The organism is Rahnella sp. 2050 (assembly GCF_040544515.1).
Classification (GTDB): domain Bacteria; phylum Pseudomonadota; class Gammaproteobacteria; order Enterobacterales; family Enterobacteriaceae; genus Rahnella; species Rahnella aceris.
Map to the genome: position 1 here is coordinate 57,177 of NZ_JBEPKE010000008.1, position 115,343 is coordinate 172,519.

A 115,343-nucleotide genomic window follows, 5' to 3' on the forward strand; every position below is an offset into this window, starting at 1 on the left:
AATTCCCGATGCTGGCGGGCAGTTCGCTGACTGACGCAAAGGGTGTCACGACCGATACTATCTCTAAAACTCCGCTGCCCATTCTGCAGGCCACGCCCGATCACATTAAGGCGCTGATGTTTAAAGCACTGGACGCAGCAGGCGAGCGCAGTGTGGTGCCGTTCCCGGCATTTGCGCGCACGATGCATCAGTTTGAGCAATACGAAATGACGTTCCCGTTGCGGGATTTATACGATGAAGTGATCGACGGTGTCGGGCTGGTGGGGCCGGAAAAGTGGATTAAATCGCTGACGGGAAACCTGAAGTTATTGCGCTAATGTGTTGAAGATACAGATATAAAAAAGACCGAATACAGGAATGGTATTCGGTCTGAGGTTTGCGCTAATCCGTATTCAGCTCGTCGCTTTCAGTTGCGGGTAGCGTTTGAAAATCGTCAGACACCAGACGAACGCAATGCAGCCGATCAGGCCACCGGCGTAGCCGATGTTGCTCATTTCCAGATGCAGACTTACCTGATTACCGATCAGCGCGCCGGCACCGATACCGATGTTATAAATACCGGAAAGCAGCGCCATTGACACGTCGGTGGCGTCGGTCGCCAGCGCCAGCACGCGCACCTGCATTGCCAGGCCGATAATCATCATCGCCAGTCCCCAGATAATACACAGCACTGAAATCGCGACCGGATTCATCACCGCCGCAAACAACAGGAGCATGCTAAGCGTGACCAGCAGGATCGGGCCGCTGAGCATGGCTGCCGGGAAACGGTTGCCAAGCAAACTGAACGCAATGCTGCCGAGAATACCCGCGCCGCCGAAAATCAGCAGCAGGAAAGTGGTGAAGTTTTCACCCATGTTGGCAACGCTCTGGATAAACGGTTCGATATAACTGTATGCCGTATAGTGAGCGGTCACTATCAGCGCAGTCAGGAGATACATACCGACCAGCGCCGGACGGCGGAACAACATCGGCACGCTTTTCAGTGAACCGGTATGTTCACTTGGCAGCGGCGGCAGCAGTTTAATCAGACAAATCAGTGTCATCAACGCAACGATGCCGATGCTCATAAAGGTGGTTCGCCAGCCAAGATACTGACCGATAAGACGACCCAGCGGCAAGCCGAGCACCATTGCCAGTGCGGTGCCGGTCGCTAACATACTGAGTGCCTGTGTTTTTTTACCGGCCGGTGCCACACGGATCGCCAGTGAGGCGGTGATCGACCAGAAAATGGCGTGGGCGAGGGCGATACCGACGCGCGAGGCCACCAGACTCCAGAAATCCCAGGCGACGACAGATAACGCATGGCTGGCGATAAACAGGCAAAAGATGATGATCAGCAGGCGCTTTCGTTCAACGTTGCGGGTCAGCAGCATCAGCGGCAGCGACATCAGCGCGACCACCCACGCGTAAATGGTCAGCATCAGGCCGACCTGTGCTGTCTGCATATTGAAACTGGCGGCGATGTCGGAGAGTAATCCGACGGGCACAAATTCAGTGGTATTGAAGATGAATGCGGCAATAGCCATCATCACAACGCGAAGCCATGCTGTCCTGCGCGAAACGGTATCTGATTGCATTGAAATTTATGACTTATAAGAAGATGTTGAAATCAGGCATCTGTCTGCCAGATGCCTGTTGAACGCATAGTGTGTTTTATTTGTTCGAAAAATGAAACAGAAAATTGGCCTATCAGATAAATCTTCAGGCGACAATTTTAGTGATGGTAACTGTGATGTTCCTCACGCATTGTCGTGAGGATTGATCAGGGAAGTCAGTACGTGATCCTGCCAGCAACCGGCAATTTTCAGATATGATTTCGCATACCCTTCGCGTTCAAAGCCCAGACGCAGTAGTACGCGCTCACTTTTATGATTGTCCGGAATATAGCTGGCCATAATGCGGTGCAGACCCTGCTCGCGAAACAGGTAATCAATGGCGGTTGTCAGCGACCGATGCATCAGTCCTTTTCCCTGCTGGTTTTCCGCGACCGAATATCCCAGATGGCAGGCCTGAAAAGGACCGCGGGCGATGCCGGTAAAATTGCAGGCACCGAGCATGTCACCGGTTTCACGGCTGATGATGCCAAACTGGAATGCCGTACCGCAGGCCGCTTCATCAAAAGCATTGCTCAGACGGACCCGCAGGGTTTCAGGCGCGTAAAAGTCCGCTGGCCGTAAAGGCTCCCACGGCGCGAGATGCGCGGCGTTATCGCGAAAATAAGCATGAACGACAGCCGTGTCTTCCGGCCCCAAAATTTTAAGGTAAAAATCAGCGTTCGTGACGGCGAGTTCCATGGTGGTCCCTTAAAGCCTGTAGCGGAGAGGGCGGTAAATGTAGAGGATTCATCAGGAATTGGAATGCCAGCACCAGTGCCACGGTTCATAAATGAATCCCCAGGGATTGTTCAGCGGGAATGACATCACAAAACCGAATCCGGCGGCGTGGCTTTGCAGCCACTGAAAAGCTTCTGTTTCACCAAAAACGCCGGTCACTTCGTCGCAGCCCGGCGTATTGATATCCACGGCGCAGCCGGTGTGATGCTCGCTGCATCCGGGCGGCGCCAGCGACGTAAAGAAATCTTCCGGGGCGATGCCTGCCAGTTGTTTGGCGCGGATTAAATCAGCCTGATAATTCAGGCTGCGGTAGGCGGAAACCAGATAAATCCCCACGCCGTCAGTAGCCGCCTGCTGTCTCATGGTATGCCAGGCGGCAGAGGCGGGGGCGGTCAGACGGTATATTTTACCGCTTTCGGCATCCGTTTCCGCCTCCACCAGTAAGTGCTCACTTACTTCCTCAAAATACGGCAGCGTACGATGTGCGATAACCGCCGGGTCGATATGCAGTTCCCGCAGTATCTGCTCCGTTTGCGATTTCAGTGCCGCCGGGTTCATGCCGGTTCGTCTCCCGCACGGCCGATCACATCATTCATGGCTTCGGTCATCGCCTTACCTGCTGAGCGCATCGACTGCTGATAGCGCGAAGCGGCAACAACAAATGCATTAAGAAGCTGAGTATCCTGCGCATGTTGCTGATATTCAGGGTGCCATTGCACGCCAAGACAGAAATCATAGCCTTCACATTCAATGCCTTCGATCACGCCGTCGGGTGCGTAAGCATTGACGATACAGCCGGGGCCGACGGATTTCACTGCCTGATGGTGTGAGCTGTTCACGACGTAATGGTCACGATCTACGCAGCGGCTGAGCAGCGTGCCTTCGACAATCTCCACCGCATGACGCGCGCGCTTTTTGCCGCCCGCGTTTTCAGTATCAACAGTCGTGCTGTGCTCCAGGGCATCGGGCAGCGCATCGGGAATATGCTGATGCAGCGTGCCGCCGGTTAATACGGCAAGCAGTTGCTGGCCGCCGCAAATCCCGAGCAGCGGCATATTGCGCTGCATGGCACCTTTAACAATGGCTTTTTCAAATTCGGTGCGGGCGGGTTTCAGGCGAACCTGATCACTGGTTTGTTGCTCATTAAACAGTTCAGGCGGTACATCAAACGCCCCGCCGGTCACGACAATGCCGTCGCACAGCGCCAGATATTCATCGGCCAGCGCCGCGTGATGTGGCAACGCCAGCGGAACGGCACCCAGTTCCGCCAGGCTGTTCATATAGTTCTGACGTAAGGCGTACCAGGGATAATCGGCATAGCCACCGGCTTCCTCGCTGTCGAGCGTTACCCCAATGACCGGTCTGGATTGAAATTTTGTCTGCATTCGCCTGAGTCCCTGCATGGAAATGAAAAACAATCAGAAATTTCACCATATCAAGCCGTGGTCGGCGCAAACAATATAAATTATCTATAGGTCATATTTTCAGGATTTAGCTCTGGTTTTCTCACCTGTTCGGGTGGGATCTCAGTGCATTTTCCGCACTAACTCCGCGTTTTCCTGACAAAATTCCGGTCTTCGTTGACACTTCCTGATGCTTTTTTGTTGCGGTCTTCAATATTCATTCTCATTTAGTGATTAACATTAGATGCCTCGAAAGGATAAATTAGCGGGTATAATTCATCCTGCTGATAGAAATAGAAATTCTTAATTGCTAACGAAATCTTTACGTTGTCCTAAAAACAGACACCCGCACTTTTCGGGGATAATGGTTTTTTGACTGATATTGAAAATCTCTGGTTGAAGGTCATTTTTCAGCTGTTTTCTCCTCATTAATACTGCGAAACCAAGAAATTTATGCTGCCGACTGCCTCGTCTCGTTCCAAAAAACGCACATTCGTGTGGGTTATTGTCGCCATTATCGTTGCCGCGATCCTGGTCTGGTTTTTTGCTTTCCACCAAAGTGCCTCTGATCCCTCTGCCCATAAAAAACCGGGCCGTGGCGGCATGCGCGCAATGCGCGGCCAGATGATGGCAGGAATGGCAACGCCGGTGCAGGCAGGAAAGGCCACACAGGCCGATGTGCCGGTGTATCTGCGTGCGCTGGGCACGGTGGTGGCGAACGCGACGGTGACGGTGACCAGCCGTGTCGATGGTCAGCTGATGAAGGTGTATTTCACCGAAGGGCAGAAAGTGGAGCAGGGTCAGTTGCTGGCGCAGATTGATCCGCGCAGTTATCAGGCCACGCTGGAACAGTATCAGGGCGATTTAGCGCAGAATCAGGCGCTGTCGAAAAGTGCTGAACTGACGCTGGCACGTTACCGCAAACTGTATGCACAGGATTCCCTGGCACGTCAGGATCTGGAAAGCCAGATTGCGACCGCCGGTCAGTACGCGGGAGCAGTGAAAGCCGATCTGGCGCAAATCGCCGCCGCTAAGCTGAACCTTGAGTACGCTAAAATCACCGCGCCGGTCAGCGGCCACGTCGGCCTGCGTCTGGTGGATCCGGGCAACATGGTCACCAGCAGTTCGACCACCGGCATCGTCACCATTACCCAGACTCAGCCGATTGCCGTGACCTTCAGCGTGCCGCAAAGCAATTTGCAAACCCTGCTCAAAGCCCTGCGCGGCGGCAATCAGTTGCCAACCACGGCTTTTGACCAGAGCGGCAGCGAAGTGCTTGGACAGGGCAAACTGCAATTTATCAGCAACGAAATTGATACCAGTACCGGCAGTATCAAGCTGAAAGCGTTGTTTGATAATGACGATGAAAAACTCTATCCGAATCAGTTTGTGAATGCCCGCTTACAGGTCGCGACGCTGAAAGATGCCACGGTGATCCCGGCGGCGGCGTTGCAGCTGAGCAGCGACGGCGACTTTGTGTATGTGGTGAAAGCCGACAGCACCATTGAGCGTCGCAGCGTGAAGTCCGGCCCGGATTTTGGTGATGACCAGGTGGCGATTTTGTCCGGCGTGAAGCCGGGCGAGCAGGTGGTCACCACCGGTATTGACCGTCTGAACAACGGCACCAAAGTCGAGATTGTCACACCGAATTCCGGTGAGGCTGCAGCAGCAGGTGGCTCTTCCAAAGAGCGTCAGCAGAGCGGCGGTGTGGATAAAGCCACCACCGGCGCGGATAGAACGGCCGTCGCGCCTGATGCACCCCCAACTACAGCCGGTAAAGACAGCGGGTCTAAATGAATCCTTCACGCCTCTTTATACTCCGGCCGGTCGCGACCATTCTGCTGATGGTCGCCGTGCTGTTGTCGGGGATTTTCGCCTACAACATGCTCTCGACCTCGGCGCTGCCGCAGGTCGATTACCCGACCATTCAGGTGACCACGCTGTATCCGGGCGCCAGTCCGGACGTGATGGCGTCGGGTATTACCGCGCCGCTTGAGCGTCAGCTCGGGCAGATGGCGGGGCTGAGCCAGATGTATTCCACCAGCGCCAGCGGCTCCTCCATTATTACGCTGAAATTCTCGCTGGATTTGTCCCTTGATGTGGCTGAGCAGGAAGTGCAGGCGGCGATCAATGCCGCTGACAGCCTGCTGCCCAGCGATTTACCCAATCCGCCGACTTACAAGAAGGTGAACCCGGCGGATGCCGCAGTGCTGACATTAGCCGCGACCTCTGAATCCCTGCCGCTGACCAAAGTGCAGGATCTGGTGAATACCCGCGTGGCGTTGAAACTGTCGCAGATTTCCGGCGTCGGTATGGTCACCCTGGCGGGCGGGCATCAGCCTGCGATCCGCGTGCAGGTGGATCCGCGCAAACTGGCGGCGCATAACCTCAGCATGGAAACCATCAACACGCTGATCGGCAACAGTAACGTCAACGGTTCCAAGGGGGGCTTTGACGGGCCGCATCACTCGATCACCATCGATGCCAATGACCAGCTACGCACCGCCGCTGAATACGGCAACCTGATTGTTAATTATGAAAACGGGGCGGCGCTGCGTTTGCGCGACGTCGCGACGCTCTCCGAAGCAGCGGAAAATCAGTACCTTTCTGCGTGGGCGAACAAACAACCAGCGATCATTATCAGCGTTCAGCGTCAGCCGGGCGCCAACGTGATCCAGGTGGTGGATGCCATCAAAGCACAACTGCCGAAATTGCAGGAAGCGCTGCCGGAGTCGGTCAAAATCAGCGTGATTTCTGACCGTACCCAGACTATCCGTGCCTCGATCAGCGACGTTCAGTTTGAGCTGTTGCTGTCGATTGCGCTGGTGGTGATGGTCACCTTCCTGTTCCTGCGTAATGTCGCGGCGACGCTGATCCCAAGCGTGGCCGTACCGCTCTCGCTGGTTGGCACCTTTGGTGTGATGTACCTGTGCGGTTTCAGTCTTAACAACCTCTCGCTGATGGCGCTGACCATCGCCACCGGTTTTGTTATCGATGACGCCATCGTGGTGGTCGAAAACATTTCACGACGCCTCGAAGAGGGCGAAACACCGATGCAGGCGGCGCTGAAAGGTTCGCAGCAGATCGGATTCACCATTATTTCCCTGACCTTCTCGCTGATTGCGGTACTGATCCCGCTGCTGTTTATGGGCGATGTGGTCGGGCGTCTGTTCCGCGAATTCGCCATTACCCTGGCCGTGTCGATTCTGGTATCGATGGTGGTGTCGCTGACCCTGACACCGATGTTGTGCGCCTATTTGCTGCGTCACACACCGGAAGAAAAACAGAGCAAGTTTTACCGTAAAGGCGGTGAGTTTTTTGACAAAATGATCGCTGGTTACGATCGTATGCTGATCGTGGTACTGAACCATCAGAAGCTCACGCTGCTGGTCGCTGCCGCGACGTTAGTGTTCACCGCGTTGCTGTACGTGATTGTGCCAAAAGGCTTCTTCCCGTCGCAGGATACCGGCATGATCCAGGGGATCACCCAGGCCTCGCAGGATGTCTCCTTCAGCGAGATGGGGCGTCGTCAGCAATTACTGACTGCCGCTATCCTCAATGATCCGGATGTGGAAAGCGTTTCCTCTACCATCGGCGTGGACGGTAATAACACCAGTCTGAACAGCGGACGTTTGCAGATCAGCCTGAAATCCTTTGATGAACGCAGCGAACGTGCACCGGCGATCATTGAACGCCTGAAGCAGGAGACCGCAGGCGTGCCGGGCATTGAGCTTTATATGCAGGCTTCGCAGGATCTGACGGTGGACGATCAGGTCACGCCAAGCCAGTACCAGTTCACACTGGATGATGCCGACAGCGAAAATCTGGTGCAATGGACACCGAAGCTGATTGAGAAACTCAGTGCATTGCCGGAGTTCAGCGAAGTGGTCAGCAACCTGCAAAATCAGGGGCAGATCGCCTATGTGGAGCTCGATCGCGACGCTGCCGCACGCTACGGTATTACGGCGTCTGACGTCGATACCGCGCTGTACAATGCTTTCGGCCAGCGGCTGGTTTCCACCATCTTTACTCAGGCGAACCAGTACCGCGTCGTGCTGGAAGTGGCTCCGCAATTCCAGCAGTCACCGGCTTCTTTTGACGATGTCTATCTGGCGACCAACAACAGCACCTCAACATCCGGCACGGTGGCGACCACCACCAGCACCACGTCTTCTTCGACATCGGACAGCGGCACCTCGACCACCACCACCAATGCCGGGGCGACCAATGGCATGGTCAAACTGACGTCGATTGCCAAAATCCACATGCGCACCGGCGCATTGTTGCAGGCGCGCCTCAATCAGTTCCCGGCGGTCACCGTCTCCTTTAACCTCAAAGACGGTTATTCGCTGGAGCAGGCGCAACAGGCGATCAAAACCACGGTGGCTGATATCGCCATGCCGGACAGCATCACTTTGCGCTATCAGGGTGCGGCGGCGTCATTTGAAAGTGCCACCGGCAACACGCTGTGGCTGATCCTCGCCGCACTGCTGACCATGTATGTCGTGCTCGGTATTCTGTACGAAAGCTTTATCCATCCGGTGACCATTCTTTCCACGCTGCCGTCGGCGGCGGTCGGTGCGTTGCTGTCGCTGATCTTTGCCGGTACGGAATTCAGTCTGATCGCACTGATCGGGGTGATCCTGTTGATCGGCATCGTGAAAAAGAACGCCATTATGATGATCGACTTTGCACTGGATGCGGAAAACAAACAGGGATTATCGCCGCGTGAGGCGATTCACCAGGCGTGTTTACTGCGTTTTCGTCCGATCATGATGACCACCATGGCCGCGCTGCTCGGGGCGTTGCCGCTGATGCTGGCGAGCGGATCCGGCGCGGAACTGCGTCAGCCGCTGGGGCTGGTGATCGTCGGCGGTCTGATCTTCAGTCAGGTTCTGACGCTGTTCTCCACGCCGGTGATCTACCTGATGTTTGACCGGCTTTCTCACCGCCTTAATCCACGTCACCGGCGTGCAGCAAAGCAGGCGGAATAAATGAACATTTCGCGTTTCTTCATCTTCCGCCCGGTCGCGACATTGCTGCTGACCATGGCGATACTCCTGCTGGGTTTGCTCGGGTATCGCCTGCTGCCGGTGGCACCGCTGCCGCAGGTCGATTTTCCGACCATTCTGGTCAGTGCCAGTCTGCCGGGTGCCAGCCCTGAAACCATGGCGGCGACGGTGGCGACGCCGCTGGAAAGGGCGCTCGGGCAAATCGCCGGTGTGACGGAAATGACCTCGCGCAGTTCGCAGAGTTCGACCAGCGTCATTTTGCAATTCGATCTCGATCGCGACATCAACGGCGCGGCGCGTGACGTTCAGGCGGCGATTAACGCCTCCCGCGCCTTGCTCCCCAGCAGCATGCCGTCGCTGCCGACTTACCGCAAAGCCAACCCGTCGGATGCGCCGATCATCATGCTGGCGCTGACCTCGGCCACGCGCAGTAAAGGTGAGCTGTACGATATTGCCTCGAGCCAGTTGCAACAGAAAATCGCACAGGTTAACGGCGTCGGGCAGGTTTCTCTGGTGGGGTCCGCGCTGCCGGGTGTACGTATTGATTTACGCCCTGAAGCCGTCACCTCTTACGGGATTTCCCTCGACACCATTCGTGCTGCGATTGCCGACAGCACCAGCAACCTGCCGAAAGGCTTACTGCAAGGGTCGGATCAGTCGTGGATGATTGAAGGCAACGGCCAGCAAAGTACCGCCGCGCAGTACAAAACGCTGATTGTCACCTACATCAACGGTTCGGCCATACGCCTCAGCGATATCGCCAATGTGTATGATTCCGTCGAAGACAAATACAACGTCGGGTATTACAACAGCACGCCGTCGGTGATGATTGGTGTAACGCGCCAGGCTGGCGCGAACATGCTGGAAACCATTCAGGCGATCAAAGCCGCGCTGCCGCTGATGAAAGAAAGTCTGCCGGGCGATGTGCAACTGAACCTGGCTCTGGATCGTTCGCCTAACGTTTCCGCTTCCCTGCGTGATACGGAAATGACCCTGATGGAAGCCACGCTGCTGGTGATCGCCGTGGTCTTTGTGTTCCTGCGTAACTGGAATGCTGTGCTGATCCCCGCCGTGGCGCTACCGGTGTCACTGATCGGGACCTGCGCGGTGATGTATCTGCTTGGCTACAGTCTGGATAACCTCTCGATGATGGCGCTGATCATCTCCACCGGTTTCGTGGTCGATGATGCCATTGTGGTGCTGGAGAACATTACGCGGCATATCGAAGAGGGAATGGGACCGGTGCGGGCGGCGCTGAAAGGCGCACAGGAAGTCAGCTTCACCGTGCTGTCGATGACGCTGTCGCTGATCGCCGTTTTCATTCCGATCCTGCTGATGGGCAGTATTGTCGGGCGCCTGTTCCGCGAATTTGCGGTGACGCTCAGTGTCTCGCTGATCATCTCGATGCTGGTGTCACTGAGCCTCACGCCGATGCTGTGCGCACGTTTCCTCAAACGTAAACCGCCGGTGGAAAAACGTCAGCCGCGCATCTACCGCATGATCGAGCATGGCCTTAACAAACTGCTGGCGGCCTATTCTGCCGCGCTCGGCTGGGTTATGCGCCATCAGCTGATCACGCTGATCGGGTTGTTCCTCACCGTGATCCTCAATTTCTATCTTTATACCGTGGTGGAAAAAGGTTTCTTCCCGGATCAGGACACCGGCATGCTGATGGGCATGTTGCGTGCGGATCAGAACACGTCGTTTCAGTCGATCCAGCCGCAGGTGCTGAAATACAGCAAGATCATTCAGGATGATCCGGCGGTAGAAGCGGTGATGAGTTCGGCGGGCAGCGGCGGCTTTGGTTCACGTAATACCGCCACGTTCTTCGTGCGTCTGAAAGATTTCGACAAACGTACCGCGACCGCCAATCAGGTGGCGAACCGTCTGATGATGGCGACCGGCAAGGAGCCGGGCGCGCAGTTGTTCCTGATGGCGGCGCAGGATCTGCATATCGGCGGGCGCAGCGCCAACGCGCAGTATCAGTACAGTCTGCAATCTGACGATCTTTCGGTGCTGCGGGAATGGGCACCGAAGGTGCAGAAAGCGCTGGCGAAACTGCCGCAACTGACCGGTGTGGATTCCGATGCACAAACCGGCGGTCAGGAGGTCATGCTCAATATCGACCGGGATCGTGCCACGCAACTGGGTGTGAACGTGAAGATGATTGACACGTTGCTCAACAATTCTTTCAGCCAGCGGCAGGTTGCCACGATCTATAAAACGCTGAACCAGTATCACGTGGTCATGAACCTGACGTCTGACTACACCAGCAATCCGGATGTCCTGCATCAGCTGTATGTCGTGACCGATTCTGGTAATCAGGTGCCGTTGTCGGCGTTTGCCACCTTCAGCGGCGCCAACGCACCGCTGTCGGTATCCCATCAGGGGCAGACAGCGACCACGACTATCGCGTTCAATCTCGCCGACGGCTATGCGCTGGAAGATGCGCAGGCTGCGCTGAAAACCGCCATGGCACAAATTGGCTTGCCGGATACCGTTCATGGCAGTTATGCGGGGACGGCGCAGGCGTTTGAAGCGCTGGCCAGTTCCATGCCGTGGCTGATCCTGGCCGCGCTGGCGGCGGTATATATCGTGCTCGGCGTATTGTACGAAAGTTATATTCACCCGCTGACCATTCTTTCCACGCTGCCTTCCGCCGGTCTGGGTGCGCTGTTGCTGATGCTGATGACCAATACGCAACTGACGGTGATCGCGCTGATCGGGATCCTGCTGCTGATCGGCATCGTCAAAAAGAATGCGATCATGATGATCGACTTCGCGCTCGACGCCGAACGGCGGCTGGGTCTGACGCCGCAACAGGCGATCACCCAGGCCTGTCTGATGCGATTCCGTCCGATCCTGATGACCACGCTGGCGGCGTTCTTTGGTGCCCTGCCTCTGGCGATGGGCAGCGGGGGGGACGCGGATCTGCGCAGTCCGCTGGGTCTGGCAATTGCCGGCGGGCTGGCGCTGAGCCAGATCCTGACGTTATTCACCACGCCGGTGGTTTACCTGTATATGGATCGCACCAGCCGCGCGACGCATCGTCTGTGGCAACGTCTGCGTCCTCACGCGACGCCGCCGGAGGCCAGTTCTCATGACTGATCACACTGAAACTCATTACCCTGAAGCGAATCTGATGACTCTGCAAAAAACACGTTCAATGGTGTTCCGTCTTGCTCCGCTGGCGCTGGCCTTACTGGTCAGCGCCTGTGCCGTCGGCCCTGATTACAAACGGCCGGATGTGGCTATGCCAACGGCATTTAAAGAAGCCAAAGGCTGGACGGCCGCGATCCCGAAAGATAATCAGGCCAAAGGCGACTGGTGGGCGGTGTATCAGGATCCTGAGCTGTCGTCCCTGCTGACACAGGTGCAGATTTCCAACCAGAACGTTGCCCAGTACGCCGCGCAATACCGCGAAGCCCAGGCACTGGTGACGCAGGCGCGTTCTGATTTGTATCCTTCCGTGGATGCCACCGTCGGCAGCACGCGCAGTGGCACCTCAACCTCCACCAGCAACAGCCAGTCCGCACAATTGAGTGCAAGCTGGGAACTGGACTTGTGGGGCAAACTGCGCCGCACGGCAGAAGAACAGGATGCCAGCGCGCAGGCCAGCAAGGCCGATCTGGCCGATGCGACGCTCAGCGCGCAATCCGAACTGGCGCAGGATTATTTCCAGTTGCGGGTGATGGATCAGCAAATCGCGTTGTATAAGCAAAGTATTGACGCCTATCAGCGTTATCTGACCGTGATTGAGAACCAGTATGCCGGTGGCAGTACCTCGCGTGGCACACTGGCGCAGGCACAGACTCAGCTGGAAAGTACCAAAGCGTCGGCGCTGGATTTGCAATGGCAGCGCGCCCAGCTTGAGCACGCTATCGCCGTACTGATCGGCAAACCACCGGCCCAGTTCAGCCTCGCCGCCCGCGACGTAAAACTGAACCTGCCTGCGATGCCGGATGCGATTCCGTCGCAACTGCTGCAGCGTCGTCCTGATATCGCCGCTGCTGAGCGCACCATGGCCTCTGCCAATGCGGCAGTCGGTGTCGCCACTGCCGCGTATTATCCCGATCTGACCTTAAGTGCCAGCGGCGGTTTTGCCAGCTCGGCCTTCCATAACCTGTTCTCGTTGCCAAACCGCGTCTGGTCTTTAGGCCCGGAACTCAGCCAGACGGTACTGGATTTCGGTTCCACCCGTGGCAAAGTGGCACAAGCCGAAGCCGCGTATGACGCCGACGTCGCCAGTTATCGCCAGAGCGTGTTAACCGCGATGCAGGAAGTGGAAGATTATCTGGTTGAACTGCACACGCTGGACAGCGAACTGGTCGCCCGTCAGAACGCCGCCGATTCCGCCAAAGAATCCGCCCGCGTGACCTACAACCAGTATCAGGCGGGGATGATCGACTATCTCGACGTCGCAACTACCGAGAACACCAGCCTGACGCAACAGCAAAGCGTCCTGTCACTGCTCAGCACCCAGATGGTCACCAGCGTTAAGCTGATCGCCGCGCTGGGCGGGGGATGGAACGGGGATGTGGGTAAGTAAGAGAGTTTGAATGAAAGGGCTGGAAACAGCCCTTTCAGCGGGGTGCCAGAAGGACAGTTACACCATATATTCCGCGCTGGATTGACCGGGAGATGTCTCAATAGTTATTTGCCAGCGGTCGATGTTGATCTGGTCATAATCGGGAAGCTGACGCAGCTCTTCGGGGGCTTTTACGCTGATGGCGAAATCAAAATCGACCTTCTCACTCATTATTCTTCCTTAAGATCCATCAGATGAGTATTCCTGCCAACACGGCGCAAATCCCTGATTACCGTGGAGGGTATCGCTTGTTTCAGTGGTGATGGCGTTTCGACGGTTGCATCGAGAATATCCAAAATGCTGCGGTGAGTATGCGTCAGTTCGATAGTGCCCCAGGGCGTCGGGTCGTCATGAAGGCCAGTCGGTCGACCAGTATCTGCGAAATGATGCCATATGCCGATAATGCAGATTCCAGACTGACGTAGTTGTATTCCCCGATGTCAATGCATGCGCGGGATCCTCAGGGAATATTTTCTACAGATCACGCAACAAAAACGCCGACTTCTGCCAGCGTTTCCTTTTACTCAAAAAATCTTCACAGCCAATAATGAATAATTAGCAGGTGTGACGGCGGGCGAAAATGCGTGAATATTAAAATATTGGAATGATGGCCGCAGGAATGGTGTGGGAAAAATATTATCGCCGCATTAGCAGATACGCTCAGTACGGCTCCTCCCCCTGCGAAGGGGGAGGTTGGGTGGGGGTATTAAAGACAACCCGGTGGTGGCATGTTCAACGATTCAAAACAGAAAGAATTACGCAAGGATCTGCGGGGAAATCTTACTTATCCAGAGTTTGTTTTATGGCAGGCGGTCCGGTGTAAAGCGCTGGGTGTTAAATTTCGCCGTCAGCATGGGATTGGGCGCTATATCGTGGATTTTTACGCCGGTGAGGTGAGGCTGGTGGTTGAGCTGGATGGTGAAAGTCATTTCAGTGAGGAAGGAATGGCGGCGGATAAAATCAGAACTGACTTTCTGTGTGATTCAGGAATGAAAGTTATCCGGTTTACGAATCTTCAGGTTATGCAGGAATTACCTGAAGTTATTGAGCATTTGATAAGTGAAATTGCACGTCGGAAGACAAATTTAACCTTCTGATTTTATTTGTAATACCCCCTCCCAGCCTCCCCCTTCGCAGGGGGAGGAGTTAAATCCCGATCGGCTTCCTCCTTTGTTGCAGGGGTTGGAGTAGAAACTCGGTCGGCTCCCTCCCCTGCGAAGGGGAGGGCTGGGGTGGGGTATTAATGGTTACTCGGTGAAAAAATTCCCACCAAAATAATTTTTATCAGTATTTAGCTCAGTTAACTCATCAATATTACATTTCATCTTATCTATCAATGACCTGATCACTATTCATCTGGTTTTATCCCGTTTTGGGATAATTTTTCTCCCGGTTTACTCTTCCTGTGTAGACGTTTTGTTTACTCATAACTCAGGAAAGGATCCTCCATGAACAAAGCACAGAATCATACCGACTGGCATCAGGCAGACATCATTGCGGCATTGCGTAAACGGGGTACGACATTGGCGGCGGTATCGCGCAGTGCCGGGTTGAGCTCATCCACCTTATCGAATGCGCTGTCACGATCATGGCCGAAAGGGGAGAAGGTGATTGCACAGGCGCTGGATGTGCATCCGAGCGTGATCTGGCCGAGCCGTTATTTTGATGCGCGGGGAGAGCTGGTAGTGAAAGTCATTCGGAATTCAGCTAAATCCTGAGTGATGATGAGCTTTTTTGGAAGCTTTGCCGCAGCGATGAAAGTACAGAGTTGCTGATAAAACAGTAATCTATATTCTGCACACTGCTCTGTAAGTGAATACATTTTGTTCAGTGGCTACATGAGGGCTACAATGTAGCTACACGACAAAATTGATCCGGAGGTTTTATGACTGACACTGTTGTCAGAGCTCGAGTAACTTCAGCGTCAAAGGCTGCTGCAATGGCAAACGCAAAGGCAATGGGGTTGGATCTTTCGACAATCATTCGAATGGTTGTAAATAGGTTGGCTGTGAATGCTGAGCTACCCGTCGATTTGTTGCAGCCTAATGCAAAAACACTTCAGGCCATTCGTGATATGGAAAATGGAATTGGTGTTGAAAGTGTCGCAACGATTGAGGAGTTGAAGCACGATCTGGGATGGTGATATGTGCTAAGGATTGTTTATCAGACAAGATTTAAAAAGGATGCGAAAAAATACAACAACGACAAACGAGCGCAGGGAGCTATTCTGGAGACATTATCCTTGTTGCAGACGGGTGAACCTTTACCTATTCGATATTGTGAACACCGGCTTTCAGGTGGTTATGCGGGATATATGGAATGCCATGGTGCGCCAGATCTTTTACTCATTTATCAGAGAAATGACGAAGAATTAAAATTGTACCGGGTAGGGAGTCATTCTGAATTATTCTGATATCAGATGAACCCTGCGAAAAACGCCGACTTCCGCCGGCGTTTCCATTCACTCAAAAATCACTCCTTCCAGCCACCGCCCAGCGCTTTATACAAACTGATGTCCTGATTCAGTTGGGCAAGTTGTGTGGTGATCAGCGTTTGCTGAGCAGAATACAGCGAGCGCTGCGCGACCAGTACGCTCAGGTAGTTATCGACACCGCCTTTGAAGCGCATCTGCGAGAGATCGTAGTTGCGCTGATTGGCGTCGGCGTCCTGCTGGCGGGCCAGCAATTCATCTTTGTAGGTCGCCTGACCGGCTAAGCCGTCGGAGACTTCCTTGAACGCCGTCTGAATCGCTTTCTCATAGTTGGCGATATCAATTTTCTTGGTGTCTTTAGCGATGTCGAGATTGGCCTGATTCACGCCACCGTCGAAGATCGGGATATTAACCGATGGCATAAATGACCAGGCACCGGTGCCGCCGTCGAACAGTTTACTCAGGCTGCCGCTTTCTGTGCCTGCCGTGCCGGTCAGCGTAATGCTTGGGAAGAACGCTGCACGCGCCGCGCCGATATTGGCATTAGCCGCTTTCAGCGTATGTTCAGCGGAAATAATATCCGGACGACGGGTCAGCAGATCAGAGGGCAAACCGGCCGGTGTCTGCGGGAATTTCCAGTCCTGTTGCAGGGTGGCGTTCGCCAGCAAACTCTGTGGAATGGTGGTGCCGACCAGCAGTGTCAGTGCATTGACGTCCTGACGTACCTGACGTGTGTACTGGGCGATGTCGGCCTGCGCCGCGCGCACCGTGGTTTCGGCCTGCACCAGATCCTGTGAAGTGTCGATGCCGGAATCGTAGCTGCGTTTGGTGAGTTCGTAAGATTTTTTCTGACTGTCGGCGGTACTGATCGCCAGTTTTAGCAGATCGTTATCCGCCGCCAGACTCAGATAGCCGGAAGCGACTTCAGCCACCAGCGAAATTTGCGTGGCGCGCTGTGTAGCTTCTGTCGCCAGATAAGTTTCCAGCCCCTGATCGCGCAGGCTGCGTAAGCGGCCAAACAGGTCAACCTCATAAGACGTTACGCCCAGATTCGCGCTGTATTGCTGATACGTCACCGGTCCGCTGGTTTGTGTTGAATACAATCCGCCCGGCAGATGCTGGTTGGTTTCACCGGCGCTGGCGTCGAGTGTCGGCAGCAGCGCGGCACGGTCAATCTGGAAGGTAGCGCGGGCGGTATCGACGTTTAATGCCGCGACCCGAAGGTCGCGGTTGTTAGCCAGGGACATGCCAATCAGCTGCTTCATCGCCGGTTGATTGAAGAAGGCTTTCCAGCCGATATCCTGCGCAGCACCGGTTTTGGCGCCGTCCCAGTTGCTGGCAACCGGCAGCGCAGGGCGCTGATAATCCGGCTCCATCGTACAGCCGGCCAGCAGGGTGAGTGAAAACGCGCCGATAAGCGACAGCGCGAAATGCGGTTTATTCATGGTGTGTTGCCTCTGGTGCAGGAAGCGCCTTATCGTGTTTTTTCGATTTGCGGGTGAACAGATTCACAACCGTGACGTAGAACATCGGCACGAAGAAGATCGCCAGGAAGGTGGCCGTGAGCATGCCGCCGACCACCGCCGTCCCGATGGAATGCTGACTGCCCGCGCCCGCGCCGCTGGAAATGGTCAGCGGGAATACGCCGAGGACGAAGGCCATTGAGGTCATGATGATCGGCCGGATACGCAGCTTGGCCGCTTCGATGGCCGCTTGTGCCACCGACATCCCTTCGTTCTCATGCAGCTCCTTGGCGAACTCAACAATCAATATGGCGTTCTTCGCCGCCAGCCCGACGGTCGTCAGCAGGCCAACCTGGAAGAAGACATCATTCGACAACCCGCGCAGCAACACAGCACCGATGGTGCCTAAAATCCCCAGCGGTACCACCAGCATGACGGAGAACGGAATTGACCAGCTCTCGTACAGCGCCGCCAGACACAGGAACACCACGATCATCGACAGACTGTAAAGCGCCGGTGTTTGTGAGCCGGAAAGTTTCTCTTCGTAGCTCAGGCCGTGCCATGCCACTTTGTAACCCGGTGGCAGTTTGGCCGCGATTTCCATCACCGCCTCGTTGGCATCGCCTGAGCTGTAGCCCGGTGCCGGTGAACCCATCAGTTCGACGGAAGACACGCCGTTGAAACGTTCATAACGCGGTGAGCCGTACACCCATTTGCCGCTGCCGAAGGCGCTCCACGGCACCATATCGCCGCTGGAATTACGGAAATACCAGTTGTTCAGATCTTCAGGCGTGACGCGGGAAGCCGCCTTGCCCTGGATGTAAACACGCTTCACGCGGTCGTTGTACATGAACTGGTTCACATACGCTGAACCCCAGGCCGCTGACAAGGTGTTGTTAATGTCGTCGAGGCTCAGACCCAGCGCCTGCGCCCGTTCATCGTCAATTTCCAGCTGATATTGCGGTTCATCTTCCATCCCGTTCGGGCGCACAGCCATCAGGCGTTTGTCCTGTGACGCCATTTGCAGGAACTGATTACGCGCGGCCATCAGGGCTTCATGCCCCTTGCCATTGGTGTCTTGCAGGAAGAAGTCGAAGCCGGTGGCATTACCCAGTTCCATAACGGCTGGCGGAACGAAAGCAAATACGCGGGCATCTTTGATGGTGGCGAAATGCGCCATCGCACGACCGGCCAGCGCCTGAACTTTTTGCGCGGCGGCCGGGCGGTCGGCCCAGGTTTTCAACTGCACGAAGGCAATCCCGACATTCTGGCCTCGTCCGGCGAAGCTGAAGCCATTGGCGGTAAACACCGAGGAAACGATGCCGCTTTCCTGCGTCATCAGATATTCCCGGACGTTATCCAGCACCTGCTGGGTTCGTTCCGCCGAGGCGTTGGCAGGCAACGTCGCCTGAACAAACATCACGGCCTGATCTTCATCCGGCAGGAAGGTGGTCGGCACACGGGTGAACATAAAGCCGGTGGCGATCACGATCAGCAGGTAGATGCCCATAAACAGACGGCGGCGTGAGATGACCGTGCCGACGGCGCGGGTGTAGCGCATCGCGCCTTTGTCGAAGTTACGGTTAAACCAGCCCGCGAAGCCTTTCTGCGATTTTTCCTCGTCGTTGTGTTTGATGATGGTGGCGCACAGCGCCGGGGTGAAAATCAGCGCCATCAGCACCGAAAGCGCCATCGCGGATACGATGGTGATCGAGAACTGACGGTAGATGATCCCGGTTGAGCCACCGAAGAACGCCATCGGCACCAGTACGGCAGACAGCACCAGCGCGATACCAAACAGCGCGCCCTGGATCTGTTTCATCGATTTGATGGTGGCGTCTTTCGGCGAGAGCTTTTCCTCCGTCATCACACGTTCGACGTTTTCCACCACTACGATGGCATCATCCACCAGCAGGCCTATCGCCAGCACCATCCCGAACATGGTCAGGGTGTTAATGGAATACCCCGCTGCCGCCAGAATACCGAAGGTACCGAGCAGCACTACCGGCACCACCAGCGTGGTGACCAGCGTTGCGCGCAGGTTTTGCAGGAACAGCAACATCACGCAGAACACCAGCACGATGGCTTCGATCAGCGTTTTTACCACTTCCTCAATCGATGCGCTGACTACCGGCGCGGTCTGGTACGGGAACTCGACTTTCACGCCAGCAGGCAGAGAATCTTCCAGCCCGGCGATGGTTTCTCTTACTGCTCTGTCGGTGTCCAGCACGTTCGCGCCGCTTGCCAGACGCAGGGCGATAGCGGTAGAGGGCCTGCCGTTAAACGTGGAGGAGATGGAATAACTTTCCGGCCCCAGATCCACGTTGCCGACATCACTGAGACGCACCTGAGAACCGTCGGCGTTCACTTTCAGCAGCACATTTTTGAACTGATGAATACTGTCGAAACGGGTTTTACCAATGATCGTGGCGCTGAGTTTGCTGTCTTTGACCGTCGGCAGGCCGCCGAGGGAACCGGACGACACCTGTACGTTTTGCGCTTCAATCGCCGCGCTGACATCACTTGGGACCAGCTGATATTTATACAGTTTTGCCGGGTCGAGCCAGATACGCATCGCGTATTCTGAACCGAGCAGCAGGAAGTCGCCGACGCCTTTGGTACGTACGATCGGGTCTTCCAGTTTGGTCACCAGCAGGTTACTCAGATCCGAGTTACTCATTTTACCGTCGGTCGAAATCAGGCTGACCAGCAGCATGAAGTTGGCCTGATATTTGGCAATACGGATCCCCTGATTGACCACTTCGGTCGGCAGTTGCGATTCGGCCAGCGACACTTTGTTCTGTACCTGAACCTGCGCGATATCCGGGTTAGTACCCTGATCAAAGGTGGCAATGATTGTGGCACTGCCGTCGCTGTTACTTTGCGATTCGATATAGCGCAGGTTATCCAGCCCGTTCAGTTGCTGTTCAATGACCTGAACTACGGTGTTCTGGGCGGTTTCCGCAGACGCACCTGGATAGGTGACGCTGACGGAAATCGCCGGAGGCGCGATATTCGGGTACTGGCTGATCGGCAGTTTCATGATCGACAGCGCACCGGCGAGCATGATGACGATGGCGACAACCCAGGCGAATATGGGGCGGTTAATAAAGAAAGTAGACATTCAGCTCACCTATTGCGCGGAAGGATCGGTCATCGCGAGATTAGCCTGTTCGGCAGGGGCACTGGCTTTACGCTCGGTGGCGTTGACTTTGGCACCCGGCCTGACGTTCTGTAATCCGTCGGTGATCACTTTGTCGCCGTCATTCAGACCCTGACTGACTAACCAGTTACCGTTCATCATCTGACCGGTGGTGATGGAACGCTGCTCAACGGTGCTGTCGGCTTTCACCACATACACATAAGGCGCACCTTTGACGTCATGCATGATGGCTTCCTGCGGTACCAGAATACCTTTGTCATCAATGCCTTGTTGTAACTGGGCGTGAACAAACATACCCGGCAGCAGTTCGTCGTGCGGGTTCGGGAAAGAGGCCCGCAGGGTAACGGAACCGGTACTTTGCGACACGGTGACTTCGGAGAATTCCAGCTTGCCCGGCAGGGCGTATTTGCTGCCATCTTCCAGCGTCAGGGTGGCCTGCGCGGCGTTGTCACCGGCGGACTGCAACTTACCGGAAGCCAGCGCGCGACGCAGTTTCAGCAAATCTTGTGAGGATTCATTGACGTCAACATAGATAGGATTGAGCTGATCGATAGTGGTCAGATATGCCGTCTGGCCGCTGGTCACCAGCGCACCTTCGGTATACAGCGAGCGGCCAATATGGCCGGAAATCGGCGCGTACACTTTGGTGTATTGCAGATTGACACGGGCGGTCTCGACATCCGCTGCGGCTTCGCGCTCGGCGGCTACGGCATCATCATATTGCTGACGGCTGACCGCCTGCGCTTCAACCAGCGGTTTATAGCGGCGGGCGGTGGCGTCGGCGCTTTTCCAGGTCGCCATCGCGCGATCGAAAGCGGCCTGATAGGTTGACGGATCAATCTGATAAAGCTGCTGACCGGCTTTGACTTCGCTGCCTTCCACGAACAGACGTTTTTGGATCACGCCGTTCACCTGCGGACGGACTTCCGCGCTGCGAACCGCCGTGGTGCGGCCGGGCAGACTGGTGGTGAGGGCGACGGGCTGGCTGTGCAAAGTAACGATATTCACCGCAGGAGCCTGTGCTGCCGGGGAAGCAGAACTGGCAGAACCATCACATGCGGAAAGCAGTACCACTGTACTGACAGAAAGTAACTTCAGGCGCATAGAATTCACTCTTTTTGGGGAATTGAGAATAACCATTCTCAACAAGTCCTTCACTATACGAGAGCGCCTGATTTCCCGGTGTAAGGATATTGTCATCACCCATGTTTCTATATTTCAAAATATGAGGATAATGTTGCTACATAATCCCTTGTTATTGTAAGGTTTTAATCTTTTCGTGCAGTGGAAAATGGCAGGAAAGTCATTACTTAGTAAACTAATTAATAGGCCATAAGAATAATTATCAGAGGGATGTTCTAAAAGTGAATGAATTGTTAGGTGTTAAAAAAGTGTGATGCATATCAAACAAATTTATACATTTTAACCTGCTCCTTACCTGAAAAGACTAAGGGATTAAGCCCGCAGCCGTTACCTTAAGGGCCGAGAACGAGCAGTTCTCACATTTGCTTGTTGCCAGCCGTTTTGAACAGCGGCCAGTTGCAACCCCCATGCCCACAGTCCGATGTGGGCTTTTTTTTGCCTTTGCACCGCCAGCCAGCTTTCCTCTCGCAAAACTGTGATCCCTTTCATACTCCTGACTGCTATGTCTATACAACTATACATTCTGTGACTTAACTCAATTAACGGTTTATTTTTAGCCAGCGAATTGAGGGAAGACAGATGATAAAACTTGGCAGCAAGGTTCACGATCTGGGGAAAGCCCTGATGACGCCTATCTCGGTGATTGCCGCCGCCGGGATTTTCTTAGGCCTGGCCGCCGCATTGCAGAATCCGGCGGTCACCGGTGAAACCTTTACCCAGATGAAAACATTGCAACTGGTCATCGGCTTTATCCGTCAGGTCTCCGGTGCGCTGTTCGCTAATTTGCCGTTGTTTTTTGCGGTCGCCACGGCAATGGGGCTGGCTAATGCAGAGAAGGCCACGGCGGCGTTTTCCGCCGTGATCGGTTTTGTCGGGCTGCACGTCGGGGTTAATTACAGCCTGCTGGCGCAGGGGATTACGCCGGAAACCATTACGGTCGCCAAACTCACGGCAAAAGGCATGACCGAAAGTGACGCGATGATTTACGCCGCCGAGTTCACCAACACGCTGGGGATTTTCACCTACAACATGAGCGTGCTGGGCGGGGTGCTGGTCGGCCTGATCACCATGTGGCTGCACAACCGTTTCTATACCATCGTGCTGCCGACGGCGATCGCGTTTTTTGGCGGGCGGCGTTTTGTACCAATTGTCACCGTGCTGGTGCTGCCGATCGTCGGTGTGCTGATGTCGCTGATCTGGCCGACGATCGCCCAGGGGATCCAGTGGATCGGCGAGCTGATCGGGCGCACGGGCGAGATCGGCACCTTTATTTATGCCACCTCAGAACGTTTGCTGATCCCGACCGGTTTGCATCACATCATTAATGAAACCGTGCGCTTTACCCCCATCGGCGGTGTCACCACGGTGGATAACCAGAGTATTGTCGGCGCGCTGAATATCTTTAATGCCGCGCTGGCCAATCCGGGCACGATCTCTGATGCGGTCACGCAGCAGGCGACGCGCTTCCTGGCGCAGGGGAAAATCCCGGTGATGATGTTCGGGTTACCGGCGGCGGCGCTGGCGATGTATCACTGCGCGCGGCCGGAACATAAAGGCCGTGTGAAAGCGCTGATGCTGGCGGGCGCACTGGCGTCATTTACCACCGGGATCACTGAACCGCTGGAGTTCTGCTTTATTTTCGTTTCGCCGGTGCTGTATTTCCTGCATGCGGTGCTGACGGGGTTGTCGTTCGTGCTGATGCAAATGCTGCATGTGATGATCGGTAACGTGCAGGGCGGGGCGATCGACTTCCTGATCTTCGGTGTGCTCGGCGGCAGCCGCACGCACTGGTGGTATCCGCTGATCCTCGGCATCATCTACGCGCCACTGTATTACTTCACGTTCCGCTGGGTCATTCTGCGGATGCAGGTAAAAACGCCGGGGCGTGAGGATGAAAATGATGCCGAAGAACGCGCAAAACCGGCGCAGGGCACGGGCGAAAAAACCAAAAATATCATCATCGGACTGGGCGGCGAGGGGAATATTACGGCGGTCGATTGCTGTTTCACCCGCCTGCGCGTGAAGGTCAAAGATATGACTCAGATACAGGATGGCACATTAATGAAAACCGGCGCGATGGGGGTGAAACGCATCACCGAAACGGATGTGCATGTGATCTATGGCCCGCAGGTTGAACAGGTGGCGAATCTGGTGAAGGCGGAGTTGTCGGGCATTGCCTGACGGCGCTTAAGCTTTCACTTTGGCATGGACGCTGAAGCCATAGTTTTTCTGGTTGTAGTAGACATCAGACACTTCAAACAGCGTGCCGTCAGTGAACGACACAATCGCGTGGGAATGCAGCACCGGCTGGTCGCGTGACAGGTTGAGCGCGACGCGTATCTCGTTGGACGGCAGTTCTGCCGAAATCAGTTTGGTGCTGCCCGCAGGCTGGAAACCTTTCGAGCGAATATAAGCATATTTTGACGATGTCATGGCGGCGCGCGTGATATCCGGGAACCGGTCGCACAGCATCCAGCATTGTTCATACACAAACGGCTCATCACCGAGCAGACGCAGGCGGATCATAAAATAAACTTCAGTACCGGCGGGAATATTCAGTTCGCGGGCAATGTCTTCACTGGCAGGCATACGGCGAAATTCCAGCACCTGATTTTCAATGCGCTGATTATTTTCCTGGGCGACTTCGCTGGCGGTGAGATGCCGGTCGAGCGGCAGAATGATTTTCTGCTGCTTTGGCGGCTCAACGACAAAGGTGCCGCGACCGCGAAAACGGGCCACACGCCCCTGACGCACCAGATAATCCACAGCTTTTCGCGCGGTCATGCGCGAGACACCATAGATTTCGCACATGGCGGCTTCGGTCGGGATCGGATCTCCGGGGCGGATTTCGCCGGTGCTGATTTTTTCGGTAAGTTGCTGCTCAATTTGCAGATAAAGCGGCGTGAACGAATTTTTATCTATCTTCATTAACCCTTACCTCCGACCCTTTTAAATTTCACTTAAGAATAATTGTATAGTCAGCTATACAAAGCAGCCAGCCACCCTGTTGGTTTTCTGCTCAAAATGGGTTTCAGCACACACAAAAAATAAAGGTTGCTGACATCAGCAACCTTTCTGCATTTTGAAACCACTTTCCGGTGGCGTCAGGCGTTATTCAGGCAACAGCGCCGTGGAGGTGAATCCGCACGGGCCATTTTCCTGATTTTTGAACCGCCAGCAGTGCTGATGGTATTTCGCGACCGAATTACGGTGTGCCACACTGATAACTGACGTTTCCGGCAATTCGCTCAGCAGCAGAGCGTATACCTGTTGTTCGGTTTCGTCATCCAGTGCGCTGGTGGCTTCGTCGAGGAACAGCGTATCGGGTTTGATCAACAGCGCACGGGCAAAGGAGAGCCGCTGCTGTTCACCCGGCGAGAGGCGCTGGCTCCAGTTGGCGTAATCATCCAGAATTTCTACCGCCGCCAGATGTGACAGACGACATTGCGTCAGCACCTGTTGCAGTTGTTCATCCGTATATTCACGGCTGGCGTCAGGATAACTGAGCGCATCGCGCAATGTGCCAATCGGAATGTAACTGCGCTGTGGCAGGAACAGATAACGCTTACCTTCTGCCAGCGCAATATTGCCTGAGCCGTAAGGCCAGATACCGGCAATCGCACGCAGCAACGTTGATTTACCACAACCGGAAGGCCCGGCAATCAGCACGCGTTCGCCCGGTTGCATGGCAGCAGAAATATTGCAAAACAGCGGATTCCCGTTCGGCAGGTTCAGCGTCAGTTTATCAAGCTGTAAGGCGTGTTCGGTGCTTTTGCCTACGCTGATGCCGCGCGGCTGAGCGTTAACCTGATCGATTGCCGCATTGAAACCGGCAAGACGGTTAACCGTGGCTTTCCAGTTTGCCAGATCGGTAAAGGCATCGATGAACCAGGACAACGCGCCCTGCACCTGACCGAACGCGGAAGCAATCTGCATCAGCGCACCCATCTGGATCGCGCCGGCGAAATAGCGCGGTGACGCCACCAGGATCGGGAAAATATTGGCAAACTGCGCGTAAAAGTTGGATGCCACATTCAGGCGACGGGTGACGCGCATGATAGACCACCAGTTGGTTTTGATGGATTCAAACTTGCCGGTCAGCTGATCGTGCTCGTTTTTTTCACCGTGATACAGCGCGATCGCGTCGCTGTTTTCACGAATACGGATCAGGCCAAAACGGAAGTTCGCCTCGAACCATTCCTGATTAAACCCGAGTCTTACCAGTGGCTTACCGATATACCAGATAATGAAGGAACCAATGGCGGCATAGAGCAGCGCGAACCACAGCATGTAGCCGGGGATTTCAACGTGATGGCCCGCGAGCATAAAGTTCAGCGGCCCGCTGATCGACCACAAAATAAATACGAAGGAGAACAGCGTCACCACGCTCGACAGCAGACCGAGCACCAGAGAAAGTGTCCCGCTGGTCAGGGCATTCAGGTCATCGGAAATACGCTGATCGGGGTTATCCACCTGATGCTGATACTCCGTGTAATAATAGGCGTGATTGGTCAGCCACTTCTCCATATACTCTTCAGTCATCCAGCGCCGCCAGCTCATTTGCAGACCCTGCGTCAGATACACTCTGTAGATGGCGATAACGATGAACAACAGCGCCAGCCAGGTAAATTTAAATAGCTGGGCTTTGAAAACCGGATAGTTTCTGTTTTGCAGCGCGTCATAAAAGACACGGTTCCATTCGTTAAACTGTACGCTGAGGTACACACCGGCCAGCGAAAGGATGATGATTGTGGTCAACATGCTCCAGGCACGCCACTTTTCTTCTGAGCGCCAGTAAGGCTTAATTAACTGCCAGACGGCGCCCCATTGCGCCGATTTCCCAGGTTTTTTAGTCATAATAGCCATGTGTAATCGATATGTTGTAAAGCCAATCATCCCAGAATGAGTGGCTCAGTGCGATAGGGCAATGAGCCACTTGTAAGGATGTTTTTCCAGCACGAAGCTCTGTAGACCACAAAAGTAGAAGGATGTTTGATGAAAGTCGCAGTGAATTTACTGCTGGTGGCAGGATGTTTTGCCAGTGTTCAGGCGTTTGCCCAGATTGATGAACCGGATATCGACGCCGATTGTGTTAAAGCCGGGATTTATGCCGCTGCCGGAAAAGTGGCTTATCAGCAGGGTGATATGGGCAAAGCCCGGGAAATTTTTCGTAATCAGGTCGCCTGGAGCGAGTTTTGCCATAAGCCGCAGGACCAGATTGCCACGGCCTACAACAACATTGCGTTGACCTACATAAAGCAGGGCGATTATCTGAAAGCCAAGGCCTGGCTGATGCTGGCACCTGCTGACAAAAAATCACAATACAACCTGAGTCAGATGCAGCCAAAACTGGATGCCTTGCCGCCAGCCGAAAGTCCGGCAGGGATTTACTGGCAATATGCCGGGTTTGGTAGCTGGAATATCGTCGAAGTGAAAGCCGAAGAAGCGCAGTTTAAAATCGATTTCAGCGGTTTATACATGGGGCAGATGTCACTGTATTACGGCCCGAATACTGGCGATTTTTCGGTGGTGACGGCAATCAAGGATAATCACGCGGTTTACCACGAAGCCGATGATGCCTCCGCCGGTGGCGGCGAGTGTAGCGTGGACATGAATTTCGCACCCCGGAGCGTTAAACTTCACACCACCAATGACTGCGGTTTCGGTCACAACGTGCAGGCCGAAGGCGAATTTGTGCGGGTGACGCCGTAAGTTTAAAACCCGCCTCAGGCGGGTTTTAAGGGCTAATACCTCGTCAATGCACATTTCAACTTTTTGATTTTGCTGCAATACACCAGCCCAACCTCCTCTCGCAGGGGAGGGAGCCGATCGACGTATGCCTTTAGCCGAAGAGGGCGCCGAGTCAGGTTATATTCACTGCGGCCACTTCATTTCGCCCTTCAATACTTTCGCACTCAGTTGTAATGAAGAATCGTCTTTCAGTTGCGGATAATGTTTTTTCATCGCGGCGATAAGCGCGGCAGAATCTTTCGCTTTCGGTAATTCTTTTTCCAGCGTCAGCAGATACTGGCGGGTGAATTCCACCGATTCCAGCGTTTTTGGCGCGCCCGGCAGGAAATGTCCCGGTACAACGACGTGCGGATTAAGACCGGTAATTTCATTGAGCGCTTCTACCCACTGTTTACGGGATTTCGGCGTCTGCGTATCTGCTGTCCAGACATGCATGTTATTGCCATTCACCAGCACGCCGCCCACTACCGCTTTCAGCGACGGGATCCAGACAAACGTCCGTTCTTTATCTACGCCCTGAACCTCAAACTTATGGCCTTCGAGTTCAAAGGTCGTACCTTTCAGCGGTTCAGGAACCACAACAGATTTTGGCGCATTGTCTTTCAACTGCGGTCCCCAGAAAGCGACTTTGCCGTCTTTGCTGGCGTTGATCTGGTCGATGGTGGCCTGCGTTGCCACGATTTTGGCGTCCGGGAACGCGGCATGGATGACATCCAGCCCGAAGTAGTAATCCGGGTCGGACTGGCTGATGTACACCGTCGTCAGTTTCTTGCCGGTTGCCTTGATCATTTCCACCAGTTTTTCTGCGTCATTGCGCTGGAACTGCGCGTCGATCAGAACCGCTTCTTTATCGCCGGTAATGATTTCAGAAGAAACCGGGAAAACGCTTTTTTCACCGGGGTTATACACGTCCATTTTCAGTGCACTGGCGGCGTGAGCGGACAGGCTGCTGCCCAGCAGGGCGGCGATCAGAGTCAGATGTTTCAGTTGCATGGGTTTTCCTCAGAGACGTAAATAATCACATTCAGTAAGACTCTACTGTACGTTGCATAATCCGCGGGAAAAACCGGATAATGCGCAACTGTTTGTTGCATAAACCGGACGAATCATGGACAGAATTACCGCTGCACAAGTGTTTGTTGCCATTGTTGAACGGGGAAGCATGGTCAGTGCTGCCGAATCGCTGAATATGTCGCGGGCGATGGTGACACGTTATCTGTCGGAGATGGAAAAGTGGTCGGGCGCGCGCCTGCTGCACCGCTCCACCCGCAAACTCAGCCTGACGGATGCGGGCGAAAACACGCTGGCGCGTTGCCGGAAAATGCTGTCGGTGGCGGCTGAAATGAGCAGCGTGGCGGATACGGGCGATGAAGCGTTGCGCGGTTTGCTGCGTCTGAGTTGCTCACAATCTTTCGGGCAGGGTGCGGTGGTGATTGCGGTCAGTGAATTTTTGCGCCGACATCCGCAGGTCAGTATCGATCTTCAGCTGGAAAGCCGGGCGATCAATCTGGTGGAAGACCGGATCGATCTGGCGCTGCGCATCACAAACGATCTGGATCCGAACCTGATCGCCCGGCCGCTGGCGCTGTGTCCGTCGGTCGTCTGCGCGTCGCCGGCTTATCTGGCCGCGCAGGGTACGCCGCAGCATCCGCAGGATCTGGCAGTCCACAACTGCCTGACGTACACCTGGTTCGGCAAAAGCCTGTGGCAGTTTGCACGGCAGGGTGAACAGGTCGCGATTCCGGTGAGCGGAAATCTGAGCGCCAATGAATCGCTGGTGCTGCTGACCGGGGCAGTGGAAGGCGCGGGAATCGTCATGCAGCCTTATTATTCGGCGGCACCGCTGATTGCCAGCGGCCAGCTCGTCGCCTTACTCAGCGGGTGGCAGCCACAGGAAATGGGGATTTATGCGATTTACATGTCCCGGCGGCAAATGCCGGCGGCGTTGCGAGCGCTGCTCGATTTTCTGGTGGAATGGTTCAAAGGCCATCCGCGCTGGCTGTCGCTGACAGAAGAAAAACGCTGAGTCACCGGCAGGGAATAAGCCAGTGGAATCGGTCCCTTTTTCGTCTTCCGCGCATTCCCTGCAATGTATTGTTATGTAAAGATTAATCCTGATATCGGGTGTTTTTCAGGCAGCAAGGGCACAGACTGCGTCTGGTCAAAAGTGTGATCAACGTGGTATTTAAACCCATCCGGCGCAATGCCGGTGCCTTTACTCATCACTAAAAATATCCGGAGTTTTTATGCCTGTCGCACTCCTGGCACTGGCGCTCAGCGCGTTTGCCATCGGTACCACTGAATTCGTCATCATGGGGCTGCTCCCCAACGTGGCGGGGGATCTGAATGTCAGTATTCCTTCTGCAGGCTGGTTAATCAGCGGATACGCGCTGGGTGTGGCAATCGGGGCACCGATCATGGCCGTGCTGACGGCAAAACTGCCGCGCAAGAACACCCTGCTGCTGCTGATGAGCATCTTTATTATTGGCAACGTGATGTGCGCGCTGTCGTACAGCTACGATTTCCTGATGCTGGCGCGCGTGATCACCGCGCTGTGTCATGGTGCCTTCTTCGGGATTGGCGCGGTGGTAGCGGCAAGTCTGGTGGCGCCTAACCGTCGTGCTTCAGCGGTTGCGCTGATGTTCACCGGCCTGACACTGGCTAACGTGCTGGGCGTTCCGCTCGGTACTGCGCTCGGACAGGCTTTCGGCTGGCGTTCAACCTTCTGGGTGGTGGCGGTGATTGGCGTGGCCTCACTGTTCGCACTCTATAAAAAGCTGCCGGATAAGAAAGAAGAAGAGCCGACTGATCTGCGTAAGGAAATCCGTGCGCTGGGTAGCCTGGGATTATGGCTGTCGCTGTCGATCACTATTTTCTTTGCTGCCGCGATGTTCGCGCTGTTCACGTATATCGCGCCTATCCTGACGCAAATTACCGGCGTGTCTGAGCACGGTGTCAGCTGGACGCTGCTGCTGATCGGCCTCGGTCTGACCATCGGTAACGTGCTGGGCGGGCGTCTGGCGGACTGGCGTCTGGGTATCTCGCTGACCCTGACTTTCCTGATGATCGCCATATTCTCCGTGCTGTTCAGCTACACCAGCGTTCATCTGGTGGCGGCGGAAATCACGCTGTTTATCTGGGCGATGGTGAACTTTGCCGCGGTGCCTGCCTTGCAGGTTAACGTGGTGACCTATGGCAAAAACGCGCCAAACCTGGTGTCGACCCTGAACATTGCGGCGTTTAACGTGGGCAATGCGCTGGGTGCCTGGGTGGGCGGCGCGGTGATTGAACGCGGAATGGGACTGAGCACTGTGCCGCTGGCGGCGGGCGCACTCGGCGCTATCGGCTTCGTACTGTGTGTGATCACTTTCCGCCGTGCGGCGAAGAAAGCGGAAAAAGCGGCCGCGTAATTCAGCCGCTAAAAAAATTAAAGGCCATGCAGGATTTCTCCGGCGTGGCCTTATTTTTTTCTGTTCAGCGCATCAGCGCGGCCTCGAGATGCCCGGCAAAGCGTTGCGCCTGCTGATGGCAGTGTTCGATAAATGTGGTGACCAGCGCCGAAGCGGGGCGGTGCAATGGCCGGATCAGGCTGACGGTAAAGGGTACGGCGACGCTGAATTCCCGCAGGACGAGTCCGTTGTCACAATAATCCAATGCGGTCAGCGGGTTGACGATCGACACGCCCGCGCCTTCGCGCACCATACTGCACACTGACGCGGCGCTGTGGGTTTCCATCACCAGCCGCCGCGTAACCTGTTGTTCCATAAATAACGTATCCAGCAGTTGCCGGTAACTGTCGGTCGCTGACAGGCTGATATAATTCAGCCCGCTGAAATCTTGTGGTGTGAGTCGCGATTTCTCAGCCAAAGGATGTCCGGCAGGCAGCACGCACACTTCGTTCAGTGTCAGCAGCGTCTGTCGCTCGGTTCCGGCTGGGGTCTGGGTGTTTTCCGTCAACCCCAAATCATGGCGCTGCGCCGACAGCCATTCTTCCAGCAGCGGCGATTCCTGCGGCACAATATTGAAACTGACGTCAGGGTAGCGGTCGAGAAACGGCTTACACACCGCAGGCAGCAACGACTGGCTGAATACCGGCAGGCAGGCGATGGACAGTTGCGCCTGCTCGAACTGGCGGATGCCTTCCGCTGCGCTGATAATTCTGTCCAGCCCGTAGTACGAGCGCTGCACTTCCTCAAACAGCCGTAACCCCTGCACCGTCGGATACAACCGTCCGCGCAGACGCTCGAATAACTGCAGATTCAGCAACTTTTCGCAGCGCGCCAGTTCACGGCTGACTGTCGGCTGCGAGGTATTGAGCAACGCAGCGGCTTCAGTCAGATTGCCGGTGGTCATGACCGCATGAAAAATTTCGATATGGCGCAGGGAAATAGCTGGCATGGTTTCATCCGCTAAGCGATGACAATAGCCCATATCATAAATGAATAGACTTGCCTGAAATAGATATTTTATCGCTGGTCTGCCACGCGGCATACTGAGGGAAATATGACGGACTTCAACTGACGGAAAATCTTATGCCACGCGCTCTGAACGATATGTCTACCGCGCTTAATGCCGCGAATTTACTGGCTCTGCCGCAACAATTTGGCTGCCCTGTGTGGGCGTATGACGCTGAAATTATCAAAGCGCGCATCGCGCAGTTGCGCCAGTTTGACGTGATCCGTTTTGCGCAGAAAGCCTGTTCTAATATTCATATCCTGCGTCTGATGCGCGAGCAGGGCGTGAAGGTCGATTCCGTTTCTCTGGGTGAAATTGAGCGTGCGCTGGTGGCCGGTTTTATTCCGGGCGGCACAGACAGTGAGATTGTGTTTACTGCTGACGTACTGGATCAACCGACGCTGGAGCGCGTGACAGCGCTGGATATTCCGGTGAACGCCGGTTCCATCGACATGCTCAGTCAGATTGGCCAGCACAAAGCCGGACATCCGGTGTGGCTGCGCGTGAACCCGGGCTTTGGTCACGGGCACAGCCAGAAAACCAATACTGGCGGGGAAAACAGTAAACACGGGATCTGGTATGCCGATTTACCGCAGGCGCTGACAGAGATTGCCCGTTACGACCTGAAACTGGTGGGCATTCATATGCATATCGGTTCCGGCGTGGATTATGGTCACCTTGAGCAGGTTTGCGATGCGATGGTGCGCCAGGTGATTGAAACCGGACACGATATTGAAGCGATCTCCGCCGGTGGTGGCCTGTCGATCCCCTATCATTTTGAAGAAGAATCCATTGATACCGGCCACTATTTTGGTCTGTGGAATCGTGCGCGCGAGCAGATTGCCGCGCATCTCGGGCATGAGATTAAACTGGAGATCGAACCGGGGCGTTTCCTGGTGGCGGAATCCGGCGTGCTGGTGGCGCAAATCCGTGCGGTGAAAAACATGGGCAGCCGTCATTTCGTGCTGTGCGACGCAGGCTTTAATGACCTGATGCGCCCGGCGATGTACGGCAGCTATCATCATATTTCACTGTTACCGGCCGATGGCCGCGATGTGAGCGGACAACCGCTGACGGATTCCGTGATCGCCGGTCCGCTGTGTGAATCCGGCGACGTGTTTACCCAGCAGGCAGGCGGCGGAGTGGAAACCTTCCCGCTGCCGCCGGTACACATCGGCGATTATTTGGTGTTCCACGATACCGGCGCGTACGGCGCATCGATGTCATCAAACTACAACACCCGACCTCTGCTGCCGGAAGTATTGTTTGAGAATGGCGTGCCAAGACTGATTCGTCGCAGGCAGACGGTGGAAGAGTTAATTGCTCTGGAGCTCTAGTCTCTGCGTCTGAGCCGGTGAGGTGGCTTGCTTTGCTCCTCCCCCTGCGAAGGGGGAGGCGGGGAGGGGGTTTTAAATACAAAGCAATGAGTTAAAGCACACTTTGAATTTTGTTTTTGACCTTAATACCCCACCCCAACCCTCCCCTTCGCAGGGGAGAAAGTTTACTTATCAAACATCTCTTTTCTCAGTAACACGATTTCTTCTGCCAGATCACGGCACAGCATGGCGGTCATCAGATGATCCTGCGAGTGCACCATGATCAGATTCACCGGAATTTTCCCCACGCCTTCATCCAGGCCAATCAGTTGCGTCTGTACTTTGTGCGCAACACGCGCCGCGTCGTCCGAGGCTTTCAGCATCGCATCAGCCTGTTCCCATTCTTTTTTACGTGCATGCTGAATCGCCATCATGGCGTTAGATCGTGCTTCTCCGGCGTTGATCAATAACTCCATCACCGTTTGTTCCAGATCGAATTCCATTGAAAACTCCAAATTGGTATACCAGAAAAGGGTGAATTCATCATATTGGAATTCCAATATTCACATGTGAGAACGCTGTCACAGAAATTAATTCGTATTCCGCTATTTTTTGGCATGCCACATTACGAAATTATTCCCGAAATATGGCCGACAGGATGATTTACAGAACCGGAATCTGACCCTGCTTCGTACGACACCTTTATTCCTCATTCAATATAAAAGGTGAAGACGAAATCAACACCTGTGAAGTATAGAAAAAAGAAAATGAGGTGCTGTCATGTCACTGAAAGACCGCTTTATCGATTCTCTGGGGGGATTCGCCAACACCTTTAATAGCTTCCGATACATCATGGCTATTAAGGCGTCTTTTATCACGTTAATGCCCGTTATTATTGTGGGGGCATTCTCAGTTTTAATTTCAAATATGGTGATGGATCCGAAAAACGGACTAGCGCATTTTGAAATGTTCTCCTGGCTGGCCACCCTCAAACCGATCATGAGCAGTATTAACTACGCCACGCTCAGTTTTCTGACCATCGGTGCGGTGTTTTTAATTGGTATCGAACTCGGGAAAATTAACGGCTCACGTTCGTTATTTCCCGGCCTGCTGGCAGTGATTTGTTTTATTGCCGTGACGCCAACCACCGTCGATATGATGGTTAACGGCCAGATGCAGGAAGTGAAAGATGTGCTGGCAAAACAATTCTCCGATACTAAAAGTCTGTTCCTCGGCATGTTTATTGCCATTCTGTCGGTGGAGATTTATTCCCGTCTGGAACGGGTTAACGGCCTGCGTATAAAGATGCCTGAGAGCGTACCGCCCAATGTGTCGGCGTCATTCTCGGCGTTAATTCCCGCCATTATTACCGTGGTGCTCGTCGCTACCTTCGGCTTTGTATTCCACCGCGTCACCGGCATGTATCTGTACGATGCGGTGTATCAGGTGATTCAGCGTCCGCTGGAATCGGTGATGCAAAGTCTGCCGGGCATTCTGCTGCTGATGTTTGTCGCGCAGCTGTTCTGGGTGATTGGTATTCATGGCAACCAGATGATTAAACCGATTCGCGAACCGCTGTTGCTCGGCGCCATCATGGTTAACATGACCGCGTTTGAGCAGGGTCATGAGGTGCCAAACATCATCACCATGCCGTTCTGGGATGTATATATGAGCATCGGAGGCTCGGGTTGTACCATCGGTTTGTTGCTGGCGGTGATGATCGCTACCCGCCGCAAAGAGATGCGCGAAATCGCCAAACTGTCCCTCGGGCCAAGTTTCTTCAACATCAATGAACCGGTGATTTTCGGTATGCCGATTATGCTCAACCCGATCCTGGCTATCCCGTTCATCATCACGCCGCTGATCACCGGCACCATCGGCTATTTTGCCACCAGCCTCGGATTCGCCGGACGCGCGGTGGTGATGGTGCCGTGGACCACACCGCCGATTATCAACGCCTGGCTGTCAACGGCCGGATCGATGGGCGCGGTGTTTACCCAGATTGGCTGCATTGTGGTGGCGGTACTGATTTATCTGCCGTTTGTGAAAGTCGCGGCGCGTCGTGCCGATCAGGCTCAGCTTGAAGCCATGCAGCAGAGCCAGAAACAGGCTGCCACGGCGTAAATTATTCGGAAAATGAGGGATGTTATGAGTAAGGTTTCAATCGCCATTCCTGACGGATTTATTCTCGGTGCCGCCGCCTCTGCGTGGCAGACCGAAGGCTGGAGCGGCAAAAAAGACGGGCAGGATTCGTATCTGGATCTCTGGTACAAAAATAACCGCCATGTCTGGCACAACGGTTACGGCCCGGCGAAAGCCACCGATTTCATCAACCGCTACAAAGAAGATGTGGCGCTGATGAAAGCCAGCGGGCTGAGTCATTACCGCACGTCAGTTAACTGGTCGCGCTTTTTCACCGACTATGAGTTGGGTACGGTCGATGAAGAATACGCGGCGTATATCGACGATCTGCTCGATGAGATGAAACGCAACGGCATCGAACCGATGCTGTGCCTGGAACACTACGAATTACCGGCGTTTCTGATCGAAAAATACGATGGCTGGAGCTCGAAAAAAGTCGTCGATCTGTTTGTGTTGTATGCAGAGAAAGTCTTCGAACGGTATGCCGGAAAAGTCAGCCGCTGGTTTACCTTCAACGAACCGGTGGTGGTGCAAACCCGCGTGTATCTGGATGCGATCCGCTGGCCGTTCGAGCAAAACACCGCGAAATGGATGCAGTGGAATCACCACAAAGTGCTGGCAACCGCCAGAGTGGTCGAACTGTTCCATCGCAAAAAATATCACGCCGCAGGTACCGTCGGGGTGATTTTAAATCCGGAAGTGACGTACGCCCGTTCATCGGCGGCGCATGACCAAAAGGCGGCGCATTTATACGATTTATTCTATAACCGCGTATTTTTGGACCCGATGATCAACGGGGAATATCCGCAGGAATTGCTGGAGCTACTGGAAAAGCACGGCGTACATTTCGATTATACAGAAGCGGAACTGGCGGTTATCCGTAATAACACCGTGGATGAAGTGGGTATTAATCTTTATTACCCGCACCGGGTGAAAGCACCGTCCCGCGAATGGAATAAAGACACGCCATTCCATCCGGCGTATTACTACGAACATTTCGAATTGCCCGGACGCCGGATGAATAAATCGCGTGGCTGGGAAATCTATCCGAAAATTATTTATGACATGGCGATGCGCATTAAAACGGAATACGGAAATATTTCGTGGTTTGTGGCTGAAAACGGCATGGGTATCGAAAATGAAGGCCAGTTTCGCGATGCCGTCAGCGGGGAAATTCAGGACAACTATCGTATTGAATTTATTGCCGGGCATCTTTACTGGACATTAAAAGCGCGTGAAGACGGCGCCAATTGTCAGGGATATATGCTCTGGGCCTTTACCGATAATGTCTCGCCAATGAACGCCTTTAAAAATCGTTACGGGCTGATCGAAATTGATCTTGATAACAATCGTGATCGCCGTCAGAAGAAATCCTCTCACTGGTTTAAATCACTCAGTGAAAGCGGTGTGTTGTCTTTAACGCTCGATGACCAGGAAAAATAACCTAAGGAAACACTATGAAACGAATCGTTTTAGCTTGTTCGGCAGGGATGTCCACGTCACTGGTGGTCACCAAAATGGAAAAAGAAGTCACTGCGCGGGGGCTGGAATATCAGATCTACGCGATCCCTGAAAACAATCTGCGTGACGAGCTTGAAGCCTATGGCCGCGATATTGTCGCCGTGCTGCTCGGGCCGCAGGTGCGTTTTAAACTGGCGGAGAATAAAAAGCTGACTGATGAACACGGCATTCCGATTGCGGTGATCGACATGGTGGCTTACGGCACGTTAAACGGTGCAAAAGTGCTGGATCAGGCATTATCTCTGATACAGTAACATCCGGTCTTTTTTGTTTTTTGCATCAGGGTGATTGTGTGGAAAAAGGTGTGGTTTCGCAGGACAGAAAGCAGTATCAGGAAATCGGGCATGACCTGCGTGAGCAAATCAAGCAAGGGCATTTCGCCGTGGGATCCCGCCTGCCGCCCGAACGCAATATGGCGGAAAACTACGGCGTCAGCCGGACGATTGTGCGCGAAGCCTTACTGATGCTGGAACTGGAGGGCACGGTGGATATCCGTCAGGGTTCCGGCGTGTACGTGATCCGCATTCCTTCTCAGGAAGAAGGCGAAGACGAACTGTTGTATCAGGGGCAGATTGGCCCCTTTGAAATCTTACAGGCGCGGCAGTTGCTCGAAAGTAATATTGCCGCGTTTGCCGCCAAAATGGCCACCAAAGCGGATATCGAAAATCTGCGCCGCACGCTGGAGCAGGAACAAATCGCCATCGTGGCTAACGACGAAAGCGGTGATAACGACCGGCTGTTCCACCTGCTGATTGCCGGTGCGACACAAAACCAGATGCTGCTCGATTCGGTGAAAAATATCTGGATGCACCGGGATTCCAGCCCGCTGTGGAAACAGTTACACAGCCATATAGCTACCCGCGGTTACCGCCTGAAATGGCTGGCTGATCATCAGAATATTTTGGCCGCACTGCGCCGCCGCGACGTCATGGGCTCGTATCAGGCGATGTGGCAGCACATGGAAAATGTGAAAAATACGCTGATGGAATTGTCGGATGTGGATGCGCCGGAGTTTGACGGCTATCTGTTTGAATCTGTGCCGATTTTTCAGGGAAAGATGGTCTGAAAGCGATGAAGATTATTAATCTGAGTGAACGGCCTGAATTTCAGGACGCGGTCACAGACTGGCTTTGGCAGGCATTTGGCAGCGAAAACAGCCGGGAGTTTTTTGCCAGCGTGGTGCGAAGCAGCCTGTCCGGCGCGGACTTACCGCAAACATTTATCGCACTCGAAGGCGACAGGCTGGCAGGAACCGTGGGCCTGTGGCGCTGTGATTTAATCAGCCGTCAGGATCTTACCCCGTGGCTGGCGGCGTTATACGTGGATGAAAATTTCCGTTCGTGCGGGCTGGGGCAGCAGTTACAGGCATTTGTACTGGAACAGAGCCGCCGCAGCGGCTTTTGTGAGTTGTATTTGTATGCCGAATTCACCGGCTATTACGAACGTTTTGGCTGGAAATACATCGGCGATGCGCTGGATTATCCGGATAAGCCGGTGCATCTTTTCCATCAACATCTTTAGCTGTTTGCCGGGCCGCTCACCGAGTGACGACGTACCAGCGTCGGGCTGAACATATGGGTTGTTTCCGGTAACGGCTGACCGTTTGCCAGCGCTAACGCCAGTTGCGCTGCCTGATTTGCCATCGCTACCACCGGATAACGTACGGTGGTCAGACGCGGGCGCAGATAGCGTGAAATCAGCACATCATCAAAGCCAATCAGCGAAATTTCGCCCGGCACATCAATACTGTTATCGCTTAATACCGATAATGCACCGGCGGCCATCGGGTCGTTGTAACAGGTCACCGCCGTAAATCCTTTGCCCAATCCCAGTAAATCCGCCATGGCTTTTTCACCACCGATTTCATCCGGTTCCGCGTAGGCAATCAGCTTGTCATCTACCGGAATGTTGTGTTCGGTGAGGGCGTCGATATAGCCCTGAAGCCGGTCGCTGGCATCGGAAATGCCGTGGTTGGAACATAAAATCGCGATGCGCTGATGGCCGGCCTGAATGAGGTGGCGCGTCGCCAGCCAGGACCCGTAGCGGTCATCGAGGGCGATACAGCGCTGTTCAAAACCCGGCAACGTGCGGTTAATCAGCACCATTCCGGGGATTTGCTGCATCAGGCTGGTCAGCTCATCTTCTGGCAGCATTTTGGCGTGAACCACTAACGCCGCACAGCGGTGGCGGATCAACTGCTCAATGGCCTGACGCTCTTTTTCAACGTTGTGATAACCGTTACCAATCAGCAGAAAATTGCCGGTGGCGTAGGCCACCTGTTCGACCGCTTTGACCATCGCGCCAAAAAACGGATCAGAAACGTCGGCCACGATCAGCCCCAGCGTTTCGGTTGCCTGTTGGGCGAGGGCGCGGGCGTTGGCATTCGGATGATATTGCAGATGCTGCATGGCGTTCTGTACGGCTTCCCGCGAGCTGTCGCTGGCTTTCGGGGAATGGTTTATCACGCGTGAAACGGTCGCAACCGATACGCCTGCCAGTTTTGCTACATCCTTAATCGTTGCCATAACACTTCCGTTTTCCGTGAGGGTAATCGTTTACACTGACCAGTTTTGCGGAAAAGACCGGTGGCTGCAAGGATGCTGATCGCAACTTTTTGATGTAAGCGCGATGTAACGGGAAAAGATCGTGGTGATTAACCGAAATCCCAGTGCGATAGGGTGGAAATGCGTTTTATTAAGATTATTTGTTCTTTGAAGTGTCAGCGCAGTGAATGGTATTTTTAAAGTCATTTATCTGCGCTGAGAAAAATAGAAATTATGTCGATAAAACGCTATCCGCAACTGGCCCACTGGGGCGCATATACCGCTGTGGTGGAAGATGGCCGCTTAATCCGTTGTGAACCTTATAAGGCGGATGCCGATCCTTCACCTCTGCTCGATTCCATTGCGCCGCTGGTCTATTCCGACAAACGTATCCGCAAACCGGCCGTGCGCCGCTCGTGGTTGAAACATCGCGAAAACAGCGATCGTTCGCTGCGGGGCCGCGAAGATTTTGTCGAAGTGGACTGGGATCTGGCGCTGGATCTGGTGGCCGAAGAGAATAAACGCGTGCGTGATCGCTACGGCGCTTCCGGCATTTTCAACGGCTCTTACGGCTGGTCATCGGCCGGACGTCTGCATCACGCCCGTTCTCTGGTGCGTCGTTTTTATTTCACCGGTGGCGGCGGGGTGGATCAGCAGGGCAACTATAGCTGGGGCTCGGCGCAATTTTTCCTGCCGTACGTTATCGGCACGTTTACCCCGCTGACCGGACGCGTGACCTCGTGGCCAAGTGTGGTCGAACACGCTGACATTCTGGTCGCATTTGGCGGTCTGGCGCTGAAAAATGCGCAAGTGGCGTCCGGCGGCGCGGTGGAACATACCCTGAAACCGGCGCTGGAACAGTTGGCGAAAAAAGGCACCCGCGTCATTAACATCAGCCCGATGCGCGACGACTGTCCGGAATTCGTGAATGCAGAGTGGATCCCGATCCGCCCGAACACCGATGCGGCGCTGATGATGGCCGTCGCGTTTGAGATTCAGCGCAAAGAAGCGCAGGACGAGGCGTTTCTGGCGAGCCATTGTGTCGGTTATCCGCAACTTGCCGCCTATCTGCGCGGCGACACTGACGGCATCCCGAAAACCCCTGACTGGGCAAGCCACATTACCGGCGTACCGGCTGAGCGTATTGCGCGTCTGGCGGATGATCTGATCGGTGTACGCAGCTTTATCACCTGTTCTTATTCTGTACAGCGTGCTCACCGTGGCGAGCAGCCTTACTGGATGATGATCGCCATTTCCGCCATGCTCGGGCAGGTCGGTTTGCCGGGCGGCGGATTCTCCTTCGGTCACGGCTCGATGAACAGCGTGGGTAATCCGCGTTATGACACGCCGGGGCCTGCCGTCAGTGCCGGGCCGAATCCTTCTGGTTTGTCGATCCCCGTGGCGCGTATCAGTGACATGCTGCTCAATCCCGGCCAGCCGTATGAATTCCAGGGCGAAACGCTGAATTATCCGGATATTCACCTGGTGCACTGGGCGGGCGGTAATCCGTTCCATCATCATCAGCAACTGAACCGTCTGGTCGAAGGCTGGCAGAAGCCGGACACCGTGATTGTGCAGGATAACGTCTGGACGCCAGCGGCGCAGATGGCGGATATCGTGCTGCCTGCGACAACATCGCTGGAACGTAATGATATCGGCGGATCGTCACGCGACCGCTTCGTGCTGGCGATGCATCAGGCTGTTGCGCCACAACATCAGGCGCGTAACGATTTTGATATTTTCGCTGACATTGCTGACCGTCTCGGTTACCGCGAGCAGTTCACGCAGGGGCGTAATGAAGATCAATGGTTGCGCCATATTTACCGTCAGTGTGGCGAAGCGCAGAAAGGCACCGGCGTGGAATGGCCTGACTTTGAAACCTTCTGGGAGCGCGGTTTTGTTGAACTGCCGGTACCGGAAAAAGATTACGTGTTCTTTGAGGAATTCCGTAAAAGCCCGCGTGCTAATCCGCTGGGGACCCACAGCGGCAAAATCGAACTGTTCTCCGAAACCATCGCGGGTTACGGTTATGACGATTTCGCGCCGCACCCGGAGTGGCAGCCGCCGGTCGAATGGCTGGGCGCGGAAAGTGCCAAACAGTGGCCGCTGCACCTGATTTCCATTCAGCCAAAAGATCGTCTGCACAGCCAGCTTGATCAGTCGCCGCTGGCGCAGTCGAACAAAACCGCCGGTAAGGAAACGTTGTTTATGCATCCGGAAGATGCTCTCAGCCGTCAGCTGAAGGAGGGAGACCGGGTGAAAGTGCACAATGCGCGTGGCAGTTGTCTGGCGGGGGTGTCACTCAGTGACGGAATTACGCGTGGCGTGGTGCTGATGTCGACCGGCGCCTGGTTTGATCCTGGCTTTGGTGGCCAATGGCAGGAAACCGAGCAGGCGGGGAACCCGAATGTACTGACGCTGGATATCGGCACGTCGCGTCTGACGCAGGGGCCAAATGCCATGAGTTGCCTGGTCGAAGTGGGACCTGTTTAAGGTAGTTTTTAAATAGTTAGCCCGATTTAGGATAAATCGGGCCTATTTTCACCACTCGTTACACTTTGCGGAATTATGTTTCGATTGCCTGCTGGCTGTGGTTCGTACAAAACAGCTAAATTGAACGTCCCAGAGGTATTGATTGGTGAATCATCAACGTGCTCTGCATGTTGATACCGATTAAATTTGCACCAACCTACGCGGATGCGTAGGTTTTTTTTTGCCTCAACTCCGGCACACCGATCAGTTCCCTCCTAAACTCTCTCTGACTGTCGTCATTTTTCAGCGGCTTATAGTATGCTGTTTCCCCAACCTTTTTCTTCAAGATCAGGGATGACACATAAGGAGATGGCAAACATGTATAACTTTCTTTTCGCCGCGTTCAGATGGCTCTTCCGCCTGATGTTCCGGGTTACCGTGACCCCGGCGAGAAACGATTTTAATTACCCGCGTTTAATCCTCACGCCGAACCATGTCTCGTTTATTGACGGCATGTTGCTGGTGCTTTTCCTGCCGGTCAAACCGGTATTTGCAGTGTATTCCAACATCACGGACAGCTGGTTTATGCGCTGGCTGAAACCCTATGTGGACTTCATGCCGCTGGATCCCACCAAACCGATGGCGATCAAGCATTTGATCCGCGAGGTGGAGAAAGGGCGTCCGGTAGTTGTGTTTCCGGAAGGGCGCATTACGGTTACCGGTTCATTAATGAAGATTTACGACGGCGCGGCCTTTGTGGCGGCGAAGTCACAGGCGACCGTCATTCCGGTGCGCATAGACGGGCCGGAATATACGCCGTTTGGCCGGTTGTTCGGCAGCTTTAAAATCCGCTGGTTCCCGAAAGTCACTATCAATCTTTTGCCGCCGACTACCATTCCGATGCCGGATGCGCCGCGTTCCCGTGACCGCCGCATTCTCGCCGGTGAGCAACTGCATAAAATTATGATGCAGGCGCGTATGGATACCCGCGAACCGGAAACGCTGTATCAGGCGTTTTTGTCCGCACAAACCCGTTATGGCCGTCGCAAACCCTGTATCGCTGATATCGCGTTCAAAGAAGATACCTATCAGGGACTGCTGAAAAAATGCCTGGGCGTGAGCCGCATTTTGCAACGTTTTACCCGCGAAGGTGAGCATGTCGGGATGCTGTTGCCAAATGCCACGATCATGGCGGCGGCGCTGTTTGGCGCGTCAATGCGCAACCGTATTCCGGCGTTGCTTAACTACACTGCGGGTGCCAAAGGGCTGCAAAGCGCGATGAAAGCGGCGCAGATCAAAACCATTATTACCTCCCGCCAGTTCCTTGAAAAAGGCAAACTGACGCACCTGCCGGAGAACGTGCCAGAGGCGAACTGGGTCTATCTGGAAGATTTGAAAGACACGGTGACCACGCAGGACAAGCTGTGGATCCTGTTCCATCTGATCTTCCCGCGTCGTGCGATGCTGCCGCAAAAAGCCGATGATGCAGCACTGGTGCTGTTTACTTCGGGTTCTGAAGGCAATCCGAAAGGCGTGGTGCATTCACACGCCAGCCTGCTGGCTAACGTCGAGCAAATCCGTACCGTGGCGGACTTCACGCCGCGTGACCGCTTTATGTCGTCGCTGCCGCTGTTCCACGCCTTTGGCCTGACCGTCGGATTGTTAACGCCGCTGATCACCGGCGCTCGCGTGTTCCTGTATCCGAGTCCGCTGCATTACCGCATCGTGCCCGAACTGGTCTACGACCAGAACTGTACCGTGCTTTTCGGTACTTCAACCTTCCTGGGCAATTACGCCCGCTTTGCCCATCCGTATGATTTTGCCCGCTTGCGGTATGTGGTGGCCGGTGCGGAAAAACTGGCTGAAAGCACCAAAGAAATCTGGCAGAACAAATTCGGTATCCGCATTCTCGAAGGCTACGGTGTGACCGAATGTGCGCCGGTGGTGGCGATCAACGTACCGATGGCGACCAAAGTGAATACCGTCGGCAAAATTCTGCCGGGGATGGAGTCTCGTCTGATTACCGTGCCGGGCATTGAGGAGGGCGGTCGTCTGCAACTGCGCGGGCCGAACATCATGAAAGGCTATCTGCGCGTCGAAAATCCGGGTGTGCTGGAAACTCCGCAGGCTGAGAATGCCGCAGGTGAAATGCAGGCGGGCTGGTATGACACCGGTGATATCGTCACGCTGGATGAAAAAGGTTTCTGTGCCATCCGTGGTCGCGTGAAGCGTTTTGCCAAACTGGCGGGAGAAATGGTCTCGCTGGAAAGTGTCGAGCAACTGGCGATCAAGGCTTCACCGGATAAACAGCACGCGGCGACATCGCGCAGTGATGCCAGCAAAGGCGAGGCACTGGTGCTGTTCACCACCGATCCTGAATTACGTCGTGATGCGTTAAGTAAAGCTGCCCGTGAACTGGGGTTGCCGGAACTGGCCGTGCCGCGTGAAATTCGCGTCGTTAAAGCGTTACCGTTGCTCGGCAGCGGTAAACCCGATTTTGTCACCCTGCGCGAGATGGCAGAGAACCCGGAGAGTGAAGCATGAGTCAGCCTTTAAAGGCAGCTGCAGGGCCGTTGATGTCAAAGAGTATGACGGCGGTGATCGTGGCGCAGTTCCTGTCGGCTTTCGGTGATAACGCGCTGTTGTTTGCCGCGCTGGCGCTGATCAAACAACAGCTTTATCCCGACTGGAGCCAGCCCGTTTTACAAATGGCGTTCGTGGCGACGTACATCATTCTCGCGCCGTTTGTCGGGCAGTTTGCCGACAGTTTTTCCAAAGGCCGCGTGATGATGGTCGCTAACCTACTGAAACTGGCGGGCGCGGCGGTGATTTGCGCGGGCATGAATCCGTTCCTCGGTTATACGCTGGTCGGCATTGGCGCTGCGGCTTATTCACCGGCGAAATACGGCATTCTGGGCGAGATCGCCAGTGGTGAACAACTGGTGAAAGCCAATGGCCTGATGGAAGCCTCTACTATTGCCGCGATCCTGCTGGGTTCTGTGGCCGGTGGCGCACTGGCTGACTGGAGCATTCTGGCGGCGCTCGGTATCTGTGTGCTGGCGTATGGCGCGGCAGTGGCGGCAAACTGGTTTATTCCGAAGCTGAACCCGGCGCGTCCGGGGCAGTCATGGAATCCGGCAAAAATGAGCCGGACATTTTTCTCTGCCTGCAAAACCTTGTGGCAGGATGGCGAAACCCGCTTCTCGCTGGTCGGTACCAGCTTGTTCTGGGGCGCGGGCGTGACGCTGCGTTTCCTGCTGGTGCTGTGGGTTCCCGTGGCGCTGGGCATCACCGATAACAAAACCCCGACCTTGCTGAATGCGATGGTGGCGATCGGGATTGTGTTTGGTGCGGGAGCGGCGGCGAAGTTAATCCGTCTGGAAACCGTGAAACGCTGCCTGCCAGCAGGTGTCGCCATCGGTATCGCCGTGGTGGTCTTTGCGCTGCAAACCAGCATGCTGAGTTCTTACATTGTGCTGGTGGTGGTGGGGATTTTAGGCGGCTTCTTTGTGGTCCCGCTGAATGCCCTGTTGCAGCATCGCGGTAAGATTTCTGTCGGTGCCGGTAACGCGATTGCCGTACAGAATCTGGGTGAAAACACCGCCATGCTGCTGATGCTCGGCTTGTATTCGCTGGTGGTGATGGCCGGTGCGCCGGTGGTGGCGATTGGCATCGGGTTCGGTGTGGTGTTCGCGCTGGCGATTGCCGGGTTGTGGATCTGGAAAAACATGCAGAAACGCCGTATGGCGTAATGTTGTTTTCGCACAAAAGAAAAGGGCGCTCAGCGTAATGCCGGTCACTTAAGGAAATGAGGCCCGTGAATTTGGGCCTTCGATGAAGAAAAATAGCGCTATAAGCCTGATTCCTTCATTATCCTTTGAAGCACAAAAATGAATTTGTATTCATAAAAATGCTTAAGTGACCGGCATTAGGCGCTCAGCGCCCTTTTTTGTTGCCTGCAATCAGGATTTACGGCGCAGGAATGGTGAAGCGTTTGTGGATGTTTTCCAGATCAGCGAGGATTTCCTCATCGAGTGTCAGATCCTGACTGTCGATGTTGATCTTCAGTTGTTCCATTGTGGTGGCGCCCAGCAGCGTGCTGGCCACAAACGGTTGCTGACGCACAAAGGCCAGCGCCATCTGAGAAGGATCCAGATTACGTTTCTTCGCCAGCGCGACATATTCAGCAATCGCCGCTTCAGCCTGCGGTGATGAGTAACGGGTGAAACGGCTGAACAGCGTATTACGCGCCCCGGCCGGTTTCGCACCGTTAAGGTATTTACCGCTCAGCGTGCCGAATGCCAGGCTGGAATAGGCCAGCAGTTCAACCCCTTCGTGCTGACTGATCTCCGACAAACCGATTTCAAAGCTGCGGTTCAGCAGGCTGTATGGGTTTTGAATCGAAACGATACGCGGCAAATCATGTTTCTCCGCCAGTTGCAGGTAACGCATCACGCCCCACGGGGTTTCGTTAGAAACGCCGATATAGCGGATTTTACCGGCACGAACCTGTTCATTCAGCGCTTCCAGCGTTTCCAGCAAGGTAACCGGAGACTGCTCTTCGGTGTACTGATAACTTAGTTTGCCAAAGAAGTTGGTCTGACGCTGCGGCCAGTGCAACTGATAAAGATCCAGATAATCCGTATTCAGACGTTGCAAACTGGCATCCAGCGCCGCGCGGATATTTTTGCGATCCAGCATCTGAGCCGGACGAATAGCGTTGTCATTACCGCGGGAAGGCCCGGAGACTTTGCTCGCCAGAACAATTTTCTCACGGTTGCCACGGGCTTTCAGCCAGCTGCCGATATAGCTTTCCGTCAGCCCCTGGGTTTCAGGACGCGGCGGAACGGGATACATCTCTGCGGTATCAATCAGGTTGATGCCTGCCGCAACGGCGTAATCGAGTTGCTGGTGGGCGTCGGCTTCGCTGTTTTGTTCACCAAAAGTCATGGTGCCAAGTCCCAGTAAGCTCACTTCTAAAGAACTGTGGGGTATACGGTGATATTGCATTGCCGGTCTTCCTTTATATCTGAGAATGTCAGCCTGTTAGAAAAAGCGCCTTAACTGACTATATACAAGGCTGGCAGATGGGGGAAGTGGCAGTGTGTGCGGGAGGAACGACGCGGTCGGTGGATAAAATAACAAAGAGCCAGTCCTGATAACTGGCTCTGCGACGGGTTAAGAAGCGTAATGCTTAACGCTTCATCACCTGGCTGACGTTGTCATTATTGATCTGGCGGTCGTTGCCTTGTTCGTCTGTGTAACTCAGCAGTCCGGTAGATTTATCCAGCTTAGGTTTACCATCAGTCAGGATCATATTGCCGTCTTTGGTTGAGATCACATAATCGCTGGCACAGCCCGCGAGGCTCAACACCACAAGCGCAGCACCGGCCGCCATTAAAGTTTTCTTCATCATCGTTAACGTTCCTTTTTGTTGTACCGAAGATATTCACATTTAGCGTAGCAAACTATCCCGCAGGCAGCGGGAAATGATATCGGTTAAAGCTGAAAATGGCGGGCCAGAAGCGCCGCCGTAAAACGCTTTTTCAAATAGAAGCCGCGCGGCAGCGTCAAAATGGGTTGCCCTGACTCTCCGATCGCTTCCGTCAGCGCTTTGCTGTTGGCAGCTTTGGGGCGAATTTGCAGGTATTCCCCATGTCGGGCTGTGATGCTTTCGACTTTACCCAGAACAATCAAATCCATCAGTTCTTCCCAGTCCTGACGCAGTTGCTCATCTTCTTCCTCAGAGGGTTGCCATAATAAAGGCGCCCCGATGTGGCGCTCAGCCAGGGGGATCTGGCGCTCACCTTCGACCGGTATCCACAAAACTCGCGCCAGTTTATGGCGCACATGGCTGTTTTCCCACGTCACACCGCTGTTACCGGTTAACGGGGCAACGCAGACAAATGTGGTTTCCAGCGGCCTGCCACGGGAATCAATTGGGATCGTTTTCAGCTCAATGCCAATATCAGCGAAATCCTGCTCCGGTTTACTTCCTGCAATGGCGCCGAGATACACCTCAAGCAACATACCGACCCAGCCTTTCTCCCGTTTAAGGTTCTCAGGAATAGGCAGGCCAGCGTGAGCGGCCAGTTCACCCAGCGTATGACCCGCCAGCGATTGTGCGCGGTGCAACAGTTGCTGTTCGTTGTGCGGAGGCTGGGTGGCAGGTAAAGGAATAGACATAAAAAAACAATGCTCACTCAATAGATTAAATTTCGTACTGCTTTTGTCATGCACAGTGAATAAAAACTTATTCCTGTGGAGCAATGAAATAATAGCATGATTTGTCTTAGTTTTTTTTCAGGTTTCTGACTTCTTTTGCGCCTTAACGATTAGGTTGATCACCTGTTGAAGGCGACAATGAACAGGATCTTCCACCTACTTATCCACAGATTTCTTGGATAACCCTGCCTGAATTCGATCACTGGTTCGATTTACAGGCTTGACGGGAGGGGTTTTATCCAATTTTTGGGGCAATGACGTCAACTTTTAGACGATCGCTGTGGATAAAAACAACATTGGTGGATCTTTCGCCAGATCACTTGAAGGTGTGAGATAACTCTCATTTTTAACCGTGGGATAACTCTGTTTAATGTTAATAAGCATTTGTTTTTAAAAGTTTTTATCGGAGCATGTTTTCCCGGTAAAAATAAGTTAAGAAGAGTTTTACCCTGCTTACTCTGAAGTTCTTCACATACCTATCCACAGAAAAAGTGAATAAAATCGCAGGTGATTTCTAAAATCTGTTTATAACTTGGCGTATAACTGTGAGTTATCCCATTTTTATTCATGCTGATCGGTATTAACCAGTGGTTTACCGCCTGTTGGTAGTATGAAACAATCAGTACATCTATGAGTTTAGCTATTGGGGTAGTCCGGTGATCGATGATGATGGCTACCGCCCGAATGTTGGTATTGTAATCTGTGACAAGCAGGGTCAGGTGTTGTGGGCCAGACGATACGGCCAGCACTCCTGGCAGTTTCCACAAGGGGGCATAAACCCTGGTGAAACCGCTGAGCAGGCCATGTACCGCGAGCTGTTTGAGGAAGTGGGGCTTGGCCGTAAAGATGTCCGTATTCTGGCTTCAACCCGTAACTGGTTACGTTATAAATTGCCAAAACGTTTGGTGCGTTGGGACACAAAGCCGGTTTGTATCGGCCAAAAGCAAAAATGGTTCTTGCTGCAACTGATGTGTAACGATGCTGATATCAATATGCAGCGCAGCAGTACGCCTGAATTTGATGGCTGGCGTTGGGTGAGTTTCTGGTATCCGGTTCGTCAGGTGGTGTCATTTAAGCGCGATGTTTACCGGCGTGTAATGAAAGAGTTTTCCACCACGATTATGCCGATGCAGGAAGTCTCTCTTCCCAGGACATCGCCCGCCTATCGTCGTAAAAGAGGCTAAGTCACGAAGAGATGCTCACGCGTTTGCGAGAAATTGTTGAAAAGGTAGCAATGGCGTCCAGCCTCAATGATGCGCTGGACGTACTGGTCAACGAAACCTGCCTGGCGATGGACACGGAAGTCTGTTCCGTCTATCTCGCTGACAATGACCGCCGTTGTTATTACCTGATGGCGACGCGAGGTTTGAAAAAACCTCGCGGGCGGACTATTACGCTGGCGTTTGATCAGGGGATTGTGGGTCTGGTAGGGCGTCTGGCTGAGCCCATTAACCTTGCCGATGCGCAGAGCCATCCCAGTTTTAAATATATCCCCGCCGTAAAAGAAGATCTTTTCCGATCCTTCCTGGGTGTGCCGATCATTCACCGCCGTCAGTTGCTGGGTGTGCTGGTTATTCAGCAACGCGAACACCGGCAGTTCGACGAAAGTGAAGAGTCGTTTATGGTCACGCTCGCCACTCAGCTGGCGGCGATCCTTTCTCAGGCACAGCTTAATGTGCTTTACGGGCGCTTTCGCCAGACGCGCGTTCGTGCACTTGCCGCATCGCCGGGTGTGGCCATCGGTATCGGCTGGCAGGACAGCTCGCAACCTTCGCTCGATCACGTTTATATGGCGTCTACGCTGGATACCGTACGTGAACGCGAACGTCTGACCCGGGCCCTGGAAGACGCCGGTGCTGAGTTCCGCCGTTTCAGTAAACGTTTCGCGGCGAGTGCGCAGAAAGAAAGCGCGGCGATTTTTGACCTCTACTCTCACCTTCTTAATGATGCACGCCTCAAGCGTGAACTGTTCGCTCAAATAGATCAGGGCGCCGTCGCGGAATGGGCAGTTAAAAAGGTCGTGGAAGAGTTTGCGGCGCAGTTTGCCAGCTTGCAGGATACCTATCTGCGTGAGCGTGGCAGCGATTTACGTGCGCTGGGCCAGCGGCTGGTTTTCCATCTTGATGATACGATTCAGGGCAACACACAGTGGCCGGAACGTTTTATTCTGGTTGCCGACGAACTGACCGCTACTTTGCTGGCCGAAATGCCGCAGGACCGGCTGGCAGGTGTGGTAGTTCGTGATGGTGCAGCCAACTCGCATGCGGCGATTTTGGTCCGTGCGATGGGCGTGCCGACCGTGATGGGCGCCGATATTCAGCCTGCACTGCTCAGCCAGCGACAGCTGATTGTCGATGGTTATCGCGGTGAACTGCTGATTGATCCGGAAGCCGTACTGGTCACGGAATACACGCGGCTGATCAGCGAAGAAATGGAGCTGAGTCAGAAGGCTGAAGATGATGTTGAGCAACCTGCAGCGCTGAAAAGCGGTGAGCGGGTGAAAGTGATGCTCAACGCCGGTCTGAGTGCTGACCATGAAAAATTGTTCGGCAGCCGCGTTGACGGCGTCGGGCTGTATCGCACCGAAATTCCTTTCATGTTGCAAAGCGGCTTCCCTTCTGAAGAAGAGCAGGTCGCGCAATATCAGGGCATGTTGCAGTTGTTTCCGCAAAAGCCGGTGACATTGCGAACGCTGGATATCGGCTCTGATAAACAGCTGCCTTATATGCCGATCAGCGAGGAAAACCCTTGTCTGGGCTGGCGCGGTATTCGTATTACTCTCGATCAGCCTGAAATTTTCCTGATTCAGGTTCGCGCGATGCTGCGTGCCAATGCTGCGACCGGAAATCTCGGTATTCTGCTGCCGATGGTTACCAGCCTTGAAGAGATTGATGAGGCACGTCGTTTAATCGATCGTGCGGGACGTGAAGTGGAAGAACAGTTGGGTTACGAGCTGCCACACACGCGTCTTGGCGTAATGATCGAAGTCCCATCAATGGTCTTTATGTTGCCTGCATTGGCCGGAAGAGTGGAATTTATTTCCGTCGGTACCAACGATCTGACGCAATATCTGCTCGCTGTTGATCGCAACAATACCCGCGTTGCCGGGCTGTATGACAGCCTGCATCCGGCGATGCTGCGGGTGCTCAAACAAATTGTCACCACCGCTGAGGTTGCCGGGCTGGATGTCAGCTTATGCGGCGAGATGGCGGGTGACCCGATGGGCGCGTTACTGCTTACCGGCATGGGCTTTCGTAATCTCAGTATGAACGGGCGCAGTGTTGCCCGTGTAAAATACCTGCTTCGCCGTATCGAACTTCATGATGCCGAAGAGCTTGCCGGTCGGGTGCTGCAGGCGCATTTTACGACGGACGTTCGTCATATGACCGCTGCTTTTATGGAAAGACGCGGGTTGGGCGGCCTGATCCGTGGTGGTAAATAAGCACCAGAGTTGATGCTTTGTACCGTATTACTCCCATCCTGCTCGCTTTCCGGCACAGGATGAGATGATTTTTTACAGAACTTTTCCAGCGGCTTAGCCCCGGAAAACCTTCCGGCTATGCTACTATTCGCTCCTTGCTGGCCCCTGAACGGGCAATAATCATAAACAATTTGTGGTGATAGATGAGCAACAGCTATCTGGCGTTTCCCCAGTTTGATCCGGTGATTTTCTCAATCGGACCGGTATCTCTCCACTGGTACGGACTGATGTACTTAGTTGGTTTTGTCTTCGCGATGTGGCTGGCAGTACGCCGTGCCAATAAGCCAGGCAGCGGCTGGACAAAAGATGAAGTTGAAAACTTGCTGTATGCTGGTTTCCTGGGGGTATTCCTCGGTGGTCGTATCGGTTACGTTTTCTTCTACAACCTGCCTTTATTCCTCGATAATCCGCTTTATCTTTTCAAGGTCTGGGATGGCGGCATGTCTTTCCACGGTGGCCTGATTGGCGTAATCGTGGTCATGCTGATTTTCGCCCATCGAACCAAACGCAATTTCTTCCAGGTTTCCGACTTTATCGCTCCGCTGATCCCGTTTGGACTTGGCGCAGGTCGTTTGGGTAACTTCATTAATGGTGAACTCTGGGGCCGTGTGACCACAGATGTGCCATGGGCAATGCTGTTCCCGGGATCCCGTCAGGAAGATATCGCCATTGCTGCCGCTGACCCTAAATGGCAGCCTTTGTTGAACCAGTACGGCGTATTACCGCGCCATCCTTCCCAGCTGTATGAACTGCTGCTTGAAGGCATCGTGCTATTCATCATTCTGAACATATTCATCCGTAAATCACGCCCGATGGGCGCGGTATCAGGCTTGTTCCTGATCGGATATGGCTTATTCCGTATTATCGTTGAACACTACCGTCAGCCGGATGCACAGCTCGGTCTGTTCGACGGGATCATCAGCATGGGGCAGGTTCTGTCCATTCCAATGGTTGTCATTGGCCTGATTGTGATGGTCTGGGCATATCGCCGTCCGCAGAAACAATTGTCGTGAGGTAACATGAAACAGTATCTGGATTTAATGCAGAAAGTGCTCGATGAGGGCACCCCTAAAGCCGACCGTACCGGTACAGGCACGCTGTCGATTTTTGGTCATCAGATGCGTTTCAACTTGCAGGAAGGTTTCCCGCTGGTCACCACCAAACGCTGTCACTTGCGCTCAATCATTCATGAACTCCTGTGGTTCCTGAAAGGTGAAACTAACATCGCCTATCTGCGTGAAAATAATGTCAGCATCTGGGATGAGTGGGCAGATGAGAATGGCGACCTCGGCCCGGTTTACGGCAAGCAATGGCGTGCCTGGGGCGCGGCTGACGGCAGGCAAATCGACCAACTGGCGAGCGTTGTTGAACAGCTGAAAAAAGACCCGGATTCACGCCGCATTATCGTGTCGGCGTGGAATGTGGGTGAACTGGATCAGATGGCGCTGGCACCTTGCCACGCTTTCTTCCAGTTCTATGTGGCCGACGGGAAACTGTCTTGTCAGTTGTATCAGCGTTCATGCGACGTTTTCCTCGGACTGCCGTTTAACATCGCCAGCTACGCGCTGCTGGTGCATATGATGGCGCAGCAATGTGATCTGGAAGTCGGTGACTTTGTCTGGACCGGTGGTGATACACATCTGTACAGCAACCATATGGAACAGACACATCTGCAACTGACGCGTGAGCCTCGTGCATTGCCAAAACTTGTCATTAAACGCAAACCTGCCTCCCTGTTTGATTACAACTTCGAAGATTTCGAGATTGAAGGGTACGATCCGCATCCCGCAATCAAAGCGCCGGTCGCGATCTGATTCCTTGTTTTTACCGCCTGACAGCACTGTCAGGCGGCCATTTCCCTTTTATCCGGCTTTCCCTCTGCTCCACTTTTTACGCCTTTTACTGACGATTCCAATCCCGATTTACATCCCGATGCTATCCCTGCGAGACATCACGCAACTTATTTGTCGCGTGGATTTCGTTGCACCGATAGTTCTCATGACATCCTGGAAAAAATGACTCTCCCAGTGGCGGAAAAAATCTAAATGCCTATTTTGGCCGCATGAAAACATTTGAGCGGGCAGGGGAAGAGGGGATGTCGCTGATAGAAATGATGGTTGTTGTGACTTTGGTCGCCATGTGCACATTGTGGGGAATCCACACCTGGCGCGATTATCAGCAGGCATTAAAGCTTGAGCAATCTGCGCAGCAACTGCGTTTGTATTTGTACGGGGTGCAGGCCGAAGCCAATAATTACAATCGTTCTGCTGTCTTATGGGGCATTGCCGGTGCTAATGGATGTGTGGGTAGCGGAACCCGCCCTTCAGGTTGTCATAGTGCCGTGGGTAAAATATTCGCCATCAATGAACCCGGTGTGGAGTTACTCGCTGTCAGTGAAAAAACCATGGGTTTTTACGGCCTGCGTAATGCCGCACTTGCCGGACATATCACACTAAAAAATTCAGCGGGTAGTTTGCGAATCGTACTTTCTGTCAGAGGACGGTTACGTACGTGTAGTGAAAATCAGCCTTTACTGAGTATCGGCTTATGCCAGTGAATTTAGCCCGTTGTCAGGGATTCACGCTGCCTGAAGTCATGATTGCGATGGGGATTGGCAGCATGCTGATGCTCAGTGCCGCGCAAATCTATCCGCTGATGCGCCAGAGAAGCCAGAGTCTGGGCCGACATTATCAGCTCGAGCAACTGTTGCGCCAGACTACTTTTGCCATTGGCAAAGATATTCGTCGGGCCGGTTTCTGTAACGGAACCTGCGAGGGTAAATCTGTCATCATCGGCAACGCTGCGGGTGAAGCAACCAGCTCCTGCATCCTTGTTATCTATGACCTGAACCGCAACGGAACATGGGATAAGCCCGGGACGGCGGACTCTGAATACTTTGGTTACCGTTTGCGTCAGGGCGGTATTGAGATCCAGCGCGGGGCGGATGATTGCAGCAGTGGAGGTTGGGAAAAACTCCTCGACCCTGCTGAAGTCAGCGTGACCCGGTTCGTGGTAACCGAGGTCGCAGCAAGTGGCTCCGGCCGCTTGTATTCTCTGCAACTTGAAGCCAGCTGGAGCAAAAATCCTTTCATCCACCGGCAGGTGACCGAGATGATTGCAGGCCACGTCTTATGACAGCAGAAAAAATGCGCGATTCGTCCAGACAGCGGGGGAGCGCCATGATCCTGAGTATTCTGGTGATGATGGGATTAGGGCTGATTGCCCTTAACTCGCTGCAACAGCAACTTTCCGCCGGGCTTGCGTTGACGTCAAATCAGCATCGCTATGTCATTGCCCGGGAAAATGCAGCCTCAGCATTAGCATGGGGTATCCGCCAGTCATGGAAAGACAGCCGCGAACCTCTCTGGCAGTGCCGGGATGTGCCCGCAGGCCTCATTGTTTCAGGAAGTGGCAGGACGTGTACCCGGCCTTCATTGCGTCAGGATATCTTTCTGGTTCGTGGTGAGGGACGCATAGCTGAAGGCAATGAGCCGGTTATGCAGTATCAGCAAGTCAGTATTAAAAAACAGACTGGTGGAAATCTGATTTTTTCACCGCTGACACAGGGATGGCTGGATTTTTGTCCTGAGGCTGATGAGCAGATCTGCAATGAATGAAAACCACTCAGCACAGCAAGGTTTCAGCCTCACGGAAGCGCTCATCGCCATGTTGTTCTTGTCAGTTTCCATTCTGGGGCTCCTGAATTATTACCAATCACTGAGCAATGGGTTTATGCGTCAGTGGCAGGTTCAGCAGGCGTGGTCAGAAGCACATTCCCAGCTTGAAGCATATTCAGTGGCAGGAAAGGGGACGGAGCCTTTAGCGAAAGATTGGGAATATCGGTTTACAGGCATTTCAGATGCACAATCCTGCAAGCTGGTCACTGCGACAATTCAAACGCCGGCAAAATATCAGGCAATATTGCAGCGCTTAATATGCAATTTTGGCCCCTGAAGTTGTGCCTGTAAGCCGCATATTACCGGACAAAAATACTGTTAAGCCACTTGCAATGGCGGGCTAACAGCTTAGAGTGGTTTAACAGGGTTATTTTTCCCTATAGGGAGTAATTGGCTTTATGGTTAAAACGTGACGGAACATAGGAAGAAAATCCCGATTCGATTTTTTTCACAACTATCCTGTTTCTGCGGGGGCTTAGCAGGCTTAACCGCTCAAAACAGCTTGTTGAGGTTCATCTACCGGTGAGCTGTATATTTATTGCCCGTGTGGCACGTTTATTCGATTGAGGGAGAGTGGCAATGTTAAAACACGTTACCCGCATTTCCGGGGTACTGTTGTTATTGACCTTTTGGGCCCCTGTTGTTTCAAGTGCAGCCGACTGGCAGCCTTTTGCACAAGCTATCAATAAAAGTCAGAACGACCCTCGCCAGTATCAGGCAATTAAACTGGCTAATGATATGACCGTCTTGCTGGTTTCTGACTCTCAAGCCCCCAAATCACTCGCCGCGCTCGCCATTCCTGTCGGTTCGCTGGAGGATCCTGATTCTCAGCTGGGTCTTGCCCACTATACTGAGCACATGTTACTGATGGGCTCGAAGAAATATCCTCAGCCGGAAAGTCTGTCTGAATTCCTTAAGAAACACGGTGGCAGCCACAATGGCAGCACTGCTTCTTACCGTACCGCGTTTTATCTTGAAGTAGAAAACGATGCCTTGCCAGAAGCGGTAGATCGCCTTGCAGATGCTATCGGTGAACCGTTGTTAGACCCCGCCAACGGGGACCGTGAGCGTAATGCGGTGAACGCTGAACTGACCATGGCCCGATCACGTGACGGCATGCGGATGGCGCAAGTTCGCGCAGAGACATTAAATCCCAGGCATCCGGCGTCCCGTTTTTCAGGCGGAAACCTGGATACGTTGAAAGATAAACCGGGCAGTAAGCTTCATGATCAGCTGACGGCTTTTTATCAGCGCTACTATTCTGCCAACCTGATGGTCGGTGTGATTTACAGTAATAAACCGTTGCCTGAACTTGCTGAGCTGGCCGCCACAACCTTTGGTCAGATTGCCAATCACCACGCAGCTGTGCCGCCGATTACGGTCCCGACATTAACAGCAGACCAAAAGGGTGAGTTTATCCATTTCGTTCCTGCACAGCCGCGCAAAGAATTACGGGTTGAATTTGCAATTGATAATAATAGTGCCCATTTTCGCAGTAAAACCGACACCTATATCAGCTATCTGATGGGTAACCGCAGCCCGAATACCTTATCAGACTGGTTACAGAAGCAAGGCTATGCCGATGGGATCAGCGCAGGTGCGGACCCGATGGTTAACCGTAATATGGGCGTATTCAATATCTCTGTTTCCCTGACTGATAAGGGACTGGCGCAGCGCGATACGGTTATTGCAGCCATTTTCAACTATCTCAACGAAATACGCGCTCAGGGCATCAAAAAAACCTATTTTGATGAAATTGCCCACGTTATGGCGCTCGACTTCCGCTATCCGGCGCTGACGCGTGATATGGATTATGTCGAATGGCTGGTGGACACCATGTTGCGGGTTCCTGTCGAACACGTTCTCGACTCACCTTATCTGACTGACCAGTATGACCCCAAAGCGATTGAGGCACGTCTAACAGAAATGACGCCGCAAAATGCGCGTTACTGGATCATCAGTCCGAACGAGCCGCACAATAAAGTGGCCTACTTCGTTAATGCGCCATATGAAATTGATAAAGTTTCCGCGCAAACCTACTCGCAGTGGCAGACGTTGGGGAAGGGGATTTCGCTGTCCCTGCCAGCGCTGAATCCGTACATTCCTGATTCACTTGCGCTGGTCACTAAAGATTCGACGGCGACGAAACCTGAGCTGCTGGTTGAAGATAAAGGTTTGCGTGTGTTCTACATGCCGAGTCGTTATTTTGCTGATGAGCCTAAAGCCAATGTGACTGTTTCTTTCCGCAATGAGCAGTCGCTCAGCACGGCTAAAAATCAGGTGCTCTATGGCCTGACGGATTACCTCACCGGCGTGGCTTTTGATCAGCTGAGTTATCAGGCATCCATTGGCGGGATCACGTTCGGGACATCTCCGGATAACGGTTTGCAGTTTACTGCCACAGGTTTTACCGAGTGTCTGCCTGATTTACTGGCCGCACTGGTTGATAACTACCCCGATTTCAAACCGACTCAGGAACAGCTTGATCAGGCGAAATCATGGTATCTCGAACGCTTAGCTTCAGCAGATAAAGGAAAAGCGTTTGAGCTGGCGCTGCAACCGGTTCAGTTACTTTCGCGGGTGCCTTACACCGAGCGCAGCGAGCGTGAAAAGCTGGTTTCTGCCATCACACTGGATGATGTGAACGCTTACCGTGAACAACTGGTTCACCATGCTGCCGTGGAAATGATGGTTGTGGGGAACATGACGGCTGATCAGGTTAAAGCGATGTCTCAGCAAATTATGCAAAAGCTGGGCGCGCATGGGACACGGTGGTGGCGCGGAAAGCAGGCTGTAGTGACTCAGCCGCTGAAAGCAAATATCCAGCGTATCGGGACAAGTTCGGACTCAGCACTGGCAGCGGTATATGTTCCCACCGGTTATGATGAAGTTCAGAGCATGGCGTACAGTGCATTGCTGGGACAGATTATTCAGCCATGGTTCTACAGCCAGCTTCGGACACAGGAACAGCTGGGTTATGCCGTGTTTGCTTTCCCTATTCCGGTAGGAAAACAGTGGGGGATTGGTTTCCTGCTGCAAAGTAACAGCAAGCAACCTGACTATCTGTATCAGCGCTATCTGGCATTTTATCAGCAGGCCGAAAAACGTCTGCGTGAAATGAAGGATGATGAGTTTCTGCAATATAAACAGGGACTGGTGCATGAAATGCAGCAAAATCCGCAGACGCTAGATGAGGAAGCCGACCGTCTGGGGAATGATTTCAGTCGCGGAAATCCGCAATTTGATACCCGCACGAATGTGATCCGGGTTATTGCCAGGCTGACTCAAACTCAACTGGCGGATTATTTCGATCAGGCTGTAATGAAGCAGGATGGTCTGGCGATGCTTTCGCAGGTCTCAGGCAACGATAGCAAGATCCCACAATATGCGGTGCCTGAGGGCTTTAAAACCTGGCCTGACACCTCCACGTTGCAACAGGTGCTGGAACCGCACACGGATAAATAACGTGCTGATGTGCAAAGAAAAATAAAAAGGACGCAAGAGCGTCCTTTTTTACCACGGAGGAAAGGTGGTGAGATTTTTACAGTTCGGCGATCAGTATTTTGGAGCGACGCTGGTAGTTGTACATTTCTTGTTTCTGAATCGGCAACACATCCACTTCTGCTGGCTTGAAGCCACGTTCCTGGAACCAGTGAATACTGCGGGTCGTCAGTACGAACAGCCTGTTCAGCCCCATAAGTTTCGCCTGGCTGGCAACGCGTTGCAGTAACATTTCACCGCGTGAAGAGCTGCGGTAGTCCGGGTGAACCGCCACGCAGGCCATTTCGCCAATCCCTTCATCATGGAAGGGGTAAAGCGCTGCGCAGGCAATGGTCAGGTTATCCCGCTCGATAATGGTAAATTTATCGATTTCCATTTCCAGCTGTTCGCGGGAACGACGCACCAGAATACCCTGTTGCTCCAGCGGCCGGATAAGTTCCAGAATGCCGCCGATGTCGTTGATGGTTGCACGACGCACTTGCTCGGCACTTTCCATCACGATTTGCGTACCAATACCGTCTCGCGAGAACAGTTCCTGAACCAGCGCACCGTCTTCCTGATAACTGATCAGGTGACTGCGACGTACACCACTGCGGCAGGCTTTCACCGCGCCGCGCAGGAAGCGAACGGTGCCGGAAAGATAGTCACCGCTGGATTCCATCTGATCAATTCTTTGCTGTGCATCATTAGGGAACAGTTCGGAAATAATATTACCTTCCTCGTTGATTACCCCCTGAGAAGAGCAGAAGCCGATCATTTTTTCCGCTTTCAGTTTGATTGCCAGTTGTGTCGCTACTTCCTCAGAAGTCAGGTTGAAGCTTTCACCGGTAACCGAAACTGCCACCGGGCCAAGCAAGACAATGGCATTGCTGTCGAGCTGACGGTGAATCGCTTCTTCATCAATACGGCGGATACGGCCGCTGTGACAGTAATCAATACCGTCATCGACGCCCAGTGGTTGAGCAATGATAAAATTGCCGCTGACGACGTTGATGTGCGCACCTTGGAGTGGCGTATTATTCAGACTCATCGAAAGTCGCGCTGTGATATCGAGCTGCAGCAGACCTGCGGCTTGCTTAACCAGCTCGAGCGCGCGGGCATCGGTGACGCGGATGTTTTTATGATAAATCGGTTCGTAATTATGCTCAGAAAGGTTCTCATCAATCTGTGGTCGGGCGCCATAAACAACCACCAGACGGATGCCTAAACTGTGTAACAGGCCGATATCATTGACAATATTGCTGAAATTCTCATGTTCAATGGCTTCTCCACCGAGCATGACAACGAATGTTTTGCCACGGTGAGCATTTATATAGGGAACTGAGTGGCGAAATCCCTGGACCAGTTCAGTACTACGTTCCTTCACGGCAAAACCTCGTATGAATTTTTATTCGTAATTTTTGTATTTTTATTCTTTTATGGCCCTGTGGCAAGTAAGAAATCTCTGTTTTTGTTTTAACCCCTATCACAAACATACAACAAATTGATAAATAGACTAAATGTTTAGGAATGACATGCAGGATATGATTCGTTAGAATTCGTAAATTGAGTTTTTTATCATCTTTTTTTAACTTTTTGACCTTTTTGAGACTGCATGACTGACGATACTCATAATCCCGGAAGACGACGCCTCCTGCAAACCGTAGCTGCTTCCTGGATGCTCAGCGTGAGTAAAGTAGGTTTTGCGGCCAGCTCACAGGTTATTGCCGTACGCATCTGGCCCTCGTCTACTTATACCCGAATCACCCTCGAATCCAGCACGCCCTTAAAATATAAGCAGTTTCTGCTCAGTGATCCGCCACGCGTTGTGGTGGATATCGAAGGCGTGCATCTCAACAGTGTGCTCAAGGGACTGGGTGAAAAAATCCAGCAAAGTGATCCTTACATCCGGCAGGCGCGGGTGGGGCAGTTTGATACCAAAACGGTGCGTCTGGTGTTTGAGCTAAAGCGTACAATCAATCCGCATGTCTTCACGCTGAAACCGGTCGCTGAATTCCATAACCGGCTGGTGATCGATTTGTATCCGCAAGAAGGTGAGATCAGTGCTCAGGATGATCCGCTGCTGGCGTTACTGGAAGATTACAACCGCGGAGATGTCGCGAGAACATTACCGCCGGAAACGAAGAAAGACGGCCAGGCGGGGCGAAGCCGGCCACTGGTGATTATGCTTGATCCCGGCCATGGCGGTGAAGATCCGGGAGCTATTGGCAAATACAAGACCCGTGAAAAAGATGTCGTGTTGCAGATTGGCCGCAGATTACAGAAGCTGATTGCGCGTGAACCCAATATGAAAGCGCATATGACCCGCAATGAAGACGTGTTTATTCCGCTCAAAGTCCGCGTGGCAAAGGCACGAAAACTGCGGGCAGACCTTTTTATCTCTATCCACGCAGATGCCTTTACCAGTCGGGCAGCAAGAGGCTCATCGGTTTTTGCGTTGTCGACCAAAGGCGCCACCAGTTCCGCAGCACGTTTTCTCGCACAAACGCAGAATGAATCTGACCTGATAGGCGGCGTCAGTAAAAGTGGCGACCGGTATCTGGATCACACGATGTTTGATCTGGTTCAGACGGCAACCATCAGCGATAGCCTGAAATTTGGCAAAGAAGTGCTGACGCGCATGGGAAAGATTAATCATCTGCACAAAAATAAAGTGGATCAGGCCGGATTCGCGGTATTGAAAGCGCCGGATATTCCGTCGATTCTGGTCGAAACGGCGTTTATCAGTAACATTAATGAAGAGAAAAAATTGCGGACTGCGCATTTTCAGCAGCAGGTGGCGGAGTCAATTCTGGCCGGGATCAAAGCGTATTTCGCACAAGGCGGGATGTCGACGATGGGATGAGTCGCGCGGGGGCGGGGTGATTATTCCGCGCTTCGCCGGAATTCAGATACAAAAAAACACCCGTTAGGGTGCCTGATGTTTTTCACTGATTCTTAGTAGTTGGTTGCGGGGGCCGGATTTGAACCGACGACCTTCGGGTTATGAGCCCGACGAGCTACCAGGCTGCTCCACCCCGCGTCCGTCACTACTGTTTACTGCTTTATTTCATCACATTATTCGAACTGAGCATCTTTATGCGTCTGTCTCGAATTGGTTGCGGGGGCCGGATTTGAACCGACGACCTTCGGGTTATGAGCCCGACGAGCTACCAGGCTGCTCCACCCCGCGTCCGTATACTGCTTTAATTCATCGTACAATTCAACCGGGCATTTTGTGCATCGATATCGAATTGGTTGCGGGGGCCGGATTTGAACCGACGACCTTCGGGTTATGAGCCCGACGAGCTACCAGGCTGCTCCACCCCGCGTCCGATGGAGGCGAACTATACTCCCCATGAGATTTCGTGCAACCCTTTTTTGAATTTATTCAAATAAAGCACTTAGTTGCTGGCTTTTTATGCACAAAATCGCCGTTTGGTGTTCAATTTGGCTCAGTACACTTTTTTCGGCTGTGGCAATTCCTTTCTGATAGGGCGTTTGTTATCGTTTCGCCAGTCATTTCCCTGAAAGTAAGAGAGCGCGGCAATAATGAAAGGACGTTGGAATAAATATCTGCTGGGTGGTCTGGTGTTAGCGGTGCTGGCGGGGTGTTCTTCGCGACCGACTGACCGGGGCCAGCAGTATAAAGATGGCCGTCTGGATAATGCGCTTGAATATGTGAATGAGCCGAATGCTACAGGCAAGCCGGTAAACGCGCTGGATTACTCTAATCAGGTCGCTGCGGTACAAATTGCCTCTTCTTCTTTATATGGCCGTAATAACACGACATTCCAGGCTGTTGAACAATGGCTGCGCTCCGGGGCTGATACCCGCAATCTTAGCCAGTACGGCATCAGCGCCTATCAGATGGAAGGTGCTGACAATTTTGGTAACGTGCAACTGACCGGCTATTACACGCCAGTTGTGCAGGCGCGCTACACCCGTCAGGGCGAATTCCAGTATCCGCTGTACCGTATGCCGCCTAAACGCGGTCGTCTGCCCGATCGTGCTTCGATTTACTCCGGTGCCCTGAGTGATAACTATGTGGTGGCCTGGACCAACTCCCTGATGGATAACTTTATGATGGAAGTACAGGGCAGCGGTTATGTCGATTACGGCGATGGTCGCCCGTTCATGTTCTTCGGTTATGCGGGCAAGAATGGTCACGCTTACCGCAGTATCGGCAAAGTGCTGATCGACCGCGGTGAAGTGGCGCGTGAGAATATGTCTATGCAGGCGATCCGCCAGTGGGCAGATACTCACAGCCCGGCAGAAGTGCGTGAATTGCTGGAACAGAATCCGTCATTCGTTTTCTTCAAGCCTGAACCTTTCGCGCCAGTTCGCGGTGCCAGCGGTGTGCCGCTGATTGCCAAAGCCTCTGTAGCTTCTGACCGTTCGCTGATCCCGGCGGGTACTACCTTGCTGGCGGAAGTGCCGGAGCTTAACGATAAAGGCAAGTTTACCGGTAAATATCATATGCGTCTGATGGTCGCACTGGATGTTGGTGGTGCGATTAAAGGACAACATTTCGATATGTATCAGGGGATTGGTCCTGACGCTGGCCACTCCGCAGGATTTTATAATCACTACGGACGCGTCTGGGTGTTAAAATCAGCGCAGAACGGCAAGCCGTTGTTCACGGCATACGCGCCATCCAACTAGATTTCAAACGACAAAGTCTTCGAACGCACTGAGGTTTATCTTTTCATGACAGCGACTTACTCCGACGCTTATCAGCAACGTTTTGGCGGAACTGCCCGGCTTTATGGTCAGCAATCGCTGGAGCTGTTCTCGCAGGCGCATATCTGTGTGATTGGTATTGGCGGAGTGGGGTCATGGGCTGCGGAAGCACTGGCCCGCACCGGTATTGGCGCGATCACGCTGATTGATATGGATGATGTGTGTGTGACCAACACCAACCGTCAAATCCATGCGTTACGTGAAAACGTCGGGCAGGCAAAAACGGAAATTATGGCGCAGCGCATTCTGGCGATTAATCCGGAGTGCAAAGTCACCTGCATTGATGATTTTATTACGCCGGATAACGTGGCGGAGATGCTCGATCAAGGGTTCAGCTATGTCATTGATGCTATCGACAGCGTCCGGCCTAAAGCCGCGCTGCTGGCCTATTGCCGTCGTTATAAAATTCCGGTGGTGACGACGGGCGGTGCGGGTGGTCAGATTGATCCGACCCAAATTGCTGTCGTGGATCTGGCGAAAACCATTCAGGATCCGCTGGCGGCAAAACTGCGTGAACGTCTGAAAAATGATTTCAACGTGGTGAAAAACAGCAAAGGTAAGCTCGGAATTGACTGTGTGTTTTCCAGCGAGCCGCTGATGTACCCGCAGGCTGATGGCTCGGTATGTGCTGCAAAGGCAAGCGCAGAAGGCCCTAAACGCATGGATTGCTCGTCTGGTTTTGGGGCTGCAACGATGGTTACCGCGACGTTTGGTTTTGTCGCGGTATCCCACGTATTGAAGAAGATGATGGCTAAGGCGCAGCGTCAGGCTCAGGCAGCCTGACGAGCCAGGGCGATTACGCCTTCTGCCAGCGCATGAAGCCCGCTGGAGCGGCTGGTACTCAGTTGCTCACGCAACCCCAATACATCAAACAGCATCAGCGGATCCCGCATTAAAATCTCGTCTGGCGTTTTGCCTTCCACGGCGGTCAGTAGCACTGCCAGCAAACCTTTAACGATCCTTCCTTCGCTGTCACCATAGAAATGCATTGTTCCATTCACCGCTTTTTCCGCGCCTAGCCATACCCGGTTTTCACAACCAGACAGCTCATTTTCCGGCGTTTTCAACGTCGTATCCAGCGGTGGCAAAGATTTCGCCAGCAGGATTAACTGACGGTAGCGGTCTTCCCACTGACGGAATGACGCGAATTTTTCGGTCAGTGAGGATTCAGTGATCTCATGGCCGAAAGGATGTGGCGCTAACATGGTATTCCCCAAAGAATGAATTAGTCGGCTAACAGATCGAAAGCATATTTTACTGCCCTGACCAGCCGTATAACGTCCTGTTCATTATTATACGGCGCAAATGAAGCCCGTAATGTTCCGCTGATGCCCAGAGCATCCATCAATGGCTGGGCGCAATGCTGTCCGGCGCGCAAGGCAATGCCTTGTTCAGCCAGCAATGTCACAAGGTCACTGTGATGCACACCGGCGATATCGAATGCCAGAAGTGAGGCATTCTGACAGCGGAAACTGCGGAAACCCTCAATCTGCGTAAGCTGCTCTTCAGCCAGACTCGCCAGATTTTGTGTATATTTCTCTGCCGCTTGCAGATCTACGGTTTTTAACCATTTCAGCGCTGCTGACATCCCGATCACACCGGCAATGTTAGGCGTACCCGCTTCGAAGCGGTGGGGCACGGCCTGCGGTGTAAAACCGGTCATGGAAGCCTGGGTCAGCATTTTCCCGCCGCCCTGCCACGGTGCCATATTCTCGAGCAATTTAGTTTTGCCATACAGCACGCCGATGCCTGTCGGCCCGTAAAGCTTATGGCCGGAGAAGGCATAAAAGTCGATATCGAGTTGTTGAACGTCTGGCGAACAATGAACAACGCCTTGTGCGCCATCGATCAGAACGGGCGTGTCGTTAGCGTGTGCCAGTTCAACGGCACGGGCTATATCGGGTATTCCGCCGGTAACATTCGACATTTGCGTCAGTGCCAGCAAGCGGGTTTTGTTGTTCAGCAGGGCGGAAAGGGCGGTGATATCAGGAATGCCGCACTCATCCACTGGCAGCGTGATCACCTGCGCCTGACATTGTTGTGCGACCATCAGCCACGGAATGAGGTTAGCGTGATGTTCCGCCTGACTGACAATAATCTCATCACCCGGTTGCAGTCGGGGGCGTAGCCAGCTTTGTGCCACCAGATTTATGGACTCCGTGGTTCCCCGCGTCCAGACGATATCTGCGGAATGCGGCGCGTTGATCCACTGCGCCACCAGCCTTCTGGCCTGCTCGTAGTCATCTGTCAGGGCTTGCGCCGCATGATACTGGCTGCGGTGCACGGTGGCTCCTTCCTGAGAGTAGAAATTTACAGTGGCCTCGATCACCGCCTGCGGCTTCAGGGCGGTGGCTGCACTGTCGAGATAACATTGCCCCTGAGACAACGCAGGAAACTGTTGACGAAAATCTGCGGGGTTAAAATCAGTCATACGAAATCAGATCCTTCGGCCTGAGTTAAAAATACAGGTTTATCTGTAACACAAGCCGCTTATTCATTTTAGGAATGGTTACCTGGAAATTCATCAGAGGTTTGTTATGCTGAATTACGAAGACTAGAAGCATTAGCCTGGAGTCTAACCAGGAATTTGAAGCATATTAATCTGCAAGGAGTCTATGATGAAGAAGATCGCCGCCGTAATTTCAGCTGCACTGCTGACGACAACACTTGCCGCCTGTTCGAGCAACTACGTGATGCATACCAACGATGGCCGCACCATTGTTGCTGAAGGCAAACCTAGCACCGACAGTGATACCGGTATGATCAGTTATACCGATGCGTATGGCAATAAGCAGCAGATCAATAAATCTGAAATCAAAGAAATGGCAGAAGGGAATTGATTCCTGACGTGAACACCTTGAGTCAGTCGCTCAGGTAACCTCACATTTTGCTTTGTGACAAAACCGGCTCCTCTTGCGAGGAAGCCGGTTTTGTCACATTATGCGCTCGCCATTCTGCTGCCTGGTGTTTTCTTTGCGTCCTTTATGCAGCAAAAAAAGCAAAAAAAAAAGCACCGCAAATTGCGGTGCTAAAAAATCACTTTGGACAGACAGGGTAATGTACAGGAAGTGAAAAGTTTGTAGCATTCAAGCTACGCGTCTGGATTGCCAGACAATTGCAAACACAACATCACAACCACAAGCCAAAAGTATTTCAGCATCCTCATACCAATCTACTTTTCGTTCCGGCTCAGGAAGTGGCGCCACTATAGGTTTTTGCCTGTACATCCTCAACGGACAAATTATAATGTCTCGGATTAAAAAAACTAATACCTAAACCCACGGACAGGCGTTCCGCTAACCGGCGAATAAGAAGTATCCATTCTATGTCAAAACGTTTACCGCCTTTGAATTCTCTGCGGGTGTTTGATGCCGCAGCGCGTCACCTTAGTTTTACTAAGGCTGCCGAGGAACTGTTCGTCACGCAGGCCGCTGTTAGCCACCAGATTAAGTCACTTGAGGACTTTTTAGGGTTAAAACTGTTTCGCCGCCGCAATCGCTCTTTGTTACTGAGCGAAGAAGGGCAGAGCTATTATCTGGATATCAAAGAGATATTCTCTGCTCTGAATGAGGCCACACGTAAACTTCAGGCACGCAGTGCCAAAGGCGCGCTGACCGTCAGTTTACCGCCCAGTTTTGCGATTCAATGGCTGGTGCCAAGATTGTCTGGCTTTAACTCAGCTTATCCGGGCATCGATGTACGCATCCAGGCGGTAGACCGTGAAGAAGATAAATTGGCCGACGATGTCGACGTCGCCATATTCCATGGTCGGGGTAACTGGCCGGGGCTACGGGCAGAGCGATTGTATGCGGAGTATTTACTGCCGGTTTGTTCTCCTTCGTTGCTGATGGGGGATAATCCGCTGAAGGAACCCGCCGATTTAAGTCATCACACACTGCTGCACGATGCTTCCCGTCGGGACTGGCTGGCGTACACCAAACAGCTTGGGTTGCAGCAGGTGAATGTGCAGCAGGGGCCTATTTTCAGCCACAGTGCGATGGTGGTTCAGGCCGCCGTTCACGGGCAGGGTATTGCGCTGGTGAATAATGTCATGGCACAGACTGAGATTGAGGCCGGACGTCTGGTGTGTCCGTTCAGTGAAGTTTTAATTAGTAAAAATGCTTTTTATCTGGTTTGTCATGACAGTCAGGCAGAACTGGGTAAAATAGCCGCCTTTCGTCAGTGGATCCTCGCCCGTGCAGCCAGCGAGCAGGAAAAACTGCGCTTTCGTTTCGATCAGGCCTGATTCCTGGGGATAGAAAGTCCTGAGTCTGCTGATGAGATTGATTAATCAGGTTTTTCATCAGCAAATAACGATAACAGGTAACGCATAATGACCAGTCGTTCAATGTTGATTTTCGCCGCTATCAGCGGTTTTATCTACGTCGCTTTCGGTGCTTTTGGCGCACATGTGTTGAGCCAGTCGCTCGGCGAAGCGGAAATGGCATGGATCCATACCGGGTTAACTTATCAAAGCATTCATACGCTGGTAGTGATGATTCTGGGTGTTGCGATGCAGCGCCAGCGCAATGTGTGGTTCTACTGGAGCAGCGCCTTTTTAGCGCTGGGAACCGTTTTATTCAGCGGCAGCCTTTATTGTCTGGCGCTGTCACATCTCCGTTTGTTCGTTTTTGTCACTCCGATTGGCGGTACCTTGTTCCTGGTCGGTTGGATTTTGTTGTTGATCGGCGCATTGCGCCTGAAGAAAAAGGCCGAACGCCATGAATAAACTTGCTCTCTACTGCCGTCAGGGTTTTGAAAAAGAATGCGCAGCAGAAATTACTGACAAAGCTGCGAAGATGGAAATCTTCGGTTTTGCCCGCGTGAAAGAAAACAGCGGTTATGTGCTGTTTGAATGCTATCAACCAGATGATGCTGACCGTATCGCCAAAGAACTGCCCTTCCGCGAGCTGATTTTTGCCCGTCAGTTGATCGTGGTGGGAGAGTTGCTGAAAGATTTGCCGCCGGAAGATCGTGTTTCTCCGATTGTCGGCATGGTTCAGAACGTGATTACCAACGGTGGTGAGCTTCGCGTTGAAGTGCCTGATACCAATGAAAGCAAAGAGCTGACCAAGTTCTGCCGCAAACTGACTGTGCCGCTGCGTTCCGCGATGCGCGAATGCAAAGTGCTGGGCAAGAAAGAGAATGCGCTGCGTCCGGTAGTGCATGTGTTCTTTATCGCCCCGGGTTGCTGCTATGTGGGGTATTCCTACAGCAATAACAATTCACCGTTCTATATGGGTATTCCGCGCCTCAAGTTTCCTTCCGAAGCGCCAAGCCGTTCAACGCTGAAACTGGAAGAAGCTTTCCATGTCTTTATTCCGGCTGATGAGTGGGATGAACGTCTGGCAAGTGGCATGTACGCGGTGGATTTAGGCGCGTGTCCTGGCGGCTGGACGTATCAGCTGACACAACGCAGCATGATGGTCACGGCTGTCGACAACGGTCCGATGGCACCCAGCCTGATGGAAACCGGTCAGGTGATTCATCTGCGTGAAGACGGCTTCCGTTACAAATCCACCAGCACTAAGAACTACTGGCTGGTGTGTGACATGGTCGAAAAACCGGCTAAAGTGGCTGCGCTGATGTGTGACTGGCTGGTCAACGGCTGGTGCCGTGAGGCGATCTTTAACCTGAAGTTGCCGATGAAAAAGCGTTACGAAGAAGTCTCTAATATTCTTGAACGCATCGACGAACGTCTGAAAGAAAATGGCGTGAATGCCGAGATCTTCGCGAAGCAGCTTTATCACGATCGCGAAGAAGTCACCGTGCATATCCGCCGTTTCTGGTCGGCTATTGGCGGACGCCGCGACGAGCGTGATCGCTGATACTCGTCATACTTTGAACTGCAGGGGCGTGGGCTGCGTGCGTTCGCCCGAATCACTTACTTGCCACCTGCCTGCAATTCAAATTATTCAGAGTATCCTTCCTGAACACTTGCGTTTGAGAAGTGCTTTTTTATGGCAAACGCAGTTGCTGCAAATTGCCATCCAGCGCGACGTCGGTTTGCAGCGTTGATACACGTTTGCAGGCATACGCCAGTTCACGGTGCTCTTCGAGTTTTTTACGCCATTTTTCCGGCACGCCTTCCAGATTGTCGTAAAGCTCATCCAGCGATCCGGTCTGCGTCAGTAACGTGACCGCCGTCTTCGGGCCTATTCCCGGCACTCCCGGGATTTTACTGCTGCTGATCCCGGCCAGACCCCAGTAATCGGTGAGTTGCTGTGGCAATACGCCAAACGTTTCCTGAACAAACGGCATATCCAGCCAGCGTTTCTGGAAGTAATCGCGGATCTGAATATTGGGTGCCAGTAACTGACAGTACCCTTTATCGGTTGAAACGATGGTGACCTGATGGCCGCCGGATGACACTTTCGTGGCCAGTGTTGCCGCCAGGTCGTCTGCTTCATTACCTGCAGAATGCCAGCAGGCAATGCCTAGCCCTTCAAAACCGGCTTTCAGGCTGGGCATTTCCGCAACCAGATTATCTGGCATTGGTGAGCGCCCGGCTTTGTAGTCGGGCAGACACTGATGACGCCAACTGTCTGCCCGGTCATCTTCGTCAAATACGGCAACGGCATGTGTGGGCTGAGTATGCTGAATCAGCTGACCTATGGCGTTCTGGCAGGTAATCAGACAAGGCGAACCCTGAACCGCATGGATACGGCGGATCAGGTTCAGGGCATCAATAATCAGCAGATGTATTGCCATGTTAATCTCCATAATAAAGGCGACTCGCGTCGCCCTTAGATCTGCTTTAGAAGTGTGACTTGCCGTGTGATCGGTCGGTCAGGCACAAATCTCATAGCAAGGAATATATGCGCTGCCCGGCAATTTCATACGGTGCTGGGCGACGAAACCTTGCAGCAGGCTGTCCATTTTTTTCATTAAAGCCGGATCGCCGTGCAGCTTGAAGCGACCATGTTTTTCGATGGCGTGGATCCCAAATTCTTTCACGTTACCGGCCACAATACCGGAGAAGGCGCGGCGCAGTGCGGCGGCCAGTTCCTGCGGTGGCTGGTTAGGATAAAGATTCAGGTTCGCCATGTTTTCATGATTCGGTTCGAACGGGTGCTGCAAATCGGGCGCAATGCGAATCGACCAGTTGAAACTGTAGGCATCTCCGCTGTTACGACGGTTTTCTTTCACCAGCGGCATGGCGCGTTTCATCTGACGGGCGACTTCTGTCGGATCGTCGATGATGATGGTGTAGAACTTACAGGCTTCTTCACCCAGCGTTTCTTTAATGAAGGCATCAAGAACGTGGAAGTAATCCGCGCTTTCTTTCGGGCCGGTGAGGATCAGCGGTAAAACCTGATCGCTGTTTTCCGGATCCATCAGAATGCCCAGCAGATACAGTAATTCTTCTGCGGTACCTACACCGCCAGGGAAGATAATGATCCCGTGCGCAATGCGCACGAACGCCTCAAGCCGTTTTTCGATATCCGGCATGATGATCAGTTCGTTGACCAGTGGATTAGGCGGCTCAGCAGCAATAATCGACGGTTCTGTCATGCCGATAAAGCGGCCGGCTTTGTAGCGCTGTTGCGCGTGGCCGACGGCGGCGCCTTTCATCGGGGCTTCCATTGCGCCCGGGCCACAGCCGGTACAAATGTTCAGTTCACGCAGACCCAGCTGACTGCCGACGTTACGGGCATACTGATATTCAATTTCATTAATTGAATGTCCGCCCCAGCAAACCACCATGTTCGGATCTTCATCCAGATGCAGGGCGCGGGCATTGCGTAAGATAGAGAACACCAGATTGGTCAGATGCGCTGAGTTTTTGGTATTCAGGTGCTGAAAACGACCGGCGTTGTCAATTTGCCCGCTCACGAACAGAATATCGCGCAGTACAGCAAACAGGTTGGCCTGTAATGAGCGGATAATCCGGCCATCCACAAATGCGTCTTCCGGTGGGTTTACCAGTTCCAGTTTCACGCCACGCTCTCTGCGCAGCACATTGATATCAAAGCTTTCGTAACGGTCGAGAAGCTCTTTACTGCTGTCAGTCTGGCTGCCGCTGTTAAGCACGGCCAGTGAACAATTTCGGAAAAGACGATAGAGGTCGCTGCTCGCAGTACGTTTGAGCATGTCGACTTCCAGCTGCGACAACAAATCCATTGAGCCTAACGGGCTGATATGTGTAATCAAAGTTGCTCCTTGACACCAACGGGTGCAGTGATTCTTTCTGCTACCTGATTGCGGCGCATGATTTTTCGGATCATATTTTTTGCGCCGTACGCGATTTAACAGTAACCCCGTCATCAGGCTTTTACCAATGCTGACAGAGCGTTAGCTCAGTTCTTGAGCAACGTCTCGCATTATTGTCTGACAAGTCGCGCGGTTGCAGGTTCAAACGGGAAGTTGGATCTCCATGGATTGATGTCCAGACCACCGCGGCGTGTATAGCGCGCATAAACGGCAAGCTTTTCCGGCTGGCAGAAACGCAGCAAATCATTAAAGATGCGTTCAACGCATTGTTCGTGGAATTCATTGTGATGGCGGAAAGAAACCAGGTAACGCAGCAGCGCTTCATGGTCGATTTTCGGGCCGCGATATTGGACCTGAACGGAACCCCAGTCTGGCTGATGGGTGATCAGGCAGTTGGATTTCAGCAGATGACTGACCAGCGACTCTTCAACGATCTCAGCACCTTTAGCATTGGCCAGATAATCCGTGCTGAACTCGTAACTGTCGATCTCAATATCCTGCTCATCGATGCAAACACCGTCAAAATGCCCAACCGCTGAACCTTCAATCTCAGACAGACGGCTGACGCTCACCGTGACTTCGCCTTGCGCGCAGGCGCTTAAATCACGGGTTAATGTTTCCTTGACCGCCTGCCAGTCCGCGAAAACGGTCTGGTTGAAGCTGTTCAGATAGAGCTTGAAGCTTTTGGATTCGATCAGATTCTGGCTGTTGGCATTCAGACTGATTTCACCCACGGCAACCTGCGGCAGGCCTTTGGCATTGAGCCACGACAGTTCATACAGCGTCCAGATATCTGCGCCATGAAACGGTAAGTTGTCCGGATATAAACCCAGCGGTTCACGGTTCATGCTGCGCGGAACGGCCTGCAATAAAGACGCGTCGTATTGATCGACATAAGCCGTACTTTTACCCAGCGTCAGTTGCGCTAGGGCGGGGTTATCCTGATATGAGGACATGCTGTCACCTTACGAAATAGGTACAATAGAGAATAATCCCTAGTTTACCCCAGCCTTACCGGAAGATGAGAGAATTATGGAGTCTGAAGTTTCTGTAGCATTGCGTGAATTTACTCAACGTTATGTCGATCTCTGGCAACAGGAAACCGGCATGCCGCCCGCCAGTGAAGCCCTTTTTGGTGTGGATTCGCCGTGCGTGGTCAAAACAGATGAAGACAAGGTCTTCTGGCTAACACAGACGTTTACCCCTGATGCGACCTTGCAAAATGTAGAACGGGCGCTGGAATTACAGTTGCGTCCTGAGGCGCATGAGTTTTACACGACACAGTATGCAGGGGACATGACCGCCAGCTGGCAGGGAAATCCGCTGACGTTGTTGCAGGTCTGGAGCCAGGAAGATTTCACCCGTTTGCAGGAAAATCTGATCGGGCATCTGGTCACGCAAAAGAGGCTGAAGCTGACACCTACCCTTTTTCTGGCGACCACAGATTCCGAGCTGGATCTGGTTTCGTTATGCAATGTGACCGGTAATGTCGTGCTGGAACAGTTCGGCAGTAAAAAACGAACTATACTCTCGCCATCGTTATCAGAATTCCTTACAATGCTGACCGCTGTTTGTCCCGCCTGAGCAACATCATCTGAACGACCCATCCCGCAGAGCACAAATGGCTCACAAGCGTGTGAGAGATCTCTCACAAAGGCTGTAAGAGATCTCGCTAATTTGACTTAATTACTTCCTGGTTAAAATAATTTTCATAAATAAAATCAATTAGTTGGTTGATTTATTGGTTGTGAGACGGCTTACGCCCGCTGAGGTTGGCTTACAGCCTGCCTTGCTCCCAAGGCCGAAATCAACGATTCTAGTCAGGCACTAAGGAAGCATGAAGCAGAACATCAGGATGATGGCTGATTCATAAAAAAGGGGACGGCTCAGGAAGAGTCAGGACGGCATCGGATTATGCCAGGATGTTTCAGGACGAAACCAGGGACACCTCCAGGACGGAGAAGAGAGCTCACAAAGGAAGCTGAGCGGGTCACAGATGACCAAGGGACATCAGTCAGGATGACTTAGGACAGACCGTCAGGATGAAAGTTGGACGATGCAAAGGACAGCCGGTTAGGATAACCGCAGGAAAAGTTTTCAGGGATTGAGCAGGGAGCACTCAGGTAGCTGGATTGCTATAAAACGAACCGGGGGCACTGTGAAAACAGTGCCCCCAACTTTTATGTCTATAAAAATTACTTCTGTAAAATCTTCCTTCCAGCCCAAAGCGCCAGCCATTCCTCAGCCGATCGCCCCCAAGACATCATCCTGCCCCTGCTTTTTCGGCAACAGGAATAAAGTGGCAAAAATATCCAGCAGATAAATCGCGGCCAGCAAGGTAATTGCTGCGGTAAATGACACCTGTGCCACCAGCATTCCAATCACCAGCGGGCCAAAACCACCGACGCCACGTCCGAGATTAAATAACAGATTCTGGGCCGTCGCCCGGACACGTACCGGATAGAGATCGGAAATCAGGCCGCCGTAACCGCCAATCATGCCATTCACGAACATCCCCATCAGCGCGCCTGCGAACAACATCAGCGTCGGGTCAGACAACTGCGCGTAACACACCACCATCACGACAGCGCCAATCTGATAAATCAGGAAGATTTTCCAGCGCGGGAAACGATCCGACAACATGCCGAACAGCCAGATGCCGAAGGTCATACCGACAACCGTCACGGCGGTCCACAGGCCAGATTTGGTCAGTGAGAAGCCAAAGTTTTTCGACAGATAACTCGGCATCCAGATCATCAGCCCGTAATAACCAAAGTTCTGAACAGAGCACAGGATCAGAATGCCGATACTGGCTTTGGTCGTGACTTTATCGCGGAACAGTAACTTAATGCGGCTAAACAGTGAGCCATCATTATTGCTGGCAGTGTGTTTTACGAAGGCTTCCGGTTCGCCCATTGTGCGGCGGATAAGGAAAGAGGCCAGCGCCGGTAACAGTCCGACCAGGAACATGCCGCGCCAGCCGATAATGCCCAACAGCATCGGTGTCAGGAAGGCGGCCATTAGCACGCCGAGCTGCCAGCCCATGCCGACATAGGCCGAGGCGCGGTTACGTTTTTCCGCCGGCCACGCTTCTGCAATCAGCGCCATGCCGATACCAAATTCACCGCCCAGGCCGACACCAGCCAGAGTGCGATAGATCAGTAAATCCCAGTACCCTTGTGCGAAAGCGCATAAACCGGTGAAGAGGGAGAACATCAGAATGGTGAAGGTCAGTACCCGGATGCGGCCGAAACGATCGCTGATAGGTCCGAAAATGACGCCGCCCAGTACGGCACCAATCAGGGTCCAGGTCACCAGCGAACCACTTTGTGAGGAAGACAAACCAAATTCGCTGGTAATAGCCGGGAGCATGAAACCGAGGATCAATAAATCAAATCCGTCCATGGCGTAGCCGGTGACGGAGGCCAGCATGGCTTTTGCCGGTGTTGCGTGTGCTTTTTGAATGCGTTGTGCGGACATGTGGACAGATCTGTAAAGAAAAAAGTGGCGGTAGTTTGCCCGTAACGGGCGTTTATCGCTACCACGAAAAACTTATGGTTGGATAGATAAATTGGATAGGATGCAGAAAGTTGGGGCATCAGTCCTTCAATGTTATGCTTTGCGCCCCCCCGGCGGAGGCTGCCCGGGGCCATGAACGAAGAGAGTCATTGATGAATATAGAAAACCAGGTTCGCCAGATTTTAGAAGATATCGAGCAGGTCATGCGTGATGAAAAATTGTGGCACGCCACGCCGCCGGAAGCGGAAGCCTTTGAAAGCAAAGAGCCGTTTTCAGTGGATACCCTGTCTGCTGAACAATGGCTCCAATGGGTGCTGGTTCCCCGTATGTACGCGTTGCTGGAGGCCCAGGCACCAATGCCAACCCGTTTTGCTATCACCCCCTATTTTGAAGTGGCGATGCCTGAAGCACTCCGTTTGCTGACTCAGCTGCAACGCCTCGACGATTTGCTGAACATAGAAGACTGACATGCTGGAAATTTTGTATCAGGACGAACATCTGATCGCAGTAAATAAACCTGCGGGTATGCTGGTTCATCGCAGCTGGCTGGACCGCCATGAAACGGTGTTTGTGATGCAAACATTGCGTGATCAGATTGGTCAGCATGTGTTTACGGTTCACCGGCTGGATAAGCCGACATCCGGTGTTTTGCTGCTGGCACTGTCCAGTGACGTGGCGCGTTTGCTGTCGCAGCAGTTTGAAAATAACCAGATGAGCAAGGTGTATCATGCCGTGGTTCGCGGGTATGTGCCGCAAGACGGTACCCTCGATTACGCGCTGACGGAAGAGCTTGATAAAATCGCCGATAAGTTTGCCAGTCCGGATAAAGCGCCACAGCCTGCGGTCACGCATTATCGCGTGGTGGCTCAGGTCGAGATGCCCGTGGCTGTTGGTCGTTATGATACGGCGCGTTATAGCCTGGTTGAACTGAAACCAGAAACCGGTCGTAAACATCAGCTGCGCAGGCATATGTCGCATCTGCGTCACCCGATAATCGGAGACAGTGCGCACGGTGATTTAAAGCAAAACCGGGGTATGACGCAGCATTTCGGCTGTTCCGGGCTGATGCTGCACGCCAGTCATATGCAATTGCCTCATCCGGTTACGGGTGAGCCGTTGTCGATTCAGGCGCGCTGGGATCATCGCTGGCAAAATGTGGTGACACAGTTTGGCTGGCAGGGAAAAATCCCTGAGCTTGAAAGGGTTGAGTTTGCAGAAACTTGCCGTCAGGATAGTGCACAAATTTAGTCCCTTTGATTGAAATATTGGCATCACACAGGAGTGAAACCCATGGCAGAAGTCGGAATTTTTGTCGGTACGGTATACGGCAATGCGTTACTGGTGGCAGAGGAAGCGGAAACCGTGCTGAAAGGCCAGGGTCATGACGTGAAACTGTTTGAAGAAGGCACGCTTGAAGCCTGGCAATATTACCGTCATCACTTTGTGCTGATTGTGACGTCGACTACCGGTCAGGGGGATTTGCCGGACAGCATAGCGCCTTTGTATGTCGCCATCCGTGACACCGTGGGCTATCAGCCGGAGTTGCGTTACGGCATGATTGCGCTGGGTGATATCAGCTACGATCATTTCTGTGGCGGCGGCCATAAGCTGGATGATTTATTGCAGGAACAAGGCGCATCGCGCATTGGCGAAATGCTGGAAATTGACGCCATGGAAACTGCCGAACCGGAAACCGTTGCGATTCCGTGGGTGGAAAAATGGGGACAGTTGCTTAAATAACGTCACACCCTTTGCCGTTCTGCGCGCAAGAAATAAAAAGGTCAGGCAAACGCCTGACCTTTTTTGTATTCACATCTTCTGACCGGAATTTATCAGCGGCCGTTGGTGAGTTTTTCCAGATCAGATTCAATCTCAGAAATTTTATTCGCCACGACAGATTCAAGATGGCGTAAGTCATCCAGAATTTTACGTTTCAGATCCACTTCTACCTGATCACGCTGACAGATTTGATCCAGCTCATCAATCACATAGCGCAGATTTGGGCTGATCTCATGAATTTCTTTATAACCCTGACCGGCATTATCGGCAACGATGGTTTTACGCTGGCGCGGGTATTTAAACTTCACGCTTTTAGCAAAAAACTCGCCTTTATCTCTGCGGAAATAGATCTTCAGAATATCGTTATTGGCCTCCTGACGCAGGCTGTAACGATCAATATCGTCGGGATTATTAATGCCCAGGCTTTTCAGATTGTCATACATAGCGCCACCTTCGTTTAGGAGAAAATCAGAGTGTCATGATGAACTGAACGGCGGCTTTAATCATTGATTAATTGCACAGTTTGCCGTTTAGAAGATAAAAAAATAGCGGGTTATTTTTTAAAACAATACCCGCTATTTTTAAGTTTAGTCGATTGTGCGCAATAACTCATTCAGGCCGGTTTTGCCCAGAGTTTTCGCATCTACTTTCTTGACGATGACAGCGCAGTACAGGCTGTATTTACCGTCTTTAGAAGGCAGGTTGCCGGAAACCACTACGGAGCCCGCTGGTACGCGGCCGTAATGCACTTCACCAGTTTCACGGTCATAGATTTTGGTGCTCTGGCCGATGTAAACACCCATGGAAATCACCGAGCCTTCTTCCACGATCACGCCTTCAACGATTTCTGAACGCGCGCCGATGAAGCAATTGTCTTCGATGATAGTCGGGTTCGCCTGAAGTGGCTCCAGAACGCCGCCGATACCTACGCCACCGGACAGATGAACGTTTTTACCGATCTGCGCACAAGAACCGACAGTCGCCCAGGTATCAACCATGGTGCCTTCATCAACGTAAGCGCCGATGTTGACATAAGAAGGCATCAGCACGGTGTTGCGTGCAATGAATGCGCCTTTACGCACGGCAGCAGGTGGCACCACGCGGAAACCTTCACGCTGGAAACGCGCTTCATCGTAGTCAGCGAATTTCATGGGCACTTTATCGAAGTAACGGCTTTCACCGCCTTCCATCACCTGGTTGTCATTGATTCTGAACGAGAGCAGTACCGCTTTCTTCAGCCACTGATGCGTCACCCATTCGCCATCAATCTTCTCAGCAACGCGCAATTCGCCGCTGTCGATTTTGCTGATAACTTCAGTGATAGCGTCGCGCGTTACGCTGTCAACGTTAGCCGGAGTAATGTCTGCACGGCGCTCGAAGGCTTGTTCAATAACGGTTTGTAGTTGCTGCATCCTGTTCTCTTTCCTGAATTGGTTTTAAAAGATAGTGGTACTTGTATCACATTTTATCGCCAGGGTTGAGTGCCTCAGTTAACCGGCGTGTGATTTCCTGGCGAGTTTGCTTATCCAGCGCACGACGCTCGCCATTTGCCAGAATAAATAAGTCCTCTACGCGTTCGCCGATGGTCGAGATGCGCGCACCGTGCAGCGACAGGCCGAGATCAGAGAAGACTTCCCCGACGCGTGCCAGCAGACCGGGTTGATCCAGCGACACCAGTTCCATATACGTCCGGCGGTCGGTATGCGTCGGCAGGAAACTGACTTCGGTCTGCACGCTGAAATGACGCAGTTTCGGCGAAGGACGTCGCGCACGCGGCGGCTGATAAGCCTGCGTCATCGACTGTTCCAGCGCGTAACGAATGGCTTCATGCCGGTCTTGCGCCAGCGGGCTGCCGTCCGGTTCCAGTACAATGAAAGTATCCATCGCCATGCCGTCGCGATTGGTGAAAATCTGCGCGTCATGAATGCTCAGGTTACGCCTGTCCAGCTCACCGGCGACGGTGGCAAACAGATACGGTCGGTCAGGGCTCCAGATAAATATCTCGGTCCCGCCGCGCGTTGCCTGACGGCTGACCAGCACCAGCGGTTTGGTGGAGCCATGTTCCAGCAGGTGTCTTGCGTGCCATGCCAGTTGATTGGGTGAATGGCGCAGGAAATAATCTGCCCGGCAGCGGCTCCAGATACGGTGCAGCGCTTCTTCATCAATATTATCCATACGCAGCAATGCCAGCGCCTGAAGGCGGTGATGACGCACGCGCTCGCGAAGATCCGGCGTATTTTGCATGCCGCGGCGCAATTGCTTTTCGGTGGCAAAATACAGTTCGCGTATCAGGCTTTGTTTCCAGCTGTTCCACAGGGTTTCATTGGTGGCACAGATATCCGCCACGGTCAGGCTGACCAGATAGCGCAGGCGAACTTCGGTCTGCATTTCTGCGGCGAACTGCTGGATTTCATTAGGATCCTGAATATCGCGGCGCTGTGCCGTCACTGACATCAGCAAGTGACAGCGAACCAGCCACGAGACCAACTGGGTTTCACGGGAATTCAGCCCGTGCAGTTCGGCAAATTCCAGCACATCCTGCGCGCCGAGAATCGAGTGATCACCACCGCGGCCTTTGGCAATATCGTGGAACAGGGCGGCCATCAGCAACAGTTCAGGCTGTGGCAGCCGCGGATACAGCTCCACACAGAGTGGATGTTTCGGCCGGGTTTCTTCGTGAGCAAAGCTTTCAAGTTTTTGCAGCACGCGAATGGTATGTTCATCGACTGTGTACGCGTGGAACAAGTCGAATTGCATCTGCCCGACGATCTGCCCCCATTGCGGCATATATGCCCACAGCACGCTGTGGCGGTGCATAGGCACCAGCGCGCGTGACACGGCGCCCGGATGGCGCAGGATCGACATAAACATTTCGCGCGCCTGCGGGATCATGCATAGCGGCTCTTTGAGATGTCGACGGGCATGGCGCAGCAGGCGGACGGTGGTGGAGTAAATCCCTTTGATTTCGCGATGGCGCACCATCAGGTGGAACATGCTGATGATAGTTTCCGGACGGCGGTCAAAGAGCGTGCTGTCCCGCAGATCAATCAGATCGCCACGCAGTTGGAAATCTTCATCGAGCGGCCGTGGTTTTTCATTCGGGCCGATGGCCAGAATCGCTTCATCGAACAACTGCAATAACATCTGATTCAGCTCGCCGACCCGGCGGGTCATGCGGTAGAAATCTTTCATCATGCGTTCGACGGGCTGATTGCCTTCGCCCTGATATTGCAGCAATTGCGCCACACTTTGCTGGCGGTCGAACAGCAGACGGTTGTCGTAGCGGGGCAGCAGCAAATGCAGGGCAAAACGGATTCGCCACAGGAAACTCTGACATTCCAGCAGTTCGTTGCGCTCGGCTTTGGTCAGAAAACCAAAGGCCACCATTTCGTCCAACGATGTGGCGCCAAAATGACGACGGGCTACCCATAAAATGGTGTGAATGTCGCGCAGGCCGCCAGGGCTGCTTTTGATATCTGGCTCAAGGTTATAACTGGTGCCGTGATAACGCAGATGGCGTTCATTTTGTTCATCAATTTTGGCGCGGAAGAAGTTTGGCGAAGGCCAGAATCCGTCGCTGAAAATGTGTTTCTGCATACTGAGAAACAGCGCGACATCGCCGCAGATCAGGCGGGATTCGATCAGGTTGGTGGCTACGGTTAAATCAGCCAATCCTTCCAGCAGACATTCTTCCAGCGTACGCACGCTGTGTCCGACTTCCAGCTTAACGTCCCACAGCAAGGTAATCAGTTCACCGATGCGCAATGCCTGTTCATCGTTAAGCCGTTTCTGGCTGAGCACCAGAACATCGATATCCGATAAAGGATGCAATTCGCCGCGCCCGTAGCCGCCTACGGCCACCATCGCGGTTTCCGGAATATTGTCGAAGCCGTAGAAGGTCCACAAACGCTGTAACAGCTGATCGATGTAATGCGTCCGTGCGTCTACCAGTTCTTCAGCCTGTTGCCCGGCATTGAAGGCATCCGCCAGCCATGCCTGAAACTGTTCCATATGCTGTTTCAGGCTCTGACGGTTTAAATCGTCGTCCGGATAGACAGAAGGGGAGGCCGGTTGTAGCGGAAAAGTACGGGCGAGATCCTGCGTGGTTTGCAGTAGTACGCTCTTTTCAGCCGGGAAGTTTTCAATCATGGGTGCGCAGCCCTACACGTGAGAGACCAATAAACGTGAAAGATAAAAAAAACCGGCTTTCGCCGGCTTGATTCACAGATTTATACCCTCTCCGCAGAGCGGGTGACTGTTTAGTCGTGCGTGAGGATAGCCGGAATGGTGTCATCCTTACGCAGCGTCATAATTTCACAACCGTTATCTGTCACCACAATAGTATGCTCGTACTGAGCCGACAAGCTGCGATCTTTAGTTTTTACTGTCCAGCCGTCTTTCATGGTGCGGATACGGTAATCGCCTGCGTTGACCATCGGTTCAACGGTAAACGCCATACCCGCCTGAAGCACAACACCGCCGTCATCCGCATCGTAATGCAGTACCTGAGGCTCCTCGTGGAAAACCTCACCGATGCCGTGACCGCAATATTCGCGTACCACAGAGAATTTCTCGGCTTCAACGAACTTCTGGATCTCTTTACCCAACGTGCGCAGGCGGATACCTGGCTTGATCAGGCGCAGTGCGATATACAGGCTTTCCTGCGTGATACGGCAAAGACGCTCACCCAGAATCGTCGGTTTACCCGCGATGAACATTTTGGAGGTGTCACCATGGAAACCATCCTTAATGACCGTGACATCAATGTTGACGATGTCGCCATCTTTCAAAATTTTGTCTTCGCTCGGAATACCGTGGCACACCACTTCGTTAACGGAAATACAGACAGATTTCGGGAAGCCGTGGTAATCCAGGCAGGCAGAAACCGCCTGTTGCTTGTTCACGATGTGATCGGCGCAAATGCGATCCAGCTCGCCGGTGCTGACGCCCGGTTTAACGAAAGGCTCAATGATTTCCAGCACTTCCGCGGCCAGACGGCCAGCAACGCGCATTTTTTCGATGTCTTCAGGGGTTTTGATTGAAATAGCCATGTGTTGTCCTGCGGGTTCTGTGCATCAGGTGTGCTTTATTTCTACACCGATGTCGTCAATAATTAGCTGTGGCTTATGGTAACAGCCCTGATATTTGCTGCCAAACTATCATTTCCCGGGAAGCAATCCGGTGAACAAAAGTTGCTGCCGGGCCGTTATTTATGGTATAAAGCGCGCCGGCAATCCGCTCTGGGTCTTGCGACTCTGAGGGATTAAAGCCAAAATCACTCATTGTGTACTTATTAACGTAAGTAATAACACACACGTATCGACACATACGCCGGGGTGCCTTGGGAATTCGTTCTGCAGGGTCGGTTGTATGGGATACGTGGAGGCATAACCCCAACTACTTAATAGAGGTTTTATCATGGCAACTGTTTCCATGCGCGACATGCTCAAGGCCGGTGTTCACTTCGGTCACCAAACCCGTTACTGGAACCCGAAAATGAAGCCATTCATCTTCGGCGCTCGTAACAAGGTTCACATCATCAACCTTGAGAAAACTGTTCCAATGTTCAACGAAGCTCTGGCTGAGTTGCAGAAGATCTCCTCCCGTAAAGGTAAGATCCTGTTCGTTGGTACTAAACGCGCAGCAAGCGAAGCGGTAAAAGAAGCTGCACACAACTGCGACCAGTTCTTCGTGAACCATCGCTGGTTGGGCGGCATGCTGACTAACTGGAAAACAGTTCGTCAGTCCATCAAACGTTTGAAAGATCTGGAAATTCAGTCTCAGGACGGCACCTTCGAGAAGCTGACCAAGAAAGAGGCGCTGATGCGTACTCGTGAACTGGCTAAGCTGGAAAACAGCCTGGGTGGTATCAAGGATATGGGTGGTCTTCCTGATGCTCTGTTCGTTATCGATGCTGATCACGAACACATTGCAATCAAAGAAGCTAACAACCTGGGTATCCCGGTATTCTCCATTGTTGATACCAACTCCGATCCGGATGGCGTTGACTTTGTTATCCCAGGTAACGATGACGCAATCCGTGCAGTAAATCTGTACCTGAGCGCTGTTGCTGCCACTGTTCGTGAAGGCCGTTCGCAAGATCTGGCTGTTCAGGCAGAAGAAAGCTTCGTAGAAGCTGAATAATAAGGCAAGCTCAGCAGAGCCCTTATTAACCAGGTATTGAAATATGTTGGTTAGGGGGCCTTTATTGGCCCCCTTTGCTTATCTTAAATGCGAGAAATATCTCACCGCAAAAACCCTTTTTGCACTGAGATAATCGAGGAAAATACAATGGCTGATATTACCGCTGCCCTGGTAAAAGAACTGCGCGAACGTACTGGCGCTGGCATGATGGATTGTAAGAAAGCTCTGGTTGAAGCTAACGGCGACATCGAGCTGGCAATTGAAAACATGCGTAAATCTGGCGCGATCAAAGCGGCGAAAAAAGCAGGCAACGTAGCTGCTGACGGCGTGATCAAAACCAAAATCGAAGGTAACTTCGGCGTGATTCTGGAAGTTAACTGCCAGACTGACTTCGTGGCTAAAGATGCTGGTTTCCAGGCTTTCGCTGACAAAGTACTGGACGCTGCTGTTGCAGGCAAAGTGACTGATGTTGAAGTCCTGAAAGCTCAGTTCGAAGAAGAACGTATTCAGCTGGTTGCTAAAATCGGTGAGAACATCAACATTCGCCGCGTTCAAATCCTTGAAGGCGACGTGTTGGGCAGCTACCTGCACGGCGCTCGTATCGGCGTTCTGATTGCTGCTAAAGGCGCTGATGAAGAACTGGTTAAGCAAATTGCTATGCACGTTGCAGCAAGCAAACCAGAATTCGTTAAGCCTGAAGATGTGTCTGCCGAAGTGGTAGAAAAAGAGTACCAGGTTCAGCTGGACATCGCGATGCAGTCTGGCAAGCCAAAAGAGATTGCAGAGAAAATGGTTGAAGGCCGCATGAAGAAATTCACCGGCGAAGTTTCTCTGACTGGTCAGCCTTTCGTTATCGACCCAAGCAAAACTGTGGGCCAGGTTCTGAAAGAACATAGCGCAGACGTGACTAACTTCATCCGCTTCGAAGTGGGCGAAGGTATCGAGAAAGTTGAGACTGACTTTGCTGCTGAAGTTGCAGCAATGACTAAACAGTCTTAATCAGTATCTGATACACCCTAAAATGGAACCGCTGCGAAAGGGCGGTTCCGTTTTATCCAGCCCCAAATTCCTATTACATTGTGCGTGAATGTCATTCAGACAGCGCTATGATGTAAAGACTGACTATCCATTAAGACACATTGCTTCTAGGACAGACACCATGGCTACCAATGCGAAACCCGTTTATCAACGTATCCTGCTCAAACTCAGTGGCGAAGCCCTGCAGGGTAGTGAAGGTTTTGGTATCGACGCGAGTGTATTAGATCGCATGGCTCAGGAAGTAAAAGAGCTGGTCGAACTCGGCATTCAGGTAGGTGTTGTGATCGGCGGCGGTAACTTGTTCCGTGGCGCGGGTCTGGCACAGGCGGGCATGAATCGTGTTGTAGGCGACCATATGGGTATGCTGGCGACTGTCATGAATGGCCTGGCAATGCGTGATGCATTACACCGCGCCTATGTTAACGCACGCCTGATGTCTGCAATCCCTTTGAACGGTGTTTGTGATAATTACAGCTGGGCAGAAGCCATCAGCTTGCTGCGTCATAACCGTGTGGTGATTTTCTCCGCCGGTACCGGCAATCCTTTCTTTACCACTGACTCAGCAGCGTGTCTGCGCGGGATCGAAATCGAAGCTGATGTGGTATTAAAAGCGACCAAAGTTGACGGCGTATATTCTGCCGACCCGGTGAAAAATCCGGAAGCGACACTCTACGAAACACTGACCTATCAGGAAGTGTTGGAACAGGAATTGAAAGTGATGGATCTGGCGGCCTTCACGCTGGCCCGCGATCACAATCTGCCAATTCGCGTTTTCAACATGAATAAGCCTGGTGCACTGCGTCGCGTGGTGATGGGTGAAAATGAAGGAACGCTGATTTCTAAAGCGGAGTGATCCTTCACAATTGAACATTACGTTCAGCCAGCCTCTGCTGGCATGAGTATTCACGGACTATACTGATGTTATGGTCTGCCAGGTAATCAGCTTTCAAAGGTTCACAACGTGATTAACGAAATCAAAAAAGACGCTGAAATTCGCATGGAAAAATGCGTTGAATCATTCAAAACGCATATCAGCAAAATCCGTACCGGCCGTGCATCTCCGGGCATCCTGGATGGCATCATGGTGGAATACTACGGTTCAGCAACGCCTCTGCGTCAGCTGGCACAGGTGACGGTGGAAGATTCCCGTACTCTGGCAATCTCTGTTTTTGACCGCTCTATCAGCGCTGCTGTTGAAAAAGCGATCATGACCTCTGATTTGGGTCTGAACCCGTCTTCTGCAGGCGCGACAATTCGTGTTCCATTGCCAGCGCTGACCGAAGAACGTCGTAAAGACTTGATCAAAGTGGTGCGTGGCGAAGCAGAGCAGGGCCGTGTCTCTGTCCGTAACGTCCGCCGCGATGCGAACGATAAAACCAAAGCACTGTTGAAAGATAAAGAAATCAGCGAAGACGAAGATCGCCGTTCCCAGGACGATATTCAGAAACTGACTGATATTTTCATCAAGAAAATCGACGTTGCTCTGAGCGAGAAAGAAGCCGAGTTAATGGAGTTCTAATCCGGCTTGAATTTCTTCCAAAGCGCCGCAATTGCGGCGCTTTGTCTTTTATCGGGCTTTAAATTTTTTACCTGTTCGAACAATCTCATGGACAAGCCAGATAAGAGGTTTCAGACTGTGCACTTTCCGAATTTACGAGCGCTATCCCGGGCATTTTCATGAAACAAATGACTATTCTTGGTTCGACAGGGTCTGTCGGCACCAGCACGCTTTCCGTTGTCCGGTCTAACCCTGACGATTTCTCCGTTAAAGCACTGGTTGCAGGGCGCAATGTTGACGTTATGGCGCAGCAGTGTCTTGAGTTTCACCCTGCCTATGCTTCGATGGCGGATGAATCTTCTGCCCGTGCGCTGAGAGCCATTCTGGCTGAACAGGGAAGCCGTACCGAGGTGCTTTCCGGACCCGATGCGGCGACTGAACTGGCCGCTCTTGATGATGTGGATCAGGTGATGTCGGCTATCGTGGGGGCTGCGGGCTTGTTACCGACACTTGCTGCTGTCCGCGCAGGTAAACAGGTACTTCTGGCTAACAAAGAATCGCTGGTGACCTGCGGGCGCATTTTTATGGACGCTGTCCGCCATAGTCAGTCTCAGCTATTGCCTATCGACAGTGAACATAACGCTATTTTCCAGAGTTTGCCTGAATCCATTCAAAAACAGCTGGGATATGCTTCCCTCGAAAGCCACGGGATCTCCCGCATTATTTTAACCGGATCCGGTGGCCCGTTCCGCGAACTGCCGTTGGATAAATTTCGCGATGTCACTCCTGATCAGGCTTGCGCGCATCCCAACTGGTCGATGGGGCGTAAAATTTCCGTCGACTCGGCAACCATGATGAATAAAGGGCTGGAGTATATTGAAGCCCGCTGGTTGTTTAATGCCTCTGCTGCTGAGATGGAAGTGATTATCCATCCGCAATCCGTGATCCATTCCATGGTGCGTTATTGCGATGGCAGCGTGCTGGCTCAACTTGGCTCGCCGGATATGCGTACCCCAATTGCGCATGCCATGGCATATCCGCACAGAGTCAGAACTGACGTCGAAGCGTTGGATTTTTGTAAAATGGGTGCGATGACTTTCAGTGCACCGGATTACGCACGTTATCCTTGTTTGCAATTGGCTATCGAAGCCAGCAACACCGGGCAGGCAGCGACGACGGCACTGAATGCCGCGAATGAAATTTCGGTGGCCGCGTTCCTCAATGGTGAGATTCGTTTTACTGACATTGCTGGCCTGAATCGTCAGGTGATGGAGCAGTTAGTGAGCGCTGAACCTGATTCTGTTGAGGAAGTGTTGGAGATCGACGCGCAGGCGAGAGCCAGTGCACGTGAGAAACTTCATACATTTGCGCTATAAGGCTGTTTTTGTACTTATGCAGCAGTTTGTTAGCATCACATTGAAATGGTATAGTCTGCGCCACACTGACAGTAGATTTGGCTTTTCAGGGCCTGAGTGTTAAAGGTGGAATCGGTGATCTGTCAGTGTAAGCCGTGCCTGCAAGGGGGACACGGCTTTTTTGCGCGTGTAGTCGCACCAGCGACAGAAAGGTGTGCCGCCAGCTAACTGTTGTGGCGTCGTCAGCCAGAAGAATGTTATGCCAGCCAGAAAGCCGCTGTGTTCTGATAAAAGGAAATGAGTACGCGTTATGTCCCTCGAAAATCAACAGATGTCTGATATGTATTGCTCTCAACCTCGCCATGTTGCCATTATCATGGACGGTAACGGACGCTGGGCAAAACGTCAGGGTAAAATGAGGGTATTCGGTCATAAAGCGGGAGTGAAGTCGGTGCGCAAAGCGGTAAGTTTTGCTGCCAGTCATCACCTTGATGCACTCACGCTTTATGCCTTTAGTAGTGAAAACTGGAATCGTCCGGCCCAGGAAGTCTCTGCATTGATGGAGTTGTTCGTCCGTGCATTAGACAGTGAAGTCAAAAGCTTGCATAAACATAATGTCAGGCTTCGGGTCATTGGCGACGTCAGTCGCTTTAGTGCTCGTCTGCAGGAACGCATTCGTCGTTCAGAAACAATGACTCAAAATAACGACGGTCTTACCCTGAACATTGCCGCGAATTACGGTGGCCGATGGGATATTATTCAAGGCGTTAAGACTCTGGCGGGTCAGGTTGAAGCCGGCACGCTGCGGGCAGAACAGATTACAGAAGAATTGCTGAATTCAGCGGTCTGTATGAGCGAACTGGCACCCGTCGATTTGGTGATCAGAACCGGTGGGGAACATAGGATCAGTAACTTTTTGCTGTGGCAAATTGCCTACGCGGAGCTCTACTTTACCGATGTCCTCTGGCCTGATTTTGATGAAAATACCTTTGAAGGTGCGCTGACTGCTTTTGCACAACGCGAGCGCCGCTTCGGGGGGACTACACCTATCGGCGCCAATGCGTCCTAGGGAGAACATTTGCTGAAGTATCGCATTATCACAGCTCTGATTTTAATACCGATTGTTATTGCAGCACTCTTTTTATTACCGCCTGTCGGTTTTGCCATCGTGACGTTAGTTGTGTGCATGCTGGCAGCGTGGGAGTGGGGGCAACTGGCCGGTTTTGCAAGCCGTAATCAGCGCATCTGGCTGGCTATATTATGTGGTTTCCTGCTGGCAGCGATGATGCTGAGCATACCTGCTTACCAGCAAAGCGTGCATCTGTTGCAAGTCGGAGGCTCATTATGGGCTGCGCTTGCGTGGTGGTGTCTGGCATTGGTGCTGGTGGTTGGATATCCTGCTTCGGCAGCCTTCTGGCGCCATTCCCGTGTGCTGCGCTTAGTCTTTGGCATACTGACTATTGTGCCGTTTTTCTGGGGTATGGTCGCACTGCGCCAATACGGTTATGCAGAAAATCATCATACTGGCGCATGGTGGTTGTTATATGTGATGCTACTGGTCTGGGGGGCAGACTCCGGCGCTTACCTGTTTGGTAAATTATTTGGTAAGCATAAACTGGCGCCTAAAGTATCCCCGGGGAAAACCTGGGAAGGGTTTGCTGGCGGTCTTCTGACTTCAGCCCTCATAGCCTGGCTATTTGGCCGCTATGCACCACTTGATGTGGTACCGTCGACCTTATTGATTTGTTCCGTTGTTGCCGCGCTGGCTTCTGTGCTGGGCGACCTGACGGAAAGTATGTTTAAACGCGAGGCAGGGATCAAAGACAGTGGTCATATGATCCCTGGTCACGGCGGAATACTGGATCGTATCGACAGCCTGACGGCTGCGGTGCCTGTATTCGCCTGTCTGATGCTGTTAGTGTATTAATCCGTCTGTGACGGTGAAGTTTCCTAAGGAATAGTTAGACATATGATGAACATACTCTGGAGCCTGGCCGCCTTTATCGTCGCATTGGGGGTGCTTATCACCGTGCACGAGTTCGGCCATTTCTGGGTTGCTCGTCGTTGTGGTGTGCGTGTCGAACGTTTTTCTGTCGGTTTTGGACGCGCGCTATGGCGCCGGACTGACCGTCAGGGAACAGAGTATGTTCTGGCCATCATTCCTCTCGGAGGCTACGTTAAGATGCTCGACGAGCGCGTCGAGGCTGTAGCGCCTGAATTCCGCCACCAATCTTTCAATAACAAAAAAATCTGGCAGCGCGCTGCTATCATCAGCGCCGGGCCGATCGCCAATTTCATTTTTGCTGTTTTTGCTTACTGGCTGATCTTCGTCATCGGCGTGCCGAGCGTGCGTCCTGTCGTGGCAAATGTCACTGCAAATTCAATTGCCGCACAATCCAATATTTCACCCGGAATGGAACTAAAATCTGTTGCGGGTATCGAAACGCCTGATTGGGATTCAGTTCGTATGGCGTTAGTCGGCGAAATTGGTGATGATCAAACGACGGTTGATGTGGCGCAATTTGGCTCGTCCCAGGTCGTTGAGAAAACTCTGGATTTGCGTCAATGGCAGTTTGATCCTGAAAAGCAGGATCCGGTGGTGTCTCTGGGGATGATTCCCAGAGGGCCGCAGATAGAATCTGTTCTGCAGGAGGTGCAGCCAGATTCAGCCGCGCAAAAGGCGGGTTTGCAAGCCGGGGACAGGATCGTTAAAGTCGATGGTCAGATTCTGGAAAGCTGGCAGTCGTTTGTCATACAGGTACGTGACAATCCGGGTAAACCAATTGCACTGGAAGTTGAGCGGGCGGGGAATCCCGTCGCGTTAACACTGACGCCGGACACGAAGTCCGCAGGTAAAGGCAAGATACAGGGTTTTGCTGGTGTGGTACCGAAAGTGATACCGCTGCCTGATGAATATAAAACAATCCGTCAGTATGGCCCGTTTGTGGCGTTTTATGAGGCCGGGGATAAAACCTGGCAACTGATGAAACTCACAGTGAGCATGCTGGGTAAGTTAATTACCGGAGATGTGAAGCTGAACAATCTGAGTGGCCCAATATCCATCGCACAGGGCGCAGGAATGTCAGCTGAATATGGTTTGGTGTCTTACCTCACGTTTTTGGCACTCATTAGTGTCAATCTGGGGATCATCAACCTCTTCCCATTACCGGTATTAGATGGTGGACACCTGCTGTTTCTCGCAATAGAAAAGCTTAAAGGTGGGCCAGTTTCCGAGCGAGTTCAGGACTTCAGTTACCGCATTGGTTCAGTTTTGCTGGTGTTGTTGATGGGGCTTGCACTTTTCAATGATTTCTCCCGTCTTTAAGGCCGGAGATTAGGTTAGGAAGAACGCATAACAACGATGGCGATCAAAAAGTTGCTCATAGCGTCGCTGCTGTTTGGCAGCGCCACCGTATACGGTGCAGACGGTTTCGTAGTGAAAGATATTCATTTCGAAGGCCTGCAGCGAGTTGCCGTCGGTGCGGCGTTACTCAATATGCCGGTTCGCGTCGGTGATACGGTGACTGACGATGATATCAGTAATACCATTCGTGCATTGTTTGCCACTGGCAACTTCGAGGATGTTCGTGTCCTGCGCGATGGAAATTCTCTGATTGTTCAGGTCAAAGAACGTCCAACTATTGCCAGCATTACTTTCTCCGGTAACAAATCGGTGAAAGATGACATGCTGAAGCAAAACCTGGAGGCCTCTGGCGTCCGTGTTGGCGAAGCCCTTGACCGTACAACCATCGGCAGCATCGAGAAAGGTCTCGAAGACTTCTATTACAGCGTCGGTAAATACAGTGCATCGGTAAAAGCGGTTGTGACCCCTTTGCCACGTAACCGTGTTGATCTGAAGCTGGTCTTCACCGAAGGTGTTTCTGCCAAAATTCAGCAGATCAACATTGTTGGTAACCATGCCTTTACGACCGATGATCTGATTTCACGCTTCCAGCTGCGTGATGAAGTGCCATGGTGGAACGTGGTCGGTGACCGTAAATATCAGAAACAAAAACTCGCGGGTGACCTTGAAACCCTGCGTAGTTTCTATCTGGATCGCGGTTATGCCCGTTTCAACATTGATTCGACTCAGGTCAGTCTGACGCCGGACAAAAAAGGCATCTACATTACGCTGAACATCACAGAAGGTGAGCAATACAAACTTTCTGGCGTTGAAGTGACTGGCAGCATGGCGGGTCACTCAGCAGAAGTTCAAAGCCTGACTAAAATTGATAAAGGCGAGCTGTATAACGGCGCCAAAGTCACCAAAATGGAAAACGACATCAAGCAGATGCTGGGTCGTTATGGCTATGCCTATCCGCGTGTGACTACACAGCCAGAAATTAATGATGCAGACAAGACCGTCAAACTGCATATCAACGTTGATGCGGGGAACCGTTTCTATGTACGTCATATCCGTTTTGAAGGTAATGACACCAGTAAGGACAGCGTACTGCGCCGTGAAATGCGTCAGATGGAAGGTGCCTGGTTGGGCAACGATCTGGTCGATAAAGGTAAAGAGCGTCTGAACCGTCTGGGTTATTTCGAAACGGTTGATGTTGATACGCAGCGTGTTCCAGGTTCGCCTGATCAGGTTGATGTTGTCTACAAAGTGAAAGAACGTAACACCGGTAGCTTCAACTTTGGTGTGGGTTACGGTACTGAGAGTGGTGTCAGCTTCCAGGTGGGTGTCCAGCAGGATAACTGGCTGGGTACGGGTAATTCTGTTGGCATCAGCGGTACTAAAAACGATTACCAGACATATGCAGAATTCACTATCACTGACCCTTACTTCACCGTTGATGGCGTAAGTCTGGGTGGTCGTATCTTCTATAACGACTTCAAAGCTGATGATGCGGACCTGTCCAGCTATACCAACAGAAGTTATGGTATTGGCGGTAATCTTGGTTTCCCAATCAATGAAAATAACTCATTGCGCCTGGGTCTGGATTACGTACACAACGATCTGTCCAATATGGAACCACAGATCGCTATGTTCCGTTATCTGAACTCTGTTGGGCTGAAACCGCCGGTGACCACCAGTGACAATGCTGATGCTGACTTTAGTGCGAATGATTTCTTCGCCAACCTCGGCTGGGGTTATAACAATCTCGACCGTGGCTACTTCCCGACATCTGGGACGAAAGCCAGTCTGAACGGTAAAGTAACCGTTCCGGGTTCTGATAACGAATATTATAAAATTACATTTGATTCAACCAGTTATATGCCGCTAAATCAGGATCGTGACTGGGTGCTGATGGGCCGTGCGCGTGCAGGTTACGCAGACGGTCTTGGCGGTAAAGAAGTGCCGTTCTACGACAACTTCTATGCCGGTGGTTCAAGCAGTGTTCGTGGTTTCCAGTCGAACACCATTGGTCCAAAAGCGGCATACTACAAATGTACTACGGCTAACACATCTTACAGCGGCTGTCCGATTGATAACTCAAACGACGCAGTTGGCGGTAACGCAATGGCAGTATTGAGTGCTGAACTGATTGTTCCGACTCCATTTGTTAGCGAGAAATACGCTAACTCATTGCGTACTTCCCTGTTCGTGGACAGCGGTACTGTTTGGGATACAGGTTGGGAAAACACCCCGCAGACTATTGCGGCAGGCGTTCCTGATTACAGTAAACCAGGTAACATTCGTGTTTCTTCGGGTCTTGCGTTGCAGTGGATGTCTCCACTTGGACCATTGGTCTTCTCCTACGCACAACCGGTCAAGAAATATGAAGGCGATAAGGCAGAACAGTTCCAGTTTAACATTGGTAAAACCTGGTAACGTTCTGTCCGGGCAGAAGTTGTCCAGCAGAATCGCAATGGCCTGATGATAAATCTCATACACGGGTTTCGGCCCGTGTATTGTTTTCATGTCAGGTGTTTTGTGTAATTTAATGTGCCATATGGCACAACGGGTGATGGAAGGAGTTTATAGTGAAAAAGTGGTTATATGCCGCAGGCCTCGGTTTAGTTATGGCTTCTTCAGCTAGCGTTCAGGCTGCTGATAAAATTGCTATCGTTAACGTAGCAAGTATTTTCCAACAAATGCCTGCTCGTGAAGCTGTAGCAAAACAGCTGGAAAACGAGTTCAAAAGCCGTGCGACAGATTTGCAATCTCAGGAACGTGATCTGCAAACCAAAATGCAACGTCTGCAACGCGATGGCTCTACAATGAAAGCCAGCGACCGTTCTAAACTTGAAAAAGACGTAATGGCTCAGCGTGAAGCATTCTCTGCAAAAGCGCAGCAATTCGACCAGGACAACCGTCGTCGTCAGGGCGAAGAGCGCAACAAAATCCTGAGCCGTATTCAGGACGCTGTGAAAACTGTAGCAAGTAAAGAAGGTTATGACGTTGTTATCGATGCTAATGCCATTGCATATGCTGACAATAGCAAAGACATTACTGCTGATGTGCTGAAACAGGTTAAATAAACATGTCTTCAATTCGACTGGCTGATCTCGCACAGCAGTTGGATGCACAATTGCACGGTGATGGCGAAATTGCCATCACCGGCGTTGCTTCAATGCATTCCGCACACTCTGAGCAAATCACGTTTTTATCAAACAGCCGTTACCGTGAACAGTTGGCTTCCTGCAATGCAGGCGCCGTAGTGTTGACCGAAGCGGATCTGCCATTTTGCCCTACAGCGGCATTAGTGGTTAAAAACCCTTACCTGACGTATGCGCGGATGGCGCAATTGCTGGATACCACGCCAGCACCGGCAGTGGATATCGCGGCGAGTGCGGTGATTTCAGACAGTGCAACATTAGGTAAGAATGTCTCGGTTGGCGCAAATGCAGTCATCGAATCAGGCGTTGTATTGGGTGACAATGTTGTCATCGGTGCAGGCTGTTTTATCGGTAAAGAGGCAAAAATAGGCGCTGGCACACGGTTGTGGGCCAATGTTTCTATTTATCACCGCGTTGAAATCGGCGAGCAGTGCTTGATTCAGTCAGGTACTGTGATCGGCGCTGATGGTTTTGGTTATGCCAATGATCGTGGTAATTGGGTTAAAATCCCACAGTTAGGTACTGTCATTATCGGTGACCGTGTTGAAATCGGTGCCTGTACCACTATTGACCGTGGCGCACTGGATGACACTATCATTAGCAATGGCGTCATCATTGATAACCAATGTCAGATTGCACACAACGTCGTGATTGGAGACAATACGGCGGTCGCTGGCGGTGTTATTATGGCCGGTAGTCTGAAAATTGGACGCTACTGCCAGATCGGCGGAGCCAGTGTTATCAATGGTCACATGGAAATCTGTGATCAGGCCGTAGTGACGGGAATGGGAATGGTAATGCGACCAATCACTGAACCTGGGGTATACTCCTCCGGTATCCCGTTACAACCGAATAAAGTTTGGCGTAAGACGGCTGCATTGGTAATGAATATCGACGAGATGAATAAACGCCTCAAAGCTGTCGAGCGTAAAATCGAAAAAGATTAATTACCACCTACGGTGCTGCTTTGTGTTCCCTTCGTTGAGTGAACCTGCGACATACGTTCCTATTTGCGGCCTGCCTGATGACCTTCTTTTGGGGTCTGGCAGGCCGTGTTATTGATGCCATCAGTTTTTATAGACAGGAAGAGTATTTTGACTACTGACACTCATACTCTGCATATTGAAGAGATACTGGATTTACTGCCACACCGTTACCCGTTCTTGCTGGTTGATCGCGTGTTGGATTTTGAGAAAGGGAAATTTTTGCGCGCTGTGAAAAACGTTTCTTTTAACGAACCGTTCTTCCAGGGCCATTTCCCGGGTAAACCGATTTTCCCGGGCGTTTTGATTCTGGAAGCAATGGCTCAGGCCACCGGCATTCTGGCATTTAAAAGCGTTGGAAAACTGGAACCTGGCGAATTGTATTATTTTGCAGCAATCGACGATGCACGCTTTAAACGTCCGGTCCTGCCGGGTGACCAGATGGTTCTGGAAGTTGAATTCATTAAAGAGCGTCGTGGCGTTGCTCGTTTCAAAGGTGTCGCGAAAGTCGATGGCGAGATCGCTTGCGAGGCATCAATGATGTGCGCCCGCCGCCGGGAGTCTTAATACATGATTGATAAAACCGCCTTTATTCATCCAAGCGCTATTGTTGAAGACGGTGCTGTTATCGGTGCCAGAGTTCATATCGGTCCTTTCTGCTACGTGGGTTCCCAGGTAGAAATTGGTGAAGGCACCGAGCTTAAATCACACGTAGTTCTTAATGGCGTGACCAAAATTGGTCGCGATAACCGCATCTTTCAGTTCGTTTCCATTGGTGAAATTAACCAGGATCTGAAATATGCCGGTGAACCAACACGCGTTGAGGTCGGCGATCGCAACAATATTCGTGAGAGCGTTACCATTCATCGTGGTACCGTTCAGGGCGGTGGTCTGACAAAAGTGGGTAGTGATAACCTGTTGATGGTTAACGCACATATTGCCCACGATTGTGTCATTGGGAATCGCTGTATTCTGGCGAACAACGCGACCCTCGGTGGTCACGTTGAGGTTGATGATTTCGCGATCATTGGCGGCATGACGGCAGTGCATCAGTTCTGTATTATCGGTGCGCATGTGATGGTGGGTGGATGTTCCGGGGTTGCTCAGGATGTTCCTCCGTTTGTCATTGCGCAAGGTAACCATGCGACACCTTTCGGCATCAATATCGAAGGGCTTAAGCGACGTGGTTTCGAAAAAGCCGATCTGCACGCTATCCGCAATGCTTATAAGTTACTGTACCGCAGCGGTAAAACGCTGGAAGAAGCACAACCGGAAATCGCTGCTATCGCGGCTGAATTCCCGAAAGCTAAACCTTTCAGTGATTTCTTTGACCGCTCAACGCGCGGTATTATTCGCTGATCTGCGCTACGGAAAACAATGCAAAAGCCTGTTCTGACAATTGGCCTGGTGGCCGGTGAAACGTCCGGTGACATTCTTGGCGCCGGGCTGATTCGAGCCTTGAAGAAGCATCATCCTGATGCCCGTTTTGTGGGTGTCGCGGGTCCGCTGATGCAGGCGGAAGGATGCGAAGCCTGGTACGAGATGGAAGAACTGGCGGTAATGGGCGTGGTGGAAGTTCTTGAACGGCTGCCACGCTTGTTGAAAATCCGAAAAGATCTGACCCGTCGTTTTAGCGAACTGAAGCCTGATGTGTTCGTGGGCATTGATGCTCCTGACTTCAACATCACGCTTGAAGGTCGTTTGAAGCAGCGCGGTCTGCGTACTATTCACTATGTCAGCCCGTCTGTCTGGGCCTGGCGTCAAAAACGTGTTTTCAAAATCGGCAAGGCAACGGATCTGGTTTTGGCATTCCTGCCTTTCGAAAAAGCGTTTTATGACAAATTCAATGTTCCCTGTCGTTTCATTGGTCATACGATGGCCGATGCGATGCCGCTGCATCCTGATAAACAGGCTGCACGTTTGTCACTCGGTATTCCTGAAGATGTGCATTGCCTTGCTTTGCTGCCGGGAAGTCGTCACGCTGAAGTGGAAATGCTCAGCGCGGATTTTCTGAAAACAGCTTTGCAGCTACGACAGACTTATCCTGATTTACATGTCGTTGTGCCCCTGGTGAATGCCAAACGTCGCGAGCAGTTTGAACGGATCAAGGCTGAAATAGCCCCTGATCTTCCTGCGCATTTGCTCGATGGGAAAGGTCGGGAAGCGATGATCGCCAGTGATGCCGCTTTACTGGCATCGGGAACGGCAGCGCTGGAATGTATGCTGGCAAAATGCCCGATGGTGGTGGGTTATCGTATGAAACCTTTCACTTTCTGGCTGGCGGAACGTCTGGTGAAAACGCCGTATGTTTCATTGCCAAATCTGCTGGCACGGCGGGAAATTGTCACCGAATTACTGCAAACCGAATGTGTACCTGACAAACTTTCTGCTGCGTTGCTGCCTTTATTGGCTGGTGGTGAGAAAAGCCGGGAACTGCGTGAGACGTTCCTGGAACTGCATGAAAGTATCCGCCGTGACGCAGACGAACAGGCTGCTCAGGCTGTCATGGAGCTGGCAAAGCGATGAGTGATGTATTTATCTATCCACAAGCTGTCTGTATTGCAGGCGTGGATGAAGTGGGGCGTGGTCCTTTAGTGGGGGCAGTCGTCACCGCTGCTGTGATTCTTGATCCTGCTAACCCGATTGCCGGGCTGGCAGATTCCAAGAAACTCTCTGAAAAGCGCCGTGAGGCGTTATACATCGAAATCAAAGAGAAAGCGCTGGCCTGGAGTCTCGGGCGCGCTGAACCACATGAAATTGATGAACTGAATATTTTGCATGCCACCATGCTGGCAATGCAAAGAGCCGTTGCCGGTTTGTGTATTACGCCTGATATGGTGCTGATTGACGGCAATCGCTGCCCTAAACTTCCGATGGCTTCACAGGCGATAGTGAAAGGGGACAGCAAAGTCGCTGAAATTAGCGCAGCCTCAATTTTGGCTAAAGTCACCCGCGACCGCGAAATGGTTGAACTGGATCTTCAGTTCCCTGAATATGGTTTTGCGAAGCACAAAGGCTATCCGACGCCGGTGCATCTTGAAAGTCTTGCCCGTCTTGGAGCCACTACACACCACCGTCGAAGTTTTTCACCGGTGAAACGCGCGCTCGGACTGGCATAACGCGTCATTTGTTCCTGCCCGTTTTTATTGCTAAAAAAGACGGGCACACAAACCTTTAATTCACTCATTTCTGGACTCTGGATATGGCCGAACCTCGTTTTATTCATCTGCGTGTACATAGCGACTATTCCATGGTGGATGGGCTTGCGAAGGTCGGTCCGCTGGTGAAATGCGCAGCGTCACTCGGCATGCCTGCTCTGGCGATTACCGATTTCACTAACTTGTGCGGACTGGTTAAATTTTACGGTGCGGCACATGGCGCAGGTGTAAAACCGATTATCGGTGCAGACCTGAATGTCCAAAGCGAAATTCTGGGTGATGAATTGGCCCAACTGACTGTTCTGGCGATGAATAATCAGGGTTACCAGAACCTGACATTATTGATTTCCAGAGCATATCAGCGCGGTTACGGCGCAGCCGGGCCGATCGTCGACCTCGAATGGCTGGCAGAACTCAATGAAGGTTTGATCCTGCTGTCCGGCGCGAGAATGGGTGATGTCGGTAAGTTTCTGACCCGCGGAAATGATTTGCAAGTCAGTCAGTGCCTGGATTTCTACCAGCAGTATTTCCCTGATCGCTATTATCTCGAATTGATCCGTACCGGTCGGGCAGAAGAAGAAAACTATCTGCATGCGGCGGTCGCACTGGCGACAGAACGCGGTTTGCCGGTGGTGGCAACCAACGACGTGCGCTTTATGGTGCCGACCGACTTTGATGCCCATGAGATTCGTGTTGCGATCCACGATGGCTTTACACTGGATGATCCTAAACGTCCGCGCAATTACACTTCACAGCAATATATGCGCAGTGAAGATGAAATGTGCGAGCTGTTTGAGGATTTGCCTGAAGCTCTGCAAAACAGCGTGGAAATCGCCAAACGCTGTAATGTCACCATCCGTCTGGGCGAATATTTTCTGCCGCAGTTTCCTACCGGTGATATGACCACTGAAGATTTTCTGGTCGAAAAATCAAAAATCGGGCTGGAAGAGCGCCTTGAGTTTTTATTCCCGGATCCGGAAGTTCGTGCACAAAGACGCCCTGAATATGACGAGCGTCTGGACATCGAACTTAAAGTTATCAACCAGATGGGTTTCCCCGGTTACTTCCTGATCGTAATGGAATTCATCCAGTGGTCGAAAGATAACAGCGTGCCTGTCGGGCCGGGGCGTGGTTCCGGTGCGGGTTCTCTGGTGGCGTATGCCCTGAAAATCACCGATCTGGATCCGCTCGAGTTTGACCTGCTGTTCGAACGTTTCCTTAACCCTGAACGTGTTTCCATGCCCGACTTTGACGTCGACTTCTGCATGGAAAAACGCGACCGGGTTATCGATCACGTTTCAGAAATGTATGGCCGCGAAGCGGTCTCGCAGATCATCACCTTCGGTACCATGGCGGCCAAAGCGGTGATCCGCGATGTGGGGCGTGTTCTGGGCCATCCTTACGGTTTCGTTGACCGCATTTCCAAACTGGTGCCTCCTGATCCGGGGATGACGCTTGAAAAAGCATTTGCCGCTGAGCCGCAGTTGCCAGAGATTTACGAGGCTGACGAAGAAGTTAAGTCGCTGATCGATATGGCGCGTCAGCTGGAAGGTGTAACCCGTAATGCCGGTAAACATGCCGGTGGTGTGGTGATTGCGCCGACCAAAATCACTGATTTCGCGCCGCTTTATTGTGACGCAGAAGGTAATCACCCGGTCACGCAGTTCGATAAAAATGACGTGGAATACGCGGGTCTGGTGAAGTTCGACTTCCTCGGTCTGCGTACGCTGACCATCATCGACTGGGCGCTGGAGATGATCAACGCCCGCCGTGCGAAAGCCGGTGAGGCACCGCTGGATATTGCGGCCATCCCGCTGGATGATAAAAAAAGCTTCGACATGCTGCAACGCTCGGAAACCACGGCGGTATTCCAGCTTGAATCCCGCGGCATGAAAGATTTGATCAAACGTCTGAAGCCCGACAGCTTCGAAGATATGATCGCACTGGTCGCGCTGTTCCGCCCTGGGCCATTGCAGTCCGGCATGGTGGATAACTTTATTGACCGTAAACATGGTCGTGAAGAGATTTCTTATCCGGATATCCAGTGGCAGCATGAATCCCTGAAACCTGTGCTGGAGCCGACATACGGCATCATCCTGTATCAGGAACAGGTTATGCAGATTGCGCAGGTTCTGGCCGGTTACTCGCTGGGTGGTGCAGACATGCTCCGCCGTGCAATGGGTAAGAAAAACCCGGTGGAGATGGCCAAGCAGCGCGGTGGTTTTGAAGAGGGGGCCAAATCTCGGGGTATTGACGGCGAACTGGCGATTAAAATCTTTGACCTGGTAGAGAAATTTGCCGGTTACGGTTTTAACAAATCTCACTCGGCGGCTTACGCTTTAGTCTCGTATCAGACGCTGTGGCTGAAAGCGCACTATCCTGCGGAGTTCATGGCGGCGGTAATGACGGCTGATATGGATAACACCGAGAAAGTGGTCGGGCTGGTGGATGAATGCTGGCGTATGGGGCTGAAGATTTTACCGCCTGATATCAACAGCGGTCTGTATCATTTCCACGTGAATGATGAAGGCGAAATTGTTTACGGCATCGGCGCGATTAAAGGCGTGGGTGAAGGTCCGATTGAAGCCATTATTGAAGCGCGTAACGAAGGCGGCTATTTCAAAGAACTGTTTGATCTCTGCGCGCGTGCTGACGTCAAAAAACTGAACAAACGTATTCTCGAGAAGCTGATCATGTCCGGGGCGTTTGACCGCCTGGGACCACACCGTGCCGCGTTGATGAGTTCCCTAAGCGACGCATTGAAAGCCGCTGATCAACATGCCAAAGCCGAGGCGATTGGTCAGGTTGATATGTTTGGTGTGCTTGCAGAAGCACCTGAGCAGGTTGAGAAATCTTACGCGAATGTGATGCCATGGCCGGAACAAACTGTTCTGGATGGCGAACGTGAGACGCTCGGCTTGTATCTGACCGGCCATCCGATCACACAATATTTGAAAGAAATTGAACGTTATGGCGGCGGCCAGCGTTTAAAAGATATGCATCCGACGGAACGGGGCAAAATGACCGTCGCAGTGGGGCTGGTCCTCGCTGCGCGTGTCATGGTCACCAAGCGGGGTAACCGCATTGGGATCTGTACACTTGATGACCGTTCCGGTCGTCTGGAAGTGATGTTGTTCACCGAAGCGTTGGAAAAATTCCAGCATTTATTGGAAAAAGACCGTATCCTTATCGCCACAGGACAGGTCAGCTTTGATGACTTCAGTGGCGGGCTTAAAATGATGGCCCGCGATGTAATGGACATCAGTGAAGCACGGGAAAAATATGCTCGCGGTCTTGCTATCTCGCTGACTGACAGGCAAATTGATGACCAGCTTTTGAACCGTCTCCGCCAATCGTTGGAACCACATCGATCGGGGACGATACCAGTGCATCTGTATTACCAACGAGAAAACGCAAGAGCCCGGCTACGATTCGGGGCGTCATGGCGTGTTACGCCAACGGACAAACTGTTGCTGGATTTGCGAGGCCTGGTCGGTACTGAGCAGGTGGAACTGGAATTTGACTAAAATAGGAATGCTATGAGTCTGAATTTTCTTGATTTTGAACAGCCGATTGCGGAACTGGAAGCGAAAATTGACTCGCTGACTGCAGTCAGCCGTCAAGACGAAAAATTAGATATTAATCTGGACGAAGAAGTTGCACGCTTGCGCGAGAAAAGCGTTGAACTGACCCGTAAGATTTTCTCTGATCTGGGTGCCTGGCAAATTGCCCAACTGGCACGCCATCCTCGTCGTCCTTATACGCTTGATTACATCAAACATATCTTTACCGATTTTGATGAACTGGCGGGTGATCGTGCATTCGCAGACGATAAAGCTATCGTTGGTGGTATTGCTCGTTTGGGCGAACGTGCCGTGATGATCATTGGTCATCAGAAAGGCCGTGAAACGAAAGAGAAAATTCGTCGTAACTTCGGCATGCCCGCCCCGGAAGGGTATCGCAAAGCGCTACGTCTGATGGAAATGGCTGAGCGTTTCAAACTGCCAATCATCACCTTCATCGACACACCGGGCGCTTATCCGGGCGTGGGCGCTGAAGAACGTGGTCAGTCTGAAGCGATCGCCCGTAACCTGCGCGAAATGTCCCGTCTGAATGTCCCGGTTATCTGCACCGTGATCGGTGAAGGTGGTTCAGGTGGTGCACTGGCGATTGGTGTGGGTGATAAAGTTAATATGCTGCAATACAGCACCTATTCGGTTATTTCGCCGGAAGGTTGTGCATCAATTCTGTGGAAGAGTGCGGATAAAGCCCCTCTGGCCGCGGAAGCGATGGGCATCATTGCACCGCGTCTGAAAGAGCTGAAACTGATCGACTCTGTGATCCCTGAGCCTTTGGGTGGCGCTCACCGTAACGTAGAAGCGATGGCTGCTTCTCTGCGTGCACAACTTGAAGCTGATCTGAGCGATCTGGATGTGTTGAGTACGGAAGAGCTGCGTAACCGTCGTTATCAGCGTCTGATGACTTACGGCTACTGCTGATCCTGAACGTGATTTTCGAAAGGCCACGCATTGCGTGGCCTTTTTTATTGTCCGTTTTCATCTATCCATCTTTCCAGCATTCTTAAATTTCCCCATTTCACTTTAAACTCAACGGTAAAGGGTACCCAGCAGGCACTAACCGTGTTTCTATAAATACCTTAGAAAATAAATAACAGAAGGATTTGTCAGATGAATATTATCGCTATCATGCGCCCGGAAGGGGCTTACTACAAAGACGAGCCGATCCGTGAACTGGATAGCGCGCTGACGCTTCTCGGATTTCAGGTCATTTATCCGCGCGATCGCGCGGATCTGCTCAAACTCATCGAAAATAATGCCCGCATTTGCGGCGCTATTTTCGACTGGGATCAGCATAGCGAAGAGCTGTGTACAGCCATTAATGAGCTGAATGAATATCTGCCGCTTTACGCTTTCATCAATACGCATTCGACGCTGGACGTCGACGTTAATGAAATGCGCATGGTGCTCTATTTCTTTGAATACGCACTGAGTGCGGCGGAGGATATTGCCAAACGCATCCGCCAGTACACCGATGAATACATCGATACCATTACGCCGCCGCTGACTAAAGCGTTGTTCACCTACGTAGAAGAAGGAAAGTACACTTTCTGTACGCCGGGGCATATGGCCGGTACGGCGTTTTTAAAAAGCCCGGTAGGGACGTTGTTCTATGATTTTTTCGGGGCCAAAACGTTGAAAGCCGATGTGTCGATTTCTGTGACAGAACTTGGTTCCCTGTTGGATCACACTGGTCCGCATCTAGAGGCGGAGGAATATATCGCCCGTACTTTCGGCGCCGAGCAAAGTTATATCGTCACTAATGGCACCTCGACGGCCAATAAAATTGTCGGAATGTATGCGGCACCGGCAGGGAGTACGGTGCTGATTGACCGCAACTGTCATAAATCGCTCGCCCATCTGATGATGATGACCAATATTGTGCCGGTCTATTTGCGTCCCAATCGCAACGCGTATGGCATTCTTGGCGGGATTCCTAAGCATGAATTCACCCGCGAAAGCATCGAAGAGAAAATTGCACAGACAGAGAATGCCACCTGGCCAGTGCACGCAGTGATCACTAACTCGACTTACGACGGCTTGCTGTACAACACGGATTACATCAAAAACACACTGGATGTTCCGTCGATTCATTTCGATTCTGCATGGGTGCCATACACTAATTTCCATCCGATTTATGACGGTAAAAGCGGAATGAGCGGCGAGCGCATTCCCGGAAAAGTCATTTACGAAACGCAATCAACGCACAAACTACTGGCAGCTTTCTCACAGGCATCGATGATTCACATTAAGGGTGATTACAACGAAAGTACCTTTAATGAAGCCTATATGATGCACACCACCACATCGCCAAATTACGGCATTGTGGCTTCTGCAGAAACTGCCGCGGCGATGTTGCGCGGTAACCCCGGACGGCGTCTCATTAACCGCTCGGTTGAACGCGCGCTGCATTTCCGTAAGGAGATACAGCGGTTGCGGGAAGAAACCGAGGGCTGGTTCTTTGATATCTGGCAGCCTGAATATATTGATGAAGCCGAGTGCTGGCCGCTGAATCCCGATCAAAACTGGCACGGTTTTGCCAACGCCGATACCGATCATATGTATCTTGATCCGATCAAAGTGACGATCCTGACACCCGGAATGGATGAAACGGGTAAGCTGGAAGAACAGGGGATCCCGGCGGCGTTAGTGGCGAAATTCCTCGATGAGCGCGGCGTGGTGGTAGAAAAAACCGGTCCGTACAATCTGCTTTTCCTGTTCAGTATCGGCATTGATAAAACCAAATCCATGAGTCTGATGCGCGGCCTGACTGATTTTAAGCGCAGTTATGATCTCAATTTGCGGGTCAAGAATATGCTGCCTGATCTGTATGCGGAAGATCCTGATTTTTATCGCAATATGCGGATTCAGGATCTGGCGCAGGGGATCCACAAACTGATCGTTCGTCACGACCTGCAGCGTTTAATGTTGGAAGCATTTGATGTGCTGCCGGAAATGAAAATGACGCCGTACGAAATGTTCCAGCATCAGGTACGCGGACATATTGATGAATGCGACATTGATGAACTGGTCGGCAAAGTGTCAGCCAACATGATCCTGCCTTATCCGCCGGGTGTACCTGTGGTGATGCCGGGCGAGATGATCACGGAAGAAAGTCGGGCTGTGCTCGATTTCCTGATTATGCTTTGTTCAATAGGCGAGCGTTACCCTGGTTTTGAAACTGATATTCATGGAACGCGGCTCACAGAAGACGGGCGCTATCTGGTGAAGGTCTTAAAACTTCCGGAAGCGGGCTAGCAAACTGCCCTCTTTAAGAGGGCTTTTTATTGACGTGTTTGGCCGCCCTGAGTAACGTGCAGGTCAGAAATCAACAGGACATGACTATGCTTAATCTCCGCCAGATCCACCATATCGCCATCATTGGCTCTGATTATCAGGCCAGCAAACACTTCTACTGTGACATTCTCGGGTTCACGTTACTGGGGGAGTTTTACCGTGAGGAACGCGATTCCTGGAAAGCTGACCTGGCGCTTAATGGTCATTACACCATTGAATTATTCAGCTTTCCGCAACCGCCAGCCCGGCCAAGTCGTCCTGAGGCGTGCGGATTACGCCATCTGGCGTTCAGCGTTGAAGATATCGCACAGTCCATTTCCGCCCTCACTGAAGCCGGCATTGTCTGCGAACCGGTAAGAATTGATCCTTACACCGGCAAAAAATTTACTTTCTTCAACGATCCGGATGGCTTGCCGCTGGAACTGTACGAATCCTGATTATCCTATGAGTTCAAAACTGGCCGTGACATTTCTTTCAAAACATCTGCTCAATAAAATCGGTGATGCACGAAGACTTTGCGTTGCGTTCAGCGGTGGACTGGATTCTTCCGTACTGCTGGCCGGACTGGCTGAGTTACGCGACAAAGCGTTGCCGGATATCGAACTGCGTGCATTGCATATCCACCATGGACTAAGCCAGTTTGCAGATGACTGGGTCGCACACTGCCAGACGTTTTGTCAGCAGCGAGATATCCCTTTCTCTGTCGCTAAAGTGCAGGTAGATGCACAGGAAGGTGGGATTGAAGCGGCGGCACGAACGGCACGTTATCAGGCATTTGCTGAAAGTCTGACTGCTGGTGAAGTGTTACTGACAGCACAACACCTGAATGACCAATGTGAAACTTTCATGCTGGCGCTTAAACGTGGAAGCGGACCTGCCGGTCTCTCGGCGATGAGCGGGGACAGTTCAATACACGGTTATCGCTTGTTAAGGCCTTTTCTGGAGCTCAGCCGTGAGCAGCTTGAAGAATACGCGAAGCAGTTAAAGCTCAGCTGGATTGAAGATGACAGTAACCGGGATGCCCGCTTTGATCGCAATTTTCTGCGACTGGATATTTTTCCCGCACTTTACCAGCGCTGGCCGCACTTTGCGCAAGCCACAGCCCGCAGCGCATCACTTTGCGCAGAGCAGGAGACGCTGCTGGATGAGTTGCTCAGTGAGTCTCTCACTTCATTGACCGATGAGCAGGGCAGTCTGTCGGTTGAGAGGCTGAAGGCGTTTTCAGCCGTCAGACGCTCTGCGCTATTACGTCGCTGGCTGGCATCGCGTGGCGCAAGAATGCCTTCGCGTGAACAACTGCAGAGAATATGGGATGAGGTAGCTTTGAGCCGCGAAGATGCCCAGGCGCAGTTAGTGCTGGGGAAAATGGTAGTCCGGCGTTTCCGTGGGCGTTTGTATGTATTGCCAGAACGCCGGTCGCTTAAAGATCAAATCCTCTGCTGGGATCCGGCTGAAAAATTAACGCTACCTGACGGTCTGGGCTGTCTGATTGCCGATCATGTTCTCATCGCGCAGGGGGCTGACTGTTTGATCCGCCAGCCACGTGCTGGCGAAAAGATCACTGTGCGTTTTCAGGTGCAGGGATATATCGAAAAAGTCGGACGGGATCGTGCGCGCCAGGCGAAAAAATTGTGGTCTGAGTTAGGTGTGCCGCCATGGGAACGGGGCCGTATCCCTTTGGTTTATTACAATGATCAATTGATGGCAGCCCCGGGTTGGTTTATTACGCGCCAGTCCCGGGCTGAAAATAATGAAGCGCAATGGCGGATCATCTGGTCGGCTGCGTAATAAACGGAAAGAACGGTTTATTTGAGGCGGATGTTATTTGCCCGGGGAGTTGTGATGCAAGTAATGGGAAGAACACTGGCAGGGATAGTGGCATCGATGCTGATCAATTTGCCTGCTCTGGCGGGGGGAAATGTGGTTGACGGGCAGTCTAAATCAGCCAGCTGCTCGGCATGTCACGGCGCAACGGGTAAAGCCATGAATTCGATTTATCCTAATCTGGCAGGGCAAAATGCAGATTATCTGGCGCTTTCACTGCATGCTTACAAGAAGGGTGAGAGAAGTGGCGGGCAGGCGGGTGTGATGCAGGCTTTTAGTGCGTCATTATCCGATCAGGATATCAGTGATTTGGCAGCGTATTACGCCAGTCTGACGTCGTTGAAATGATATTGCCTCAGAAATGCAAACGGGCAATCCTGAGATTGCCCGTTAGGTAACTGACGTCGGTTGTCGCTATTCGGCACTGACGACAACGGTGCCAATTTCCGGATGGCTAAAGCTTTCAATGTGATCCAGACGCAGATCTCGTTGTTCGCCGTTCGCCTCAACCACCAGATATTCCACTTTCTTACGCATTAACAAATCGTTGGCTTTAGCCTCAACGACTTCTCCGCTACGCATCTTCAGCGTCAAAACCAGGTGATGCTGGCAGGCGAGCTCGAGATTATCGTAGTCATCACAATTGATGGGTTTGTACTCATCATTCATCGACATAATCGCTCACCAATAAGTTAGCGGCGGCGTAGGCCGCCTGGTCCCTAACGGAAGACGGAAGTTCAGCATTTGCTGCGACTTCGTCCAATGCTTTCAATACACAGCCCAACGCATCGGGCACATATCCGAGATCACCGCTGGCAATTTCAGAATATCTACGGCGTACCAACTCACAGTATTGTTGCATAAGTTCTCCCTAAAAAGCGTATCCCTCTGAGGAAAGCGCAGAAAGATAAGCTCTCAGTATTTAACGACTATAGCACAGGAGAGTGTGAGTTATTAGCAGGCCTGTAAAGGTAAATCGTTTGCGTAAAGCCTTTATTGCGGATGACCATCGGGGGAAAACTGGCCGCAGCAGGATGCTTTCAAGTACACTGTGCGTCTATTATCAAGGGGTTTACCATGGCGTTAAAAGCAACCATTTATAAAGCAGCGGTCAATATCGCTGATATGGATCGTAATTTCTTTCATGACGCCAGCCTGACTCTGGCACAGCATCCTTCCGAAACAGAACAACGCATGATGCTGCGTCTGCTGGCATGGATTTACCATGCCGACGAACGACTGACTTTTACCCGCGGATTAAGCGCCGAAGATGAGCCGGAAATCTGGCGTAAAAACGACCATAACGGCATCGAATTATGGGTCGAATTAGGACTACCTGATGAGAAGCGTCTGAAAAAAGCCTGTAACCAATCGCGTGAGGTGGTCCTTTATGCGTATGGTGAGCGTGCTGCGAAAGTCTGGTGGTCGCAAATCGAGGGGAAAGTCAGAGGTTTTGAGAACCTGCGTATCCGTTATTTAGAAGATGAGTTGCTGAATCAATTGACTGCTTTTGGCAGCCGTACCATGAACTTACAGGCCACATTGCAGGACGGAACTATTTGGCTTTCTGATGCTCAGAGTAATTTGGAAATTCATTTTTCTGAATGGAAAGAGTCTGTCATAAAAGAAGCCAGGTAATCAGCGTGCTAATCCTTTCAGGAAAACTGGAAATACCTGACAGCGAAATCGAATTAACGGCGATCCGCGCTCAGGGCAACGGCGGTCAGAACGTCAATAAAACATCAACGGCTATCCATTTACGCTTTGATATTAAAGCGTCGAGTTTGCCAGAATATTACAAAGAGCGCTTACTGGCTTTTAATCATCATTCCGTTACTGCCGACGGTTGGGTCATTATCAAAGCCCAGGAATACCGGAGTCAGGAGATGAATCGCGAAGCCGCTCTGGCCCGGTTGGGGGCACTGATTTCACAGGCGATGGTAGTAGAAAAACCGCGCCGCGCGACGAAGCCGACTCGTGGGTCTAAAATTCGTCGGGTTGAAAGTAAAGTTCGCAAGGGTGCGACAAAAGCATTACGGGGCAAAATACGTTAGCCCTAACTTCGTGCTGCAGGACAATTTTTATCGCGGCACTGTAGAAAAGCAGTAGGGGAGAAACTGTGAAAAAAATCATCATTAGTGCAGTGCTGGCGCTCGGGGCGCTGTCACTCTTCGGTTGCCATACCGCCGCCTTTAATCATGAAAAACCTTTGCAGGCTATGCAGCAGAGTTACAGTGGCGTGTTGCCGTGCGCAGATTGCAGTGGCCTGAAGACGTCATTATTCCTGGATCAGGATGGGACTTACATCCTTCAGGAGGAATATCAGGGCGGCAAAGAGGGCGATCAGGTGTTTGCCAGCTACGGACGCTGGGCCCGCACTGCGGATAAACTGGTGCTGACGGACAGCCAGGGCGAGAAACGTTATTTCCATCCGAAAGATGAAAATCTGGAAATGTTGGATCAAAGCGGTGAGCCGATTACGTCCACATTCAACTATACGTTGACGCCGGTGCAGCAGAATTTGCCGAAAACGCCAATGGCACTGAGCGGAATGATGCAATACAGCGCCGATGCTGCTTCCTTTAAAGATTGTGCGACAGGCAACATATTCCCGATGTCGGCAAATAAATCGCTGGAAGAAGGGTATCTTGCCTCGCGTAAAACCCCCAATCAGCTGGTCTTCCTTTCTATGGACGGGCATTTCATGACAGAGCCGTCAATGGAAGAAGGGCAGGTGCAAAAGGCTGTGGTTGCAGATAAAAACGTACGGTTTGATGCAACGAAGTCCTGCCCGTAAAAGCGATTAGGCTCAGGCGGAATAGCACAAATAAAAATGCCCGCATTACGCGGGCATTTTTATGGACAAATGATCATCAGCGGATCTTAACGCGGGATCTGGCTCAGCAGATATTCCACGATATCGCTTTGTTTGATCATCTGTTTTTCGCCAGTGCGACGGTTTTTGTATTCCAGCTCTTCAGCATCCAGATTACGATCACCAATCACCACCTGATGCGGCACACCGATCAGTTCCATGTCCGCGAACATGACGCCCGGACGTTCTTTACGATCGTCGAGGATCACATCGATACCGTGTGAACGCAGTTCTTTATACAGCGCTTCTGCCGCATCTTTCACACGGAAAGATTTGTGCATGTTCATTGGCAGGATAGCGACCTGGAACGGTGCGATAGCATCCGGCCAGATAATACCGCGGTCATCGTGGTTTTGTTCAATCGCCGCAGCGACCACACGAGTCACACCGATACCGTAACAACCCATGGTCATCAACTGGTTACGACCATCTTCGCCCTGAACGGTAGCATTCATCGCTTCGGAATATTTGGTTCCCAGCTGGAAGATATGACCAACTTCGATACCGCGTTTAATGACCAGCGTTCCCTGACCATCAGGGCTTGGATCACCGGCTACTACATTACGGATATCGGCTACTTCTGGCAGCGCAGCATCGCGATCCCAGTTAATTCCGAAATAGTGTTTACCGTCGATGTTAGCGCCTGCGCTGAAATCGCTCATTGCAGCAACAGTACGATCCGCGACGATTGGCATTGGCAGATTAACCGGACCGAGTGAACCCGGGCCAGCCGCGACGATCTCACGAATCTCTGCTTCCGTTGCAAATGTTAGTGGTGCAGCAACTTGCGGCAGCTTCTCGGCTTTGATTTCGTTCAGCTCATGATCACCACGAACCAGCAAAGCAACCAGTTTATGACCGCTTTCCGCTGTTGCATGAACCATCAGAGTTTTCATCGTTTTCTCAACCGGAACCTGGAACTGTTCTGTCAGTTCAGCGATAGTTTTTGCGTCCGGCGTTTCGACAATCCGCATTTCTTCTGTTGCTGCAGCTCGTGGCGTTGCGGGTGCCAGCGCTTCTGCGAATTCGATGTTAGCGGCGAAATCAGAAGAATCAGAGAATACGACATCATCTTCACCGCTCTGTGCCAGCACCTGAAATTCGTGAGAGGCGCTGCCGCCGATAGAACCGGTATCCGCCAGCACGGCACGGAAATCCAGACCCATACGGTTGAAAATCTGACTGTAGGCCGCGTACATCGCGTCATAAGTTTCCTGCAAAGATTCCTGCGTCGTATGGAATGAGTAGGCATCTTTCATCAGGAATTCACGGGAACGCATTACACCAAAACGCGGGCGAACTTCGTCACGGAATTTAGTCTGGATCTGGAAGAAATTCAGTGGCAGCTGCTTGTATGAGCTGACTTCATTACGGATCAGGTCAGTGATCACTTCTTCATGGGTTGGACCCAGTACGAACGGGCGCTCGCCACGATCAATGAAACGTAACAATTCCGGACCATATTGCTCCCAACGTCCGCTCTCCTGCCACAAATCAGCGGGCTGGACTACCGGCATCGACACTTCAATGGCGTTCGCGTTGTTCATTTCTTCGCGTACGATGTTTTCAACTTTCTTGAGAACACGTAAGCCGGTCGGCAGCCAGGTATACAGGCCTGAGGCCAGTTTACGGATCATCCCTGCGCGCAGCATCAGCTGGTGGCTGATAACTTCCGCGTCGGCTGGCGTCTCTTTCAGTGTAGAGAGCAGATATTGAGTAGTACGCATGATGTGTTGGTTCCGTTAGCACTGCAAATTGCAATCGGGCTGCCATGGGCAGCCAAAACGTGAAAAGTGGCTTAGTTTACCAGCGAGTTGCTATTGTCAAAAGAGAGGCTGAGGAAATTTAGTCTTTGTCGAGGGACAATACCTGATTCACAGAGCCTGTGACCCGCCAGCGGACATTAAACTCGAGTAAACGAACGGCATAATCGCGCGCTGTGGCTTCACCTTTGCGATAAGCCGGACGGGGATCCTGTCCTAAAACCTGCGTGATGAAGCGGCGCAGATGCGGGTATTGCCTCGCATGCTCAGCCAGTTGCTGTTCAGCCTGCGGTAAAAATTCTACCGGCATATCGGCATCAGGTGCGTGCTGAGCAAAACCGGCGCGTGCATCAGGATGGCTTTCCGCAAAGGGAAGATACGGCTTAATGTCCACAACAGGTGTGCCATCCACTAAATCCAGACTGCCAAGCTGCAGAATGACATTCTGACCCTGACAGCGAATCCCTTTCAGTTCAACCAGAGACATCCCGAGCGGATTAGGCCGGAAGGTTGAACGGGTGGCAAATACACCGGTACGCACATTCCCGCCCAAACGTGGTGGGCGAACTGTCGGACGCCAGCCGCTTTCCATCGTCTGATGGAAAATAAACATCACCCATAAATGGCTGAAGTCTTCCAGCCCGCGAACAGCTTCGGGCTGGTTATAAGGCGGATGCAGATGTAATTCGCCGCCACCATCCTGGATCAATCCGGGCTGGCGCGGAACAGCAAACTTCTCTTTATAGGGCGAGTGAATGATCCCTATTTGCTCAAAAGAAAATGAGGTCATTTAAACGTGACGTTCAGGGCGGAACCCTGACAAATCGCCTGCTGGAAGCAGCCTGGTACGCCGCTGATAATCTGGCACTGATGTAACAATACGGCATTGGCCTTCATATAGGATGCACGGGTCAGCATTCTTTTCCGTGCAGTAGCCAGACTCGGTGGCGCATCATTTTGAGCGCTCTGGCAAGATTCGCCGGAGACTTCGCCCAGATCACGGAATGGAGTTCCGACTAAAGCTTCTGCATCTTTATAGAGCTTTACAGGAGCGGGGCGTACTGGTGCCGGCTTTGGTTTGACAGGTTTTGGTTCTTCTTTTACAACAGGCGCAGGGGGGGTTGGCTGTGTGTGTTGAGTCAGGGAACAACCCGCCAGCAAAAGTGCCGACAAACAGAGAGGTAAAGCACGCATGGTATATCCTCTGCTTTTTAATATGTTTACAGGAAAGAATGTGGCGTTATTGAACCAAGGTATTGAGAAAATAACAAGGCGGGCATAAGCCCGCCTTGTTATTTATTTATGAAAAGATGTATTTGCGAGTCTACTATCTTAGAAACGAATACTCAGGAAAAATGTAGGGTTCCTGATTTCGGGCAATTACCAACCTTTCACTGCGCCACCGTTGAAGATTTTATTCGCTGCAGCGTTCACTTCATCAGACTGGTAAGCCTGAACGAATTTCTTCACGTTTTCAGCATCTTTGTTATCTTCACGTGCAACGATCAGGTTCACGTATGGAGATTCTTTATCTTCTACGAAGATACCGTCTTTCTCTGGCGTCAGGTTGATCTGGCTGGCGTAAGTGGTGTTGATTACGGCCAGAGCGATTTTCGCATCATCCAGTGAACGTGGCAGTTGTGGTGCTTCGAGTTCGACCAGTTTCAGATTTTTAGGGTTCTCAGTCACATCCAGAACTGTCGGTAACAGACCAACACCGTCTTTCAGTTTGATCAGACCTTGTTTTTGCAGCAGCAGCAGAGAACGGCCGAGATTAGTCGGGTCGTTTGGCAGCGCAACCTGGTCGCCATCTTTCAGCTCATCAATAGATTTGATTTTCTTAGAGTAACCGGCGATTGGGTAAACGAACGTGTTACCCACCGGGACCAGTTTGTAACCGCGATCTTTGATCTGCTGATCAAGATAAGGTTTATGCTGGAAGGCGTTAACATCGATGTCACCTTTGCTCAGTGCTTCGTTAGGCAATACATAATCATTGAAAGTCACCAGCTCAACATCAAGACCGTATTTCTCTTTAGCTACTTTCTGTGCAACTTCAGCGACCTGCTGTTCAGAGCCTACGATCACACCCACTTTGATGTGATTTGGATCTTGTTCTTTTGGCCCGCAGCCCACTAAAGCCAGCGATCCCAGAAGCGCGCCGACAACTGCAATGGATTTGAATTTGTTAGACATGTCCTTTCCTCAATAAACGGATATAAATCATTCACAGGTAGCTATTACAGCTGTTGTTTCGTTATTTATGTGTGACTGCTTTTACGATGCGGTCGCCACAAAATTGAATTAAATACACCAAAACCACTAGCAGGACTAATACAGTATTCATGACAGTTGCGTCGTAACCGATATAACCGTACTGATAACCGATTTGTCCCAAACCACCGGCACCGACAGCGCCACCCATAGCAGAATAGCCTACAAGAGTGATCAGCGTGATGGTGGCAGCATTGACCAGACCTGGCAGAGCTTCCGGCAATAAGATTTTTCGGATGATCTGCATCGGTGTTGCACCCATTGCGCGGGCGGCTTCCACCAGACCGCTTGGAATTTCCAGCAGGGCATTCTCAACCATGCGGGCAATAAACGGCGCAGCACCCACAGTCAGCGGGACAATCGCTGCCTGCAAACCGATTGAGGTGCCGACAATCATACGCGTGAAGGGAATCATCCATACCAGCAAGATAATAAAAGGAATGGAACGGAAAATGTTAACCAGCGCCGACATCACGCGATAGATATTTTTATTCTCTGCAATCTGACCCGGACGGGTGACGTACAGCAGTACGCCGAAAGGCAAACCTAACACAAAACCAAAGAAGCCAGAGGTTAGCGTCATGATGACCGTTTCCCAGATTCCGCGGCCCATTAACCACATCATTGCCTCAGACATAACCCAGCACCTCTACTTTCACCTGATTCTCATGCAGGAACTGAATTGCCGCCTGAGTATTTTCTTCTGAACCGTGCATTTCTGTCAGCATAATCCCGAACTTTACACCGCCGGCATAATCCATCTGAGCACTGATAATATTATTGTTGATGTCAAAGCGACGGACTGCTTCGGAAAGCAGCGGGGCATCAACGGACTGACCGGTAAACTCCAGGCGCAGTAAAGGAACGCGACCCGTTTCAGGCTGGGGTACCAGACGCACGGCGTAATCTTCCGGAATATCCAGGTGCAACGTTGACTGAATAAATTGCTGTGCAAGCGGAGTCTTAGGATGTGAGAACATCTCGCTTACTTTATCCTGCTCAATCAGTTTGCCATCGCTGATCACAGCAACTTGATCGCAAATGCGTTTTACGACGTCCATCTCATGGGTGATCAGCAGAATCGTGAGCCCCAGACGACGGTTGATATCTTTTAGTAATTCCAGGATTGCGCGGGTGGTAGCTGGATCCAGTGCACTGGTAGCTTCATCACACAGCAATACTTTTGGATTACTGGCCAGCGCACGGGCAATGGCTACGCGTTGTTTTTGTCCACCGGAAAGATTCGCCGGGTAGGCATCATGCTTATCTTCCAGCCCGACCAGGCTCAGCAGCTCGGAAACTCGTTTCTTAATATCGGCTGAAGAAAGATTGTCGAGTTCGAGTGGCAGGGCAACGTTGCCAAAAACGGTGCGTGACGACAGCAGGTTAAAGTGCTGGAAAATCATGCCAATCTGGCGGCGTGCGCGGGTCAGCGCTTTCTCTGAGAAGGACATCAGATCCTGACCATCGACCAACACCTGGCCTTTAGTCGGGCGCTCCAGCAAATTGACGCAGCGTATTAAGGTACTTTTCCCCGCGCCGGAAGAACCGATTACGCCATAAATTTGTCCGGCAGGGACGTGAAGACTCACGTCAGAGAGCGCGACGATCTGGCGCGAACCCTGCAGGAAAATCTTGGTGATGTTAGAAAGTTTAATCATATTATTTTTTATTCTGTCTTTTTGCCGTGACGTGGTGAATTTAACTCTGCGGAGGTCTTCCCCGTAGCATGTCGTGGATGCTAAGGCGTCTAGACGTCTAAGTCAACCAGGTTAGCATTCTCACAAGCATTGAAAACATGCGATACTGGCGCCGTTAATCAGCCATCAGGAGCAAATTCGTGGCACAACCTGTTTCAGCAATCTTTCTCGACCGTGATGGCACTTTGAATGTCGATCATGGTTATGTACATGAAATCGATAACTTCCAGTTTATCGACGGTGTAATCGATGCTTGTCTTAAATTAAAAGAGATGGGCTTTTTACTGGTGCTGGTCACCAATCAGTCCGGTATAGCACGCGGCAAATTTACTGAAGATCAGTTTCTGACTCTGACCGAGTGGATGGACTGGTCGCTTGCCGATCGTGGCGTGGATCTCGACGGTATCTATTTTTGTCCGCATCATCCTGAAGGCTTGGTTAAGGAGTTTACACAAGCCTGTGATTGCCGTAAGCCGCAACCTGGGATGTTTT

Annotated in this window: 103 protein-coding genes and 3 tRNA genes (2 of these 106 cut by a window edge); 67 read left to right on the forward strand and 39 right to left on the reverse strand. The window is 52.3% G+C overall.

Going from position 1 to position 115,343, the window contains the following annotated elements; all coding sequences use genetic code 11:
- Positions 1–317 carry the 3' portion of a DUF2000 domain-containing protein gene (locus ABIC79_RS21930; protein ID WP_013574124.1) on the forward strand. 100 nt of this gene lie to the left of the window's left edge, so only the last 317 of its 417 coding nucleotides appear in the window; its start codon lies beyond the left edge, outside the window; the stop codon is at positions 315–317.
- Positions 318–392: 75 nt separating this feature from the next.
- On the opposite strand, the gene ABIC79_RS21935 is transcribed toward ABIC79_RS21930, so the two are convergent.
- The 4 genes from ABIC79_RS21935 to ABIC79_RS21950 form a co-directional block, all read right to left on the reverse strand.
- Positions 393–1,577: a sugar transporter gene (locus tag ABIC79_RS21935; protein ID WP_223510328.1), complete on the reverse strand. Its 1,185-nt coding sequence runs from the start codon at positions 1,575–1,577 to the stop codon at positions 393–395.
- 162 nt (positions 1,578–1,739) lie between these two features.
- The gene (locus tag ABIC79_RS21940; RefSeq protein ID WP_134706618.1) at positions 1,740–2,294 is read right to left on the reverse strand and encodes a GNAT family N-acetyltransferase; all 555 of its coding nucleotides are present in this window, start codon (positions 2,292–2,294) and stop codon (positions 1,740–1,742) included.
- A gap of 51 nt (positions 2,295–2,345) precedes the next feature.
- The gene (locus ABIC79_RS21945; protein ID WP_015689419.1) at positions 2,346–2,891 is read right to left on the reverse strand and encodes a M15 family metallopeptidase; all 546 of its coding nucleotides are present in this window, start codon (positions 2,889–2,891) and stop codon (positions 2,346–2,348) included.
- Positions 2,888–3,718 carry a gamma-glutamyl-gamma-aminobutyrate hydrolase family protein gene (locus tag ABIC79_RS21950; RefSeq protein WP_112152342.1) on the reverse strand — a complete coding sequence of 277 codons (831 nt, stop codon included), beginning with the start codon at positions 3,716–3,718 and terminating at the stop codon, positions 2,888–2,890. Before ABIC79_RS21950 ends, ABIC79_RS21945 begins: the two co-directional genes overlap by 4 nt.
- Before the next feature lie 471 nt (positions 3,719–4,189).
- Between ABIC79_RS21950 and ABIC79_RS21955 the strand changes: the two genes are divergently transcribed.
- From ABIC79_RS21955 to ABIC79_RS21970, 4 genes are read left to right on the forward strand one after another with little or no spacing between them, the layout of a single operon-like run.
- Complete coding sequence (locus ABIC79_RS21955; RefSeq protein ID WP_112197512.1) at positions 4,190–5,533, forward strand: MdtA/MuxA family multidrug efflux RND transporter periplasmic adaptor subunit; 1,344 nt, start codon at positions 4,190–4,192, stop codon at positions 5,531–5,533.
- Positions 5,530–8,730, forward strand: a complete 3,201-nt coding sequence (locus tag ABIC79_RS21960) for an efflux RND transporter permease subunit (RefSeq protein ID WP_037035203.1) — start codon at positions 5,530–5,532, stop codon at positions 8,728–8,730. Before ABIC79_RS21955 ends, ABIC79_RS21960 begins: the two co-directional genes overlap by 4 nt.
- Entirely contained in the window at positions 8,731–11,856 is a 3,126-nt protein-coding gene (locus ABIC79_RS21965; protein WP_121020175.1) for an efflux RND transporter permease subunit, read from the forward strand. It abuts the gene before it with no gap.
- Entirely contained in the window at positions 11,849–13,297 is a 1,449-nt protein-coding gene (locus ABIC79_RS21970; RefSeq protein WP_037035201.1) for an efflux transporter outer membrane subunit, read from the forward strand. The genes ABIC79_RS21965 and ABIC79_RS21970 overlap by 8 nt, the downstream gene beginning before the upstream one ends.
- Before the next feature lie 57 nt (positions 13,298–13,354).
- Here the strand turns inward: ABIC79_RS21970 and ABIC79_RS21975 are convergent, their stop codons facing one another.
- The gene (locus tag ABIC79_RS21975; RefSeq protein WP_157962081.1) at positions 13,355–13,507 is read right to left on the reverse strand and encodes a hypothetical protein; all 153 of its coding nucleotides are present in this window, start codon (positions 13,505–13,507) and stop codon (positions 13,355–13,357) included.
- 557 nt (positions 13,508–14,064) lie between these two features.
- Here ABIC79_RS21975 and ABIC79_RS21985 point away from each other — a divergent pair.
- From ABIC79_RS21985 to ABIC79_RS22000, 4 genes are all read left to right on the forward strand, one after another.
- Positions 14,065–14,433 (forward strand): endonuclease domain-containing protein, encoded by a 369-nt coding sequence (locus ABIC79_RS21985; RefSeq protein WP_126124097.1) that lies wholly within the window; start codon positions 14,065–14,067, stop codon positions 14,431–14,433.
- A 351-nt stretch (positions 14,434–14,784) separates the two neighbouring features.
- Positions 14,785–15,054 (forward strand): helix-turn-helix domain-containing protein, encoded by a 270-nt coding sequence (locus ABIC79_RS21990; RefSeq protein ID WP_354568507.1) that lies wholly within the window; start codon positions 14,785–14,787, stop codon positions 15,052–15,054.
- 167 nt (positions 15,055–15,221) lie between these two features.
- Positions 15,222–15,479: a type II toxin-antitoxin system RelB/DinJ family antitoxin gene (locus tag ABIC79_RS21995; RefSeq protein ID WP_013574135.1), complete on the forward strand. Its 258-nt coding sequence runs from the start codon at positions 15,222–15,224 to the stop codon at positions 15,477–15,479.
- 3 nt (positions 15,480–15,482) lie between these two features.
- Positions 15,483–15,749, forward strand: coding sequence for a type II toxin-antitoxin system RelE/ParE family toxin (locus tag ABIC79_RS22000; RefSeq protein WP_013574136.1), 267 nt, complete (start codon positions 15,483–15,485; stop codon positions 15,747–15,749).
- Between the two features lie 59 nt (positions 15,750–15,808).
- On the opposite strand, the gene ABIC79_RS22005 is transcribed toward ABIC79_RS22000, so the two are convergent.
- The 3 genes from ABIC79_RS22005 to ABIC79_RS22015 are packed head-to-tail and all read right to left on the reverse strand — an operon-like array spanning position 15,809 to position 21,497.
- Positions 15,809–17,212, reverse strand: a complete 1,404-nt coding sequence (locus ABIC79_RS22005; RefSeq protein WP_013574137.1) for an efflux transporter outer membrane subunit — start codon at positions 17,210–17,212, stop codon at positions 15,809–15,811.
- Entirely contained in the window at positions 17,205–20,354 is a 3,150-nt protein-coding gene (locus ABIC79_RS22010; protein ID WP_013574138.1) for an efflux RND transporter permease subunit, read from the reverse strand. The genes ABIC79_RS22005 and ABIC79_RS22010 overlap by 8 nt, the downstream gene beginning before the upstream one ends.
- A 9-nt stretch (positions 20,355–20,363) precedes the next feature.
- Positions 20,364–21,497: an efflux RND transporter periplasmic adaptor subunit gene (locus ABIC79_RS22015; RefSeq protein ID WP_112152350.1), complete on the reverse strand. Its 1,134-nt coding sequence runs from the start codon at positions 21,495–21,497 to the stop codon at positions 20,364–20,366.
- Positions 21,498–22,115: 618 nt separating this feature from the next.
- Here ABIC79_RS22015 and ABIC79_RS22020 point away from each other — a divergent pair.
- Positions 22,116–23,717 (forward strand): PTS transporter subunit EIIC, encoded by a 1,602-nt coding sequence (locus ABIC79_RS22020; protein WP_013574140.1) that lies wholly within the window; start codon positions 22,116–22,118, stop codon positions 23,715–23,717.
- A 6-nt stretch (positions 23,718–23,723) separates the two neighbouring features.
- On the opposite strand, the gene ABIC79_RS22025 is transcribed toward ABIC79_RS22020, so the two are convergent.
- Complete coding sequence (locus ABIC79_RS22025; RefSeq protein ID WP_015689424.1) at positions 23,724–24,464, reverse strand: GntR family transcriptional regulator; 741 nt, start codon at positions 24,462–24,464, stop codon at positions 23,724–23,726.
- Positions 24,465–24,647: 183 nt separating this feature from the next.
- Positions 24,648–26,402, reverse strand: a complete 1,755-nt coding sequence (locus ABIC79_RS22030) for an ABC transporter ATP-binding protein/permease (RefSeq protein ID WP_013574142.1) — start codon at positions 26,400–26,402, stop codon at positions 24,648–24,650.
- 129 nt (positions 26,403–26,531) lie between these two features.
- On the opposite strand from ABIC79_RS22030, the gene ABIC79_RS22035 reads away from it, so the two are divergent.
- The gene (locus tag ABIC79_RS22035) at positions 26,532–27,248 is read left to right on the forward strand and encodes a tetratricopeptide repeat protein (protein WP_013574143.1); all 717 of its coding nucleotides are present in this window, start codon (positions 26,532–26,534) and stop codon (positions 27,246–27,248) included.
- Between the two features lie 162 nt (positions 27,249–27,410).
- On the opposite strand, the gene ABIC79_RS22040 is transcribed toward ABIC79_RS22035, so the two are convergent.
- Positions 27,411–28,280, reverse strand: a complete 870-nt coding sequence (locus ABIC79_RS22040; protein ID WP_314523497.1) for an MBL fold metallo-hydrolase — start codon at positions 28,278–28,280, stop codon at positions 27,411–27,413.
- Positions 28,281–28,395: 115 nt separating this feature from the next.
- Here ABIC79_RS22040 and ABIC79_RS22045 point away from each other — a divergent pair, with 115 nt between their 5' ends.
- Positions 28,396–29,313 (forward strand): LysR family transcriptional regulator, encoded by a 918-nt coding sequence (locus ABIC79_RS22045; RefSeq protein WP_013574145.1) that lies wholly within the window; start codon positions 28,396–28,398, stop codon positions 29,311–29,313.
- A 220-nt stretch (positions 29,314–29,533) separates the two neighbouring features.
- Positions 29,534–30,697, forward strand: coding sequence for an MFS transporter (locus tag ABIC79_RS22050; protein WP_013574146.1), 1,164 nt, complete (start codon positions 29,534–29,536; stop codon positions 30,695–30,697).
- Between the two features lie 64 nt (positions 30,698–30,761).
- On the opposite strand, the gene ABIC79_RS22055 is transcribed toward ABIC79_RS22050, so the two are convergent.
- Positions 30,762–31,685, reverse strand: coding sequence for a LysR family transcriptional regulator (locus ABIC79_RS22055; RefSeq protein ID WP_112197521.1), 924 nt, complete (start codon positions 31,683–31,685; stop codon positions 30,762–30,764).
- A 134-nt stretch (positions 31,686–31,819) separates the two neighbouring features.
- Here ABIC79_RS22055 and lysA point away from each other — a divergent pair, with 134 nt between their 5' ends.
- Entirely contained in the window at positions 31,820–33,079 is a 1,260-nt protein-coding gene (gene lysA / locus ABIC79_RS22060) for a diaminopimelate decarboxylase (RefSeq protein ID WP_119261282.1), read from the forward strand.
- Between the two features lie 164 nt (positions 33,080–33,243).
- Here the strand turns inward: lysA and ABIC79_RS22065 are convergent, their stop codons facing one another.
- Entirely contained in the window at positions 33,244–33,561 is a 318-nt protein-coding gene (locus ABIC79_RS22065) for a PTS lactose/cellobiose transporter subunit IIA (RefSeq protein WP_013574149.1), read from the reverse strand.
- A 277-nt stretch (positions 33,562–33,838) separates the two neighbouring features.
- Here ABIC79_RS22065 and ABIC79_RS22070 point away from each other — a divergent pair, with 277 nt between their 5' ends.
- Genes ABIC79_RS22070 through ABIC79_RS22090 form a run of 5 tightly spaced genes read left to right on the forward strand, consistent with a single transcriptional unit; the run spans position 33,839 to position 38,242 of the window.
- Positions 33,839–35,182, forward strand: a complete 1,344-nt coding sequence (locus ABIC79_RS22070; protein ID WP_013574150.1) for a PTS sugar transporter subunit IIC — start codon at positions 33,839–33,841, stop codon at positions 35,180–35,182.
- A 24-nt stretch (positions 35,183–35,206) separates the two neighbouring features.
- Complete coding sequence (locus tag ABIC79_RS22075) at positions 35,207–36,643, forward strand: glycoside hydrolase family 1 protein (RefSeq protein ID WP_354568514.1); 1,437 nt, start codon at positions 35,207–35,209, stop codon at positions 36,641–36,643.
- Positions 36,644–36,657: 14 nt separating this feature from the next.
- Positions 36,658–36,975: a PTS sugar transporter subunit IIB gene (locus ABIC79_RS22080; RefSeq protein WP_013574152.1), complete on the forward strand. Its 318-nt coding sequence runs from the start codon at positions 36,658–36,660 to the stop codon at positions 36,973–36,975.
- A gap of 38 nt (positions 36,976–37,013) precedes the next feature.
- Entirely contained in the window at positions 37,014–37,787 is a 774-nt protein-coding gene (locus ABIC79_RS22085) for an FCD domain-containing protein (RefSeq protein ID WP_013574153.1), read from the forward strand.
- Between the two features lie 5 nt (positions 37,788–37,792).
- The gene (locus ABIC79_RS22090) at positions 37,793–38,242 is read left to right on the forward strand and encodes a GNAT family N-acetyltransferase (RefSeq protein ID WP_112198701.1); all 450 of its coding nucleotides are present in this window, start codon (positions 37,793–37,795) and stop codon (positions 38,240–38,242) included.
- On the opposite strand, the gene galR is transcribed toward ABIC79_RS22090, so the two are convergent.
- Entirely contained in the window at positions 38,239–39,246 is a 1,008-nt protein-coding gene (galR, locus tag ABIC79_RS22095) for an HTH-type transcriptional regulator GalR (RefSeq protein ID WP_013574155.1), read from the reverse strand. The two genes, ABIC79_RS22090 and galR, sit on opposite strands and share 4 nt — an antisense overlap.
- Before the next feature lie 252 nt (positions 39,247–39,498).
- Here galR and ABIC79_RS22100 point away from each other — a divergent pair, with 252 nt between their 5' ends.
- The 3 genes from ABIC79_RS22100 (at position 39,499) to lplT (ending at position 45,488) form a co-directional block, all read left to right on the forward strand.
- On the forward strand, positions 39,499–41,757 hold the full coding sequence (locus ABIC79_RS22100) for a molybdopterin guanine dinucleotide-containing S/N-oxide reductase (protein WP_119261284.1): 2,259 nt from the start codon (positions 39,499–39,501) through the stop codon (positions 41,755–41,757).
- Positions 41,758–42,114: 357 nt separating this feature from the next.
- Complete coding sequence (gene aas / locus ABIC79_RS22105) at positions 42,115–44,280, forward strand: bifunctional acyl-ACP--phospholipid O-acyltransferase/long-chain-fatty-acid--ACP ligase (RefSeq protein ID WP_112152357.1); 2,166 nt, start codon at positions 42,115–42,117, stop codon at positions 44,278–44,280.
- Positions 44,277–45,488, forward strand: a complete 1,212-nt coding sequence (gene lplT, locus ABIC79_RS22110) for a lysophospholipid transporter LplT (RefSeq protein ID WP_015689427.1) — start codon at positions 44,277–44,279, stop codon at positions 45,486–45,488. Before aas ends, lplT begins: the two co-directional genes overlap by 4 nt.
- 217 nt (positions 45,489–45,705) lie before the next feature.
- On the opposite strand, the gene ABIC79_RS22115 is transcribed toward lplT, so the two are convergent.
- The 3 genes from ABIC79_RS22115 to mutH form a co-directional block, all read right to left on the reverse strand.
- Entirely contained in the window at positions 45,706–46,746 is a 1,041-nt protein-coding gene (locus ABIC79_RS22115; RefSeq protein WP_013574159.1) for an NADP(H)-dependent aldo-keto reductase, read from the reverse strand.
- Positions 46,747–46,930: 184 nt separating this feature from the next.
- Positions 46,931–47,149, reverse strand: a complete 219-nt coding sequence (locus tag ABIC79_RS22120) for a YgdI/YgdR family lipoprotein (RefSeq protein ID WP_015689428.1) — start codon at positions 47,147–47,149, stop codon at positions 46,931–46,933.
- An 86-nt stretch (positions 47,150–47,235) separates the two neighbouring features.
- Positions 47,236–47,922, reverse strand: a complete 687-nt coding sequence (gene mutH / locus ABIC79_RS22125) for a DNA mismatch repair endonuclease MutH (RefSeq protein WP_013574161.1) — start codon at positions 47,920–47,922, stop codon at positions 47,236–47,238.
- Between the two features lie 695 nt (positions 47,923–48,617).
- On the opposite strand from mutH, the gene rppH reads away from it, so the two are divergent.
- The 9 genes from rppH (at position 48,618) to ptrA (ending at position 58,584) form a co-directional block, all read left to right on the forward strand.
- Positions 48,618–49,145 carry an RNA pyrophosphohydrolase gene (gene rppH, locus ABIC79_RS22130; RefSeq protein ID WP_013574162.1) on the forward strand — a complete coding sequence of 176 codons (528 nt, stop codon included), beginning with the start codon at positions 48,618–48,620 and terminating at the stop codon, positions 49,143–49,145.
- Positions 49,146–49,156: 11 nt separating this feature from the next.
- Positions 49,157–51,403: a phosphoenolpyruvate--protein phosphotransferase gene (gene ptsP / locus ABIC79_RS22135; protein ID WP_013574163.1), complete on the forward strand. Its 2,247-nt coding sequence runs from the start codon at positions 49,157–49,159 to the stop codon at positions 51,401–51,403.
- A 182-nt stretch (positions 51,404–51,585) separates the two neighbouring features.
- A complete protein-coding gene (gene lgt / locus ABIC79_RS22140) occupies positions 51,586–52,455 on the forward strand; it encodes a prolipoprotein diacylglyceryl transferase (RefSeq protein WP_013574164.1) in 870 nt (289 codons plus the stop codon).
- Positions 52,456–52,461: 6 nt separating this feature from the next.
- The gene (gene thyA / locus ABIC79_RS22145) at positions 52,462–53,256 is read left to right on the forward strand and encodes a thymidylate synthase (RefSeq protein WP_013574165.1); all 795 of its coding nucleotides are present in this window, start codon (positions 52,462–52,464) and stop codon (positions 53,254–53,256) included.
- A 281-nt stretch (positions 53,257–53,537) separates the two neighbouring features.
- On the forward strand, positions 53,538–53,999 hold the full coding sequence (locus tag ABIC79_RS22150) for a prepilin peptidase-dependent protein (protein ID WP_112197926.1): 462 nt from the start codon (positions 53,538–53,540) through the stop codon (positions 53,997–53,999).
- Positions 53,990–54,577, forward strand: a complete 588-nt coding sequence (locus ABIC79_RS22155; protein ID WP_354568521.1) for a prepilin peptidase-dependent protein — start codon at positions 53,990–53,992, stop codon at positions 54,575–54,577. The genes ABIC79_RS22150 and ABIC79_RS22155 overlap by 10 nt, the downstream gene beginning before the upstream one ends.
- On the forward strand, positions 54,574–55,059 hold the full coding sequence (locus ABIC79_RS22160; RefSeq protein WP_354568523.1) for a YgdB family protein: 486 nt from the start codon (positions 54,574–54,576) through the stop codon (positions 55,057–55,059). The genes ABIC79_RS22155 and ABIC79_RS22160 overlap by 4 nt, the downstream gene beginning before the upstream one ends.
- A complete protein-coding gene (locus ABIC79_RS22165) occupies positions 55,052–55,396 on the forward strand; it encodes a prepilin-type N-terminal cleavage/methylation domain-containing protein (protein WP_153376604.1) in 345 nt (114 codons plus the stop codon). Before ABIC79_RS22160 ends, ABIC79_RS22165 begins: the two co-directional genes overlap by 8 nt.
- A gap of 302 nt (positions 55,397–55,698) precedes the next feature.
- A complete protein-coding gene (gene ptrA / locus ABIC79_RS22170) occupies positions 55,699–58,584 on the forward strand; it encodes a pitrilysin (RefSeq protein WP_119261287.1) in 2,886 nt (961 codons plus the stop codon).
- Positions 58,585–58,660: 76 nt separating this feature from the next.
- Here the strand turns inward: ptrA and argA are convergent, their stop codons facing one another.
- Positions 58,661–59,986, reverse strand: a complete 1,326-nt coding sequence (gene argA, locus ABIC79_RS22175; protein ID WP_013574171.1) for an amino-acid N-acetyltransferase — start codon at positions 59,984–59,986, stop codon at positions 58,661–58,663.
- 228 nt (positions 59,987–60,214) lie between these two features.
- Between argA and amiC the strand changes: the two genes are divergently transcribed.
- Entirely contained in the window at positions 60,215–61,465 is a 1,251-nt protein-coding gene (amiC, locus tag ABIC79_RS22180) for an N-acetylmuramoyl-L-alanine amidase AmiC (RefSeq protein ID WP_119261288.1), read from the forward strand.
- Between the two features lie 100 nt (positions 61,466–61,565).
- On the opposite strand, the gene ABIC79_RS22185 is transcribed toward amiC, so the two are convergent.
- The 3 genes from ABIC79_RS22185 to ABIC79_RS22195 all read right to left on the reverse strand — a co-directional run bounded on the left by ABIC79_RS22185 (position 61,566) and on the right by ABIC79_RS22195 (position 61,931).
- Positions 61,566–61,642: transfer RNA gene (locus ABIC79_RS22185), tRNA-Met, on the reverse strand.
- A gap of 73 nt (positions 61,643–61,715) precedes the next feature.
- Positions 61,716–61,792 (reverse strand) — tRNA-Met (locus tag ABIC79_RS22190).
- Positions 61,793–61,854: 62 nt separating this feature from the next.
- Positions 61,855–61,931, reverse strand: a tRNA-Met gene (locus tag ABIC79_RS22195).
- A 220-nt stretch (positions 61,932–62,151) separates the two neighbouring features.
- On the opposite strand from ABIC79_RS22195, the gene mltA reads away from it, so the two are divergent.
- On the forward strand, positions 62,152–63,264 hold the full coding sequence (mltA, locus tag ABIC79_RS22200; RefSeq protein WP_112152498.1) for a murein transglycosylase A: 1,113 nt from the start codon (positions 62,152–62,154) through the stop codon (positions 63,262–63,264).
- Positions 63,265–63,309: 45 nt separating this feature from the next.
- Complete coding sequence (tcdA, locus tag ABIC79_RS22205) at positions 63,310–64,125, forward strand: tRNA cyclic N6-threonylcarbamoyladenosine(37) synthase TcdA (RefSeq protein WP_119261289.1); 816 nt, start codon at positions 63,310–63,312, stop codon at positions 64,123–64,125.
- Here tcdA and csdE read toward each other — a convergent pair.
- Positions 64,113–64,547: a cysteine desulfurase sulfur acceptor subunit CsdE gene (gene csdE / locus ABIC79_RS22210; protein ID WP_119261290.1), complete on the reverse strand. Its 435-nt coding sequence runs from the start codon at positions 64,545–64,547 to the stop codon at positions 64,113–64,115. The two genes, tcdA and csdE, sit on opposite strands and share 13 nt — an antisense overlap.
- A 20-nt stretch (positions 64,548–64,567) precedes the next feature.
- Positions 64,568–65,773 carry a cysteine desulfurase CsdA gene (gene csdA, locus ABIC79_RS22215; protein WP_112197716.1) on the reverse strand — a complete coding sequence of 402 codons (1,206 nt, stop codon included), beginning with the start codon at positions 65,771–65,773 and terminating at the stop codon, positions 64,568–64,570.
- A 187-nt stretch (positions 65,774–65,960) separates the two neighbouring features.
- Between csdA and ABIC79_RS22220 the strand changes: the two genes are divergently transcribed.
- The 4 genes from ABIC79_RS22220 to rlmM all read left to right on the forward strand — a co-directional run bounded on the left by ABIC79_RS22220 (position 65,961) and on the right by rlmM (position 69,170).
- Positions 65,961–66,182, forward strand: coding sequence for a YgdI/YgdR family lipoprotein (locus ABIC79_RS22220; RefSeq protein WP_013574177.1), 222 nt, complete (start codon positions 65,961–65,963; stop codon positions 66,180–66,182).
- Positions 66,183–66,667: 485 nt separating this feature from the next.
- The gene (locus tag ABIC79_RS22225; RefSeq protein WP_013574178.1) at positions 66,668–67,588 is read left to right on the forward strand and encodes a transcriptional regulator GcvA; all 921 of its coding nucleotides are present in this window, start codon (positions 66,668–66,670) and stop codon (positions 67,586–67,588) included.
- Positions 67,589–67,675: 87 nt separating this feature from the next.
- Complete coding sequence (locus ABIC79_RS22230; RefSeq protein ID WP_013574179.1) at positions 67,676–68,071, forward strand: DUF423 domain-containing protein; 396 nt, start codon at positions 67,676–67,678, stop codon at positions 68,069–68,071.
- Positions 68,064–69,170 carry a 23S rRNA (cytidine(2498)-2'-O)-methyltransferase RlmM gene (gene rlmM / locus ABIC79_RS22235; RefSeq protein WP_013574180.1) on the forward strand — a complete coding sequence of 369 codons (1,107 nt, stop codon included), beginning with the start codon at positions 68,064–68,066 and terminating at the stop codon, positions 69,168–69,170. The genes ABIC79_RS22230 and rlmM overlap by 8 nt, the downstream gene beginning before the upstream one ends.
- Positions 69,171–69,300: 130 nt before the next feature.
- Here rlmM and xni read toward each other — a convergent pair whose 3' ends face one another.
- The 3 genes from xni to queF form a co-directional block, all read right to left on the reverse strand.
- Positions 69,301–70,053 carry a flap endonuclease Xni gene (gene xni, locus ABIC79_RS22240; RefSeq protein ID WP_354568530.1) on the reverse strand — a complete coding sequence of 251 codons (753 nt, stop codon included), beginning with the start codon at positions 70,051–70,053 and terminating at the stop codon, positions 69,301–69,303.
- Between the two features lie 78 nt (positions 70,054–70,131).
- Positions 70,132–71,496, reverse strand: coding sequence for a nucleotide 5'-monophosphate nucleosidase PpnN (ppnN, locus tag ABIC79_RS22245; RefSeq protein WP_013574182.1), 1,365 nt, complete (start codon positions 71,494–71,496; stop codon positions 70,132–70,134).
- Positions 71,497–71,666: 170 nt separating this feature from the next.
- Positions 71,667–72,512: an NADPH-dependent 7-cyano-7-deazaguanine reductase QueF gene (gene queF / locus ABIC79_RS22250; RefSeq protein WP_112152495.1), complete on the reverse strand. Its 846-nt coding sequence runs from the start codon at positions 72,510–72,512 to the stop codon at positions 71,667–71,669.
- Between the two features lie 76 nt (positions 72,513–72,588).
- Here queF and syd point away from each other — a divergent pair, with 76 nt between their 5' ends.
- Entirely contained in the window at positions 72,589–73,140 is a 552-nt protein-coding gene (gene syd, locus ABIC79_RS22255) for a SecY-interacting protein (RefSeq protein ID WP_013574184.1), read from the forward strand.
- A 657-nt stretch (positions 73,141–73,797) separates the two neighbouring features.
- Here syd and ABIC79_RS22260 read toward each other — a convergent pair.
- Entirely contained in the window at positions 73,798–75,036 is a 1,239-nt protein-coding gene (locus ABIC79_RS22260) for an MFS transporter (RefSeq protein ID WP_241916713.1), read from the reverse strand.
- A gap of 191 nt (positions 75,037–75,227) precedes the next feature.
- On the opposite strand from ABIC79_RS22260, the gene ABIC79_RS22265 reads away from it, so the two are divergent.
- Genes ABIC79_RS22265 through ABIC79_RS22275 form a run of 3 tightly spaced genes read left to right on the forward strand, consistent with a single transcriptional unit; the run spans position 75,228 to position 76,815 of the window.
- Complete coding sequence (locus tag ABIC79_RS22265) at positions 75,228–75,542, forward strand: YqcC family protein (RefSeq protein ID WP_013574186.1); 315 nt, start codon at positions 75,228–75,230, stop codon at positions 75,540–75,542.
- Between the two features lies 1 nt (position 75,543).
- A complete protein-coding gene (gene truC / locus ABIC79_RS22270; protein ID WP_013574187.1) occupies positions 75,544–76,323 on the forward strand; it encodes a tRNA pseudouridine(65) synthase TruC in 780 nt (259 codons plus the stop codon).
- A gap of 42 nt (positions 76,324–76,365) precedes the next feature.
- Positions 76,366–76,815, forward strand: a complete 450-nt coding sequence (locus ABIC79_RS22275) for a flavodoxin (RefSeq protein ID WP_013574188.1) — start codon at positions 76,366–76,368, stop codon at positions 76,813–76,815.
- A 92-nt stretch (positions 76,816–76,907) separates the two neighbouring features.
- Here the strand turns inward: ABIC79_RS22275 and ABIC79_RS22280 are convergent, their stop codons facing one another.
- The 4 genes from ABIC79_RS22280 to map all read right to left on the reverse strand — a co-directional run bounded on the left by ABIC79_RS22280 (position 76,908) and on the right by map (position 81,905).
- Positions 76,908–77,297 carry a DUF3461 family protein gene (locus ABIC79_RS22280; RefSeq protein ID WP_013574189.1) on the reverse strand — a complete coding sequence of 130 codons (390 nt, stop codon included), beginning with the start codon at positions 77,295–77,297 and terminating at the stop codon, positions 76,908–76,910.
- Between the two features lie 144 nt (positions 77,298–77,441).
- Entirely contained in the window at positions 77,442–78,266 is an 825-nt protein-coding gene (dapD, locus tag ABIC79_RS22285; protein WP_013574190.1) for a 2,3,4,5-tetrahydropyridine-2,6-dicarboxylate N-succinyltransferase, read from the reverse strand.
- 46 nt (positions 78,267–78,312) lie between these two features.
- Positions 78,313–81,003, reverse strand: a complete 2,691-nt coding sequence (gene glnD, locus ABIC79_RS22290; protein ID WP_241916712.1) for a bifunctional uridylyltransferase/uridylyl-removing protein GlnD — start codon at positions 81,001–81,003, stop codon at positions 78,313–78,315.
- Between the two features lie 110 nt (positions 81,004–81,113).
- Positions 81,114–81,905, reverse strand: a complete 792-nt coding sequence (map, locus tag ABIC79_RS22295; RefSeq protein WP_112152493.1) for a type I methionyl aminopeptidase — start codon at positions 81,903–81,905, stop codon at positions 81,114–81,116.
- A gap of 367 nt (positions 81,906–82,272) precedes the next feature.
- Here map and rpsB point away from each other — a divergent pair, with 367 nt between their 5' ends.
- From rpsB to ABIC79_RS22400, 21 genes are all read left to right on the forward strand, one after another.
- A complete protein-coding gene (gene rpsB, locus ABIC79_RS22300; protein ID WP_013574193.1) occupies positions 82,273–82,998 on the forward strand; it encodes a 30S ribosomal protein S2 in 726 nt (241 codons plus the stop codon).
- A gap of 147 nt (positions 82,999–83,145) precedes the next feature.
- Entirely contained in the window at positions 83,146–83,997 is an 852-nt protein-coding gene (tsf, locus tag ABIC79_RS22305; RefSeq protein WP_013574194.1) for a translation elongation factor Ts, read from the forward strand.
- Positions 83,998–84,157: 160 nt separating this feature from the next.
- Positions 84,158–84,889, forward strand: a complete 732-nt coding sequence (pyrH, locus tag ABIC79_RS22310) for a UMP kinase (protein ID WP_013574195.1) — start codon at positions 84,158–84,160, stop codon at positions 84,887–84,889.
- Between the two features lie 108 nt (positions 84,890–84,997).
- Entirely contained in the window at positions 84,998–85,555 is a 558-nt protein-coding gene (gene frr / locus ABIC79_RS22315) for a ribosome recycling factor (RefSeq protein WP_013574196.1), read from the forward strand.
- A gap of 158 nt (positions 85,556–85,713) precedes the next feature.
- Entirely contained in the window at positions 85,714–86,910 is a 1,197-nt protein-coding gene (gene ispC / locus ABIC79_RS22320; protein ID WP_112152492.1) for a 1-deoxy-D-xylulose-5-phosphate reductoisomerase, read from the forward strand.
- Between the two features lie 289 nt (positions 86,911–87,199).
- A complete protein-coding gene (gene ispU, locus ABIC79_RS22325) occupies positions 87,200–87,958 on the forward strand; it encodes a (2E,6E)-farnesyl-diphosphate-specific ditrans,polycis-undecaprenyl-diphosphate synthase (protein ID WP_013574198.1) in 759 nt (252 codons plus the stop codon).
- 9 nt (positions 87,959–87,967) lie between these two features.
- The gene (gene cdsA / locus ABIC79_RS22330) at positions 87,968–88,816 is read left to right on the forward strand and encodes a phosphatidate cytidylyltransferase (protein ID WP_013574199.1); all 849 of its coding nucleotides are present in this window, start codon (positions 87,968–87,970) and stop codon (positions 88,814–88,816) included.
- Between the two features lie 42 nt (positions 88,817–88,858).
- Positions 88,859–90,214, forward strand: a complete 1,356-nt coding sequence (rseP, locus tag ABIC79_RS22335; protein WP_013574200.1) for a sigma E protease regulator RseP — start codon at positions 88,859–88,861, stop codon at positions 90,212–90,214.
- Between the two features lie 36 nt (positions 90,215–90,250).
- On the forward strand, positions 90,251–92,671 hold the full coding sequence (gene bamA, locus ABIC79_RS22340; protein ID WP_013574201.1) for an outer membrane protein assembly factor BamA: 2,421 nt from the start codon (positions 90,251–90,253) through the stop codon (positions 92,669–92,671).
- Positions 92,672–92,823: 152 nt separating this feature from the next.
- The gene (skp, locus tag ABIC79_RS22345) at positions 92,824–93,321 is read left to right on the forward strand and encodes a molecular chaperone Skp (RefSeq protein WP_013574202.1); all 498 of its coding nucleotides are present in this window, start codon (positions 92,824–92,826) and stop codon (positions 93,319–93,321) included.
- A gap of 2 nt (positions 93,322–93,323) precedes the next feature.
- Positions 93,324–94,346 carry a UDP-3-O-(3-hydroxymyristoyl)glucosamine N-acyltransferase gene (gene lpxD / locus ABIC79_RS22350; RefSeq protein WP_013574203.1) on the forward strand — a complete coding sequence of 341 codons (1,023 nt, stop codon included), beginning with the start codon at positions 93,324–93,326 and terminating at the stop codon, positions 94,344–94,346.
- Between the two features lie 114 nt (positions 94,347–94,460).
- A complete protein-coding gene (gene fabZ / locus ABIC79_RS22355) occupies positions 94,461–94,949 on the forward strand; it encodes a 3-hydroxyacyl-ACP dehydratase FabZ (protein ID WP_086935265.1) in 489 nt (162 codons plus the stop codon).
- A gap of 3 nt (positions 94,950–94,952) precedes the next feature.
- Positions 94,953–95,741, forward strand: coding sequence for an acyl-ACP--UDP-N-acetylglucosamine O-acyltransferase (lpxA, locus tag ABIC79_RS22360; protein WP_013574205.1), 789 nt, complete (start codon positions 94,953–94,955; stop codon positions 95,739–95,741).
- Between the two features lie 18 nt (positions 95,742–95,759).
- Positions 95,760–96,908, forward strand: a complete 1,149-nt coding sequence (gene lpxB / locus ABIC79_RS22365) for a lipid-A-disaccharide synthase (RefSeq protein WP_037035142.1) — start codon at positions 95,760–95,762, stop codon at positions 96,906–96,908.
- Positions 96,905–97,501 carry a ribonuclease HII gene (rnhB, locus tag ABIC79_RS22370; protein WP_037035141.1) on the forward strand — a complete coding sequence of 199 codons (597 nt, stop codon included), beginning with the start codon at positions 96,905–96,907 and terminating at the stop codon, positions 97,499–97,501. The genes lpxB and rnhB overlap by 4 nt, the downstream gene beginning before the upstream one ends.
- Before the next feature lie 83 nt (positions 97,502–97,584).
- Positions 97,585–101,067 (forward strand): DNA polymerase III subunit alpha, encoded by a 3,483-nt coding sequence (gene dnaE / locus ABIC79_RS22375; protein ID WP_013574208.1) that lies wholly within the window; start codon positions 97,585–97,587, stop codon positions 101,065–101,067.
- Between the two features lie 12 nt (positions 101,068–101,079).
- Positions 101,080–102,039 (forward strand): acetyl-CoA carboxylase carboxyl transferase subunit alpha, encoded by a 960-nt coding sequence (gene accA / locus ABIC79_RS22380; protein WP_013574209.1) that lies wholly within the window; start codon positions 101,080–101,082, stop codon positions 102,037–102,039.
- A 189-nt stretch (positions 102,040–102,228) separates the two neighbouring features.
- Positions 102,229–104,376, forward strand: a complete 2,148-nt coding sequence (locus tag ABIC79_RS22385; RefSeq protein ID WP_354568542.1) for a lysine decarboxylase LdcC — start codon at positions 102,229–102,231, stop codon at positions 104,374–104,376.
- Between the two features lie 86 nt (positions 104,377–104,462).
- A complete protein-coding gene (locus ABIC79_RS22390; protein ID WP_015689431.1) occupies positions 104,463–104,852 on the forward strand; it encodes a VOC family protein in 390 nt (129 codons plus the stop codon).
- Positions 104,853–104,859: 7 nt separating this feature from the next.
- On the forward strand, positions 104,860–106,203 hold the full coding sequence (tilS, locus tag ABIC79_RS22395; RefSeq protein WP_112197852.1) for a tRNA lysidine(34) synthetase TilS: 1,344 nt from the start codon (positions 104,860–104,862) through the stop codon (positions 106,201–106,203).
- A gap of 54 nt (positions 106,204–106,257) precedes the next feature.
- On the forward strand, positions 106,258–106,587 hold the full coding sequence (locus ABIC79_RS22400; protein ID WP_112197851.1) for a c-type cytochrome: 330 nt from the start codon (positions 106,258–106,260) through the stop codon (positions 106,585–106,587).
- Between the two features lie 66 nt (positions 106,588–106,653).
- Here the strand turns inward: ABIC79_RS22400 and rof are convergent, their stop codons facing one another.
- Positions 106,654–106,914 (reverse strand): Rho-binding antiterminator, encoded by a 261-nt coding sequence (gene rof, locus ABIC79_RS22405; RefSeq protein WP_119261296.1) that lies wholly within the window; start codon positions 106,912–106,914, stop codon positions 106,654–106,656.
- Positions 106,901–107,101, reverse strand: a complete 201-nt coding sequence (locus ABIC79_RS22410) for a YaeP family protein (protein WP_013574215.1) — start codon at positions 107,099–107,101, stop codon at positions 106,901–106,903. Before ABIC79_RS22410 ends, rof begins: the two co-directional genes overlap by 14 nt.
- Positions 107,102–107,316: 215 nt before the next feature.
- On the opposite strand from ABIC79_RS22410, the gene ABIC79_RS22415 reads away from it, so the two are divergent.
- The 3 genes from ABIC79_RS22415 (at position 107,317) to nlpE (ending at position 109,036) form a co-directional block, all read left to right on the forward strand.
- Positions 107,317–107,877 carry a YaeQ family protein gene (locus tag ABIC79_RS22415; RefSeq protein ID WP_013574216.1) on the forward strand — a complete coding sequence of 187 codons (561 nt, stop codon included), beginning with the start codon at positions 107,317–107,319 and terminating at the stop codon, positions 107,875–107,877.
- The gene (arfB, locus tag ABIC79_RS22420) at positions 107,844–108,293 is read left to right on the forward strand and encodes an alternative ribosome rescue aminoacyl-tRNA hydrolase ArfB (RefSeq protein ID WP_153376608.1); all 450 of its coding nucleotides are present in this window, start codon (positions 107,844–107,846) and stop codon (positions 108,291–108,293) included. Before ABIC79_RS22415 ends, arfB begins: the two co-directional genes overlap by 34 nt.
- 65 nt (positions 108,294–108,358) lie before the next feature.
- Positions 108,359–109,036 carry an envelope stress response activation lipoprotein NlpE gene (nlpE, locus tag ABIC79_RS22425; RefSeq protein WP_015689434.1) on the forward strand — a complete coding sequence of 226 codons (678 nt, stop codon included), beginning with the start codon at positions 108,359–108,361 and terminating at the stop codon, positions 109,034–109,036.
- An 86-nt stretch (positions 109,037–109,122) separates the two neighbouring features.
- Here nlpE and proS read toward each other — a convergent pair whose 3' ends face one another.
- The 6 genes from proS to metN all read right to left on the reverse strand — a co-directional run bounded on the left by proS (position 109,123) and on the right by metN (position 114,812).
- Positions 109,123–110,841, reverse strand: coding sequence for a proline--tRNA ligase (proS, locus tag ABIC79_RS22430; protein ID WP_354568547.1), 1,719 nt, complete (start codon positions 110,839–110,841; stop codon positions 109,123–109,125).
- Between the two features lie 118 nt (positions 110,842–110,959).
- Entirely contained in the window at positions 110,960–111,667 is a 708-nt protein-coding gene (tsaA, locus tag ABIC79_RS22435; protein ID WP_015689436.1) for a tRNA (N6-threonylcarbamoyladenosine(37)-N6)-methyltransferase TrmO, read from the reverse strand.
- Positions 111,664–112,071 (reverse strand): envelope stress sensor lipoprotein RcsF, encoded by a 408-nt coding sequence (gene rcsF, locus ABIC79_RS22440; protein ID WP_112197849.1) that lies wholly within the window; start codon positions 112,069–112,071, stop codon positions 111,664–111,666. The genes tsaA and rcsF overlap by 4 nt, the downstream gene beginning before the upstream one ends.
- A gap of 186 nt (positions 112,072–112,257) precedes the next feature.
- Positions 112,258–113,073, reverse strand: a complete 816-nt coding sequence (locus tag ABIC79_RS22445; protein ID WP_013574222.1) for a MetQ/NlpA family lipoprotein — start codon at positions 113,071–113,073, stop codon at positions 112,258–112,260.
- A gap of 61 nt (positions 113,074–113,134) precedes the next feature.
- Complete coding sequence (locus tag ABIC79_RS22450) at positions 113,135–113,788, reverse strand: methionine ABC transporter permease MetI (protein ID WP_013574223.1); 654 nt, start codon at positions 113,786–113,788, stop codon at positions 113,135–113,137.
- Entirely contained in the window at positions 113,781–114,812 is a 1,032-nt protein-coding gene (metN, locus tag ABIC79_RS22455) for a methionine ABC transporter ATP-binding protein MetN (protein WP_013574224.1), read from the reverse strand. Before metN ends, ABIC79_RS22450 begins: the two co-directional genes overlap by 8 nt.
- A gap of 179 nt (positions 114,813–114,991) precedes the next feature.
- Here metN and gmhB point away from each other — a divergent pair, with 179 nt between their 5' ends.
- Positions 114,992–115,343, forward strand: partial view of a D-glycero-beta-D-manno-heptose 1,7-bisphosphate 7-phosphatase gene (gene gmhB, locus ABIC79_RS22460; protein ID WP_013574225.1) — the 5' portion only. The gene runs 215 nt beyond the window's last position; 352 of the gene's 567 nt are visible here — the first part of the coding sequence; the start codon lies at positions 114,992–114,994; its stop codon lies beyond the right edge, outside the window.

What these genes read in the sequence shown, in the direction of transcription:
- lplT (WP_015689427.1), top strand. Translation starts at nt 44,277, where the DNA reads ATGAGTCAGCCTTTAAAGGCAGCTGCAGGGCCGTTGATGTCAAAGAGT.
- ABIC79_RS21995 (WP_013574135.1), top strand. Translation starts at nt 15,222, where the DNA reads ATGACTGACACTGTTGTCAGAGCTCGAGTAACTTCAGCGTCAAAGGCT.
- mutH (WP_013574161.1), bottom strand. Translation starts at nt 47,922, where the DNA reads ATGTCTATTCCTTTACCTGCCACCCAGCCTCCGCACAACGAACAGCAA.
- map (WP_112152493.1), bottom strand. Translation starts at nt 81,905, where the DNA reads ATGGCTATTTCAATCAAAACCCCTGAAGACATCGAAAAAATGCGCGTT.
- ABIC79_RS22055 (WP_112197521.1), bottom strand. Translation starts at nt 31,685, where the DNA reads ATGCCAGCTATTTCCCTGCGCCATATCGAAATTTTTCATGCGGTCATG.
- tcdA (WP_119261289.1), top strand. Translation starts at nt 63,310, where the DNA reads ATGACAGCGACTTACTCCGACGCTTATCAGCAACGTTTTGGCGGAACT.
- truC (WP_013574187.1), top strand. Translation starts at nt 75,544, where the DNA reads ATGCTGGAAATTTTGTATCAGGACGAACATCTGATCGCAGTAAATAAA.
- ABIC79_RS21970 (WP_037035201.1), top strand. Translation starts at nt 11,849, where the DNA reads ATGACTGATCACACTGAAACTCATTACCCTGAAGCGAATCTGATGACT.
- rlmM (WP_013574180.1), top strand. Translation starts at nt 68,064, where the DNA reads ATGAATAAACTTGCTCTCTACTGCCGTCAGGGTTTTGAAAAAGAATGC.
- ispU (WP_013574198.1), top strand. Translation starts at nt 87,200, where the DNA reads ATGTCCCTCGAAAATCAACAGATGTCTGATATGTATTGCTCTCAACCT.
- ABIC79_RS22390 (WP_015689431.1), top strand. Translation starts at nt 104,463, where the DNA reads ATGCTTAATCTCCGCCAGATCCACCATATCGCCATCATTGGCTCTGAT.
- ABIC79_RS22400 (WP_112197851.1), top strand. Translation starts at nt 106,258, where the DNA reads ATGCAAGTAATGGGAAGAACACTGGCAGGGATAGTGGCATCGATGCTG.
- glnD (WP_241916712.1), bottom strand. Translation starts at nt 81,003, where the DNA reads ATGATTGAAAACTTCCCGGCTGAAAAGAGCGTACTACTGCAAACCACG.
- ABIC79_RS22115 (WP_013574159.1), bottom strand. Translation starts at nt 46,746, where the DNA reads ATGCAATATCACCGTATACCCCACAGTTCTTTAGAAGTGAGCTTACTG.
- ABIC79_RS22415 (WP_013574216.1), top strand. Translation starts at nt 107,317, where the DNA reads ATGGCGTTAAAAGCAACCATTTATAAAGCAGCGGTCAATATCGCTGAT.
- ABIC79_RS22010 (WP_013574138.1), bottom strand. Translation starts at nt 20,354, where the DNA reads ATGTCTACTTTCTTTATTAACCGCCCCATATTCGCCTGGGTTGTCGCC.
- ABIC79_RS22070 (WP_013574150.1), top strand. Translation starts at nt 33,839, where the DNA reads ATGTCACTGAAAGACCGCTTTATCGATTCTCTGGGGGGATTCGCCAAC.
- ABIC79_RS22120 (WP_015689428.1), bottom strand. Translation starts at nt 47,149, where the DNA reads ATGAAGAAAACTTTAATGGCGGCCGGTGCTGCGCTTGTGGTGTTGAGC.
- ABIC79_RS21960 (WP_037035203.1), top strand. Translation starts at nt 5,530, where the DNA reads ATGAATCCTTCACGCCTCTTTATACTCCGGCCGGTCGCGACCATTCTG.
- ptsP (WP_013574163.1), top strand. Translation starts at nt 49,157, where the DNA reads ATGCTCACGCGTTTGCGAGAAATTGTTGAAAAGGTAGCAATGGCGTCC.
- ABIC79_RS22040 (WP_314523497.1), bottom strand. Translation starts at nt 28,280, where the DNA reads ATGCAACTGAAACATCTGACTCTGATCGCCGCCCTGCTGGGCAGCAGC.
- lpxA (WP_013574205.1), top strand. Translation starts at nt 94,953, where the DNA reads ATGATTGATAAAACCGCCTTTATTCATCCAAGCGCTATTGTTGAAGAC.
- rseP (WP_013574200.1), top strand. Translation starts at nt 88,859, where the DNA reads ATGATGAACATACTCTGGAGCCTGGCCGCCTTTATCGTCGCATTGGGG.
- lgt (WP_013574164.1), top strand. Translation starts at nt 51,586, where the DNA reads ATGAGCAACAGCTATCTGGCGTTTCCCCAGTTTGATCCGGTGATTTTC.
- tilS (WP_112197852.1), top strand. Translation starts at nt 104,860, where the DNA reads ATGAGTTCAAAACTGGCCGTGACATTTCTTTCAAAACATCTGCTCAAT.
- ptrA (WP_119261287.1), top strand. Translation starts at nt 55,699, where the DNA reads ATGTTAAAACACGTTACCCGCATTTCCGGGGTACTGTTGTTATTGACC.
- ABIC79_RS22075 (WP_354568514.1), top strand. Translation starts at nt 35,207, where the DNA reads ATGAGTAAGGTTTCAATCGCCATTCCTGACGGATTTATTCTCGGTGCC.
- dapD (WP_013574190.1), bottom strand. Translation starts at nt 78,266, where the DNA reads ATGCAGCAACTACAAACCGTTATTGAACAAGCCTTCGAGCGCCGTGCA.
- ABIC79_RS22230 (WP_013574179.1), top strand. Translation starts at nt 67,676, where the DNA reads ATGACCAGTCGTTCAATGTTGATTTTCGCCGCTATCAGCGGTTTTATC.
- tsaA (WP_015689436.1), bottom strand. Translation starts at nt 111,667, where the DNA reads ATGACCTCATTTTCTTTTGAGCAAATAGGGATCATTCACTCGCCCTAT.
- ABIC79_RS21935 (WP_223510328.1), bottom strand. Translation starts at nt 1,577, where the DNA reads ATGCAATCAGATACCGTTTCGCGCAGGACAGCATGGCTTCGCGTTGTG.
- ABIC79_RS22260 (WP_241916713.1), bottom strand. Translation starts at nt 75,036, where the DNA reads ATGTCCGCACAACGCATTCAAAAAGCACACGCAACACCGGCAAAAGCC.
- ABIC79_RS22025 (WP_015689424.1), bottom strand. Translation starts at nt 24,464, where the DNA reads ATGAAGATAGATAAAAATTCGTTCACGCCGCTTTATCTGCAAATTGAG.
- ABIC79_RS21975 (WP_157962081.1), bottom strand. Translation starts at nt 13,507, where the DNA reads ATGAGTGAGAAGGTCGATTTTGATTTCGCCATCAGCGTAAAAGCCCCC.
- mltA (WP_112152498.1), top strand. Translation starts at nt 62,152, where the DNA reads ATGAAAGGACGTTGGAATAAATATCTGCTGGGTGGTCTGGTGTTAGCG.
- ABIC79_RS22020 (WP_013574140.1), top strand. Translation starts at nt 22,116, where the DNA reads ATGATAAAACTTGGCAGCAAGGTTCACGATCTGGGGAAAGCCCTGATG.
- ABIC79_RS22080 (WP_013574152.1), top strand. Translation starts at nt 36,658, where the DNA reads ATGAAACGAATCGTTTTAGCTTGTTCGGCAGGGATGTCCACGTCACTG.
- ABIC79_RS22065 (WP_013574149.1), bottom strand. Translation starts at nt 33,561, where the DNA reads ATGGAATTCGATCTGGAACAAACGGTGATGGAGTTATTGATCAACGCC.
- thyA (WP_013574165.1), top strand. Translation starts at nt 52,462, where the DNA reads ATGAAACAGTATCTGGATTTAATGCAGAAAGTGCTCGATGAGGGCACC.
- rof (WP_119261296.1), bottom strand. Translation starts at nt 106,914, where the DNA reads ATGTCGATGAATGATGAGTACAAACCCATCAATTGTGATGACTACGAT.
- ispC (WP_112152492.1), top strand. Translation starts at nt 85,714, where the DNA reads ATGAAACAAATGACTATTCTTGGTTCGACAGGGTCTGTCGGCACCAGC.
- ABIC79_RS21990 (WP_354568507.1), top strand. Translation starts at nt 14,785, where the DNA reads ATGAACAAAGCACAGAATCATACCGACTGGCATCAGGCAGACATCATT.
- ABIC79_RS22385 (WP_354568542.1), top strand. Translation starts at nt 102,229, where the DNA reads ATGAATATTATCGCTATCATGCGCCCGGAAGGGGCTTACTACAAAGAC.
- syd (WP_013574184.1), top strand. Translation starts at nt 72,589, where the DNA reads ATGGAGTCTGAAGTTTCTGTAGCATTGCGTGAATTTACTCAACGTTAT.
- ABIC79_RS22150 (WP_112197926.1), top strand. Translation starts at nt 53,538, where the DNA reads ATGTCGCTGATAGAAATGATGGTTGTTGTGACTTTGGTCGCCATGTGC.
- ABIC79_RS22275 (WP_013574188.1), top strand. Translation starts at nt 76,366, where the DNA reads ATGGCAGAAGTCGGAATTTTTGTCGGTACGGTATACGGCAATGCGTTA.
- ABIC79_RS22220 (WP_013574177.1), top strand. Translation starts at nt 65,961, where the DNA reads ATGAAGAAGATCGCCGCCGTAATTTCAGCTGCACTGCTGACGACAACA.
- aas (WP_112152357.1), top strand. Translation starts at nt 42,115, where the DNA reads ATGTATAACTTTCTTTTCGCCGCGTTCAGATGGCTCTTCCGCCTGATG.
- xni (WP_354568530.1), bottom strand. Translation starts at nt 70,053, where the DNA reads ATGGCAATACATCTGCTGATTATTGATGCCCTGAACCTGATCCGCCGT.
- rcsF (WP_112197849.1), bottom strand. Translation starts at nt 112,071, where the DNA reads ATGCGTGCTTTACCTCTCTGTTTGTCGGCACTTTTGCTGGCGGGTTGT.
- ABIC79_RS22165 (WP_153376604.1), top strand. Translation starts at nt 55,052, where the DNA reads ATGAATGAAAACCACTCAGCACAGCAAGGTTTCAGCCTCACGGAAGCG.
- ABIC79_RS21985 (WP_126124097.1), top strand. Translation starts at nt 14,065, where the DNA reads ATGTTCAACGATTCAAAACAGAAAGAATTACGCAAGGATCTGCGGGGA.
- ABIC79_RS22265 (WP_013574186.1), top strand. Translation starts at nt 75,228, where the DNA reads ATGAATATAGAAAACCAGGTTCGCCAGATTTTAGAAGATATCGAGCAG.
- rpsB (WP_013574193.1), top strand. Translation starts at nt 82,273, where the DNA reads ATGGCAACTGTTTCCATGCGCGACATGCTCAAGGCCGGTGTTCACTTC.
- ABIC79_RS21965 (WP_121020175.1), top strand. Translation starts at nt 8,731, where the DNA reads ATGAACATTTCGCGTTTCTTCATCTTCCGCCCGGTCGCGACATTGCTG.
- queF (WP_112152495.1), bottom strand. Translation starts at nt 72,512, where the DNA reads ATGTCCTCATATCAGGATAACCCCGCCCTAGCGCAACTGACGCTGGGT.
- tsf (WP_013574194.1), top strand. Translation starts at nt 83,146, where the DNA reads ATGGCTGATATTACCGCTGCCCTGGTAAAAGAACTGCGCGAACGTACT.
- ABIC79_RS22050 (WP_013574146.1), top strand. Translation starts at nt 29,534, where the DNA reads ATGCCTGTCGCACTCCTGGCACTGGCGCTCAGCGCGTTTGCCATCGGT.
- ABIC79_RS22035 (WP_013574143.1), top strand. Translation starts at nt 26,532, where the DNA reads ATGAAAGTCGCAGTGAATTTACTGCTGGTGGCAGGATGTTTTGCCAGT.
- ABIC79_RS22450 (WP_013574223.1), bottom strand. Translation starts at nt 113,788, where the DNA reads ATGTCTGAGGCAATGATGTGGTTAATGGGCCGCGGAATCTGGGAAACG.
- ABIC79_RS22030 (WP_013574142.1), bottom strand. Translation starts at nt 26,402, where the DNA reads ATGGCTATTATGACTAAAAAACCTGGGAAATCGGCGCAATGGGGCGCC.
- ABIC79_RS22160 (WP_354568523.1), top strand. Translation starts at nt 54,574, where the DNA reads ATGACAGCAGAAAAAATGCGCGATTCGTCCAGACAGCGGGGGAGCGCC.
- fabZ (WP_086935265.1), top strand. Translation starts at nt 94,461, where the DNA reads ATGCCATCAGTTTTTATAGACAGGAAGAGTATTTTGACTACTGACACT.
- metN (WP_013574224.1), bottom strand. Translation starts at nt 114,812, where the DNA reads ATGATTAAACTTTCTAACATCACCAAGATTTTCCTGCAGGGTTCGCGC.
- ABIC79_RS22005 (WP_013574137.1), bottom strand. Translation starts at nt 17,212, where the DNA reads ATGAATAAACCGCATTTCGCGCTGTCGCTTATCGGCGCGTTTTCACTC.
- ABIC79_RS22225 (WP_013574178.1), top strand. Translation starts at nt 66,668, where the DNA reads ATGTCAAAACGTTTACCGCCTTTGAATTCTCTGCGGGTGTTTGATGCC.
- ABIC79_RS21950 (WP_112152342.1), bottom strand. Translation starts at nt 3,718, where the DNA reads ATGCAGACAAAATTTCAATCCAGACCGGTCATTGGGGTAACGCTCGAC.
- ABIC79_RS22445 (WP_013574222.1), bottom strand. Translation starts at nt 113,073, where the DNA reads ATGTCTAACAAATTCAAATCCATTGCAGTTGTCGGCGCGCTTCTGGGA.
- dnaE (WP_013574208.1), top strand. Translation starts at nt 97,585, where the DNA reads ATGGCCGAACCTCGTTTTATTCATCTGCGTGTACATAGCGACTATTCC.
- ABIC79_RS22155 (WP_354568521.1), top strand. Translation starts at nt 53,990, where the DNA reads ATGCCAGTGAATTTAGCCCGTTGTCAGGGATTCACGCTGCCTGAAGTC.
- proS (WP_354568547.1), bottom strand. Translation starts at nt 110,841, where the DNA reads ATGCGTACTACTCAATATCTGCTCTCTACACTGAAAGAGACGCCAGCC.
- arfB (WP_153376608.1), top strand. Translation starts at nt 107,844, where the DNA reads ATGGAAAGAGTCTGTCATAAAAGAAGCCAGGTAATCAGCGTGCTAATC.
- lysA (WP_119261282.1), top strand. Translation starts at nt 31,820, where the DNA reads ATGCCACGCGCTCTGAACGATATGTCTACCGCGCTTAATGCCGCGAAT.
- amiC (WP_119261288.1), top strand. Translation starts at nt 60,215, where the DNA reads ATGACTGACGATACTCATAATCCCGGAAGACGACGCCTCCTGCAAACC.
- pyrH (WP_013574195.1), top strand. Translation starts at nt 84,158, where the DNA reads ATGGCTACCAATGCGAAACCCGTTTATCAACGTATCCTGCTCAAACTC.
- csdE (WP_119261290.1), bottom strand. Translation starts at nt 64,547, where the DNA reads ATGTTAGCGCCACATCCTTTCGGCCATGAGATCACTGAATCCTCACTG.
- galR (WP_013574155.1), bottom strand. Translation starts at nt 39,246, where the DNA reads ATGGCAACGATTAAGGATGTAGCAAAACTGGCAGGCGTATCGGTTGCG.
- csdA (WP_112197716.1), bottom strand. Translation starts at nt 65,773, where the DNA reads ATGACTGATTTTAACCCCGCAGATTTTCGTCAACAGTTTCCTGCGTTG.
- ABIC79_RS21940 (WP_134706618.1), bottom strand. Translation starts at nt 2,294, where the DNA reads ATGGAACTCGCCGTCACGAACGCTGATTTTTACCTTAAAATTTTGGGG.
- ABIC79_RS22100 (WP_119261284.1), top strand. Translation starts at nt 39,499, where the DNA reads ATGTCGATAAAACGCTATCCGCAACTGGCCCACTGGGGCGCATATACC.
- ABIC79_RS21945 (WP_015689419.1), bottom strand. Translation starts at nt 2,891, where the DNA reads ATGAACCCGGCGGCACTGAAATCGCAAACGGAGCAGATACTGCGGGAA.
- accA (WP_013574209.1), top strand. Translation starts at nt 101,080, where the DNA reads ATGAGTCTGAATTTTCTTGATTTTGAACAGCCGATTGCGGAACTGGAA.
- ABIC79_RS22015 (WP_112152350.1), bottom strand. Translation starts at nt 21,497, where the DNA reads ATGCGCCTGAAGTTACTTTCTGTCAGTACAGTGGTACTGCTTTCCGCA.
- ABIC79_RS22045 (WP_013574145.1), top strand. Translation starts at nt 28,396, where the DNA reads ATGGACAGAATTACCGCTGCACAAGTGTTTGTTGCCATTGTTGAACGG.
- ABIC79_RS22090 (WP_112198701.1), top strand. Translation starts at nt 37,793, where the DNA reads ATGAAGATTATTAATCTGAGTGAACGGCCTGAATTTCAGGACGCGGTC.
- lpxD (WP_013574203.1), top strand. Translation starts at nt 93,324, where the DNA reads ATGTCTTCAATTCGACTGGCTGATCTCGCACAGCAGTTGGATGCACAA.
- rnhB (WP_037035141.1), top strand. Translation starts at nt 96,905, where the DNA reads ATGAGTGATGTATTTATCTATCCACAAGCTGTCTGTATTGCAGGCGTG.
- ABIC79_RS22280 (WP_013574189.1), bottom strand. Translation starts at nt 77,297, where the DNA reads ATGTATGACAATCTGAAAAGCCTGGGCATTAATAATCCCGACGATATT.
- lpxB (WP_037035142.1), top strand. Translation starts at nt 95,760, where the DNA reads ATGCAAAAGCCTGTTCTGACAATTGGCCTGGTGGCCGGTGAAACGTCC.
- bamA (WP_013574201.1), top strand. Translation starts at nt 90,251, where the DNA reads ATGGCGATCAAAAAGTTGCTCATAGCGTCGCTGCTGTTTGGCAGCGCC.
- ABIC79_RS22410 (WP_013574215.1), bottom strand. Translation starts at nt 107,101, where the DNA reads ATGCAACAATACTGTGAGTTGGTACGCCGTAGATATTCTGAAATTGCC.
- ABIC79_RS21955 (WP_112197512.1), top strand. Translation starts at nt 4,190, where the DNA reads ATGCTGCCGACTGCCTCGTCTCGTTCCAAAAAACGCACATTCGTGTGG.